Here is an 85,794-nt window from a genome sequence, read left to right on the forward strand (position 1 = left end):
GAGATACTCCAGAGTTTCTTAGATTCGTGCCATAATCGCTGACATGGCTGAGCGATGGACCAGGGAGCGGAGACTCGAGCGCACCAAGGGGCTGCTCCTCGAGGCCGCCGAAGCGGTATTTGCCGAAAAGGGTTTCGCGGCGGCCACACTCGATGACATCGCCCATGCCGCCGGCTACACGAAGGGCGCGATCTACAAGCACTTCGCCACCAAGGAGGAATTGTTCCTCGGGGTGAACGATCGATACATGCAGCGCTACTTCGATACCTTCACCGAGGTGCTCGCGGCGGCATCGCGGGTGGGCACCGAGGAACTGGACCGGGTGGGTGAGCTGTGGCGTCGGCTCGGTGCCGACCGCGGTACCGACCATGCCGCCCTCGGTATGGAATTCACCCTGTACCTGTTGCGTAATCCCGAGGTCAGGGAACGGGTGGCGGCTCGTCAGGAAGAGACCGTGGAAGCGCTGGGGCAGTTCATCATCGAGAATCTGGACCGGCTGGGCGCGACCTCGCTGATTCCGCCGATGACGATGGCCAGGGTGATCATCCACACCACACCCTCCGTCGTACTCGGCAGCGAGCTCGACAGCGTCGACCTCTACGGGCCGATCCTCGAGATGTACATGTCGGCGATCAAGCTGCCCTGATCGGCAATCCCGGCCCCGGCCGCTCATGTGCCGCGAATCCCGTTCGATGGGACCGTCGCGTGGATAGTCGCCTGCGGCAGCGCGGAATTCGCCGCGGGACGGATCGACAGCGACACGGTGTCGAGGTAGCCCTCGAGACCCTCGGCGCCGAACTCGCGGCCGATGCCGCTGTTCTTGACGCCGCCGAAAGGCGCCACCGGATCCATGCTGTAGGGCTCGTTGACGCCGACGGTGCCCGCGCGCACTCGGCGCGCGATCGCGGTGGCGCGCTCGAGATCGGGTGACCACACCGATCCCGAGAGCCCGTACTCACTGTCATTGGCCAGGCGCAGGGCGTGTTCGTCGTCGGTGTAGGTGATCACGCTCAGGACCGGGCCGAAGATCTCCTCCTGGGCGATCCGCATGGCATTGTCCACGTCGGCGAACAGGGTGGGCCGGACGTACCAGCCGCGCTCGATGCCCTCGGGCAGGTCGCTGCCGCCGACGAGGACGCGCGCTCCTTCGCGCTGTCCCAGGTCGATGTAGTCGCGTACGCGCTGCTGTTGACGCTGTGAGACCATCGGACCGACTCGGGTCGCCGGATCGAACGGGTCACCGATAGTGAGGTTTTCGATGGTCTCCACCAACGCGTCGACGAATTCTTCGCGGCGGTGTGCGGGCACGAGGACTCGGGTCTGGGCGACGCAGGCCTGGCCGCTGTTCATCAGCCCGGCCACCATCATGCCGGTCGCCACGGCATAGGGATCGGCGTCGTCGAGCACCACCGCGGCTGATTTGCCGCCGAGTTCGAGGCTGACTTTGCGCAGCGCCGCGCCGCAGACCTCGGCGACTTGCCTACCGGCCCCGGTGGATCCGGTGAACGAGACCTTGTCCACGCCCGGGTGCGCGACCAGGTGCCGGCCGACTTCCCGTCCGGCGGGCAGGATGCTGACCACCCCGGGCGGCAACCCGACCTGATCGAGCAGCTCAGCCATGTGATGCGCGTCCAGCGCCGTCTCCGGCGACGGCTTGAGCACCACCGTGCATCCGGCGAGGAGTGCGGGAATCAGCTTGCCCACCATCAGGAACATCGGCATGTTCCAGGGGATGATCGCGGCCACGACCCCGACGGGTTCGTGGCCGACGACCACATCACGGCCGAGGAATCCGGCTCTGGTCTCACGCCACCGGTATTCGGCCGCGGTGTCGGCGAAAGCGCTCATCATGATCCCGGGCAGCTTGGCGTGCGCCGAGCGCGAGAAGGTGATCGGCGCACCCATTTCGGTGGTGATCAGCTGCGCGAGTTCGTCTTCTCGGGCGCGGTAGCACCGCACCAGCTCGCGGATGATCGCCACGCGCTCGTGCGGATCCGTGCGGGGCCACGGTCCGGTGTCGAACGCCGCGCGCGCGGCCGCGACCGCGCGATCGACATCGGCGGTCGTCGGGTCGGCGACCCGGGCGATGACCTGCTCGGTGTGCGGCGAGATCACCTCGACCGTCTCGTCGGTGGCTGGGTCGACCCAGCGACCGCCGATGTAGAGCTGCTGACGTGGCGACATTGCTACCTCGGATCTGATGCGCGTATTCGGACTGCGGTCGAACGGTTTTCGCTGATCAGGGCTTCTTGTAGACCCGGCCGTCCTTCATGACGAACCGAACGTCCTCGATGGTCGTGATGTCGGCGGTGGGGTCCCCGGGTACGGCGATGATGTCGGCCAGCAGCCCGGGCGCCAGCCGTCCTCGGTCGTCGACGCCGATCAGTTCGGCGCTGACGATCGTCGCCGCGCGCAGCGCCTGCGCCGGTGTCATGCCGCGGTCGACCAGCGCCCACAGTTCTTTGGCGTTGTGGCCGTGCGGAACCGCGGGCGCGTCGGTGCCGCAGGCGATCTTGACACCGGCGCGGATGGCCTTGCGCAGGGTCTCGCGCGCCCGTGGGAAGACCTCGGCGGCCTTCTTCTGCAGCGCGGGTGCGGCTTTGGAGACATCGAGCCCTTCGGAGAGGTAGCTCGTGGGCACCAGGAAGGTGCCCTGCTCGACCATCAGCGCGATGGTGTCGTCCTCGGCGAGGGAGCCGTGCTCGATGCAGTCGACCCCGGCGCGCAGGCAGGCGCGGATGCCCGCGTCGCCGTGGGCGTGCGCGGCCACGTGCACCCCGGCCCGATGCGCCTCGTCGACGATCGCGGCCAGTTCCTCGTCGGAGTACTGCTGCGCTCCGGCGACGGTGCCGTGCGACATCACCCCGCCCGATGCCGAGATCTTGATGACCTCGGCGCCGTATTTGATCTGGTAGCGCACGGATTCGCGGACCTGCGGCACGCCGTTGGCGCGGCCCTCCTCCACCGTGATCGGCATGATGTGCGGGGCCAGACGCTGGAACATCGTCGGATCGAGGTGACCGCCGGTCGGGGTGATGGCGTGCCCGGCCGACACGATGCGCGGGCCCTCCAGCCAGCCCTGTTCGATCGCGCGGTGCAGATCCACATCCAGCAGATAGCCGCCGGTCTTCACCATCAGGCCGAGGTTGCGGACGGTGGTGAATCCGGCGTGCAGGGTGACGCGGGCGTTCACCGAGGCCCGCAGTGTCCGATAGACCGGATCGTCCTGCACACCGTGCATCGGGTTGGGCAATCCCGAGGGATTGTCGGGCCCGCCGATGAGCAGGTTGACCTCCATATCCATCAATCCGGGCAGCAGCGTGAGCGCACCGAGATCGATGACCTGCGCGTCGGCGGGCACCTCGACCGGGTTGATCGCGGTGATCCGGTTGTCGTCGACGACGATCACCGCCGGCGTGTGCCGCTGCCCGGTCTCGACGTCGACCCAGGCCGCGGCCCGCAGCACGATGGACCGGCCGCTCACAGGGCGGGCTCGATCACGCAGGTCAACGACGCCGACCCGGTGTCCGGGATGCGCGGCTGTCGCCACACCTCGATGGGAAACGACACCTGAATCATCGAATACAGCAGGTACATCAGGTTTTTGGCGTCCTCGGGCATGTCGTCGATCGAGAACTTGTCGCAGTAGGTGAGCGCGTCCTCGGCCCGTGCGGAGATCGCGTCGTAGAACCGCTGCATATCGGGCATCGTGGAGCCCAAGCGCTGGTCGTAGCGTTGGGTTTCGTCAGCCAGACACCATTTCTCGGCGAACTGCTCGAGATCGCCGAATTCGATCGGCAGTAGCTGCGCGCTCACCGCTTGGCCTCCGTACGCTCGCGCTGATAGTCGCCGACCCAGTCCGCGGCCACCTTGTGCAGGTGCCGCAGCAGGATCTCCTGGTCGTTGAGCTGGAATGTCGTCACCGCGCGCGACTCGAGCATGAGCTGGGTCGCTTCCAGCGTCGAAGAGTCCTGCAGCCCATATTCTTTGAAGGTGACGGCCGCCATTTCGCGGGCGACGCGATCGCGGGGTGTACGGGCGGGCGTGAAGTACAGGTTGCCCTCGAAAATGTGGGTGTTGTGCGAGGTCGGCCAGTACTGGTAGGTGAGATACCAGCCGCCGGACCAGATGAGAATGGTGAAATTCGGCCACAGCTGGAACGAATCCAGCCCCCATGGGTCACAGCCCGCGGGGTTGAGCCCGGCCGGCATCGCACCGAGATCGGGCACGTCCCAGGGGCCGAACAGGCCACTACGGGTGATGTCCTCCATGGGTTTACGCATCGACGCGTCGAGTTCCCAGGTCACCACCCCGGAGGTGCTGACCAGCCGGTGCGGCCCGTCGAGCTGGTAGTGCGGTGCTTCGAATCCGGCCTGCTGGGCGGCCACGGAGAAATTGTCCGGCGTCTGCTTTCCGTGCAGAATCGGCGCGTGGTAGAACTCCTGGAACGCGTCCAGGTAGAGCTTCCAATTGGCGCCGACCTCGGCCTTGTAGGAATAGCGTTCGGTCAGCGCGTCGAACGGATATCCCTCGAGACCGGTCACCATCGGGCCCAGGAACTCGCGCAGTGTCTGACGTGGTTGCGCGGCGAGATTGATGAAGATGAACCCCGACCAGACCTCACAGTGCACGCGCGCGAGCCCGAGGCTGTCCTTGTCCAGGTCGAAGAACTCGCTCTCCTGCTGCACGAAGGTCAGCGCGCCGTCGAGACCGTAGCGCCAGCCGTGGTATTTGCAGGTGAACTGGCGGCAGGTGCCTGAGGTCTCCTCGCGGGGAAACTCGTTCCACACCAGCTTGTTTCCGCGATGCCGGCAGATGTTGTGGAAGGCGTTGACACTGCCGTCGCGATCGCGCACCAGGATGATCGAGGAGTGCGCGGCGTGGATTTCCTTGGTGAAATAGCTGCCGGTGCGTGGCAGCTGTTCGATGCGACCGACATTGAGCCAGGCGCGTTTGAAGATCGCGTCGCGCTCGAGTTCGAAGAACTCCGGCGAGATCGAGTCCTCGTAGGACATCGGCGCGGTGCCGAGTTCGGGGTAGTGCTGGGTCCAGCTACCCTCTGCGGGTTTGGGCCAACGAGCCATGATGTACTCCTGAAAAAAGCGGTATCGGTGGGCTATTCGATCGGTTCTTCACCGAGCACCGTGGTGCGCAACATCTCTCGCGCGGAACCCGACGGGTAGGGCGCGGCGCGGTGGATGACACCGCGGTTGTCCCAGATCACCGTGTCCCCGACCGCCCAGGTGTGGCGGTAGACGCGGTCGGGTGCGGTGCAGCGGTTCAGCAGTCCGTCGAGCAGGGCCCGGCTCTCGTCGGCGGGCATTCCGACCACGTGATCGGTCGACGCGCCGAGAACCAGCGAGCGCCGTCCGGTTTTGTGTGTCCAGATCAGCGGGTGTTCCTTGATCGGACGTCGGCGCCACGCCACCAGCTGTTCGGGCGTCGGGTCCGCGTTCACCCCGCGCTGCGACGCCTCGAGCGAATGCACCACGCGCAAGGACCGCAGCGACGTCTGCTCCTCCGTGGTCAAGTCGTCGAAAGCCTTGTAGGTGCTGGCGAATTCGGTCTCACCGCCGGTGGCGGCGACGGCCTTGGCGGTGAGCACGGTCGCCATCTGCGGGTACGCGTCGTCTTCGGGCGTGCAGCCGTCGATATGCCAGTCGAAGGTCGCGCGCAGATAGCTCGCCGACGAGTTCTTGGTGGTGTCGAGGCTGACCCGGTAGATGCCCTCCACCGGATGGTGCCCGGGGGAGATGTCCACCTGTCCGAGCGTGCGGCAGAACGCCACCTGGGTTTCGGGGTCCAGATGCAGGTCCCGGAAGACCAGCACTCCGTTCTCCTCGAGGGCCGACATCACGGTCGCGGCGACGCTGCTGTCGCTGAGCAATTGCTCGCGCCGAACGCCGATGACCTCGGCTCCGACGGCCTGGCCGAGTTTCTCGATGGTAATCGTCATGATGAAAGTTCCTTCGTGTCCTACGGCCAGGGAGCGCTGACGCGCGCGAGTTCGGCGTCGGCGCTGTCGACGGGCTTGGGTTGTTGGAAGATCTCGACGGCCATCGCGACCATCACCAGCGAATACACCAGGTGCAGCAGGTGTATCGCGTCCTCGGGCAATTCCTCGAGCGAGAACTTGTCGCAGTAGGACAGGGCGTCCTCGACGCGCGGGAAGCACGCGTCGTAGAAGTCGATCAATTCCTGCATGGGGCTGGCCAGGCGGCGGGCGTAGCGCTCGGCTTCGGTCGGCAGGCACCAGTCGACGGCGAACCGTTCGAGGTCGGCGAAGGCGGGCGGCAGCATGGTCGATGTCATCGCGCATCCGCCCCGGCCAGATCGTGCCGGTACACGTCGACCCAGTCGGCGACGGCCTTGTGGAAGTGGCGCACCAGGATTTCCTGATCATTGACCGGGAAGTGGGTCATGCCGGCGGTGCGATAGGCCGATTCCAGCGCGGTCTGGGTGCCGGTGAGCATGCCCGCGTCCTGGAGTGCGAACTCCTTGAAGACGACCGAGGCGACCTCGTGCTCGACCCTTTCGCGCACTGTGCGCGCGGGCTGAAAGCACAACATTCCCTCGAACCGATGGGAATTGTAGGAGGTCGGCCAATAGCGGTAGAGCAGATACCAGCCGCGGTAGATGAGGATCTCGATATTGGGGAAGATCTGGAAGTTGTCGATACCCCACGGCTCGATCCGGCCGGGATTCAAGCCCTTGGGCAGCTCGCCCAGCTCCGGCGACTCCCACGGGCCGACCAGGCCACTACGGGTCACCCGTTCGATCGGGTACATGAACTCCGCCGGCAATGTCCAGCGTCGCGCGCCGCCGGTGGAGACCATCCGATGGGGGCCGTCGACCTGGAAATGCGCGCACTCGAAACCCTTGCCCGGGGTGCGCACCGCGCTGGGAACCTGCTGCGAGTGCAGCCCGGGCACGTGGTAGTACTCCTGGAACGCGTCGGCGAACAACTTCCAGTTACTCTGGTTGTCGGCGCTGAATTCGTACCATTCGGTCATCTTGTCGAACGGGTAGCCATCCAGATCGGTGATCATCGGGCCGAGGAATTCTCGCAGTGTCTGCCGGGGCGTGGCGTCGAGGTTGACGAAGATGAAGCCGGCCCACACGTCGCAGTGCACCGGACTCAGGCCGAGCTGCGATTTATCGAGGTCGAAGAACTCGTTCTCCTGCTGGACGAAGCTCAGTGCGCCGTCGAGACCGTAGCGCCAACCGTGGTATTTGCAGGTGAACTGGCGGCATATTCCCGAGGTCTCCTCTTTGGGAAACTCGTTCCAGACGAGCTTGTTCCCGCGATGGCGACACACATTGTGGAAGGCCTTGACCGAACCGTCGTGATCACGCACCACGATGAGCGACGCGCGCGCCACATCGAGTTCTTTGGTGAAGTAGCTGCCGGTCTTCGGTACCTGTTCCACCCGACCCACATTGAGCCAGGCGCGTTTGAAGATGGCCTCGCGCTCGAGTTCGAAGAATTCGGGCGACACCGAATCCTCGAACGACATCATCGACGTGCCGAGCTCGGGATAGTGCTGGGTCCAGGTGCCTTCGGGTGGTCTCGGCCATTGATGTGGCGCGGCCGGTTCGTTGACGACTTTGCTCATGGTCGTTCCTCCTGTTCGGGGTCCGGTTGCAGGGCGACGCTGTTGAACACCATCGCCAGGCAGAGGTAGGAGCCCGCGACGAACAACAGCTCGATCAGTTGCCGACTGTCGAAGTCGAGTTCGAGCTGCGCCCAGGTGGCGTCGTCGACGCGATGTGACTCCAGCAGTTGGTCGGTCATGGCCAGCAGGGCGCGCTGCCTCGGTGACCACACCGGTGCCCGCGGTCCGTCGCGCACCGCCTCGAGCTGCTCCGCGGTGAGGCCGAGACCCGTGGCGATCCGAACGTGCTGTGCCCATTCGTATTCCGATTCGGTGCGCCACGCGACGCGCAGGATCACCAGTTCGCGGTCACCCGGGTCGATGGTGGGGTGCTCGAGCAGCAGGCCGTTGTAGGCCAGCCACGCACCGGCCAGCTCGGAATGGTGGGCCAGCACGCCGAGGATGCCCGGCATCGGTGGCGCGTCGGGCGCCCCGGAGAGATAGCGGTCGGCCGATTTCACGTGTCCGCGCATCATCGCGCGCGCGTCCTCGCTCCACTCCCGCACCGGCAGGGGCGCGAGCCGGGGAGCGGCGGACCGTTTCATATCACCGACCCACCGTTGACGCCGAGGACCTGCCCGGTGATGTAGCCGGCCTGTTCCGAACACAGGAAGACACACGCGGCGGCGATGTCCTCACCGGTGCCCAGGTGCCCGACCGGAATGGCCTTGGCCATGACGGCACTCGCGGGCAGATGCCCGGCCGCCTGCGACTGGCGCGACATGGGCGTGTCGATGCCCGACGGCGGAATCGTATTGACGGTGATGCCGGCGGCGGCGTATTCACGCGCCAATGCCTTCGTCATCGCGACGACCGCCCCTTTGGAGGCGGTGTAGTGCACCATGCCCGGCGAGCCGCGTTGCGCGCTCGACGACGAGATCGTCACGATGCGACCCCATCCGGTGGCCACCATGTCCGAGACAACGGCTTGCGTGCAGTGGAAAACCCCGTTCAGGTTCACGTCGACGACGCGGTTCCACGCCTGCTCGGTGATGTCGGTGAACGGCGCGAAATCGACGGAACCCGCACTGGTGACAAGGATTTCGATCGCGCCGAACTCCGCGCGCACCTTGCCGATCGCCTCCCGAACCGCGTCTCGATCGGTGACATCGACCGCGCAGGCCATCGCCGTCGCACCGGCGGCGCGCAACTGTTCGGCGACGCGCTGGGCGGCCGCGCCGTCCACGTCGAGCACCGCGACCCGATGTCCGGCATCGGCGAGCGCCTCGCAGATGGACAGCCCCATCCCGGACGCTCCGCCGGTCACCACCGCAACCCGGGCTGATGCCGACCGGTCGCCGACCGGCTCCGAAACCGTTGTGGCTGTGTTGCTCATAGGTGTTCCTCTGCTCGTCGGCGAGATGGGCGATCGCCGGATCCGGGGACGGAAAGTCGTCGGCGCGCGGAGACGTGCTGCGCGGAATGGGCGGGTCGCGATGGACCGGCCGTCGGTGGGCTACTGGAGTGGCCGAGAAGGCCGTTTCCTTTGTTAATCGAGTGCTCAACTTGAGCGAGTGATTAAGATATACGTGACGGCGATCACCACTGTCAAGAGTCGGATTCTCGATCCGGTCTTGCCGACGATTACGACCCCGCACGGTCGTAAGCTGGTGAACCCCAACATCGCTGGGCGCCCTCGATCATGAATAGCGATCCACGCGGCAGGCCGAGCGCCTCTCGCACGACAGACAGGTCTGCATGTGAAGCCCGAGCACAACTCCGACGCCGAGAACTCCACGTCGCGCTCCGCGCTGCTGGAGGCGGCCGAGCACATCATGTTGGAGGAGGGCTACGCCGCCGTCAGTTCCCGGCGCCTCGGTACCAGGGCCGGGGTGAATCCCGCGCTCGTCTACTACTACTTCGGCAACATGGACAGCTTGTTCGTCGAACTGTTCCGGCGGGGCGCCGACGCCAGCTACGAACGTCAGCTGCGCGCGCTGGCCTCGGCTCAGCCGTTATGGGCGCTGTGGGACTCCATTCACGATCAGTCGCACACCGCCCTGACGATGGAATTCGTTGCCCTGGCGAACCATCGCAAGGCGATCAGGGCCGAGATCTCCGAATCCTCGCGGCGATTCCGCTCGCTTCAGCTCGAGGCCGTGGCGAAGATCCTCGCCGACTACGGTGCCGTCGCGGCCCGCTACACGCCCGGCGCCCTGGTGTTGCTGATGTCGAGCATCTCGCGCTTCCTGCGGATGGAGGAGGCCTTCGACGTCGACACCGGCCACGCCGATGTCGTCGACCTCATCGAGTCGTTCTTGCGTGAGGTCGAAGGGGAGCGCAGCGACCGAGTGCGCTGAAAAGCGATTTCCCGATTCCCGGTTCCCGGCGTTTCTCGAGTGGTACCGTCTGCGATCAGTAACACGGTTACTACTCGAGAAAGGCGCCCTCACGTGGGGCGACAACAGCACAGATGATCACTTTTTCTGCCCGTGCGCATCGGCGCGCCGGACTGATACTGGCCGCCGCGCTGCTGGCCTCGATCGGTGCGGTGACCGCGCATTCCGCGCCGTCCGCGACCCGCGTCGACTGTCTGCCCGGTTCGGCTCCCGAACCCGGCCTCCAGGGCGACGTTTCCGCCGCCGACCGCGACAGCGGTCGTTCTCGGGACGGGTTCCGGTGCAATATGCGGCTACTCGGTGCCGCGGGCGGACAGGGCGGTGGCATCACCTCGGTGACCTTCGAGCACTGCGCCTACATCGGCACACTCTTTCCCGGCCACCAGCTCGGACCGGACAGCGGCGTGCGGGTCCTTGACGTGCGGGACCCGGCCGCGCCCGTGCACACCGCGACGCTGACCGAGCCCGCGATGCAGGCGGGAACCTGGGAGAGTCTGAAAGTCAACAAGACTCGCAAACTCCTGGTCGGCGCGGGTGTCCCGTTCCTGACCGGCGCGGGCCTGCTCTCGGTCTACGACATCAGCGACTGCGCGCATCCACGCCTGCTGAATCCGGGCGTCGGAACCGATCCGTCCCGACCCCTGCCGATCATCGCGCACGAGGGCGGCTTCTCCCCGGACGGTCGCACCTATTGGAGTTCGGGCACCGCGCCGGGCCTGCTCAGCGCGGTAGACCTGACCGACCCGGCGAATCCGCGGGTGGTGTGGCAGGGGTTGCCCGGGCTGTCCATGCACGGGGTCGGCATCTCGCCCGACGGCAACCGCCTCTACCTGGCGAACAATTTCGGCGGGATGAAGATCCTCGACATCAGCGCGGTCCAGCGGCGCGACCTCGCGCCGCAGGTTCCCGAGCTCGCTGATCTGACGTGGACGGACGGCTGGGCGACACAGCACGCCGTTCCGGTGACCTACGGGGGAGTGCCCCACGTGTTCGCCGTCGACGAAGCCGGATCCGGTGGGGTCAAACTCATCGATGTCTCCGACGAGCGTCACCCACGGATCGTTCGTTCGATCAAGCTCGAGATCAACCTGCCCGAAAACCAGGACTCGATGCTCGCCTCGGCCGCGGGCGGCTCGGTGTTCTCCTACGACGCGCACTACTGCGCGGCCGACCGGCCCGCCGATCCCACGGCCTTGGCGTGCGGCTGGACTTCGTCGGGAATCCGCGTCTTCGATGTGCGTGACCCCGGAAACGTCACCGAGATCGGCTATTTCAACCCGCCCGCCCGGACGGGGGAGAACGAGGCGCTGTCGAACTCGCCGCATGCGCTCTCCTCGATCATCGGCCTGCCGATCCTGTCGGCACCCTCGGTCGCGCAGGCGATCCTGGGGGGCGAATTCGATCCCGCGCAGGCGCTGAGCCCCCGGACCGGAATGGCGGCCTCCGGTGACCTGTCCACCGACTGGTGCTTCTCGCCGCCGGAATGGCGCGGAAACCAGCTCTGGACCACCTGCGCCGACAACGGATTCATGGCGCTGGAGCTGTCACCCCAGGTCTACTCCCCGCCGCCCGATCAGAACTCGACCACCGGATCATGAATCGGCGCAGCGGTTTCCGCTCGGCCGGGCTCGCCGGGCTCGCCCTGCTACTGCTCGTGATGGGTGCGGCCCTGCGACCCGTGCTGCCCGCCGGCGCCACCGCCCCGGCGGTTCTGAACGAGATCGAGATCGGTTTCGTGCAGGACATGGTGGCCCACCACGGCCAAGCGCTGGCGCTCACCCAGCGACTCGACACCGACGCCGATCCGTTCGTCGTCGGTCTGGCCCGGCAGATCGCCGACGGCCAGCGAACCGAACTGGGCATGTTGCTCGGCTGGCTCCGGTTGGCCGGTGCGCCCGTCGTCAATGCGCGCCAGATGGCGTGGATGCCGAAGATGGCTGGAACGCACCACCATTCGGCCGGCGATCTGTCCCCGACGATGCCGGGAACGGCTTCGGCTGCCGAGCTGGACGAACTCGCTGCCGCGCGCGGCGTCCAGGCCGAAATCGCTTTCCTGCGACTGATGCGTCGCCACCACGCCGGCGCCGTCGAGATGGCCGCCGCGGCGGACGCCGTACTCACCGATGGTGAGGTGCGACGCAGCGCCCGCGAGATGGTGCGCACCCAGGGGCAGGAAATCGGGCTGATGACTCTCCTACTGGACCGGCGCGGGGACTGACCCGTGCGCGGACAACAACGACTCGAAGAAAGTGCTGCTATGCCTACGATGACCCGCCGTTCCCTGTTCAGTGGTGCCGCCGCCGCGGGCTTGCTGCTCGCCTCCTCGCGCGCCGCCGCCGCGGAGAACGGGATCGCCGCCCGCACCGGTGGTGTCCCGCTGACCAGGGAGGAGCGCCGGGTGGTGGTGATCGGCTCCGGCTTCGGCGGTGGCGTCACCGCGCTGCGGCTGGCTCAGGCCGGGGTGCCGGTGCTGATGCTCGAGCGCGGCAAGCGCTGGGTCACCGGGCCGAACGCGGAGACTTTCCCGCATGCCACCCAGCCCGACAAGCGGTTGCTCTGGCATCGCTCCAGCCCGTCGCTGTTCGGTACGCCACTGGTGTTCGAGCCCTATACCGGACTGGTCGAAGCCGTCGCGGGCAGCGGGATGACGGCGCTGTGCGCGGCCGGTCTCGGTGGCGGATCGCTGGTGTATCAGGGCATGTCGCTGCAGCCGACCCGCGAGGTGTTCGAAACGCACTTCCCGGCCGGGCTGAACTGGCAGCAGATGGACCAGGTGTACTACCCCCGCGTCGCGCGCATGCTCGGCCTCGCCACCGCGCCCGACGAGCTGGTCAACAGCGCGCCTTACGCGGCCGCGCGGGTCTTCGCCGATCGGGTGCGCGGGGCCGGGATGCCGCTGTCGAAGATCCCGATGCCGATCGACTGGAACTACGCGCTCGCCGAATTGCGTGGGGAGATGAAGCCGTCCTACACCAACGGTGACGGTGCGATGGGCGTGAACAACGGCGGCAAGAACACCGTCGATGTCACCTATGTCGCGGCCGCGGAGGCGACCGGGAAGGTGGACGTGCAGACCCTGCACGAGGTCACCGACATCGAGCGGGCGCCCGACGGTCGCTGGGTGGTGCGGGTCGACCGGGTCGACACCGCGGGTGTCGTTCAGGAGAACAAGATCATCACCACGGGCACCCTGGTGCTCGCCGCGGGCAGCCTCAACACCACCCGCCTGCTGGTGCGGGCCGGCGCCACGGGCGCGATCCCGGATCTGCCCGACGAACTGGGCAAGGGCTGGGGCACCAACGCCGACCGCATCTATGTCTGGCGCGATCCGGCGGCGGGATTCGGTTCCGCGCAGGGTGGTCCGGTGGTCTACGGCAGCAAGAACTGGGACGATCCGCACTCGGCGTTCACGGTGATCCAGGCGTCGCTGCCGCCGCTGTCGCTGGACGCGGGCGCCACCATGATGGTCGGTTACGGCGTGAGCGAGAGCCGCGGCGAATTCGTCTACGACGCGGGCTCGGATGCCGCGACACTGCGCTGGCCGTCCGACGGCGACCAGGCTATCCAGGTGGGCCACATCGACCCCGCCGTGCGCCGGATCGCGGGACCGAGCGCGCAGTTGCTCGACACCAACGCGGTCTTCCCATCGACGTGGCACCCGCTCGGCGGCGCGAACATGGACAGCGTGTGCGACCTGGACGGCCGAGTGCGTGGTCAGCGCGGCCTCTATGTGCTCGACGGCGCCCTCATGCCCGGCAACACCGCGGCGTGCAACCCGTCCATGACCATCGCCGCGATCGCCGAACGCGCGGTGGATGTCCTGGTGCGCACCGATGTGGGTTCGGTGATCTGAGCGGTTCGCCGGAGAGAACCGGTTGGGCGCGTCGTCACGGCGCGCCCAACCGGGCACGGGCGGCTACGGCGCCGGGAGCAGTTCCTCGCCGTAGACCCTGAGGCAGCGCAGCGCCAGCTCGATGTGGACCCGTCGGGCCTCGATCGGATGGCCCAGGCGGCGCTCCGCCTGCTTGAGCCGATACCTGACCGTATTGCCGTGCACGCCGAGCCGACTCGCGGTCGCGTCGATATTGCCTCCGGCGTAGAAGAATTCGCACACTGTGTCGCGAAGGCGGGCGCATTGCTCGCTGCGATCGGCGAGCTGGCCGAGTTCGCGCTCGACGAGCGCGCGCACGGATGCGATGTCACCGTCGCCGGTGAGCAGACACACCAGCTCGACGTCCTGGTACGCGGTGACCGCGGTGGCGTGCTTGGCGCTGGTCGCGATCCGCGCGGCGGCGCCGGCTTCCAGATGGCTGCGCCGAAAGCCCGCCAGGCCGGGGCGCGGCGTACCGATCGCCACATGGATGTGTGCGTTCGGCGGCACCGGCACATCGGCGATGTTCGCCGGCGGGGGTGTGGCGATCCAGGCCCACAGGCCGTGGACGCCGCTGCTGATCAGCAGCGGCGCGGGCGCCCCGAGCGCGTGCGCGATCCGGGCGGCGTATTCACGGAGCAGGCCGGTGGCGTGTCGAGCGGGCACTTCGGGGTCGGTCCAGAGGATGAGCGCGACCTGGACGTTGTCCATCGGGTGTCCGAGGTTGTCGGGCGAATCGGCGGGTGGCGCCGGCTCACCGCGCAGGATCGCCTGCACGATCTCGGTGCGCTGCGCATCGGAGTTGCGGGTGTGGTGCTCGCGCTCGTTCATGTACGCGGCGACGATGCCGTCGAGACAGGTGTCGAGCCACAGGGTGCTGTGCTCCCAGAAGATGACCAGCACGGCCCCGCGCAGCGCGGGATCGGAGATCTGCTGGTGAAGCACCTCGGTGATGTATCGCCACAGCCCCCGCTGCGCGGCTCGGTAGGTTTTGAGCAGTATGTCCACGCCGTAGCCGCGGCGAGCGATGGTCCGCGCGCCGTCCACGGCCTCGGCGGGCGGGCGCGCTTCGAACGGCGTGCGCCCGATCACCGTGAGAAAGCCCAACCAGTGGGCTCTGGTGGCCGCCCGGACTTCCCGATGGACTTCGATATCGGCGAGGTAGTGCGGGAAGGTTTCCCCGATCGCGGCATCGACGGCGGCCAGGATCAGCTCGCATTCGGTCTCGGATCGCATCCGCAGGGCGAAGGCCGAGAGCCAAGTGAGGGCCGCTGATCTGTCCTCCACGGGGGCGAGCGTCGGCTCGCGAAGGTGGCGGTCCGTGCGTGGGGTCGCCGTCCTCACCGCGCGGTCGGGCGGTAGTGGGATCGGGTCGGCTGCACGCGGCGCGCGGATGTGTTGTCGGAGAGTGCGAATGCCGGCATAGTCGCATCTTAGCGCAACCGGACTGTCATGTCCGGATGGCTCGCGGTCCACGTTCTGTACAAACGTGGTGTGCAAAGTTGTCCGGTGGGCGCGCACTCGATCAGCGGCTACGGCGTCGTTCGGTACCGGACCGGATCTGCTGATGGGTAACGTTGTCCGGATGACAACGCCACGTCGCACCAACAGGGGGCCCGCAGCTGCCGCGGGAAATCGGGTCGCCCTGCTGGTCGCGGCGAAGGCGGCGTTCGCCGAACACGGCCTCGATGTTCCGATGAACCTGATCGCGCGCACGGCGGGTGTGGGTCAGGGCAGTCTGTATCGACATTTTCCGAGCCGCGAGGCGATCATTCTCGCGGTCTTCGAGGAGAACCTCGACCAGTTGGAGGCGATGGTCGCCAACGTCGAGTCGACCCTGGACGAACTGCTGACGGAGATGTTCGACCAGATCGTCGAGGTCGCGGTGCTGTTCGACCTGTTCCGGGTCGCGGACAGCAGCGATCCACGTCTGGCGGGCATCATCGCCCGCCTCTACGCCCTGCTCGACGAGAAACTCGCCGATGACAGTAGTCGCGGCAGCGTGCGCAGGGGCGTCACCGCCGAGGAGATCTTCCTCGCCGTGGGAATGCTGGCAGCGTTGCTCAACAAGACGCCCGAAGGCGAACGGGCATCGGTGGCGGGCAAATGTCGGGGACTGCTGGTACACGCCCTGTACGACTAGTGGGGCGCGACGGCATCTGCCGATGTCGTGGTCCGGCGCCGGTGTGAGCGGCTGGTCAGGCGCCGCTCGCACCGGCGTGATAGCCCGTCGCGCTGCGCCGACTGTAGGCCGACGGTGACCGACCACAGAACTCGGTGAATGCGCGGGTGAACGAACTCGCGTTGTCGAATCCGACGGCACGGGCGGTCTCCTGCACGCTCTGTCCCGGTGAGGCCAGCAGCGCCATGGCGCGCAACATCCGGGCGTGCAGCAGGTAGGTGCGCCACGAGCACCCCGCGTGCGCTTCGAACAGGCGCCGCAGTGTGCGGTCGGAAACCGCGCAGGCCCGGCTGACCTCGGCGATGGTGACCTCGTGGAGATGTTCTTTGGTGTGGGTCATGGCCGCGTGGACGATCGGATGGTCGGAGACCGGGAGATTGAGCAGGGCCTCATCGGAGTCGATGGCATCGAGTACGAGGTCGCCCAGCGTGCGGAAATAGCGTTCGGCCCTCGGCTCGTCGGACAACCGATCGATCGGCCAGCGCTGGGCGTAGATGATCATCTCGCGGATGAGCTGGGACACATTGAGGACCGCGGCGCGGGAGCCGTCGAAGGGGATCAACTCCGGATCGAACATCACCGCCACGCACTGCACGTTGGCGCTCATCGTCGCCCGATGGCGCAGACCGGACGGAATCCACACCGCCTGCTGTGGGGGCAACAGGTAGTGCGTGGTCGCGGTTTCCACCTCCACCACGCCGCCGACCGCGTACTCGATCTGATGCATGTCGTGGCTGTGCCAGGTGGTCACGAAGTGACCACCTGCGTAGAGATGGCTACCGGCCCGCACCGCCGCGCTGCGGCGAAGGTGGGCAACATTGGCCGATTCTGCATGAGGTATGGCCGAATGTGTAGAGGCGGTCATGGTTGCGCAGAGTACAACAAAGGTATCCCTTTGTGACAGGAACCACTCGAGGAGTGAGAATGAAGATCGATGACATGGTCCTGGTGAGCATCGATGACCATGTGGTGGAACCGCCCGACATGTTCGCGCGGCACGTCCCCGCGAAATACGTCGATGAGGCACCGAAGGTCATCGTGACCGAGCAGGGTGTCGACCAGTGGGTCTACCAGGGCAATCCGACCGGCGTCAGCGGTTTGAACGCGGTCGTGTCGTGGCCGGCCGAGGAGTGGGGCCGCGATCCGGCCCGCTTCGCCGAGATGCGCCCCGGCGTCTACGACATCCACGAGCGGGTTCGTGACATGGATCGCAACGGCATCATCGGCTCGATGTGCTTCCCGACCTTCACCGGATTCTCCGCGCGCCACCTCAACCAGCACCAGGCCGAGGTCACCATCGTCATGGTGCGGGCCTACAACGACTGGCACATCGACGAATGGTGCGGCGCCTACCCCGACCGCTTCCTCCCGCTGGCGCTCATGCCGACCTGGAACGTGGAAGCCATGTGCGCCGAGATCAAGCGCGTCGCTGCCAAGGGGTGCCGCGCCGTCACTATGCCGGAGATCCCGCACCTCGAGGGTCTGCCCAGCTACCACGACATCGACTACTGGGGTCCGGTCTTCCAGACACTGTCCGACGAGAACGTGGTGATGTGTCTGCACATCGGCTCCGGATTCGGGGCCATTTCCATGGCCAAGGACGCTCCCATCGACAACCTGATCGTGCTCGCCACCCAGATCTCGGCGATCGCCGCCCAGGATCTGCTGTGGGGGCCCGCGATGCGCGCCTACCCCGATCTGAGGTTCGCCTTCTCCGAGGGCGGCATCGGCTGGATCCCCTTCTACCTCGATCGTTGCGATCGCCACTACACCAATCAGCGCTGGCTGCGGCGTGACTTCGGCGGCAAGCTGCCCAGCGAGGTGTTCAAAGAGCATTCGCTGGCCTGCTACGTCACCGATCCCACCGCGCTGAAACTGCGCCACGAGATCGGTATCGACAACATCGCCTGGGAATGCGACTACCCGCACTCGGACTGCTTCTTCCCGGATGCCGCGGAGAAGGTGCACGGCGAACTCGCGGCTGCCGGGGCCGATGACACCGACGTCGACAAGATCACCTGGCAGAACTCCTGCCGGTTCTTCAACTGGGATCCCTTCGCGGGCAAGAAGCGCGACGAGGTCAACGTCGGGGCGCTGCGGGCCCGTTCGACCGATGTCGACGTGTCCATCCGCTCGCGCGCCGACTGGGCCAAGCTCTACGAGCGCAAGGGTCTGGTGTCCGGCACCCCCTGAGCCGGCGATCGGCGGCGTGCGTGATCGTGGCGCGCGTGGTTCAGGACGTCGACGTAGTCTCGGCGCGCGCCGCGAGAAAGTCGTCGACGATCCGGGCGCAGTCCTGCTGCGTCGTCGCGCGTAAGCCGATGAGCTTGGCGAAAACGAGTGGGCCGACCAATTGCGACAACACGAAGAGGGTGTCGAATTCGCCCAGTTGCCGGTGCGCGTCGGGGGTATCGAGCACCTGGTCGAACGGCACCCGATAGTGGTCGATGATGCGTTGGCGCAGCGAGTTGACGGCCGGATTGTCGGCATTGTGATCGGAGCCGGTCGCCAGCCACGCCAAGGTCGACACCTGCAGTGGCGTGTTCCGTATCGCCTCGGCCTGGCGTTCGAGCAGGGAGATGAGGCGCTCGCGCAGTGGGCCTTCGGGCGGAGTATCCAATACCGACGGCAGCAGTCGTTCCACAGTGGCGGCGCGCAGCTGTACCGCGTTGTCGAAATGCCGGTACAGGGTGGTTCGGGCGACCTTGGACAATCTGGTGACGCGTTCGACGGTGACCGCCTCCAGGCCGCCGTCCTGGAGCAGCGCGGCGGCGGCGTCGAGTAGCCGGGCGCGCGAGCGGACCCGGCGTGGGTCGACCTCGACGGCGTCAGTTCCGCTCATGATGTCCAGTATCGCTGTGCCGGTGGACTATCCCCACGACCTACCTCCCGTCGTGTACTTATGCTACACATAGTAGCGAAGCGATACTAAGAGTAGCGGAGGCCCGATGGTTCCCACCGGACGCGACCGATTGTCCGCCGCCCAGCGCTGGCTGCTGACACTGTCCTGTCTCGCGGTAGTTCTCGTCACCGCCTCGATGGCGGCGCTGTACTCGGCCCTGCCCGCGATCGCGGCCGACACCGGTGCGAGCCAGGCCGAACTCACCTGGATCGTCGACGGTTACACGCTGGCGTTGGCCTGCCTCGTCCTGCCGGGAGGCGCCATCGGCGACAGGTACGGCAGGCGCGTCGTGCTCGTCGTCGGGCTCGTCCTCTTCTCGTTCGCCTCGGCGGCCACCCTGCTGTCCGACAGTCCGACCTGGCTGATCCTCGCGCGGGTCGTGACAGGGATCGGCGCGGCGCTGGTGATGCCGTCCACCCTGTCACTGCTGACCGCCGGGGTTCCCGAGGACCGGCGAGGCAGCGCCGTCGGATTGTGGGCCGGTGTCGCGGGGGTCGGCGCGATCCTCGGCATCCTCGGCTCCGGTGTACTGCTCGAAAACGGTTCCTGGGTTTCGATTTTCATCGGGATGGCGGTCGCCGGTGCGGTGCTCGCGGTGGCTGCCTGCACGCTGCCCGAATCGGTGGACACCTCGAGGCCCGCGATGGACCCACTCGGCGCCGTCACCAGCGCCCTGGCGATCGGCGCGATCGTGCTCGCGGCGATCGAAGTGCCCGCGCGCGGCTGGCTCGATCCGATGGTGATCGCCGCGATCGCGATCGGGCTGAGCTTCGCCCTGGCGTTCGTCGTCATCGAGAGACGGGTCGCGCACCCGCTGCTCGACATCGGACTCTTCGCCGACCGGGGCTTCGGTAGCGGCACCGCGATCGTGACGGTGCAGTTCCTGGTGACCTTCGGTCTGTTCATGCTGATCGTGCAGTATCTCCAGCTCATCATGGGCTTGCGGCCACTGGTCTCGGCGCTGGCGCTCGCCCCGATGGGTATTCCGATGGTGGCGATCTCCGCGTTCGCACCGGCGCTGGCGGCCCGAATCGGACTGCGCATCCCCACTTTCGTGGGATTGTCGGCTATCGGGGCGGGGCTGCTCATGATCGCGCACGTCGACGCCCAGACCTCCTACCTGGATCTGCTCGTCCCGCTGTTGCTGATGAGCGCGGGTATCGGGTTGTGCACCGCGCCCGCCACCGCCGCGATAGTCGACGGCACCCCGGTCGAGAAGCACGGTGTCGCCGCGGCGGTCAACGACGCGGCGCGCGAGGTCGGGGCCGCGATCGGTATCGCGATCGCGGGCAGTGTCCTCGCGGCGGGATATGGTCAGCGCATCGCTCCCGCACTGCCCAACCTGCCCGAGGCCGCGCGCGAACCGGTCGGGGACTCACTCGCGGCGGCGCTTCAGGTAGCCGAGCGTGCGGGAACATCGGGACAGCCGCTGGCCGATTTCGCGAAGGCGGCATTCATTCACGGGATGCAGCAGTCCGCGCTGGTACTCGGCGGGCTGACCATCGGCGTGGCCGTGCTCCTTGCCGTCTGGACGCCGGGCCGCCGCGCCGTCCGCCGGACAACCGGTGCGGTCCGTCGCGAGGCCGTCGTCGAGGCCGGATCGAACAGCGCGACGTCGATCTCCGAGCGGAGCTGAGCCGCGCACGGTTTGCGGGAATCCGCGACGGTGCTTGGGTGGCTGACTATCGGCGCGGCCGCACTCGTCGCGGTCTGGGCACCGAGCCGGCGCCGGACCCGCGAGCCGGTCGAAGTGGTGGCATCGCGAGTGTAGGGAACAGGTTGGCGAGCAACCTATCCCGCGGAGATCGCGACGCTGGTGGCGTGCGAGACACCGTTGATCTCGGTACTCGCGCCGGTGTCGGTTTCGCCGATATGGCTCATGATCACGAGGGCCTGCCGCAGCAGGGAGGCCTGCTCGTCGGAGAGCGTGCTCAACCGCTCGGCGAGCCAGGAATCACGTGCCGCGACCTTGTCGGCCAGCAGGGCCCGACCGGCTCGGGTGGCGGCGACGACGATCTGTCTGCCGTCGGAAGGATGGGGCCTGCGCTCGATCAGTTTCAGCGCGGCCAACGCGTTGATCGTGCGCGTCATCGACGGCGGCCGGACCCCCTCGCTGTGGGCGAGCGCGCCAGAGGACATCGCGCCGTGGCGGACGAGGGTGGTGAGTGCCGAGCGCTGGACCAACGAGATCGGTTGGTCGGTGTGATGCAGACGTAGCAGGCGATCGAGTCGCAGCGTCAGCAGGGACAGGGCTCCGGCCACAGCCGCGGTGTTCGAGTTCGGTGACACATCGTGAACTTTACGAACAAAATCGCCGGCTGTCTCGGCCTGAGATGGTCATGATCATCTCAGGCCGCGGCCTCGCGGTGATCGACGGTAGGTCGGCGCCGATTCAGGACAGCCAATCGTCGAGGTGGGGAAGCTCGGTGGCCACCTGTCCGGTGAAGTGCGGTGGGCGCTTCTGGAGGAAGGACATGATGCCTTCGCGAAGGTCGGAGCTGGCGAAGGCGTAGGAGATCAGGCGCGCGTCGAGGGTGAAGACATCGTCGGGGGTCTTGTCGCCGGACATGGCGACCAGGCCGCGCCGGATGGCGGCTACGGAGACCGGGGCCACCTGGGTTGTCAGTTCGGCGGCGAGGGCCCGAGCTGCGGGCAGGAGTTCTTCGGCGTCGTGCAGGCTGGTGACCAGCCCCGCGGCGAGGGCTTCGTCGGCGCCGAAAACGCGGCCGGTGATCATCCATTCCTTGGCTTTGGCCAGGCCGACGATACGCGGCAGGAACCACAGCGATCCACCCTCGGGAAACAGGCCACGGCGGGCGAAGACGAAACCGAAGCGCGAATCGGTGGCGGCCAGGCGGAAGTCGGCGGCCAGGGTCATGGACAGGCCGACGCCGATGGCGGCGCCCTGCATGGCGACGATGACGGGCTTGTTCAGGTCGGTCATCGGGCGCACGACCCGGGTGGACCATTCGACCCATTCGGGGTCGGTGACGTCCTCGTCGGAGCCGCCCGCCGTCAGATCCATGCCGACGCAGAAATCCCGGCCCTGCGCGGCGAAGATCACCGCACGCACGGCGTCGTCGCGGTCGGCTTCGGTGAAGGCCGCGCCGAGTTCGTCGGCCATCTCGGTGGTGAAACCGTTGCGGGCCTGCGGACGGTTCAGCGTGATGGTGGCGACCGCGTCGTCGACGCTGTATTCGATGGTTCGATAGGTCAATTCGGCTCCTTGGTTCAGCGTGTGCCGGTGGCGGCGGAAACGAGTAGCGAGACCATGGCGGTGGCCTTGCCCGACTGTGGCGGGTCACCGGTGATGATGTCGCTCCAGACGAAAGCTTCGCCGACGCGCACGATCGCATAGGCGAGGTCGCGAACTTCGATCCGCGGATCGAGATCGGGGATCTCGGCCAGGCGTGACGCGGCCCAGTCGATCATGCGGCCCTGCACGACCGTGTAACCGGAAGTCAGCACGCGCAAGCCGTATTCCGGGTCCTCGGCGACGAAGCGGGTCAGCGGCTCGAACGTGCGCACCGTATCCGCGAGGGTGCCGAAGTTGCGGACGAAGCGCCTGGCGGGATCGCCGGGCACGCGCGCGTCGCGTGCCTCGACGCGATCGATCGCCTCGGCGATGATGCGCCAGACCACCTCACCGATGACGACTTCGCGACTTCCCCACCAGCGATACAGCGTGGCGCGGCCGATCCCGCAAGCGCGGGCCAGCTGTTGCATATCGATGCGGCGGCCCTCGAGAAACCACCGGTGCGCGAGGTCGATGACGGCCTCGCGCACCGGTTTCGCGGGCGTGTCCGTCGCCGCCACCTCCGGTGCCGGCGACTGACGTTCGCCGCTGGTCACGACTACGGCCTCGTCAGCGCGGCGTAGCGGGCGAGGTGGTGGTCGGCGGATCCGAATTCGTGCTCGATCGCGGTCAGCCGCTTGAAATAGTGGCCGATGGCGAGTTCCTCGGTCATGCCCATCGCGCCGTGCAGCTGGACCGAACTCTGGCCGATGAACCGGGCGGCCCGGCTGATCGTGACCTTGGCCGCCGAGGCTGCCCGCGCCCGCGCCGCCGGCGCCGCGTTCAGCGAGTGGATCGCCAGATACGTTGCGGCGATGGACTGTTCGAGCTCCATGTACATATCGACCATGCGGTGTTGCAGCACTTGGAAGCTGCCGATCGGCTGATCGAACTGCCGGCGCTGCTTGGCGTATTCGACGGTATCGGCCAGCACCTTGCGCATACATCCGACCGACTCCGCGGCGATCGCCGCGACGGCCTCGTCCGCGGTGGCCGCGATCGACGGCCATGCCTGCCCTTCGGTGCCGAGCAGTGCGGCGGCGGGCACGGTGAACTCGGTGAAGGTGATGTCGGAGCCGACCCGGTCGTCGATGGTCCGATAGGAGTGGACCGCCACCCCCGCAGGCGGGTTCGCCGCATCGAATTCGCTGAGGAACAACGAGATACCGGATTCGTCGCGCCGAGCGCCCGAGGTGCGCGCGCTGATGATCAGATGCGTCGCCAGCGGCGCACTGGTCACGACGGTCTTGGTGCCGTCGATCACCCACGAATCACCCTCGCGCCGCGCGGTCGTCGACACATCGTGCATCGCATGACCCGATGTCGGCTCCAGCGCGGCGAACGCGATGCGAGCCGCACCGGCCACGATCTGGCGCAGCAACGCCTGCGCCGCGGCACCGCCGCCGCGTTGGAGCAGCCCCGCCCCGACCACGACCGTGTCGACGTACGGTTCGACGACGAGCGCGCGTCCGAGTTCCTCGGCGATGACCATCATTTCGATCGGACCACCACCCATGCCGTCGACCTCCTCGGGCAAGGTCGCCCCGAGGATGCCGAGTTCCTCGGCGAAACCGCGCCACACTGTCGGCTGCCACCCCGCGTCGGACTTGACCGCGCCGCGACTCTTCTCCAGGTCGTACCGGGCACCGAGGAATCCGGCCACCGAATCACGAAGAAGTTCCTGCTCTTTGGTGAAGGTGAAGTCCATCAGAGCCCCAATGCTGCTTTGGCGAGGATATTTCGCTGAATCTCATTGCTGCCCGCGTAGATCGAGCCCGCCCGGTCGTTGAAGTAACGCAGCGGTGCGACCGCCTGCCACTCCTGCCCGCTGCGGTAGCCGTCGGCCGGTGGCTGGAACTCGGCGATCGGCCCGCCGGGCATCGTCGCGTGCGGCTGGTATACCCGACCGCGCGGACCCGCGGCCTCGAGTGCCAATTCGGTGATCCGCTGGCTCAATTCGGTGGCCAGGATCTTGAGCATCGACGAGGCGGGGCCGGGATTCTTGCCCTGCGCCATCATCGACAGCGTCCGGTACTCGAGGATCTCGAGCACCTCGGTGCGAATCCGCGCTTCGGCCAGCTTCGCCGCGAAGATAGCGTCATCGATCAGCGGATTGCCGTCCGGACCGGCCTGCTCGGCGGCCGCGGTCGCGACCTCCTGGGCCATGACCTGCAACATCGGCGACAATGCCCCACCACGTTCGTGGACGAGCAGGTATTTCGCCACGGTCCAGCCATCGTCGATCCGGCCGAGCACATTGGTCTTCGGTACCCGGACGTTGTCGAAGAAGACCTGGTTCTGCACCTGCTCGCCCGAGGTCATGACCAGTGGGCGGACTTCGATACCCGGCGAGGTCATCTCGATGAGCAGGAAGGTGATGCCCTCCTGCTTCTTGCCCGTGCGTGAGGTGCGGACGAGGCAGAAGATCCAGTTCGCCTCCGTGGCGTGGGTGGTCCAGATCTTGCTGCCGGTGCACACGAAGTCCTCGCCGTCCTCGACGGCGGCCATGGTCAGCGAGGCCAGATCCGACCCGGATTCCGGCTCCGAATACCCCTGACAGAAGAACACCTCACCGGTCAGGATCCGTGGCAGGTAGTACGCCTTCTGCTCGGCCGTTCCGAAGGCGACGATCGCGGGCGCGACCATCCTGATGCCCATCGGTGACAGCGCGGGCGCACCGGCCTGCATCAGCTCCCGGCCGAAGATGTAGTGCTGGGTCAGGCTCCAGTCGCAGCCGCCGTATTCGACCGGCCACGCCGGCGCCGCCCAGCCACGCTCATGCAGAATGTGTTGCCACTTCATGCTGGCGTGGTGATCGGGATAGACACTGGTCGCCAAGTGTCCGGCGCGGCGTAGGTCGGGTGTCAGCTTGTCGTCGAGAAAGGCCCGAACCTCATCTCTGAAGGCCAGATCGGCCGCTGACCAGTCGTAATCCATCAACCCTCCCGGAGGGATGTGTGCCAGTGCGTCCGTGTGGACCTGCGGCTGTGTGAGACACAATGTACTTCTGTCTCAGTGTGGAATCAACCGATTCGGAGTAGTTATCGGCCAGAATCAGCAGTCACTTAGATCCGGCTGCGCCGGTCCCGGCGTCGAGATATTCGCCGACGGCGCCGACGGCGCGGATCGCGCTCTCGACAGCGGCCTCCATCGTGGAGGGCATCCCGGTCTCGGTCCAGTCGCCCGCGAGGAACAGCCCGTCGATCGGCGTGCGCTGTGGCAGGCGCAACTCGTCGAAGCCGGGCTGCGCCGAGAAGGTCGCCTGCGGCTGGTGGATGACGTGGGTGCGCAGCACCGTGGCCTCGGCGACCTCGGGATAATGCTCGGCCAGCGATTCCATTGCCGCCGCGGTGAATTCGGCGTTGGGCAGATGGACCACATCCCACGAGGCGCTGACGGCCAGCGAGTAGCAGTGCCCTGCCTCGGTCTCGACGCCGTGCATGCCGGTGGTGTCGAACACCCACTCGATGGTGGTGTCGCGCAGATTCTCCGCGAGTCGTTGCATCTTCAGCGGCCGATCCAGCCACACGTAGACGCTCGAGATCGGGGCGGGCTCGATCTTGCGCGCGGGGGTGAAGTGGTCGTACTGCCCGAGGCGTCCACGATCGAGCAAGGTGGTCAGCGACCATGGCGGCAACGTGAGCACCGCCGCGTCGACGTCGATGACCCGCCCGTCGGAGAGTCGTACGCCGGTGAGTCCGTCGTCGACGATCTCGATATCGGTGACGCCGGCCCCCACGACGATCTCCGCGCCGCGCGCCCGCAGATACCGCTCGGCGGGCGCGACGAACAACTCGTGCAGGCTCACCCGTGGCCAGACCGCGTCACCGGCCCTGGTATTGCCCGACAGCGCGCGCTTGCCGATCCAGTGCAGGGTCTGGACGAACATGGAGGCCGACACCCGTTCGGTCTTCTCGTTGAGCAGGCCGATGACGAACTGATCGAGCACCAGCGCGCGCATCGACGGTGGTGCGCCGATCCGGCGAAACCAGCGATCGACGGTCAGATCGTCGAGTTCCGGTGCTGGGCGCAGCGCGGCGCGCACGATCCGCGCCCAGGTGCGCAGGGCGGCCGGTCGCTCGCGCAGCGGGATCGGCGGCCACACCATCCAGGACAGCCCGACCGCCCGGCGCAGCGTGCGTGGCAGCCACGTGGGCGCGCGCAGTGTGAGCAGGCGATCGGGTCCGGTTCTGATCGCGAAAGGGGGAGCGTCCCAGCGGAGTTGGTCGCGCGTGCCGATGGTGTCGACGTAGCGCAACAGCGCGTCGTAGCAACCGGCGAACAGGTGCTGACCGTTGTCGACTTTGCCATCGATGCCGGGTACCTCGAAGGAGATCGTGCGACCGCCGAGCCGTCCCCGCTTCTCGACGAGGGTGACCCGGTGGCCTGCCTGCGCGAGCCAGACCGCCGTGGCCAATCCGGCCAGGCCTGCCCCCGCGACCAGGATGTGCGGGGATTCCTGCTGCCCCATCGGTACCTCCGGAGATTCGATGAATGCGAGAGTGGATGAGAGACTTTCATCGTCATGCTCGCATACCGTCGACATGTTCGGACCGGAACCGAACCTGCTCGTGCGGAACGGAACTCGCTACGTGACCGGGGACGCGCGGCGCTCTCGGTCGAACGGGATCAGCTCGTGGGTGACTCGGAAGGGTCGTCCTCGCGCAGTTGGCCGCGCTGACGCCGCCGGAGGCCGTCGGGGCCCAGAATCTGTTCCAGGACCACGAGGAAGATCTCGGTCGACTCGTCGACGAGCTCCTCTCTGGTGAGGTCGAGCGCTCCGTTGAGCCAGCCGTAGACGGTCTCGTACAGTCCGCCGACGAGGTGCATGGCGGCGAGTTCGCCGTACGCCCGCACCGCCCCGGTCATCTCGGGGTTGAGGTGCTTGTTCACCGTGGCCAGGACCAAGGCGGCGAAGCTGCGGATCGTCGCGGTGCGGCGGGTGTTGAGGACGGGATTGAACTGGGCCTCGGTGAACGCGATGCGGATCACCCGCGGATCGTCGGCGACCGCTTGCACGCCCGCGGCGATGGCCGCGTGCACTTTGTCGCGCAGGGGAGCGGGTGCGGCGCGCACCCGATCGGCGATCATGTCGGTCAGCTCGCTGATCACCTGGTCGTAGACCTCGGTGACGACGGCGTCCAGGGTGGTGAAGTTCTCGTAGAAGTAGCGCTCGGTCAGTCCGGCCTGGCGGCAGAGACCGCCGACGGTGAGCCGGGTCGAACCCTGGGTGCCGATCATCTCCCTGGCGGCCTCCAGGAACGTCGTCCGACGCTGCGCGCGTCGCTGTTCGGCGGGCACACCCGCGTACGCGCGATCCTTGACCATCCGTCGAGTCTGCCATACAGCCTTGTCAGATTTCCAAATCTGCTGCATTCTATTGTCAGATTCGAGCGAGGAGAGAATCATGACCGAGGCATTCATCTACGAGGCGATCCGCACGCCGCGTGGGCGTGGCAAGAAGACCGGCGCCCTGCACGGCGTCAAGCCGCTCGACCTGGTGGTCGGGCTCATCGAGGAACTGAAGACCCGCCATCCCGGACTCGACCCGGCGGCAATCGACGACATCGTCCTCGGTGTGGTGTCCCCGGTGGGTGACCAGGGCGCCGATATCGCCAAAACCGCCGCACTGGCGGCCGGGCTGCCCGACACCGTCGCCGGCGTGCAGCTCAACCGGTTCTGCGGCTCGGGCCTCGAAGCCGTCAACACCGCCGCGCAGAAGGTCAGGTCGGGCTGGGAGCAGCTCGTCATCGCCGGTGGCGTGGAGTCGATGTCGCGGGTTCCGCTGGGCTCCGACGGCGGCGCGTGGGCGATGGACCCGGTCACCAACTACCACACCTACTTCGTGCCGCAAGGCGTCGGCGCGGACCTGATCGCCACGGTCGAAGGCTTCACCCGCGACGACGTCGACGCCTTCGCGGTGCGATCGCAGCGCAAGGCCGCCGCCGCGTGGTCGGGCGGCTACTTCGCCAAATCCATTGTCCCGGTGCGCGACATCAACGGCGCGGTGCTGCTCGACCACGACGAGTTCATGCGCCCCGACACCACGGTGGAGAGCCTGGCCGGGCTCGCCCCCTCGTTCGCGGCGATGGGGGAGATGGGCGGCTTCGACGCCGTCGCCATGCAGCGCTACCACCACGTCGAGAAGATCGACCACGTCCACCACGCCGGCAACTCCTCGGGCATCGTCGACGGTTCGGCGCTGGTACTGATCGGCAGTGAGTCCGCCGGTGTCGCCGCGGGTCTGACGCCGCGCGCCCGGGTGGTCGCCTCGGCGGTGAGCGGCGCCGACTCCACGATCATGCTGACCGGGCCGATCCCGGCGACCGAGAAGGTGCTGGCGCTGGCCGGGCTCACGGTCGACGACATCGACCTGTTCGAGCTCAACGAGGCCTTCGCGTCGGTGGTGCTGAACTTCCAGAAGAAGCTGAACATCCCCGAGGACAAGCTCAACGTCAACGGCGGCGCCATCGCCATGGGCCACCCGCTGGGCGCGACCGGCGCCATGATCACCGGAACCATGGTCGACGAGCTCGAGCGCCGGGGAGCGCGCCGCGCGCTGATCACGCTGTGCATCGGCGGCGGTATGGGCATCGCCACCATCATCGAGCGCGTCTGAGCGTCGGACTCCGAGACCGAAGGAACAACGAAAAGCCATGACTGACAACATGATTGCCTGGGAACTCGGCGCCGATCGGGTGCTCGTGCTCACGATGGACGACCCGAACCAGTCGACCAACACGATGACCGAGTCGTTCGCCCGCGACCTCACCGCGACCGTCGACCGGCTCGAGGCCGAGCGCGACAGTTTCGACGGCGTCATCCTCACCTCGGGCAAGGACACCTTCTTCGCCGGTGGCGACCTGAACCTGCTGATGAACGCGACCCCGGAGTCCGCGCCGCAGATCGCGCTCGGCCTCGACACCTACAAGGCGGCGTTCCGCCGGCTCGAGACGCTGGGCAAGCCGGTGGTCGCCGCGATCAACGGCACCGCGCTCGGCGGCGGCTTCGAGGTCGCGCTGGCCACCCACCACCGGATCGCGCTCGACGTCAAGGGCAGTCTGCTCGGGCTGCCGGAGGTCACGTTCGGCCTGCTGCCCGGCGCGGGTGGTGTCACCAGGACGGTGCGACTGCTCGGCATCACCGCCGCGGTGCTCAATGTCGTGGGCCAGGGTCAGCGGATGAAGCCCGCCAAGGCGTTGCAGGTCGGCATCGTGCACGAGGTCGCGGCCACCCGCGGGGAGATGTTCGACAAGGCGCGCGCCTGGATCGCGGCCAACCCCGAGGCCGCGCAGCCATGGGATGTGAAGGGCTACAGGATCCCCGGCGGCACGCCGTCGAGCCCGGCGGTGGCGGCGAACCTGCCCGCGTTCCCGGCGAATGTGCGCAAGCAGCTCAAGGGTGCGCCGATGCCCGCCCCGATCGCGGTGCTCGCGACCGCGGTGGAGGGCGCGCAGGTCGACATCGACACCGCGTTCGCGATCGAGACCCGCTACTGCGCCAACCTGATCTGCGGCCAGGTCTCGACGAACATGATCAAGGCGCTGTTCTTCGATCTGGGCACCATCAACAAGGGCGGCAGCCGCCCCGAAGGCTTCCCCGTGCGCACGCCGGAGAAGGTCCTCGTGCTCGGCGCGGGCATGATGGGCGCGGGCATCGCCTATGTGCAGGCCCGCGCCGGCATGCAGGTCGTGCTCAAGGACGTCACCATCGAGGCGGCCGAGCGCGGCAAGGCCTACTCGCGCAAGCTGCTCGACAAGGCGCTGCGCAAGGGCGCGATCACCCAGGACTCCTACGACGCGATCCTCGGCCGCATCCACCCGTCCGCGGATCCGGCCGACGCCGCCGGGTGCGACTTCGTCGTCGAAGCGGTGTTCGAGGATCCGGGTCTGAAGAAGAAGGTGTTCGGCGAGATCGAGCACCTGGTGAACGCCGATGCCCTCCTCGGGTCCAACACCTCGACCCTGCCGATCACCGATCTGTCCACCGGCGTGCAGCGGCCGAAGGACTTCATCGGCCTGCACTTCTTCTCCCCGGTGGACAAGATGCCACTGGTCGAGATCGTGGTCGGTGAGCAAACCAGCGACGAAGCCATCGCCCGCGCCATCGACTACACCCTGGCGATCAAGAAGACGCCGATCGTGGTCAACGACAGTCGCGGGTTCTTCACCAGCCGGGTCATCGGCCAGTTCATGGACGAGGCCATCGCACTGGTCGCCGAGGGCGTGCACCCGGCCTCGGTCGAACAGGCCGCCACCCAGGCCGGGTACCCGGTGGGTGCGCTGGCGCTGGCCGACGAGATCAATATGAAACTGGCGCAGAAGATTCGGCGCAGCCTGAAGGAGAACCTGCTCGCCGACGGCAAGAACTGGGTGGACTCGAACGCCTACCCGCTCGTCGACGCGATGGTCGACGACTTCGATCGGCCGGGCCGACTCGAAGGCCGCGGCTTCTACGAATACGACGCCGACGGCAAGAAGCTCGGCCTGTGGCCGGGACTGGTCGAGAAGTACACTCGCGACGATCACGGCATCGCGTTCATCGACATGCAGGAACGGATGCTGTTCGCCGAATCCCTCGATACCGTGCGGTGTTTCGATGAGGGCGTGCTGCGCACCGTGCCGGACGCGAACATCGGGTCGATCTTCGGGATCGGGTTCCCGGCCTGGACCGGCGGCGTGATCCAGTACATCAACCAGTACGCGGGCGGCCTGGCCGGATTCGTCGCGCGAGCCGACGAGCTGCGGGCCGCCTACGGTGACCGCTTCGAGGTCCCGGAGTCGTTGCGGGTCAAGGCCGCTGCCGGAGAGACACTCGGCTGACCGTCCCGAAAACCGAACAGAACCCCCGTCACCCGGAATTCCGGGCGGCGGGGGTTCTGTGCTGGAGCGCCCAGTGTTCCGCCATCGACGACCGTGACCAGTGAGTGCCGCCGGCCAGCGACTGCTCGAGGGTCAGATCGACGGCCTTCTGCACCCGGTCGAGAAGGATCGCGGCGGACGGCCCGGACACGGCCGCCGGAATCGGTGCGGACCAACACGTGTCGTCGGCGTTCTGGGCGCCGAGGTGACCGGGAAAGATGTGCTGATCAACGCCGTCGCCTGTCCCGACATCGTACGTCGCCGCGACAGGCCGACCGCCTACTGAGTTTCGCCCTCGACGGCCTCCTTCCTCGGTTGTCCCGATCCCTTACCGAATCTGTGACCGAAGACGAGGCCGAGCGACAGGGATGGCACTTGTCAGTTGATCACCATGGTGTGGTTGCCGCTGTCGGCCAGGGCAGGACAGTCAATTCAGGCCAATGGCGTAGCCAGCGGCCGGCTTTGGCCTCATAGACGGTGCGCGGTGCAAGGACCGGATTGGGACGCACGATGAGGTTGAACACGTCCGACAGTCCGTGCGGGGCATAGACGCGCCAACGCCCTTCTGGTTGCTCGAGACGGACTCCCAGGCAGCAGGTGGTGGCGGCGAAGGCATCGATCGCGTCCTCGGTGGACCTGTGTGCAGGGCATGGCTTCCCGAACTTCTGCTCGTACCAGAGACTTCCGTCACATCAGCGTGTTTCCGCCATTGGCATCGCCATGGGTGTGGTCGGCGCGATTGCGGCAGGACTGGCCGGTAAGCATGTTGGTCGTGGCGCCGGTGATAACCGAGTCGAGCCGGTCGCGGGTTTCGCTCAGCTCGGCGAGCTGTCTGTCGATGTGATCGCGTTGTTCGGCCAGCCGGGCAAGCAGTTCCGGTGTGGCGTCGCCGTCGACAACGCACGGCATGAGCTCGACGATGGCCTTGCTGGACAGGCCGGCGAGGTACAGCTGCTGGATCAGCCGGACCCGGTCGACGGCGCTGCCGGGGTAATGGCGCTGACCACTGGGGCTGCGTTCGGCGGCGAGCAGACTTTGCTCCTCGTAGTACCGCAGTGCCCGGACACTGACCCCGGTCCTAGCGGCGAGTTCCCCGATACGCATCCGCCCTCTTCGTGATGTGCCGCACAACTGTTTGCCTCTGACGTCAACGTCAGATTTTAGCGTAGCTGGTGTGGGGCTGATCGCCCCTTCTCTGTCCGTCCACACAGAAGGAAACCCCCATGACCACGTCCGAAACTGCGGCGACCAGCGTCACCGGCGGCCTCGCCGCCACCCCGATCATCTCGGTCAAACCGATCGTTCTGCCTGCCGTCGAGCGCGGCAACGACCTGCACGTACGCGTGTCCGCGCCGGTTACCGGGCGCGATCTGCCGATCATCTTGTTCGCGCATGGATTCGGCTCGAACCTGGACGGCTACGCACCCCTGACCGACTACTGGGCTGCCCACGGCTTTGTGGTGTTCCAGGCCACCCATCTGGACTCCAAGAGGCTGAAGCTGACTGAGCAGGACCCCCGCAAACTCCAGATGTGGCGGTTCCGCGTCGCCGACATGAAACGCATCCTTGACGACCTCGACGTGCTGGAAGCAGCCGTCCCTGGCCTTGCCGGGCGCTCGGACCACGGCAGCATCGCCGTGGCCGGACATTCCTTCGGCGGCCAGACCGCCGCGATCCTGCTGGGTCTGCGCGTCACCGACCCGCAGACCGGAGTAGCAGAAGACCTCTCCGACTCTCGGATCACAACGGGTGTCCTACTGGCCACGGCAGGGAAGGGCGGCGACGACCTGACCCCCTTCGCCGCCGCGAACCTCCCCTGGCTGCGGGACCAGGACTTCTCTCACATCACCTCGTCGGCCCTCGTGGTCGCCGGAGACAGGGACGAGCTCCCGCTGACCACCCGGGGACCTGAATGGACCACCGACCCCTTCACCCTCAGCCCCGGCGACAAGAGCTTGCTCACACTCTTCGGCGCCCAGCACTTCCTCGGAGGCGTCTCCGGCTACGACGCAGCCGAGACCACCGACGAGAACCCCGCACGCGTCGCGCTCATCCAACAGGTCACCCTCGCCTACCTGCGCCACGCTCTCGGCATCGATAGCTCCACTTGGACAGCGGCCCAAGCGGCCCTCGCCGGCACCCGCCATTCGATCGGACGACTCGAATCCAAATGAGGGGTGCCGTAAAGATCGGCGTGCAGGGGGTGGTTGCGGTCACCGGTATCGCCCGAACCCTACTGGCGGCCAACATGTTCCAGACGCGACGCCTCGGCACCCCGCACGCGAGACCGACGGGGTACCGAAGCGAATTCTCGGTAGCGCCGGGCTCCGCCCGCATCGCGGGACAACGCGCGGGGTGCGCTGCTCGCACCGTCGCCGAAACCGTGACGTCACCGGCTACAGCGAGCGGGCGATCAGTTCCTTCATGATCTCGTTCGTTCCCGCGAGAATGCGCAGGACCCGGGCGCTGGTGAAGATCTCCGAGATCGGGTACTCGGTCATGAATCCGTATCCGCCGAACAGTTGCAGGCACCGGTCGGCGACCACGCTCAACTGATCGGTGAGCCAGTATTTGGCCATCGATGCCGTGGTCACGTCGAGCTCGCCCGCCAGGTGGTCGGTGAGACAGTCGTCGAGGAAGACGCGGGAGATTCGGGCGATGGTGGCGCACTCGGCGAGCTCGAACTTGGTGTTCTGGAAGCCCAGCAGTGGTTTTCCGAAGGCCTGCCGGTCCTTGGTGTAAGCGATGGTCATCGCGACCGCGGCCTCCATCGCCGCCACCGCCATCACCGCGCAGACGAGTCGCTCCTGCTGCAGCAGCTTCATCATCTGATAGAAGCCCTGGCCCTCGGCCTCGCCGAGCAGGTTGCCCACCGGCACCCGCAGGCCGTCGAAGAACAGCTCGGCGGTGTCCTGGCCGGTGCCGCCGATCTTGTGCAGGGTCCGCCCGCGGGTGAAGCCGGGGGTGTCGTCACCGACCTCCGCGACGATGAGCGACACCCCGGCGGCGCCCTTGTCGGGGTCGGTCTTGGCGGCGATGATGACCGCGTCGCACAGCGCGCCGTTGCTGATGAACATCTTCGAACCGGTGATGACGTACTCGTCGCCGTCGCGCACCGCCCTGGCCTGGATGTTCTGCAGGTCCGATCCTGTTCCCGGTTCGGTCATCGCGATCGAGAGCAGGCAGTCGCCGCTGGCCACCTTGGGCAGCAGGCGCGCCTTGAGCTCCTCGGAGGCGAATTCGACGAGATAGGGCGCGACGATCCCGGAATGGATCGAGATGCCCATGGCGGTGTCGCCCGCCCGCGACTGCGCCTCGATGATCGCGGCCTCATGGGCGAACGTGCCGCCTCCGCCGCCGTACTCCTCCGGGATCGACGGGGCCAGCAAGCCGAGCTTGCCCGCCTTGCGGTAGAGGTCGCGGTCGGGATGGCCCTGCTGCTTGTACCGCTCGGCGCCAGGAAGCACCTCCTTCTCGAAGAACTTCGTCGCGAGTTCGCGCACGGCCTCGATCTCGTCGTCTACCCAGCCCGCGTGTGCGGTCATCAGTGCCTCCCAGGACCCAATATGCCTTAATCTGCGAAAACAGCTTGTCAGATATATTGGCACAACGTCAATAGTGGTCGGTGGGCGGTCCGGGCCGTCGCGATCAGCGGCGCGCCCTGGTGCGCCGGTAGGCGGCCGGAGTGGTGGTCGTCCAGCGCTTGAAGGCGCGCACGAACGAGCCTGCCTCGGTGTAGCCGAGACGCACCGCGATCTCCCCGACCGAGAGCGCGGTGGCGCTCAGCATGTCCTCGGCCAGACCGCGCCGTGCCTCGTCGAGCAGGACCCGGTAGCTGGTTCCGTCCGCGGCGAGATGGCGCCGCAGAGTGCGGCCGGTGACCCCGAGATCGTGCGCGACCGCGTCCAGTGACGGCGGTATCGCGATCCCCACGGCACCGGTTCCCGCCAGCAGATGATCGCGAACATCGGCCGCTGTTCCGGTGCGGGTGGTCCGGCGGTCGATCAGGTCACGGCATTGCGCCAGGCACAGGGTGAGCGTGGCCTGGTTCGCCTGTGGCAGTGGCCGGCGCAGCGTTTCGGCGGCGATCACGATGCTGGTCTCCGGCTGCCCGTATCGGGGCGCGACGCCGAGGATCGCGGCGATCAGGTCGTCGTAGCCGGGTGCTGGAAACGCGAACCGTGCGTCGCGGACCTCCACCGGTGCGCCGAGCAGGTCGTCGAGCACCCGGTGCATCGCGAAGGTGTCGCGTTCGACGAGGAATCGCGCTACGTCATCGGGAATCCGATCGTGCCGGATCCGGGCGATCATCTGCCGGTCGTCGAACTCCACCACCGGAGTGCAGAAGGCGAAGCTCAATCGAAAGTAGCTCAGCGCCAAGGAGATCGCCTCGCCGAGCGTGGGGCTGGTGATCCAAGCGTAGCCATAGATGCCGAAGGTGCTGATGTGGTATCTGCGACCGACTTCGATGCCGAGCGCGGGCCGGTCGGGGAATTCGCGCAGCAGATTGCGCACCACCAGCAGTTCCGTGCGGGCATCGATCTGGCGGTCGGCGGAGTCGAGGTCGGCGACCGACAAGCCGGTACCGGCGAGGATCGAGGCGGCCTCGGCTCCCTGCTCGATCGCGAAGTGAGTCATCACAGCGACGCTGGCGACACCTCGTGGGAAGTCCCACGTGTCCAGCTCTGGCTCCTGCCGCGCGTGCATGCCCGTCATTATGGCCTGAAATGTCAATTTCCTGTCCGCGGTCATCCTCGTCACCACTCGCCCGGCGGCCTAGCGTTGACCGAAGAAATCCATGACATGAGGAGTTCCGCAATGCGCGTTCGGACAATGCCGTCCGTTGTCATCATCGGTACCGGGTTCGGCGGCCTCGGTATGGCGATGGAATTACTGCGCCATGGATTCGACGACCTCGTCATCCTGGAGCGGGCCTCGGACGTGGGTGGGGTGTGGCGCGAGAACACCTACCCGGGCGCCGGTTGCGATATTCCGTCCCCGCTCTACTCGTATTCCTATGAGCCGAAATCCGATTGGCCCAAGCGGTTCTCGGGGCAGCCCGACATCCACGCCTATCTGCGGGACGTGGCGCGCGACAACGGTCTGCTCGAGCGGATCCGATTCGAATCGGAGGTGACCGAAGCCCGCTTCGACGATGCGACCGGGACCTGGACGGTGCGCACCGCCGACGGTTACGAGACAACCACCGACGTGCTGATTTCCGCGGTCGGTCAGCTTTCGCGGCCCGCGCTGCCCGCCATCGCGGGGCTCGGTACGTTCGCCGGACCCGCGTTCCACTCCGCGCAGTGGGATCACAGCGTCGACCTGACGGGCAAGCGGGTGGCCGTGGTCGGCACCGGTGCCAGCGCGATCCAGTTCGTGCCCGCTATCGTGCCGCGCGTGGGGGCGCTGACGCTGTTCCAGCGCTCGGCGGCGTGGGTGCTGCCCAAACCCGATGTCGAGTACAAGCCGTGGCATCACCGGATGTTCGCGGCGGTGCCGCCGGTCCGCCTCGCCGAGCGATTCGCGGTCTGGGCGCTGTGTGAGTTCCTCTCGCTCGGGCTCGTCGACGTCACCGCGATCAGGGGCGTCCTCACCAGGATCGCCGTGAATCATCTGCGCGGGCAGGTCGCCGATCCGGAACTGCGCGCGAAACTGACGCCCGACTACCCGGCCGGCTGCAAGCGTGGGCTGTTCTCCAACACCTACTATCCGGCGCTCACCCAGCCGCACGTGCGGGTCGAGACGACCGAGATCACCGAAATCGTGCCGACCGGGGTGCGAACCGCCGACGGCGTGCTGCACGAAGTGGACGTGATCGTCTACGGAACCGGGTTCAAGGGCACCGAATTCCTGTGGCCGATGGCGATTCGCGGCGCGAACGGGCGCGCGCTCGAGGACGAATGGCAGGGCGGTGCCCGCGCCTATCACGGCATCACGGTTCCCGAATTCCCGAACATGTTCCTGGTGTACGGGCCCAATACGAACCTCGGCGTCGGTTCGATCGTCTACATGATCGAGTCGCAGGCCCGTTATATCCGCCAGGCGATGCAGGAACTGTCCCGCCATCCGGCGCACACCCTCGAGGTGCGCCGCGCCGTGGCCGAGGACTACGACGTGAAGCTGCGGGCGCGCCTGGACCGGACGCCGTGGGGTCTGTGCTCGAGCTGGTACCGCAATGCCGCGGGCCGGATCACCAACAACTGGCCGGGCGGGGTCGCGAGTTATCGATGGCAGACCCGAACGCTGCGTCCCGAGCGTTTTCACCTGAAAGCCCGCGCGACAACGACTGCGGGGCAGTGATATTCGGGTGTTCTCCGGCACCGTGGCCGACGTGCGTGGCGACGGCGACGGTGCTGCGTCGACGGGACCGGACCGACCTGCTCGACTGAGGGTGCGGTGGATCCGCGGGGGTTCCGCTGAGTCGATAAGTGGAATATCATCTCAACGTGTCATTGCCTCAGGAGTTCTCGACGGCTCGGAGGCTTGTGGAAGATGAGAGGCGCAGGACTATGGGTGAAGTGGCAGCGGTAAGCGGGCGTGTGACGGCAGGCGATCGCGGCGAGGTCCTGCGGTGTCGATACGGCACTGTCGACGATTTCGATATCGAGCGATTTCTCGACGGGATCGGCGCCTTCGCCGGGGCGGGCGCGAATGTGATCGTGCAGCTCGCGAACCGGCCGGTGGGCTACGGCGTCGTGGAGAGCACGGTCGAGTCCGGCCGCGCCGACGTGCACCCGTGGAAGCGATTGCGCACCACGCTGACCTACATCGCGGTGGCGATGCTGGGCACCGAGGACGACCGCAACGTGTACCGCGAGGCGGTCGGCAGCGTCCATCGCCGCGTTCGTTCGTCGCCGGGCGCCGAGGTGAAATACAACGCGTTCGACCCTGAGCTGCAGAAATGGGTCGCCGTCTGTCTGTGCTGGGGAGTCATGGATATCCACGAACGCCTCTACGGGTCGCTGGACAAAGACACCAAGGAGGTCTTCGTGCAGTACGGGGCCAGGTTCGGCACCGGCTTGCAGATGCGGCCCGACATGTGGCCCGCCGATCTGGCGGAGTTCGAGAGCTACTTCGAGGCGGGGCTGGCGAGCATGCGGATCGACGACGTGGTCGCCGAATATCTGCGCAAGCTGGTCGGTATGCGCAATGTTCCCCGGCCACGCCGAGTCGCCGATTTCCATCGTTTCGCCGTCACCGGACTGCTGCCCGAGTCCATGCGCGCACAGCTCTACCTGCCCTGGACCGACGAGCAGGAACGGCGGCATCGGCTGACGTTCCGCGTCCTCGGCGCCATCTACGGACGGTTGCCCGTCCGTGCCCGCATCCTGCCGTACTCGACCATGCTGTGGGACATGCGGCGGCGCGGGAGACTCGGCCGTCCGCTGGTCTGACAGAGTCAGAGGTTGCGAGCTATCGGCAGACCACATTATGTTCGGGCTCTTGTCAGCTGAGGGGAATGGGATATGGCCGAGTCGATCAGGTTGCTGGCCCGGATTCGCGGACACGTCGGTGTCGAGCGCGATAATGCCGATGTCCTGAACGGCGCGTTGGCCGCGTTTCTCGACTTCGGGATCAAGCGCACCAGCATGGGGGAGGTGGCGCGGCGCGGCGGGCTGTCCCTGGCGACCCTGTATCGCCGGTTCGGTGGGAAGACCGACGTAGTTCAGGCGGTGGGGCTCTGGCAGGTCCGCCACCTGCTCGAGCAGGCCGACGCCTCGATGCGGGTGCAGGCCGAGAAGGGCGCCAGCGCAGAAGACCAGATCGTGGAACTGTTCGTCGTCTTCGCCCTCGGCCTGCGCGACAACCCGTTGCTGGACCGCCTGCTCGCCACCGACGCCGCCACCGTACTGCCCTACCTCACCACCAGCGGGGCGCCGGTGATCGAGCTCGGCCGTGACTTCCTGGCCGAGTTCATCACTCGCCTGCAGGAGGCGGGCAAGCTTCCCGCCTACGATCCGCTCCCCGTCGCCGAGTTGGTGGCTCGCACCGCGCTGTCGCTGGTGCTGACGAGGCCGACGGTCATCCCGCTCGACGACGAGGCGGCCGCGCGCCGGTTCGCCCGTGATCACATCGCACCCGGATTCCGTCCGTTGGACACACCCACCGACACCCGTGCGACCGACACGGAGCCGCGCTGAGTTCTTCGCGCGGGCACCGACAGCCGCTCGCCCCGGGTGAATATGTCTCGCATATTCACCCGGGGCGAGACGCACTCACTTGCCGAAGCGTCGCCGACCGCGAGCGCCGGTCGCGCGCATGGCATTACGCATGAACCCGAAGTTCTTCAGGCTGTACGGGTACCAGACGAGTTCGGACTTCTGCGTCGGCAGCGCCGGAGCCGTGATCGCCTGCTTGCGGCAGTACTTGCGCACCCCGTCCACGCCGCCGAATCGGTAGCCGGTGCCCGACTGACCCCAACCACCGTGGGGGAGTGCGAAATTGAACAGATTGATGGTGGCGTCGTTGATGTTCACGGCGCCGACGGTCAATCGCCGGGCGATCGCCTGGCCACGCGACTTGTTGCCCGTCCACACCGAGGCCGACAGTCCGTACTCGGAGTCGTTGGCGAGCCGGATCGCCTCGTTCTCGTCGGCGACCTTGATGACCGGGATGGTCGGGCCGAACGTCTCCTCGGTGATGCACGACATCGAGTGATCGACGTCGACCAGGACCGTCGGTTCGAAGAAGTTCCCCTCGCCGGTGGCCTTTCCGCCGGTGAGCGCTCGCGCGCCGCCGGCGAGCGCGTCGTCGACATGGCGGGTGACGATGTCGAGCTGGGCCTGGTTGGCGAGCGGGCCGACATCGATGTTCCCGCTGCGGTCGTCGCGGCCGAGCCGCAGCGTCTTGACATGAGCCACAAGCTTGTTCACGAACTCGTCGTACACCGGCGCCTCGACGTACACCCGCTCCACCGAGACGCACAGCTGTCCGGCGTTGGTCAGCGCGCCGAAGGTGATGCCGTTGACCGCGCGGTCGAGGTCGGCGTCGGCCAGCACGATCGCCGGGTCCTTGCCGCCCATCTCGAGGCTGTAGGGCCGCGTGCGTTCCGCGCACGCGACCGCGATGCGGCGCCCGGTGTTGCCGGAGCCGGTGAACTGGACGAAATCAGCGTTGTCGACCACCGCGGCACCGGTCGCGCCCGACCCGGAGACCACCGTGAACACCGGCGGCGCGCCGATCTCGGCCCAGCCGCGGGCGAGCACGAGCGGCGTCAGCGGGGTCACCTCCGACGGCTTGAGCAGCACCGCGGCGCCCGCGGCCAGCGCCGGAACGAGATCGGAGGTGGGCATGGCGAGGGGGAAGTTCCACGGCGTGATGATGCCGACCACCGGATAGGGCGTGTAGGTGGTGGTCAGCTTCTTGACCCGCATCAGCGGGGTGTGGGGGCTCACGGCGGTGTCGGCGAGGAACTTCGCGGCGTTTCGCGCGTAGTAGCCCAGGAGATCGACGGTGAACGCGACCTCGACCTCGGCCTCCACCCTGGGCTTTCCCGATTCGTCCTGAATCGAATCCGCCAGCTCGTCGGCATGGTCGAGCACCCAGTCCTGCAGCTTGAGCAGCCACTGTTTGCGTCCGGCCGCGCTGATCGACGCCCACCGTGGCTGTGCCGTGCGCAGCGCGGCCGCGGCGGCGGCGACCTCCTCGGGGGTCGACACGGCAACGGTGCCGACCAGTTCTCCCGACGCCGGGTTGCGAACAGTCAGTTCGTCGGCAGCGACGGTGGGTGTGGCGGAATCAGACACTTGTTCTCCTGGGTAGCCGTATCGGTCTACTGACCACTTTAGACAGGGTGAGAAGGTTTGTATATCACTCTGTCAGGAGGTTTTGTCGGTTTCGTCCAAACCGACCCTGGACGTTCTGGTGTGGTATTGCACCGCAATGAAGTGGTGTCAGCGTGCACCAGAAATCGCCGATGGTCAAGAGGTCGACCGAATGAACGCCACCTGCGTCCGCCGCAACGGCAGGTCCATCGTGCGTGGGACACTGCCGTTGCGGCCGATCGCGGCTGGGTGGTTCAGCCGTCGAGCAGGTGCGGAAGACCGGCGCGGAAGCGATCCGCGTCGATGGCCTTGGCGGCGGCGAACGCGGGCAGCGAGACCAGCGGGAAGATCTGGGCGCGCGGGCTCGGGTCGTCGGCGGCGTCGAGGATGGCGTTGGCCGCGGCGCGGCCGGATTCGTTGGCACCCTCCATGGTGGCCAGATCGATGTGATTGCGCACGTGATCGCCGCCGAAGTAGAGGTTGGGAATCGCGCAGTGCGCGTCGGGGCGATTGTCGTAGGAGCCGACCGTGTTGACCAGCAGCGGGGTTTCGTTGTGAATGGCACCGCCGGACCAGGTGATGCCGGGGTCGAGATGCCAGGAGTGGATGTCCTCGTCGCGCAACCAGTCGGTGCCGGTATTGAGCCAGGCTTTGAGCTGAGCCCAGGTCTCGATGGCGATTTCGTCGGCCGTGCATTCCTTGGCGGTGCGGCCGAAAAGGATTCCGGGTGTGTCCCAGTCGGAGATGTCGACCGACAGACACTCCAGCACCGAGCCGTCGCCGTAGGTGGCGGGAAAATCGCCCACCCACATGGGCGCTTGGCGCAGGGCGGTCAGTGCCCAGGGAGAGCCGAGTGCGGCGATGTGTCCTTCGGGGATCTCGGTCGGGCGGCGCAGGTAGTACTGGATGCCGACCATCCAGTCGGTGACCAGGTTTCGCATCCCGCCCAGTCGTGGATCGGCGTCGATGATCGCGTCGTCGAGCAGGTCGACAGCACGATCGACCGGCATGGCGCACAGGTAGTGATCGGCGGTCACCGCCGTGGCGCCACTCCGTCCACTGACCGTCGCCGAGGCGATGCGACCGCCGGCCATCTGCAATGCGGCAAGGCCCTGTCCCATGACGAAACGGACGCCGAGCCCGCGCAGGTGTTCGACCCACGGATCGATCCACGCGACATTGGTCGGACGGTTGAGGATTCGGTCGACCCCACCGGAGAACTGCGGAATAGTGCCGGACGCGGCGAGGACGAGGGCCTCGCCGATCGTGCCGATGGTTCGGGCCGAGCTGGTCTGCGGTTTCGCGGCGACGGTGATCCGGGTGAGCGCGTTCACCAGGTATTTCCGGTAGGCGGGTGACTTTCCCTCGGCCTGCATGATCTGTTCCCAGGTCACGTACTCCCACTGACCGAAGCGACGTTCGGTGCTGGAGGTGAACCACACCACCATCTGTTTGGCGAAGAACGCCAGCTCGTGTGGTGGCAGGTCGGGGATGAAGCCGAGCGCGCCGATGATGCTGTTCTGCACGAGTTCCGGGGTCAGCTGACTCAGCCCGCCGAGCTCGACGGGGGCGAAGATCGGCGGCAGGCCCTGGAAGCCGGCGACCGTACCCTCGACCCGCACGAGGTTGTCGCGTACGCCGTTCGGGTTGCCGGGGAACGGGATTCGGCTCATCGTGTCGGGAACATGCTGATAGCAACCGGGGAAGAAGCGAAACCCGTGCTCACCCGGCAGGTTCGCGCGACCGGGTGACGCGGTCCCCGGCACGTCCATGCTGCGGGCCTTGCCACCGAGGAACGCGGGCTCGTAGACGGTGATGTCGTAGCCACGCTCGGCCAGTTCGTGCGCGGCGCTGAGCCCGGCCATCCCGCCGCCGAAGATCGCCACCGATTTGCCGCCGGAGCGTAGTAGCGGTGAGCGCCGGGCGGGGGTCGCCGCGGCGGTCGGGGCGGTCACGGCGAGCGCGCCGCCGAGGACGAGCCCGGCGCGCAGCGCGGTGCGGCGGGTGATCGGTGCTGACAACGGTGTCGGCTGATCAGACATGGTGTTCTCCTGGACCTGCGGTGGTGAGGGTGACGTGCGGGCTCGGCGATGTCGTGGCAGTAGCGGCGTCGCCACGCAGCGTCGTGCGCGTGGTCCGCCATTCGAGGGTCGAGTCGCGGATCTCGCGCGCCACGTCGGCCAGGACGGCGGGCAGGTGTGCCCACTGATGGACCGAGGCGCGCACCGCGAGACCGAGCGCGCGCGACGGGGTGTACAGGTCGGCCGGTCGGTGGGTGCGGGAGAAGATCCCCGCGGTGATCTGTGCCAGCGCCGGATCGTCGGCGGCGCTGCGATAGAGCTCGATCTCCAAGGGGCGCAGAGTTTCCCCCCGGGCCAACCGATTCGTCCAATAGAAGATCTCGCGGCACTCGACGACGCGACGGCGCTCCCACTCCGCCACGGCCGCGTCGAGTGCCCGGGGATCGTCCAGAACGTCGCCGACCGACTCGGCGAGAGTGCGGCCGTAGTGCAGCGCGTCGCGGATACCCTGCGCGGTGACGGGATCCTTGAAATGTCCGGCGTCGCCGGGTAGCGCCCAGCCCGGGCCCGCCGAACGCCGGAAGTACGAGGAAATGCCGGTGGCGGAACGGATCCGGCCCACCTGCTCGCAGCCGCGCAGGCGGTAGGTCAGGTCCGGAATCCGGGCCAGCGCCTCGGTGTAGCGGCGTTGCGCCGCGCCGGGACCGCGTCCGGCTTCGCTGACCGCCGGCGGCTGCACGAGGCTGAGCACCAGGCCGTCGTCGCAAGGGAAGGCGGTGCCGAGGTCGGCGCCGACCCGCCACTGGGCGGCGATATGACGTGGGGCGTCGGCGCGGTCACGCCAATACGCGAAGTAGCAGTCGCGCCCGCTGGGCACGGTCAGAAACGGCTGGTCGGCGCCCACCTCGCGCGCGATGGTGCTGCGCCGCCCGTCGGCGCCGACCACGAGCGCCGCGCGGATCTCTCTGGTCCGGCCCTCGGCGTCGAGGTATCGCACACCGGCGCAACGGTTTCCGTCCCACACCACCGAGGTGACCCGGCTGCGTGGGCGCACGTCGGCGCCCGCGTTCACGGCGGTGCGGGCCAGCACCGCGTCGAGTCCGGTGCGGCGCACGCACATCGCGTAGTCGATGCCGTCGACCGAAGGGTAGCCGGAATCGACGCCGTGGCCCGCGGCCTGCGCGTAGGCCGTCGTCAGCCGCGGCGCGCCGAGAGCCTCGACGGCGGCCAGTGCGTCGAGGTGCTGGAGTTCGGCCAGGCCGGCCGGCCAGAGCAGATGGGTGGACAGGGTGTCCGACGGCAAGGTGGCGGCGTCGAGCACGACGACAGCGCGGCCCGCTTTCGCGAAGGTCGCCGCGGCGGCCGATCCCGCGCAGCGGGCCCCGACTACGACGACATCGGTCCGTTCAACGGCGGTGACGGGGGAATCGACCATGAGAACCACCTCGGCCACTGAGTCTCGGACAGTGTGTCCGATTGATGATGAGGTGGGTCGCGTTCAGGTGTCAACAGTCAACCTGGACAGGGGGATTGCCACCGCTCGCACCCCGCCGCCACAGCAGTCGGCCGGTCTGCGGGCACAATGGGTCACATGGTCAATGCCAGCGCGCCTGTTGCGGTATCGGCGACGGAGCGCCGATGCCCTCGCTGACCCGTGTCCCGCGAACCGCCCGCAAACCCACCGATGACCGGCGGGCGGAATTCGAAACTCGCGTGCTCGCCGCGGTGGAAGACCTGCTGGCCGATGGGACCCCGTTCACCGAGATCGCCGTCCAGAAGATCGCCGCGGCCTCCGGGTCGGCGAGATCCACCTTCTACCGCTATTTTCCGGACAAGAGCAGACTGCTGATCCGGATGGCCGAGTTGGCCACGACCGATCTGTTCGCCGCGGCGGAGTCGTGGTGGAGTGCCGAGCACACCGATCAGCAGACCGGAGTCGTGCTGGCGATGCGCGCGATGATCGGCGGCTTCCGCGACCATCGCTATCTGCTGCTCGCACTCACCGAAGTAGGTTCCTACGACCGCGAAGTCGGCGCCTACTGGCGCGCCAGGGTCGCGACCTTCGCCGAGTTGGTACGGGTGCGGCTGGAGACCGAACAGGCGGCGGGTCGGGTCGGCCGACAGCTCGACCCCCGGGCCACCGCGCTGATCCTCACCTCGATGGTCGAACGCACGATCTCGGTCGCCTTCGCCGCCGAAACCGGTGTCGGCGAGGACGCCTTGGCCGAATCGCTGGGGCGGGCGATCTGGCTCGTCATCTACGGGGACGCACCGTAGCTCGCGGCGCATGGTCACGGCCCGGTCGGCGACCCCTGATCTCAGCCGGACTGATCGTCGCCCTTCGGAGCGACAACCTTCTCGACCGCGGGGCGCGCTCGCTTTCGGCGCGCTGTCGTCCGTTCGATTCGCGGATCCTCGTTCACCGCATAGTGTTTCACGTACTCGGACAGGAATGCTTGCACGGTGGCCGTGGCCGGGATGGCCAGCAGCGCGCCGACCGCGCCGAGCAGCGCGCCACCGGCCAGCACGGCCAGCAGTGCGATCGCGGCGTTGACATCGACGGTGCGCGCGGTGATACGCGGCTGCAGGAGATAGTCCTGGAACCACTGGTAGATCACCGCGAACACGATGATCCATACCGCGTCCATCGGATCCACCGTCAGCGCCACGAAGATCGGCACGATCGCGGCGATGTAGGTGCCGATGGTCGGGATGAACGCGGAGATCACGCCGAACCAGACCCCGAGGGCGATGGGGTTGGGCAGGTGCAGGATCCACAGGAACACGCCGTGCGCGATCGCGGAGACGATCGCCAGCAGTAACCGCGAGAACAGGTAGCCGCCGGTCTTGTCGATGGCGAGGTCCCAGGCGTGCAGGAAGGTCTGCTGGCGGGCGGGCGGCAGCAGGGAGCAGACGGTGCGCCGCACCTTCGGGCCGGCCGCGGTGAGATAGACGCTGAACAGCGCGATAGTCGCGACCTTGGCCAAGCCGCCGAGGACCGTGGCCGACACCCCCCAGGCGTTGTCGGCGGCGGTGTGCGCGTAGCTCTCGAGCAGGTCGGATTCGCGCAGTAGCCGCTGACTCAGGTCGTGGGTGGTGAAGTGTTGGCCGAAGGTGTGATTGACCCAGTCGACGCCCTCGTTGAGCAGTCGTGGCGTCTCGTGGGCCAGGTTGGTCGCTGTCTGCACCAGCAGCGTCACCAGCGCGGCGAGAAAGCCCAGCACGCAGGCGAAGGTGGCGACGAACACCAGGCCGGTGGCGAGCCCGCGCGGCACGCCGCGGCGCACCAGCAGCGCGACGGCGGGTTCCATCGCCAGCGCGACGAAGAACGCGACGAACATGATGATCAGCAGGTCGGTCAGCCGGTGAAACGCCCAGTCCGCGAGCAGGAACAGCCCGAAGAACACCAGTGCCAGCACCATCGCCCGTGGTAGCCAGGTCGGCATCCTGCTCCGGGGGAGCGCCTGCTCGACGGTGTCCTCGGGGTCGATGTCCACGCCTCTCAGTGTCGCCCCGGATCGGCTGCTTTCCCGGCATCGACGCGGGCAGACCTGCTCCGGAGGTTCGGTCGGGAAATAGTTGCAGTTTCTGAAATATTGCAGTTTGTGCTACTTTTTTAACCGTGACGCGAGAGTCGGTCAAGCAGGCCTCGGGCGGTCTGCGGGAACAGAAGAAGCAGCGAACCCTGCTCGATCTCTGCTTGGCCGCACGGCGGTTGGCGGTCGAGCACGGGCTGGACGCGACCAACATCGACGACATCGCCAAGGCGGTGGGCGTCTCGCCACGCACCTTCTTCAACTACTACGAGACCAAGCTGGACGCGGTGGTCGGCCCGATCGGCGAGATCGGCACGCCGCAGGCTCGACGCGAATTCATCGCGGGCGGTCCGACCGGGGTGCTCATCGAAGACCTCACCTGGCTGCACGCGGCCGGCTTCCAACCGGAAAGCGAAGTGCGCGAAGGCATCTCGCTCGTGACCGAACTGGTCATGGCCGAGCCGAGAGTGCTCGCCGCGTTCATCGCCTCCGGCGCCCGGATGGAGGCCGCCATCGCCGAGCTCCTCACGGCCCGGCGCGGGGCCGACGTCGACCCCGAATTCGCCTCGCTCACCGCGGGCATCATGACAACCATCACCATGCGGGCGGCGATGTCGCTGGCCGCGGACCCGCAGGGGTCGCTGGCGGCAGCGCTGCACGAGCACTGCGCCATGGCCGCCCGGCTGTTCCGGCCGGACGACAGCACAAGGGAGACGCTCCGATGACCACCACGGCTGACTCGCCGCCCACCCCGATCGTCCTGACACAGAAGCGGATCTGGCTGATCTTCTCCGCGCTGATCGCGGGCATGTTCCTGGCCAGCCTCGACCAGATGATCGTCGGCACCGCCATGCCGACCATCGTCGGCGAACTCGGCGGCGTCTCCCACATGGCCTGGACCGCCACCTCGTACCTACTCGCCACCACCATCGTGATGCCGATCTACGGAAAACTCGGCGACATGTTCGGCAGGCGGTGGTTGTTCCTGTTCGCGATCACCGTCTTCACCGCGGCGTCGATCGGTGCCGCGGCCGCGACCGGGTTCTGGGAGTTCATCGCGTTCCGTGGTCTGCAGGGCGTGGGCGGCGGTGGTCTGATGATCCTGGCGCAGGCCATCATCGCCGATGTGGTGCCCGCCAAGGATCGCGGCAAGTACATGGCGCCGATGGGCGCCGTCTTCGGCATCACCTCCGTCGCGGGCCCGTTGCTCGGCGGGCTGTTCGCCGACCACCTCGACTGGCGGTGGTGCTTCTGGATCAATGTGCCGATCGGCATCGCCGCGCTGTTCATCGCCTTCCGCTACCTGAGCATCCCCAGCCACCGACCCAAGTTCCGGCCCGACTACCTCGGCATCGTGCTCATGTCGAGCGCCACCACCTTGCTGATCCTGATCACCGACTGGGGCGGCAAGCAGTACGCCTGGGGCTCGACGGTGATGGTGTCGATGATCGCCGCCCTGGTCGTGGTGGTCGCGGCCTTCGTGTTCGTCGAGTCGCGGGCACAGGAGCCGATGCTGCCGCTGTGGCTGTTCCGCAATCGCACCTTCGTGCTCACCTCGCTGATCGGATTCCTCGTCGGCCTGGTGATGTTCGCCGCGATCGGCTTCATCCCGACCTACCTGCAGATGGCCACCGGAACCTCCGCGTCGGTGTCAGGGCTGCTGCTGATCCCGATGATGATCGGCATGATGCTCACGCTGATCACCTCGATGAACGTGATCACCAAAACCGGTCGCTACCGGGTGTATCCGCCGATCGGCGCCGCGCTCATCGCGATCGACATGCTGTGGCTGACCCGACTGGACGCCGCTACCTCGATGTGGCTGGTCTCGGCCATGCTGTTCGTCATGGGTGCCGGACTCGGCCTGATCATGCAGATCATCGTGCTCGTGGTGCAGAACGCGGTGGCACCCGACCAGATCGGCACGGCGACCAGCGCCAACAACTACTTCCGTGAGATGGGCGGCGCGCTGGGCATCGCGATCTTCGGTTCCATCTTCACCAGCAGGTTGACCGAGAACCTCACCGGCGCCTTCCAGGCGAACTGGCAGGAAGCGGCGGCGGCGAGAATCGACCCGAGCGCGTTGATCCCCTCGGTGGTCAAGAACCTGCCCGACAACCTGCACGACGCGATCGTCAGCGCCTACGTCGACGCGCTGGTTCCCGGATTCTGGTACCTGATCCCCGGTGCGGTGCTCGCGTTCGCACTGGCGCTGTTCATCCCGCATCTGACCCTGTCCGACGAAGCGGGCATGGTCGCGCGCGGTGAAGCGGTGATGGCCGAGGTGGACAAGGACCTGGTCGAGGAGAAGTGAGCTCCGCTGGAGCTCGCTGACCAACGAACCCCCTTCTGCGCGGGGTCCGTTGGTCAGATCGGCACCGGCGACTGATAGGCGTCCGTTTTCCGCCGGATCCGAGGCGGTGCGATTCCTATCGTCGGTTCCATGGACACCGAACGGATTACGGAGATCTCGGCCACCGCGTTGCGCGTGTCGGTCGTGTGGTTCATGGCGCTGGCCGCCGCGCTGGCGACCGCGAGCGTCTATCTGCTGCAACCGGCCGTCGCCGAGGTGGCCGGATCGTTGGAGACCTCCGCGGCGGTGATCGGTACCGCGTTGGCGGGTGGCCCGATCGGCTATCTGGCGGGGTTGGTACTGCTGGTGCCGCTGGTGGACCGGTTCTCCCCGCGAACTGTGGTGGCGGCGCAGTTCGCGGCGCTGGCACTGGCGTCGATCGCCGGGGCTGTGGCCCATTCTCCGATGGTCCTGGGGTTGGTCATCGGTGTCGTCGGAGCGGGTTCGGCGGTCGGAGCTCAGTTGAGTTCGGTGGCGGGGCGGTTCGCGGCGCCGCGTCGGCGGGCCACGGTGCTGGGAATCGTCACCGCGGGCATTTCGTCGGGGATCCTCGCGGGGCGCATTGTCGGTGGCTGGCTCACCGAGGTGATCGGCTGGCGCGCGATGCTGTTGGTGTTCGTGGTGCCCTGCGTCGTGGTGGGCGCGGTGTCGTATTTCGTCCTCCCCGCAGCGCGCGGCCGGGCAGCGTCCGGATATCTGGACACGGTGCGGGGGATGCCGGGGCTCTTCGCCCGATTCGCCGCGCTGCGCTGGGCGGCGGTGCGAGGCGCGCTGTGGTTCTTCGCGTTCTGCGCGGTGTGGGCAGGTCTCGCGGTGGTGCTGTCGCAGCCGCCCTATTCGTTTTCTCCCGAACGAATCGGCCTGTATGGCTGTGCGGGGCTGGCGGGCGTGCTCGCCACGAGGATCGCGGGCAGCTGGACCGATCGGGTCGGGCCGAGGACGGTGATCCTGGTGGGGCTCGCGCTCGCTCTGGGCTCGGTCGTCGCTTTGTCGGTCGCGCTGTCGAATACCGCGGCGACGCTGGTCTGTCTCGGCCTGTTCGATGCCGGACTGTTCGCCGCGCAAGTCGCCAATCAGAGTGCGGTGCTGGCCATCGACTCCCACGCACCCGCCCGCTTCAACAGCGCCTACATGTCCGTGTACTTCGTCGGGGGAAGTCTGGGTACGGCGTTCGGGGCCGCCGCGATCGGCTGGGTCGGCTGGCCCTGGCTGATCGTCGCCGCCGCGACGGCCACTGCCGCGGCGGGCCTGATCGCCCTGGCCGATCGAGCGCGCGGCGGTGCCGGCTCGTGCGGTATCGAGGTAGGCGACGACGATCGGGCTCGTGCGGAGATCTCGCGCGGACGCTGAGCCGAAGGCGCGCTAGGTGCTCGGGTCGGGCGCCGCGCCGGAGTCCGATGCCGGCGTTGCCTGGTCGACATCGGGTTCGGCGACGGCGGGCTTCGTTCCGGTGGCCGCGTCGATCTGCTCGCCGATATAGCGGATGATCACCGCGATCATCGCGACGACAGGCACGGCGAGGAAGGCTCCGGTGATGCCGTAGAGCGAGCCGCCCGCGGTGACGGCGAGCAGCACGATCACCGCGTGCAGTTCCATGCTGCGGCTCTGCAGCACCGGTTGCAGCACATTGCCTTCCAGCTGCTGCACGGCGATGACGACGCCGAGGACGATAAGCGCTGTGGTGAGCCCGTTGCCGACCAGCGCGACGAGCACGGCGAGCGCGCCCGCGACGAACGCGCCGACCATCGGGATGAATCCGCCGATGAAGGTGATCACCGACAGCACCAACGCCAGCGGCACATCGAGGATGAACAGCGCCGCGCCGATGAGGACGGCGTCGACCATGCTGACGATCGCCTGGGTGCGGATGAATCCACCCAGGGTCGCCCACACCCGCTCGAGGACGGCCTCGACGTGGCGACCGCTGCGACTGCCGAACACCTGATGCATCCAGGGCAGAAAGCGAGGGCCGTCCTTCAAGAAGTAGAACACCAGCACCAACACCAGGAACACGGTGATCAACACCGAGGTCGCGGTGGACACGCCGGTGAACACGCCGTTGGCGATCTGCGCGCCGCTGGATTGGAGCCGTCCGATGATCGCCTCGACCGCGGAATCGAGTTGCTCGTCGCGGATGCGCAGTGGCGGTCCCTGAATCCAGTGACGTACCTGGTTGACCCCGTCGGTGGACTTGTCGGCGAGCTGAGGCGCTTGATCGGCCACCGAGGGCACGATCAGCGCGACGACGCCCGCCATCAGTGCGACGAACCCGAGCAGCGTGATCGACGCGGCGACCGCTGGCGGCACTTTGCGCCGGGTCAGCCCGCGGGTCAGTGGCCACAGGATCGTTGTCACCACGATCGCCAGCGCGACCGGCAGCAGCACCACCCACAGGCGGGCGGTGATCGTGCCGAGTACCCATGCGCCCACCGCGATCGCCACGATGCACAGCGACCACTTGGCCAGCCACAGGACGCCACTGCCGATCACATCACCGCGCTCACGCGTCGGCTTGTCGTTCGGTTGTGCCCCACTGGGTTTCTCCACCGGCCCGCTCACGCCGTCAGTCTGGCACGCCACGGCGTCCACCGGAACTCGTCGGTGCACCGACTCCCGGATTTCCCCAGGACCGGGGCCGTGGGACTCGTCGGGCGCGTGACAGCCGCCACCACCGCCGCGCCGAGCTATGCGGCTGTGCCCGAGCAAATTGGCATGGTGTGCACAATTGCATGACGTGCACGGTGAGATGCCCGGATCAGTCCGACGGCGGCTCGGCCTCGGCGCGATCGAGTTCTTCGTCGAGCGCGATGGCGGCGGCGATCAGGGCCAGGTGGGTGAACGCCTGGGGGAAATTGCCCAACTGCTCGCCCGAGGGACCGATCTCCTCGGCGAACAAGCCGACGTGGTTGGCATAGGTGAGCATCTTGTCGAAGGCGTAGCGGGCCTGCTGTACTCGACCGGTCCGGGCGAGGGCCTCGACATAGAGGAAGCTGCACAGGTTGAAGGTGCCCTCGGTGCCGCGCAGGCCGTCCGGTGACGCCTCGGGGTCGTAGCGGTAGACCAGGCTGTCGCTGACCAGCTCCTTGTCCATCGCGTCGAGGGTGCTCAGCCACATCGGGTCGGTGGGGGACAGGAATCGCATCCGTGGCATGAGCAGCAGTGAGGCGTCCAGGACGTCGGTGGCGAAGTGCTGCACGAACGCTCGGCGTTTCTCGCTCCAGCCGCGGTCGATGATCTGGCGGAAGACGGCGTCGCGTTCGGCGGTCCAGCGGACCACGTCGGCGGGCCGCGACTGCGCGGTCGCCATCCGGATGCTGCGGTCGAACGCCACCCACGTCATGAGCCGGCTGTAGGTGAATTCCTGTCGGCCGCCGCGGGTTTCCCAGATGCCCTCGTCGGGGCGATCCCAGTTGTCGGCGAGCCAGTCGACGAGGCCGCAGAATGTTCGCCAGCCGGCGATGGCGGCCATGTCGGTCCCCTGCGCCAGCGCGTCGGCCGCCTCGCCGTAGATGTCGAGCTGGATCTGGTCAGCGGCGCCGTTGCCGACCCGCACCGGCGCAGAGCCCTGGTATCCCTCCAGGTGGGGCAGCGTCGTCTCGTCCAGGTGCGGGTCGCCGTCGACGCGGTACATGATCTGCAAGGGCTCGCCGGAGGCGGTGCCGCCCGCGTCGACCCGGTCGCGCAACCAGCGACGGAACGCGAAGGGCTCTTCGGTGAAGCCGAGGTCGCTCAGCGCCCGCATCGTCAGTGAGGCGTCCCGGATCCAGGTGTAGCGATAGTCCCAATTGCGTTCGCCGCCGATCTGTTCGGGCAACCCCATGGTCGCGGCGGCGATCGGCGCGCCGGTCGGGGCGTAGGTGAGCAGTTTCAGGGTGATCGCGGAGCGATTGACCATGTCGCGCCAGCGTCCGCGGTAGGTCGACGAGCGCAACCAGGTCTGCCAGAAGCGACGGCACTGGTCGAATTCGCGCGCGATCGTCGCCCACATCGGCGCCGAGGTGAAGTCCGCGCCGGGAGGAGCGGTGGTCAGCACGACCGCAGCTCGTTCACCGGCGGACAAGGTGAATCGCGCGGTGATATCGCCGCCGTCGGGGTGCAGTGCGATCGGGTCGGTCGATTGCAGGTGCAACTCGGCGATGTCGGAACGGAAGACGGCGGTTCGTTCGTCGACCCGGTCGAGAGTGTGGGTGGCGCGTGCGTAATCGAACCGGGGGCGGCACTCGAGCGTGAACGTGAAACTTCCGCGCACCACGCGCGCCACTCGCACCAATCGGTGCCGTTCGGCGGGTTCGGTGCCGCGAATCGGCTCCATGAAATCGGCGACTTCGCCGACGCCGTCGGGCCCGGAGAACCGCGTCAACAGGATGGCCGTATCAGGCAGGTACAGCTGCCGGATGGTCACCGCGTTGCTGGTTTCGACCGCGAGCGAGCAATATCCGCCCTTGTCGCTGTCGAGCAATGACGCGAACACACTGGGTGAATCGAAGCGTGGCGCGCACCACCAGTCGATGGTTCCGGCCGCGGAAACAAGTGCCGCTGTCTGGAGATCGCCGACGATGCCGTGATCGTCGATCGGCGGGTACGTGGTCACGAACGCTCCTCGCCTCGGACCGCCGTTGGTGCGGTCGGCGAGTTTCAGCCAACCACCCGACGACGCTGTCGGCCTCATCCGGAACGGATGAACCCCGTACCTCGGCGAGCAGGTTGGCGTGTTCGGCACGAGGTTGGCGCGTTCTGTTCTTGTCGTGGGCACTGAACAGGTTCGACACTTACTGTTCGAAATGGTCGGGATGGACGATGGGAGTGTGCGGTGCCGATAACAAAGGAAAGCGCCACCGTGTATGTGATTTCCGCGCTGGAGTCGAAGGGAACCGCGACCCGCGATGATTTCGACGTAGCCGGCATTGTCTCCACGTTTCGCGATCTCATCGACGGCTGGGACTTCCGCCTGTTGGAGCGGGATACGTTCTGGCGGATCGCCTCGACCTACCTCAGGACGTGACGTTGGGGCCCGGTCGCGAACCGGCCGACCAGCGCCGGGCGGCCCGGCGCAGCGAGCCCGCATCGGAGTAGCCCAGCAGTTGCGCCTGCTTCGTGCCGCTGAGCTCGCCCCCCGGCGACGCGCGCGCCAATCGTGTGCTGCGGGCCCGATCCAGCTCGGCCCGCCAGGTGGTGCCCGACTCGGCCAGTCGTCGCTGCAGGGTGCGGGGGCTGATGGTGAGGATCTTGGCGACGCTGTCGAGGGAGACCACCCCGCCCTCGATGGCCTCGTCCAAGGCCTCGGCGACCCGAGATGGCCACGCGGAGGTCAGGGTCGGCGGCGGTGCCAGGGCGGCAGCCAGTGGTTCCAGTACCGCAGCCAGGACCGGATCCGCTGTGGTCAGGGGCAAATTGAGGTCAGCGGACCGGAAGGTCATCGAGTCGGTGGCCGCGTCGAACTCCAAGGTGGCGGAGCCGAACACGGCACGAAAGCCGTCGACGCTCGGGGGAGCGGCCTGGCGTAACGACACCCGCACCGGGTTCAACGGCGCGTCGACGACCCGGCGCGCGCGACTCAGGACGGCCGACAGGCCCCACAGCTGGGTGTGGTCCCGTCCTCGGCCTTCGCCATCGAACATCTCCAGGTACAGGGTGGACTCGTGTTCGTTGTCAGCGACCAGGTCGAACCGGTGATTGGTGGTGACCGCGGTGATGTAGGGCCCGCAGGTGGCCAGCCCGGAGCCCAGCGTCGGTGCCGAGGCGAACAGATAGTCGTAGAGCCCGAGGCTGGACAGTTCGTAGCGCCGGGCCACCTGCAGGGCGACGTCGGGACCCAGGCGGTGTTCGCCGACCTCCCACAGCCGGGAGAACGTCGCGCTGGGCAGGTGCACGTCGTGGCCGGTCATCGTCCAATCCGGGACCCCGAGGTCGCGAATCAGCTGCGCGCGATCGAGCCCGGCCGCACCGAGCTGGGAAATGACGAAACGGTGCAGCAAACTCTGGTCGGTAGCCATGACGTCTCCTCGTGGCAGCATGCCGATCTGCGAACGTCGACCTCAACCGTGGCGTCGACCGATCGGGAGAGTCCGTCGGTGAACGCCGCGGTGCTTCGCTATCGGCACCTCGTGTGTGATCGGTTCTACCAGGTCCGCGCAGGTCGCGAGAGAATTCGCGATTCTGGTCGAGAATCGTGGCGGGCGCCGTGGCGCATCAGTCGGCCGGGGTGTCGGACGTTGTCGTTTCCGATGCCACGCCCTGATGGGATGTTCGGCCGGGTTCGGGGACGAAGACGCGCGCCAAGAGGGCGAACAGAGACTGCCGGTCTCGATCGCTGAGCTCGGTCAGGCCGGCCTGGGTGGCGTGCATCTTGGCGCGGATCGCGTCGGTGACACGCTCGCCCTCCGGCGTGATGACGAGGTGGGTCACGCGCCGGTCGGACGCGCTGGCCTCGCGACGCACGAGGTCGCGCTTCTCGAGGCGGTTGATGATCCCGGTCACATTGGACGCGTCGCAGGACATGATCTCGGCCAGGGCGCGCATCGCGACCGGTCCGCGCCGCAGGACCGTCAGGGTTTTGCCCTGGCTCGCCGTGAGGTTCTCGCTCGCCGACGCCACGGTGAAGTCCCCGTAATAGACACCGAGCGATACCGAGAGCAGCTCCATGAGCTGAGCCGTATCGACGCGCGGAGCTTCTTCCATGTGGGTCAGCTTATCCGCAGAAACTTGACTATCTCAAATATTTGCCTCTAGCGTGTGGGCATTGCTTGAAGTTCTCAACCTTCGATGTTGTCAAGTAGCTCTGAGGAGTATCCAGTGATCGTCACCCAGTCCGCGGCCTCCCGCACGGCCGAGATCCTGTCGCGGCCCATCACGCTGAACGGCCTGACCGTCCCGAACCGGATCGTGATGGCGCCGATGACGCGGATGTTCTCGCCCGGCGGCGTGCCCGGTGACGATGTGCGGTCCTACTACGCCCGTCGGGCTGCCGCGGGCGTCGGCCTGATCGTCACCGAGGGCACCTATGTGGGCCACCCGTCGGCCGGGCAGAGCGACCGCGTGCCGCGGTTTCACGGCGAGGAGCAGCTGGCCGGCTGGGCGAAGGTCGTCGAGGATGTCCACGCGGCGGGCGGCACGATCGTGCCGCAGCTGTGGCATATCGGCATGGTGCGCAATCAGGGCGAGCCGCCCTATGCCGACGCGCCCGCTGTCGGTCCCTCCGGCATCCGCGTCGACGGCACCGAGGGCGCCGGCCAGGCGATGACCCAGCGTGACCTCGACGATGTCATCGGCGCCTTCGCCGAGGCCGCCGCGGCGGCCGAGCGCATCGGTTTCGACGGCATCGAACTGCACGGCGCGCACGGCTACCTGCTCGACCAGTTCCTGTGGGAGCGCACCAACCGCCGCGACGACGGCTACGGCGGTGACGCGGTGGCCCGCACGAGGTTCGCGGCCGAGATCGTGGCTGCCGTGCGGGCGGTCGTCTCGTCCGACTTCCCGGTGATCTTCCGCTACTCGCAGTGGAAGCAGGAGGCCTACGACGCCCGCCTGGCCGAGACCCCGCAGGAACTGGAGGCGATCCTGGCCCCGCTCGCCGCGGCCGGCGTCGACGCGTTCCACGCCTCCACTCGTCGCTACTGGCTCCCCGAGTTCGACGACTCGGATCTGAACCTGGCGGGCTGGACCAAGAAGCTCACCGGCAGGCCGACGATCACCGTCGGTTCGGTGGGCCTCGACGGCGACTTCCTGCGTGCGCTCGCGGGCAAGGGTGCCGAGCTCGGAAGCATCGACAACCTCCTCGACCGCATGGAACGCGACGAATTCGACATGGTCGCCGTCGGTCGCGCCCTGCTCCAGGACCCGGAGTGGGCCTCCAAGGTCCTGGCGGGGCGCATCGACGAGGTGAAGGCCTACGACGGGGCGGCGCTGAAGACGCTGAGCTGAGTTACCGCTGTGGCGCCGTCAGCCCGTGACGGCGCCGTGCGCGGCCGAACTGACCAGCTTGCGGTACTTGGACAGCACCCCCGAGGTGTACCTGGGCGGCAGCGGCTCCCAGCCGACCTTGCGGGCGGCCAGTTCGTTCTCGTCGATCTCGACATCGAGGCGACGGTTGGCGACATCGAGCACGATCGGGTCGCCGTCGCGGACGAAGGCGATCGGGCCGCCGTCCACCGCTTCGGGGGCGACATGGCCCACACATAATCCGGTGGTGCCGCCGGAGAACCGGCCGTCGGTGAGCAGCAGCACATCCTTGCCGAGGCCCGCGCCCTTGATCGCGCCGGTGATGGCGAGCATCTCGCGCATGCCGGGTCCACCCTTGGGGCCCTCGTTGCGGATGACGACGACATCACCGGCCACGATGGTGCCGTCCCCGAGCGCGGTCATCGCGGCGCGTTCCCCGTCGAACACCCGAGCCGTACCGCGGAAGACGTCGGAGTCGAAGCCGGCGCTCTTCACCACGGCGCCCTCAGGTGCGAGCGAGCCGTGCAGGATCGTGAGTCCGCCGGTTCGATGGATCGGGCGGTCGAGGCGGCGGATGACATCGCCGTCGAGTCCGAGTTCGATATGGGCGAGATTCTCGGCCATGGTCGCGCCCGTTACGGTCAGCACGTCACCGTGCATGAGACCGGCGTCCAGGAGGGCCTTCATGACGACGGGGATGCCGCCGACCCGGTCGACATCGTTCATGACGTAGCGGCCGAACGGCTTGAGATCGCCGAGGTGGGGCACCTTGTCACCGACCCGGTTGAAGTCGGCCAGCGTGAGGCCGACCCCGGCCTCGCGGGCGATGGCCAACAGGTGCAGGACGGCGTTGGTCGACCCGCCGAGCGCCATGACGACGGTGATGGCGTTCTCGAACGCCTCCATCGTCATGATGTCGCGGGCGGTGATGCCCTTGCGCAGCAGCCCGACGACAGCTTCGCCTGACTTCTCGGCGAAGTCGTCCCGGCGACGGTCGGGAGCGGGCGGCGCGGCCGACCCCGGCAGGCTCATGCCGAGCGCCTCGGCCGCCGAGGCCATGGTGTTGGCCGTGTACATGCCGCCGCACGCGCCCTCGCCCGGACAGATCGCCCGCTCGATACGGTCGACCTCGGCAGGGGTGATCAGACCTTTGAGACACGCGCCGACAGCTTCGAACGCGTCGATGATCGTGACGTCCTTGCCGTCGATATTGCCGGGCAGGGTCGAACCCGCGTAGAGGAAGACGCTCGCCAGGTCCAGTCGCGCGGCGGCCATCAGCATGCCGGGCAGACTCTTGTCACACCCGGCGAGCAGTACCGAACCGTCCAGGCGCTCCGCCATCATCACGGTTTCGACGGAGTCGGCGATGATCTCGCGGCTGACCAGCGAGAAGTGCATCCCCTCGTGCCCCATCGAGATGCCGTCGGACACCGATATCGTGCCGAATTCGAGCGGGAATCCGCCGCCCGCGTGGACTCCGCGCTTGACCGCCTTGGCCAGCCGGTCGAGCGACAGATTGCACGGGGTGATCTCGTTCCAGCTGGAGGCCACACCGATCTGCGGTTTGACCCAGTCCTCATCACCCATGCCGACAGCGCGGAGCATGCCGCGCGCGGCGGTCTTCTCGAGTCCGTCGGTGACGTCGCGGGAACGTGGCTTGAGGTCGACGGGCTGATCGGTGTCGTGTGCCATAGCGCAAGCCTACGAGGCGGGGTCGAGAAATCGCCACGACGACGCAGCGACGAACAGTGCGAACTCAGCGCGCGGGGGAGATCAGCGGGGGAGCTGACCCTCGGTCGATGCGATCGGCCCGCGAAGCTGACGGGCGACCGCGCGGAACCACCCGAGGTGGTAATGACCGCCTTCGGTGTCGAAACGGGAGCGCAACTCGTACCAGCGCAGGCCGGGATGGCGATGGTGCACATCGTGCAGAGTGAAGCTGAGGGTGCACCGTTCGAGGATGCGCGGCAGCCGCAGATTCATTGCCGCTCTAGGTGATTCGAGGTCGGTGCCATAGTGGTAGGCGTTGTCGGACAGTGAGATGATGAGGGCGCGGCCGCCGATCGCGGCGAGCAGCATCCAGCCGTGCGCGCCGTAGGCGAGGAACGCGGCGGCATAGATGACGCCGATCGCGGCGGCATCGGTGCGGAACTTGCTGAGAACCGCCGGCTGGGCGAGGCGTTCGAGTACGAGACCGCCGACCGAATCCGGTGCTTCCACCCGGCGTGCCAGCGCGCGAATTGTTCGCTCCGGCATCGGCGCGAGCAGCAGTGCGATCACCTCGAGCAGGTACAGACCGCCGAACAGTTTGAGATAGAACAGCACAGCGGCCGCTCGCCGACTGGTTCTGGCCGGGTCGTAGATCTCGCTGCGCTCACGGACCCGGCTGTACCGATGATGGAGCAGGTGACCCACTTTCAGCATCGCGAACGGCGACCCGTACACCACCGCCAGCACGCGTCCCACGCGGTCGTTGTGTGTCCGATTCCTGAGCAGCGATCCGTGAACGGCCTCGTGGATCAACGACCAGAACGGCGTCGTGGTCAGCGTCAGCGGCACCAGAGTCCAGCCCCAGGCGGTCGCCCGTGGGAGCAGTACTAGCGGGATCACGAACAGTTGGGTGCCGCCGATCGCCAACGCCGCCACGATGAGTCGCACGTTCACCAGGTCGGCGCCGACCGTTCGGGCCGCATCGGAGGGGCGCGGGGTACGAGTTCGGGTCATCGTGCAGCGTCGCTCCGGGTAGATCAGGCAAACTCCCCCCATCCTGACATCGGCGCACCCGGTGCGACAGGCGAGTTGGCGTCGCGAACCTGGTGTTCGCCGACAATTCAGCAGTGATGCACGCGAATCCGTTGGGGCGCGACGCTAGGTGTTGCGCTGATCAGGTTCGGTATCCGGCTGCAACGGGAACAGGCTCATGGTCCACGCGGCCACCGCTGTCGACCCCAGCACATGGAGCAGGTAGATCGTGCTGACCAGACCGATGCCGTAGTCGCGCATCCACGCGCCGAGCGGGATCAGCGCCACGAGGTCGAATCCGAGCATGAGAAGCGAGAACAGCAGGGCGGGCGCGGCCCAGGCCGGCGGGCCCGGTTCGGCGGATGATTCGGCCGGGGGCAGGTACTCGAACGGGTCGTCGATGGCCATGTTGTCCTCACAGGCGAAGCCGGTGGTGCGGCTGGAGCGGGTCGACACCACGACGGGTGTCCGATGGCTGGACGCTGCGTACTCGCTGATCTGTCACATATTCGAGGTGGCGGACGGCCCGGATCGGCGCGTGAGGTGAAAATCTCGGCATCCGCAATCGATCGGCAACGCGCACACAAGTGCTGTCACGCGGCAGCGCCCGGCCCTCGGAACCCGGTCGCTTCGCGATGCGGCAAACCCGGGTCCGATCGCATCGTTGGTCGGTACGAATCCGGTGTGGTCACGGATTCGTAGCCGATGGCAACAACAGGAGCGTGCGGTTCGCCGGCCTTCTGGTTGCCCGGCGGGGCCGCACACTCAGCGCGACAGAACACAACGACGCGATCACGTCAGGTTCGCGCCCTCGGCAGGACGCAAACATGGGCAACCGGAAAACGCCTGGTTATCGCGGATTCCTATTTGATCTGATACCCACGGACCGCCGGATCGTGCGCTCCCGTACTCGGTTGGTGGTGAGGTGGTAGCCGACCCGGATGTCTTCTCATGGTGTCGCCGCAGGAGCGGTTTCGGGAGCTGATCGACTTGGGGCGTTGTCGGCGACGGTAGCCCAGGTCCTGATCGAGGGGCCGAGCCATCGGTGGAGGTATTCGCGCAGTTGGTCGGGGGTGCGCGTGGGGCTTTCCGTCTGGTCGGACAGGAATGACTGGACGATCCGTTGGATCCATTCGACAAGCTCGTCGAGGGTGCTGGAATCGATGGTGGTCCGTGTCCAGTCGACGGATGTTCGTTCGACCAGCAGGGCGCGTGCGATCGCGCGCGTGGTTTCGGAGGTAACTGTGCGCAGCAGGGTGTGGGTGGATTCCTCGAACATCAGTTGCAGGTAGGGCTGCGAGGGCACCTGCGTGATGATGAACGTGACGCCTTCTACGGCGGCTTCGGCGAGGTCGTCGAAGGATCGAAGGTGGTCGCCGAGTTGATCGAGGAACTCCCGGGTGCCTTCGACCGCCGCCGCTTGCAGGAGTGTGGCAGTGCCCTCGTAGTAGCGGTACACGGTGGCGCGACTCAACCCCAGCGAGGACGCGACGTCGGAGATGGTGGTGCGCGCACCACGGCGTTCGACGCAGCGGTGGGTGGCCTCGAGGATCCGAGCGCGCGCTTCGTCATCGGTTGCCGGTGGATGGCCTAGCCAGCCTGTTGTGCGCATACGTCGAATCTATCGTCTCGACGGTCCGGGCCGATGCTGAGCGGGCGGTAGGGGTGGTCGCCGCGCGGGGCATCGGCTGAGATCCGACGGCAGTCGCGGGCCTTGTTCCGAAGAGCCCTGGACAGCAGGAGATACAACATGGTAAACCTGTATCGCCTGTTATTTTCCGGCCATGAAGGGAATTTGACACGGCGTGCCGAGATCGAGAATTCACGGCATGCCGCCATCGAGCGTGCAGATTGTGTAAGTGCGCTCGATACCGAAGTCCTCTGTTTGCGCAACCCTATCTTCGACGATGCCGTCTATGGCGGTGTTCGTTGGTTTACTTGTGGGCTGTGCCCGCAGTGCGGAGGCGAACTGTGACGTGGCATGTCTCTGAATAGAGTCGGTGTTGCGCGAGTTGCTCTCGGCACTTCAAGAGGAATCGGTCGATAGTGCAGAACTATTGGCGATCGATGTATTCGGCTCCGGAACGGTGAGTGTCTCCGGTCGCTATCAGCTGCGCGCCGGAAAACGTTTCGTCGCGCTTCGAGTCGTAATTCAGGAGTTGGTGAGGACTTTCATGAACTTGTCGATATTCAACCGACAGTCGGGTGAGAAACGGGCGGACTCGCCGCCGGGGCCGGGTGGTTCGGTGTCCTACGATCAGCATCTGGACGAGTCATCGGCAGCTCAACGCGAGGCCGACCGGTGGTTGATCGTGGGCACGGTGCTGATGGGCACGTTGGTGCTGGGTTTGATCGGGCTGCCGATCTTCCTGCGGGGATTGTGGCTACTGCGGCGCGCTCAGCAAGCGAATCTGTCGGTGCGCCCCATGATCGTGACCGTAATCGGGTATCTGGTGATCCTGGACGCCGCGATCAACACCGTGGGATGGGTACTGGATATCTTCGCCAGCCACAGCCTGGTGAATCGGGTGTTCTTCACCGGTTGGGGCAACTTCTTCGATGCCGGGTATTTCTGGCACTACAACGAATTGTGGATCGGTGGTGCCGGTGCGCCCGGAGAGAAGTCGTGGGAGATCGCAAGTATCTTCATCGTATTCCCGCTGCGGATCGCTGCCGCGATCGCTTTCCTTCGGATGCAGCGCTGGGGTCATCAATGGCTGATCGTCACCTGCTGGTTCGGTGTGGTGATGTGGGTCGGATATATCGCGAATATGACCATTTATGCGGACCTGCGGTACAGCGGGACGGTGCTTCCGGTATTCGGTTGGTGGCTCTACGACATCTGGTACATAACGCCTTTCCTGGCCATTCCCTATCTGCACACAGTCAATCGTGAGATCTTCTCCGACTGAAATTCCCCGCGAAACACGGAGACACAGAAAATGACCGATCAAAGCAGCAGTCGAACTCCGGAGCAGGACACTTCGCTTCCGGCCGGCACCACGCCGACGTTCGCTCGAATGCACAAATGGCTCCAACGGGCGATCATGGTGTGCCTGTTCGCGCTCGTCGTGGAGGGCTCTCTGACCGTTCCTGCGATCGCGATCTGGTACGGCTACCCATCGCTGTCGCTGACCGAGATCTGTAGCGAGCTGATGAAGGTGCGCTACTCCGACGATGCGCTCGAGTGCGAGTTCCCCTATCCGTTGTCCGGCCCGCCCTTCGGCGGCGCGCCGGAAGCTGCGAACCAGACCACCGCACGCGATGAGTGGGGAATACAACCGAAACCGGACTACGAACGAATCGGCTTCCGCGAACTGGTCCGCAACCACGACGAGCGGATCGCCCGAGAGAATGCCGCGAAGTCGCCGCCTCGGTGACACCAGCCGCCCGGTGACACCGGGCCGGAACAACCAAGACGTCAGCAGGTCCGGTCGCGCTCGTGAGATTGTCGAGCGCGGCTCGATCCCAGTGCTGAACTTTGAGGATCGACACATGAGCACGGTCACGATCGCGGCCATTGCAGGCTCGCGGAGACTCCGGCAGATCAAGACCCGCGAGCGACTTTTCGAAGCGGCGGTGGCGCAGTTCGGGGTTGCCGGGATGGCCGCGGCCGACCTCGGCGAGATTGCCGCGGCGGCAGGCGTCGCCCGCGCGACGTTCTACTTCCACTTCCCGAACAAGGAGCACATCCTCCTCGCGTTGGCCGACCGCGAGGAGGCAGCGATCGCGCAGAGCCTGCGGAGTTCGGTTTCGGCGCCGCGGGATCTGGCGACCTCGTTGGCGCGAACCATCGATCTCGTGCTCGCGCTCGAGAGCCGGTTCGGCACAGCGTTGTTCAGGGATCTCATGTCGGAGCGTTTCATGTCCGACCGCCGATCCCAGCGATGGCCGCAGTGCCCGGTCGTCGCCGCCGTAGCCGCGATCATCGAAAGCTCTGCCGCGCAGCGGAAGATTCCCGCGCATCAGAGCGCGATGTTCTTCGTCGATGGCCTGTATGGGCTGCTGGCGGTCACCGGCGAAGCCAGGCAGCTGCGTCACGCGGTCCTCGACAGCTACCTGCTGACCACCGTACGAAGTCTCGAAGCCCGATAGGCGGGCACCGGTCCTGGTCGTGGGCATCACGATTCGGGCCGATGACACGATCTGGAGTGAGAAACATGTGGCAGGAAATTTTTCGCCTGACGGTGTGCTGGGGCGCGATGATCGCGATCGTCGTGTTCTGGTACTGGCTCATCAAGAACATCGGAACCTTCTGATCATGGACCCCCGACATCGCGACTGTCGATCGGTACATCAGGAGGTCTCGTGTACCCCGACGATCTGAGCCACGCACTGGCCGTCGAGCGTGGATGTTCGGTGACCGCGGTTGCCTTCTCCGAGAAGCGGCGAGAAGGCGTGCGGTTGATGAGCGGGCCCGCGCGTGGGTTCGGTTTGAACCGCGCCCGCACACTCGTGAGCGTTCCCTACCCGGTGATGGCGCCGGAATGGACGCGCGCGACGCTCACCTGTGGTGTCGCGTTGCAGTGTTCGCCGTCCAAGGACCGCATCGCCGCCTACGCATTGCACGAGCTGTCACCACGTCAGCGTGTGGCGCTGTCCTGGGTGGAAGGCGGTGTCGCGGCCGGATGGATCGCCGAGCGTTTTCCCGGTCTGGTGCCGGAGTTGCGGCGAATCGCCCCCGACCTCGAGATCGCCGACCACGATCTGGAGGGGCACGCGATGCTGGAGCGTGCGATGGAACTGGCCCGCTCGCGGCCACTGCCGCCACACCCGTTGCTGGGCGGATTGCCGTTGGCGACGGCGGCCCGGGGCGTGTTGGCGGCGACGATCCGCCGGGTCTACGGCCGGATGCCGTGGAGTTCCGCACGCAGCGACCGCCGAGGGATGGTCACCATCCCTGTCGGTGGCGACGGAGGGGAGCGCAGCTCTACGCTTCCGCCGCCGAGCCGTCCCGAAGACGAGGACTTCGAGGTCCGGACCGATCAGCGCTCGGGGATCCCATATCCGGAGTGGAATCTGTGGACCGGATCGTTTCTGGCGGACCACGTCGCAGTTGTCGAACGCCGCCACTCGACCCGCAGTACACCGGTCACCGCGGTCTCGCCCGATATCCGGCGGTGGTTCGAACAGCGCACTCACCGGGAAATGCGCGGTGGACTCGAGGACGGCTCCGATCTCGACATCGACCGCTACGTACGCCACCACGTCGCGGCGCGGACCGGCGCGGCCGGGCAGCCGAAAATCTTCCGGGAGTTGGTACCCAGCTCACGTGATTGCACGACAGCGCTCTTGCTGGACGGCAGTTCGTCGCTCGGGCTCAACGGCGGCAGGATCTTCGCACTGGAACTCGCGTGCGCGGACGCGATGTCACGGGCGATGACACTGGCCCGGGAAAGACACGCGATTTTCGTTTTCACCGGCAACACCAGGCACCGAGTCGAAGTCGGCTGCCTGAAGGACTTCGCCGATCCGCATTTCGTCGATCCGAGCAAGGCCGGACTCATGACCGGCGGCTACACCCGCTTGGGCGCACCTGTGCGGCACCTCACCAAGCGGCTGCTCGAGCAACCCAGCGAACGGCGACTGCTGATCATCATCGGCGACGGACTGATGTCCGACGAAGGCTACGAGGGCCGCTACGCGTTCGCCGATGTCGCACATGCGGTCGCCGAGGCCGAGGAGGCGGGCGTGCTCACCTACTACCTCGGGGTCGGCCCCACCCGCGTCGACCCGCTGCCCGAAGTGTTCGGGTCACGCCGGTCACAGCGGATTCGTCAGGTCGAGGACCTTCCGAGAGTCCTGGCAAACATCCATCGAGAGTTGACAAGCCAATGAATACCGATCGATACCTCGCCCACAGCAGTGAAGTCCGCCTGTTCGAGCGGGCCTTCCATCAACACCTGCCCGTGATGCTGACCGGCCCCACCGGATGCGGGAAAACCCGTTTCGTCGAGCACATGGGCCGCGCCCTCGGGCGTGAGGTCGTCACCATCAGCTGCCACGACGACCTCACCAGCTCCGACCTGGTCGGTCGATTCATGGTCACCGGCGGTGACGTCATCTGGACCGACGGACCGCTGACACGCGCGGTCAAGACCGGCGCGATCTGCTACCTCGACGAAGTGGTCGAGGCCCGCCACGACTCACTCGCGATCCTGCACTCGCTGACCGATCACCGGCGAACCCTCTACCTCGACCGCGCCGACGAAACAGTCCTCGCACCAGCAGATTTCATGCTGGTCTGTTCCTACAACCCGGCCTATCGCAGTTCGCTCAAGGAACTCAAACCCTCCTTCCGGCAACGGTTCGTCACCCTCGGTATGGACTACCTGCCACCCGATCGTGAAGCAGAGGTGATCACCGCCGAATCCGGCGTCGAGGTCGCCACCGCGCACCGACTCGTCGGTTGCGCCACCACCATCCGCCAGGCCGACCAGGCTTTCCACTTCGAACCGCCCTCCACCCGGGTTCTGGTCGCTGCGGCGCGCTTGGTCGCGGCGGGAGTTGACGAACTCGAGGCGGCCCAGGTCTGCATCCTGGCGCCGCTCAGCAGCGACGGAGCGATCCACGACGGATTGCGAGAGATCGCAGCCGCACACCTGTCGCCCACTGCCACACACATCCAGTCCACGAACTAGGAGTCGCTATGAACGAACAGGACCGCAACCGCAAGCGCGCGTTGATCGTCTTCCAGATCATGATGTACGGGTACCTGCTGACAATGTTCCTCATCCAGGTCAACATGCTGATGACCCGTGACTGGTAGGAGTCTGCCCGCCAGCACCTCGTGCAACGTCCAGGACCACCGCGTCGACTGGCGCGGTGGTCCTGGACCGCTATGGGTCGGTGTCAGCGCACACCGATCGGCTTGCCGAAGAAGGAAGCGATCGTTTCGCCGAAAATGGTTGCCAGCAGGGACAGTCCGTCGGGATTCAAGGCGAGCAGGCCCGCTTCGGAGGTGCTGCAGCCCGATGTGGCGGGGATGCCGTTGAGTCGGTCGCGGAGCCACAGCAGTGCGGTCGCCGATCCGGATACTTCGGTCGTGATGTGCTCGCCGAGGTGTTCGCGAATGTACTGGACGTCGGCATCGGGGCTCTGGCAGTAGGTGTCGACCAGGGTGTTGACCGGGCCGACGGGGATCAGTTCGTCGGGGTTGGCCTGCCAGATGAACATCGGCATGTCGGGTACGGCCTTGCCCATGCGCGTCTTGTCGAGGACGTCGCGTACGACGGGATTGCGCATCGGGTCGCCTTCGGGGACGCGCAGCATGCCCTTCATGTTCAGGAAGGGGAACAACGCGGTGTTGTATTGCACGCACAGCCCGCCCTTGATCACCGAGAGTCCCTGTCCCAGTGGGTCCAGATCGCGGTCGAGCAGGTCGCCGAACTCGCGATACTCGCGACCCAGCCCGAGTACGGCGGCCATGATCATGCCCGACCAGATCTGGCCGTTGCCGATGTCGAGCAGCGGGCCGAAGTCGGCGGGCACGCCACCCATGGCCGTGCCGACGATGTCGAGTTCGGGCGCGTAGCTCTGTTTGAGCTCGGCAGCGTGACCGGTCACGATCGCTCCGCCGGAGTAGCCGTACATGCCGATGCGGGTAGCGGGCGCGAGCCGCATCGGCTCGAAGTTGCGGGCGGCGCGAATGCCGTCGAGGGTGATCCGCGCGCCCAGGGGACCGACGCCGAACGCGCTGTCGGGGCCCTGATGGTCCGGGATGACCACCGCCCAGCCCTGCTGCAGTTGGGCTTGCGCGACAACGAATTCCAAGGGCGCGACGATCTGTCCGACCGCCGTCGCGACCGACCACTGCTGGACGGCATAGGACGGCGAGCAGTAGGCCGCGAGGGAGTCCTCGGCGATCTGCATCGACATCAATTTGTCCGGAGCCGACCCGCGTGGCTTCAGCACCGTGGCGACGGCGGCGATGGCCTCGTCTCTTGTGTTGTTGGAACGGTAGGACACCTGCCAGGCGTCGACGTTGAGCGGGATGAGGCCGGCGTTGGCGACGTTGACCTGCCGCGCGGCGATGATCTCGCCGGGCTGTTTGGCTGCCACGACGTCAGCCGGAGGCCGGTAGAACCCCGGATCGAGCTCTGGAGGCATGGCGAGCGCGGGCGCGGGCTGCACCGGCAGCGGGGCTGTCTCAGTAGGCTCCGCGACCGCGACCGCGATGCTCAGGATGGGGATGGTGGCTGCGGCGGCGACAGCCAAGGCCGCCAACCTGCGGGACAACTTTGTCCGCGGGGTCATAATCTACTCCCTATGTAATTTGAGACGCGATCGTCTCAAACATTGGAGTGACACTACCGCGATCATGGCCACGGAACAATAGCTGTCTGGGACGGTGGACGGTGACTCGTGTGATCTTGCGGTGGGTTCCCGCAGGGGTAAAGCCGCCTACGGAAATGCTGGAGTCAAGGTTTCATGCGCTCGACGTCGTCGGGGATCCAGGTCTGGTCGAAGAAGGTATGGGTGGGTCCGTACAGGCGCAGGGTGAGCAGGAACCCCTCGCCCGGGTTGGTCGGGATCCAGTTGGCGTCGGCGGCACCGAGGGGTTTGGACGGGCCGGTGTAGATGTCGTAGGAGCCGTCGGGGTTGGCGGTGACGCGCTTGTCGAGAGAGTTCACCGAGGGGATGGGGTGACCGTCGACCGTGATCATGGTGCCGTCGACCGGGTTGTAGAGGGTGACGGCCCAGAACAGGCGTGCGGGCGGGTTCGGGGGCAGATGCAATCGGTAGTGCTCGGCGCCGGTCAGGTACTCGCCGTCGGCATCCCAGAAGGTGGAGGGGTACTTCGCGCCGCCGCCGATGATGTTGAGTGCCATCGCCGGGCTGGCGGAGTAGGCGACGGTGAAGAAAGTGGCCTGGTGATCGAGGCTGAGGTAGGTGCCGGCGTGGAAGTTCTCGTCGACATCGGGGAACCCGTTGAGCCAGCGGCGTTTCTCGGCACCGGTGTAATACCGTCGGCCGGGGTAGCTGTCGGGTGTGGTGTTCAGTGCTACCGCCAGCTTGGGAGCGAGGCGGGCCGCGGCGTCGAGGATCTCGCGGTGCCGCGCATCGGGTTCGAACGGCTCGCCCTTTCTGATGCCGATGGAGGCCATCATCCCGCGCAATCGCAGGTCTATCGCCTCGACCGGTTCGTAGTCGACGAACTCCGCGAGGAGGTCGAAGAAGCCGCCATCGCGGGGGAACAGCATGTCGACCTGTTCGCCCGAGGCGTCGGGGAACCGCATCGGTTTCCAGGTGGCGGGATTGGACTGGTACAGGGGATGGATGACGGTCTGTTCCAGCGCCGCCACACCGGTCGCGGTCTCGGGGCCCTCCTCGCCGCTGGTCAGAAACGCGCGCCAGAACAGGAAGACGTTGTAGGTGGGTGAGCGCAGCACGTGGTAGCCGCCGGGAAGTGGCGGACCGTCGTAGCCGGGCGGCACCAGCAGATACTGTCCGCCTTGGCCGTGGTCGGGACCTGCCAGGCCGACATCGGAGAGGGCGTGCTGCCAGAAGTCGGTGAGCATGCCCAGGATGCCGGGCGGCGCCGCGATCACCAGCGGTCCGTCGGCGGCGAGGTCGAGGTAACTCATCGCGTAGATGACATCGGCGTTCGGCGTCGGCACCCGGCAGGCGGAGTCCATGCGCTGCTTCCAGATCGGCAGCACGTTGTAGCCGCCGCCCCAGCGTGCCTGTGACCCGTCGCGCAGGCCGATGATGTTCACGATCGGTAGGGCCTGCAGGTAGACCTGCACGGCTCGCTGGAAGAAGTATTCCTCCAGCAACTGCTGGCGGTGGTCGTCGGACAGGTAGTTCCCGTCGGGCTCGATTCCCGCGAACTCCGACCATCGAGCGCCCTCGACCTGCGTCATCGCCAACCGTCCTTTCCGAGCGGATCCGGGACTCCCATGCCGGACCATAGAAAGGTTGCCGCCTCGCCGGGTCACCCGTGGCGGATGAACTTCACCCGACCCACGGTCAGTGGCACTGCTGTGGTCATCCGATCAGCGGGGATCGTTGAGGGAGTCCAGTAGTACGCCCATGAGTCCGGCCTCTTGGCCTTGGCTGCTCATCATGTCGCGTGCGGTTTGCTCGACGATGCCACCGTCGAGTAGTCGGTCGACAGTCTGTGCCATCTGAATGCCGCCGTAGTGGTGGCGCTGCATCAGTCGGAGGAAGAGCACATTCGCATCGTGGCCGCGGGCAGCGGCAAGGGCATCGAGTTCTTGTTGCGTTGCCATGCCGGGCATGCGGGTGTCGTGAACGGAGACATCGGCGGATGGTTCGGTGTGCTGGTGGGTTTCGGGGTGGTGCATCCAGGACATCGGTCTCGGGTTGACGGTGGGTTGACCTGCCAGCCTCAGCCAGCCCGTCAGTTGGCCGATCTCGCCGCGTTGCACCGTGTCGATGCGGCGGGCGAGTGCCGTGACCGCGGGTTCGACGCCGGGGTCGAGGCGCGAGATCATGACCAGGGCCTGGCTGTGATGCGCGAGCATGTCCTGGGCGAACCCGATCTCGATGGAGGTGAGCACGGGTTCGGCGGGGGTGCGGTCGTCGACGAACAGCGGCCGAGCCGCCGCACCGATAGCGAGAAGCAGGACGGCCACGCCGGCGAGTCCGGTCGCGGTGATCCAGCGCCGGGTGCTCATGAGCCGATGGTTGTTTGTTGGTCGGCGGGCGGGGTGTAGACCGTGGGGTCGAGCGCCAGCGTGGAGTAGGTGTTGTCGTTGCAGCTGACCCACAGCTGGTTACCCTGCCAGTGCGGCGGGGATGTGCACCAGTCGCTGGACATGTCACCGAAGACCACCTGACCGGAGCGGGTGCTCAGTGCCTGTCCGGGGTCGAAGACGCCGCTGGTGATCGCCTGCATCAGCGCGTTCGCGCCGAGGACGGGTGCGCCGATGACCGACATTGTCTTGTGTGCGGAGTTGACGATCCGGTCGGCGTCGTTCTTGCGGGCAGGTGGGTTGTAGTAGCCGATCTCTGTGACCTGGAACGGATCTCGGACATCGAAGACGCGGATGCCGGAGCCGAACCACGCGCAGGCCAGCGCGGTGGGATCCGCGGGGCGATCGGCGGTGCAGTAGTGGGGGTCGTAGGAGAAGATCGACCCGCCCATACTCGAAGCCAGTGCGGTGTCGAGATTCTCGGGGAGATTGATCTCGAGTTTGATCGAGTTGGCCACACGCGGCCGGGTTTCGTCCGAGATATCGATGAGTTTGACTCCGCCGCTGCCCGCCTCGTCCGGGGCGAACAGATAAGGTGTGCCGCCGTAGGTTACCGGGATGGCGTGCTGGGTGGCCCAACCGTCGGTCCAAGTGGTCTCCGACAGAACCGGGACCACCGGGTCGGGATCGCGACGCTGCACCGCGGAGATGTCCATGATGGTGACTCCGCCCATGTTGTTGGTGAGGTAGAGGCGGTTGCCGTCGGCACTGAAGCCCATACCGTGCATGGAGGGGCCGGGCAGGCCTTGCCAGATGACTCTGGGCCGGGCCGGATCGCGCAGATCGATGGCGCTGACCAGGCCGGGCGCGACCCCGGAGGACCAGTAGGTGTTGCCGTCGGGTGAGAAGCCGCCTTCGTGGGCGGTGATCGGCAGGGGGATGGACAGGTTGCTGCCCGCGCCGGGATTCAGAAGGCGCGGATGGCGGCAATCGGAGATGTCGTACACGGACATGAGTCCCGCTCCGGTGAGGAAGGGTGCTCCGGTGGCGGCGAGAAGTTTGCGGGTGGTGTTGACCTTGAGCGACTCCCAGGTGCCCGCCAGCATCGCGGGTTCGGTGAGTGCGCCGATCAGCACCGGGTTCGCTGGGTCGGCGACATCGAGCACCTGAACGCCGACAGCGGGGCCGGCGAAGCTTCCGGGTATGAAACTGCCGATGTACACACAGGTGTCGAACGCTGCCGACACCACCCCGCCGCCGTGTCCGCCGTAGCTCCCGACTCGGGTGATGTTGCAGGTGTAGCCCTGGGTGCTGCGGCCGTTGTCACGGTCGGCGGCCGGGACGTCGCCTTGCAAGCCGGATTCAGGAGTCGAACCGGGCACGCACGTCGCACGGGCGGCGGTCGAGCGGGCGATGTCGTGCAGGGCCTGTACCTCGGCAGCGGCAGGGCCTGACGGGCCGAGCACGGTCATCGCGGGGAACAGGGTTGCTGCGATGCCGAGAGTCGCTGCTCGTCGGGCTCGAGTGGAGAGTGAAGTCATGGTCTCCCTCGCCGATGAGGGGCCCTTCCTGATGCGGCAACCGTCAGCTCACTGCCGTCGGTTCGAGTCGTATCCACCGGTCCGGTTGGTGGACCGGTATGCCCGACGGTCGGGCCGCCGGGTCAGATCCGCTGGGTCATCTCGTCGTGGTGATGAATCAGCGCGATCGTTGTGAATAGTGTCACCTGAGCGGCGGGTTGTGATGCAGCTCGCGTTCCGTCAGGCGGAACGCGCGCTCATGACCCGGAAGAGTCGCGGTGCTGAGCGAGTGCTCGGGCCCCGTTTCGGGCGAGTGCCTGCGCGGCTGCGGTGCAGGTGCGGCGCAGGCGAGGTTCGAGGGCGCTGACATTCAGGTGTCCAGCCGGTGCGGCGACGGACAGTGCTGCGAGGGGTCGGCCGCGGCGGTCCAGGATCGGAGCCGCCAGACAGGTCACACCGATCCGGCTCTCCTGGCGGTCGTGTGCGATGCCGCTACGCCGGATCTCGGTCAGCTCTCGTTGCAGGTGCGCGGCATCGGTGATCGTCCACGGGGTGAGCGCGGCAAGGGGCGGGGTGGCTGCTCGAGTGGCGGAGCCGACTTCGTAGGCCAGCATCGCTTTGCCGACGCCGGTGGCGTGAGCGGGCAACCGGCCGCCGATCCGGGAGGGTGCCGCAACGCTGCGATGGCCGTAGAGCTTGGCCAGGTAGACAACCTCTGTGCCCTGGATGACGGCAAGGTGCACGGTGTGGTGGGTGGATTCGTAGAGATCGGTCAGGTACGGCAGCAGTAGATCGCGGACCCGTTCGTTCTCCTGTGTGTAGGCGGCCTGACCGAGTCGGTGCAGGCGGCTGCCGAGGCGGTAGGCGGTGCCGACCCGCTCGACGACGTCATTGCGTTCGAGTAGGGCGAGCACGCGGAAGGCGGTCGACTTGCTCAGCTGAGCTCGCCGGGCGAGCTCGCTGACCCCGATCCCGGTGTGGGACCGGTGATCGAAGGCCGCGAGCAGGCTGATGGCCTTGTCGACAGCGGCGCGGTCGTCTCGAAGCTGTTCGGTGGTAGACGTCGTCATAGCGGATCCCTCTTGCTCGACGCCGTACTGTCACTTTTAGTGCATCAGTCCGGCACTTATATGTGACATATGATGACCGGGATCACACCCGTAAGTCAACAGTGACGAACTGTCAATTATAAGTGACGACAGGGTTTGGTCAGGTCCCGGGAACATGGTCGGCTGTGCCGTCGATGTCGCGGATCCACGTCGGCTCCGCGACCATCAACAGCAGCTCAGCGCCCGGAAGGTCGACCTCGACAACGGGACGAAGGCCCGCCTGTTCGGCAGCGGCGATCTCGTCGGCCGCGGTCACCGGCAGCGAGACGATGATCCGGCGACATCGAGGATCGGCGATTTCCACGGCCGCCGTGACGGATTCGAGGAGATCGGGGTACAGCGCAGCGGTACCCCCGTCGGCATCGGTGATGCCAACCTCGATGTCGTGCTTGCCCACGGGGTAGGTACCGCGCAGTTGGCCTGCCGCGCAGCGATGAATGCGCACATGCGCGAGTCGTCCGTCGCGATGGCGCGCCACGAGCACGACGGTTGTCGTGCTGCGCGACAGCACCTCGCTGACCCAGGGGGACAGCAACGACGGGACGGGCAGCGGTGGTGTCCTCACCGGGCGCCGTCGACCATTCGGCGGACAGCGAGTTTGTCCAGTTTGCCCGAGGCATTGCGGGGGACAGTCGTGACCTGTAGTAGGCGCGTCGGCAGTTTGTAGCGGGCCAACGTGATCGCCGCGTGGTCGCGCACTTGGTCCAGCGTGAGGACATTGCCGTCGCCGGCGCTCGCGACAGCGACGACGGTTTCGCCCCATTCAGGGTGCTCGGCGCCGACGACGGCGACGTCGATCAGTCCGGGCAGGTCCGCCAGCGCGCGTTCGACCTCGGCGGGGTAGATGTTCTCGCCGCCGCTGATGATCATGTCCTTGAGCCGGTCGACGATGTAGAGGTAGCCGTCGTCGTCGAGATAGCCGATGTCGCCGGAGTGGAACCAGCCCTGCGCATCGAAAGCCGCGGCCGTGGCGGTGGGATCGTTCCAGTACCCGGGTGTGACATTCGGTCCGCGCACGACGATCTCGCCGTTGACACCCGCCGGCAGCGGATCGCCGACGCCGGGCTCGATGATGCGTACTTGCGTGTGCGCCATCGGAATTCCCGCCGAGCCCAGCTTCTCTGCGGTGCGTTCGGCGGGCAGATGGGTGGCGAAGGGCGCTGTCTCGGTGAGACCCCACGCCTGCTGCAGGATGATGCCGTGCTCGGCGTAGAGCTCGATCAGTGACGGCGGAACAGGCGCGGCGGCAACGACTACGGTGCGCAGCGCGGGCAGCGGATCGTCGAAAACACCAGGTACGCGTGCGAGTGCGGCGAGCATAGCCGGGACCGCGAACAGCGAATTGACGCCGAATTCGTGAAGATCGTCGAGGAAATCGGCGGGGTCGAAGCCGCGCCGCAGCACGACCGTGCCGCCTCGCACCAGGGTGCGCAGGGCGAGGGCATTGAGTCCCCCGATGTGGAACAGTGGCGCGACAGCATGGGTGATGTCGCCGCGGCGGGTGTCCAGGCGAGCGTCGACGTTGATCCCGTTCCACCACAGGTTGCCGTAGGTGAGGATGACGCCCTTGGGCCGCCCGGTGGTTCCCGAGGTGAACATGATCATGGCCGTGTCGTCGAACCCGCGGGCCGGTGCTTCCTGTGTGGGTTCGACAGCGGCGAGTAGCGATCCCCACGGCCGCCACCGGTCACCGACCGAGTCCGCGGGGGGTACCTGAGGATCGTCGTCGACGAGCAGGAACGTGGTCAGCGATGTCGGTTCGCTGACGCTGACGAGGATCTCGCGGTGTCCTTGCTCGCACACGATCACCGTGGCGCCGCTGCGCTCGAGCACCGCGGCGAGTTCGGGACCGGCGAGGCGGAAGTTGAGCGGGACGAATATCGCGCCGCGCCGGAACGCGGCGAACATCGTCGTCAGGAATGCCGGGCTGTTCAGACCCAGGTAGGCGACCCGGTCCCCTTCATCGACGGACTCGGCGGCCAGCAGGGTGGTCAGACGTGCGACACGATCGTCGAGGCGGGCATAGGTCCAGTCACCACCGGCGTAGCGCAGGGCGATGTCATCGGGTTGATAGCGAGCGTGGGTGCGGATCGCGTAGGTGGGATTGACGTCCGCCGCGGCACCGGAATTGGCCGGGTGTGCCGTGATCATGGTTCTCCTCGAGCTCCGGGTGAGCGTTGTCTAGAGATGGTCGCCGCCGGCGGCGGTCGCGAAGCCGCGTACCCCGATGCCGCCGTCGACGGAGATCGCGTGCCCGGTGATGGGCCCGCTCTGTTCGCGGGAGGCGAGCAGGACGTAGGAACCGGTGAAGTCGCGCGGGTCGGTGCTGGAGTCGTGCAGTGGGATCGGTGGGGGTGGCGTGGCGTCGGTGCGTTTGGCGAAGGACGCGGCGAGGGAGCGCTCCTGCATGTCCAGGGACTGTGGTCCGCGCAGGTCGGTGTTCATGCCGCCGCAGGCGACGCCGTTGACGCGGACCTTGGGCGCCAGTTCGTAGGCGAGTTCGCGGACGAGGCCCAGGCAGGCGTGTTTGCTCGCGGTGTAGATCGGGCCGCCACCGTCGACATAGAACGAGGAGTTGGACAGTGTCATGACGATGCTGCCCCTGGTCTTCACCAGCTCGCGCCAGGCTGCCTCCGCTGCCAGCAGGTAGCCCTTGACGTTGACAGCGAACACCTCGTCGAAGGTGCTGGACAGTGTGTTCGCGTCGAAGCGGGTGATGGCACGCTTGTAGTCCCAGATTCCGGCGTTGGTGACGAGGGTGTCGAGTTTGCCGAATCGGTGCACGGTGCCGGCGACGGCGGCGTGCAGTGCGTCGGCGTCGCGGACATCGGCCTCGACGGCGAGCATGCGGTCCGGGTCGGCGGATTCGGTGACGACTGCGTCGAGTTGCGCGCGGTCTCTGCCGAGAATGGCGACCGACGCGCCTTCGGCGAGGAACCGCTCGGCGACGGCGCGGCCGATGCCGGAGCCGCCGCCGGTGATGAGGGCGACGTAGCCGTCGAGCCAGCCGGTCACGCCCGGTCTCCCAGGAAAGCGGTCACGAGGCGCTCGAACTCGCGAGCACGTTCCAGCTGCACCCAGTGCCCGCAGTTGCCGAAGATGTGCATCTGCACGTCGCGGATGTTCTTGAGCATGATCTGTGCCCCGTCCAGGGTGATCGTGCGATCGTCGCGGCCCCACAGCAGCAGGGTAGGGGCGGTGATCTTGTGCAGCGCACGCCACAGTGGGTCCATGCCGTGGCGTTTGCCGAAGGCGGCGTTGTAGCGGTGGTAGAAGGCGATGTGGCTCTCGTCGAGAGAGGACTCGTAGCGGGCGCGGACGACCTCGGCCCCGAACTGCTTGTGGTCGAAGACCATGGTCCGGATGAAGTTCGCCATCTTCTTCTCGGTGGGACCACCGCCGTTGTAGTAGCGGAACATCTCCTTCTGACCTTCGGTCGGTGTCGGCCCGAAGGGCAGCCAGCCGCCACCGGGAGCCATCAGCACCAGACCGGAGACGCGTTCGGGCTGGGTTTGGGCCATGGCGATCGCCGCGGCACCGCCGAGGCTGTTGCCGAGCAGGTGGAATCGCTGGATATCGAGCGCGTCGAAGGTCTGGAACAGGGCGTCGACGGTGATCTCGGTGATGGAGCGCTCATCGAGATCGGCTTCGGTGGGACGGTAGCTGTCGCCGAATCCGGGCTGGTCGGGCAGGATCACGCGGAACCGCTGGGCGAGTTCGGGCAGGTTCTGGTGGTAGTTGCTGACTCCGGACGCGCCGGGGCCGCCGCCGTGCAGCATGACCAGGACCGGGCCTGCCCCGGTTTCGGCGACAGAGACCGGACCGCTGGTGGTCTCGATGGTGCGCCGGGTGAGCGCGAGGTCGTGCTGCGACAGCTGGACATCGTTGTCGGACACAGGCTTTCGCCTTTCGGTTCAGAAGAAGGTGGAGATGTTCTTGGCCTGCAGGATGTTCTGGTCCAGCAGGATGGTGCGGCGGGCGACGACAAGGCCCGCATCGGTGCGGCGCAGGATGTCGGTGCGCTGCCCGGCGAAAACGTTCTCTTCGCGCTCGAGCCGGTTGCGGTAGACCAGGAACGCCGAGCGCACGAGCAGATCCTCGACCTCGAACCCGGGGTGGTCGCCGGAATCGACATGGTGGACGACGACATTGGTGACGAGGTGGCGGGTCCGCGAGGGCGGGTCTTCGGCCCAGGCCATCCCGGAGTCGAAGCGGCGGATACGCCAGGCCAGGCTTTCCCTGGTTTCGTCGTAGTAGGCGGCTTCGCCACGAACGGAGATCGACAGCGCCTGCTGGCGCCGCAGCCTGTTGGTGCGGGTGGGCATCCAGTACTCGAGGTCCTCGGCGAGCAGCTCCAGCCAGTCGGTGAAGCGGTTCTCGTCCAGCAGTTCGGCTTCCAGGTAATAGAACTGCTCGACCTCGAAGTGGATGTCGCGGTCGGCCCGAGCACCCGCGCTGGTGGGTTCGGTGGAGGTGGTCACGGTCTGCGATGTCCCTTCTCGGCAACGACGCGGCGCATGTTCACCCGCGTACCAGCTTCTTCAGATCGACCGAGGAGTCGCCCAACCGGCTCGGATCGACCGCGATCTCCCGATCGATCAACCTGCGCGCGGCACGGACGGCTACCGAGTCCCCGACCGCGACCGCGGCCACGACCCGATCACCCACGAGACCGAACGCCGAGAACGGCGGTGTGCCGAGTTCGCCTCGCACAATGACAGTCTCGGCGTCCGACATTGTCGCGACCGCTTCGACGTGCAGCCCGTGACGATCGGTCCAGAACCAGGCCGCACTCGAAGCGGGCGGTGCGGTGCCGAGAATCGTCGCGGCGGCGATCTGCCCATCGCGCTGGGCGGCCTCCCAGTGTTCGACTCGTGGCAGCGGCCGGCCGTCGCGACGCACCCGAGCGCTGTCGCCGACGGCGAGGACGGACGGGTTGCTGGTGACCCGCGCGGCATCGACGAGGACGCCACGGTCGGTGTCGAGGCGTACGGCCTGTGCCAGCGTGGTGTCGGGAACCATGCCGACCCCGAGCACGGCCAGATCGAAGTCGTGGCTGTCGTCGTTGCTGGCGAAATCGACCCGGATCCGGCCGGGGTCGGTGCGCAGGGCGGTGACACCGGTCTGCTCGGTGCGGATCCCGGCGGCGGCGTGCTGTGCGTGCAACCAGGTCGCGATGTCGTCGCCCAGCGCTGCGGCCAGCGGCGGTGCGATCGGATCGACCACGTGTACTTCGCATCCCAGCGAGATGGCGGTGGAGGCCACCTCGGCACCGATGAGTCCCGCGCCGACGACCAGAACCCGCGCGCCGGGCCGCAGCCGCGCGCGCAGCGCGTCGGCGTCCGATGCGGTCCGCAGGACGTGGACCCGGTCGCTGTCCGCGCCCGGAATCGGCGGGCGCAGGGCATGTCCGCCGGTGGCGAGCACGACCCTGTCGGCAGTCACGGTGGTGCCGTCGGACAACTCGACCTGCCCGGTTCCCGGGCGCAACGCGGAGACGGTGCGGCGGTTGATCAAGCGCACCTTGTGCTCGTCGTACCACTCCGGCCGCTGCAGCGCGATCTCGGTCAGCGTCGCCCGTCCGGCCAGGTAGTCCTTGGACAGGGGCGGACGGTCGTAGGGGAATTCCCCGGCGTCGACGAGCGTGACCTCTGCGGTGTAGCCACCCGCGCGCAGGGCCGCGGCGGTGCTCACTCCGGCGACGCCGCCCCCGACGATCACCACGCCGGCGGTCACGGCGCCTGATTCGGGAACACGAACACCTCGTCCTCGCGGACCTCGACCCGATGCGGTCGGGCGTTCTCGGTGGCCGGAAGGCATTGCACCGCACCAGTTCTCAGACAGAATTTGCTCGAGTGCATCGGGCATTCGACGAACCCCTCCTCGACCCAGCCCTCGGCCAGCGAGGCGACTTCGTGGGGGCAGGTGTCGTTGAGGGCATAAACCGTGCCGTCGTCGTCGCGCAGCAACGCGATGTCGTCGTCGGTGCCGGTGATCGACTTGTCGACGGTGATCCCCTCCCCGACGGGGATATCGTCGAGTGCGGCGACCCGGATTCCGGTGGTGGTGCTCACTGGTTGCGCTCCTCGTGCCAGGCGGGTGTGTTCATCAACTCGCGCCAGTGCGCGTAGAAAGCTCGGCCTGCGGCGTCGCTGTAGAGTTCGCTGGTCGTGCCCGGATGCCGGCCGTCCTCGCGTTCGGACCCGAGTCCCATCTGGTAGTTCAGCGGGACGGTGTTGGTGATGAATCCGTGCGAGATCGCTTGCACCTCGCTCCAGTTCTCGCCGTCGTCCTGTTCGAAGATGCCGCTGGGACCGAAAGTGCGCAGGTTGTAGAGCCGTTGTGCCTCACGCACTTCCGGCGGCATCGACTTGTCGACCACGGTCCACGACCACACCTCCATCCGGTCGGGGCCCTTCGGATGCCAGACCCGGATGGTGCCGATGACCGGCAGGTAGGAGAAGTTCGGGAACACCGTCGCGTGGCCGTCGGTGAGCGGACCCTCGACGCGCGCGTCACCCAGGCGCTCACGTAGAGCGTCATAGTCGGTCCACTCGTGCACCGTCTTGGCATTGAACCGGTTCTTCGGATGCACCGGGAACCCGGCGCCATGGCCGTTGGTACCGACGTACTGGCGACCGGCGCGGTGCACGATCTCGGTCTTGGGGTTCTTCGTGGGGGACAGCACCATGAGCGCCGACGCGTGGCTCATGTTGACGTGGTACCAGTCGGTGGCGAACTGCTCGGCCGCCAGCTTCCAGTTGCCGTCGAGCACCCATTTGTGCACTCCGCCGACGACTACGGTGCCTTCGTCGTCGTGGTCGAACATGGCGTCCATGTACCAGGCCATATCGCCGAGCGACTCGCGCAGCCCGACCGGATCGGGATTCCAGGTCCCGAAGATCAGGCCGCGGTAGGAGTCGACATTCGGTACCTCGACCAGCCCCCAGTCGTCGGTATCGAAGGAGTCCGGATAGCCCTCGCGGTTGGGTACCGAGACCAGCTTGCCGTCCAGGTCGTAAGCCCAGCCGTGATAGGTGCAGGTGAAGTTGCGGGTCGCGCCGACATCGGCACGCAACACCCGCGCACCTCGGTGTCTGCACGAATTGAGATAGGCGCGGATACGCCTGCCCTTGTCCATGACGACGATCACCGGGTCCTCGCCCATGTAGGTGGTGAAGAAGTCGCCGGGTTTATGGAACTGGTCCGCGTGGGCCAGAAACAGCCAGCTGGGCGCGAAGACCCGGCGCAGTTCCTGGCGGTAGAGCTGTTCGTCGGTGAATATCGCGCGGTCGAGCAGTCCGCCCCGCGCGTCGACCAGCCCTGACACATCGACGGTCCGGACCAGATCGGCAGGACGCCGCAACGCACCACACGGAGTCGCGCAGGCCGGGTCACGACCGGAAGTGGGTTCGATGGTGGAGGTCATGGTCTCCAGCACAGTCCGATCGGCGCCCTGATTCCAGCAACCGTGCCGCAGGGCGGAACGGACGCTGTCGCCGAACCCACCCGGCGGGCGACGGTGAGACCATGCTCGCAGCACAGGCCCTCTCCCAGAACTACGACGACCCGCTCTCGGGTCTGGTGGTCCACGAAGTCGATCTGCCCCAGCCCGAACCCGGCTGGACCTCGGTCCGGGTGGTCGCGACCTCGCTCAACATGCACGACCTGTGGACCCTGCGCGGAGTCGGCCATCCCGCCGACCGGCTGCCGATCGTGCTCGGCTGCGACGCCGCAGGCTACGACAGTGACGGCAATCCGGTCATCGTGCACCCGGTGATTGCCGACGCGGACGCCGGTGGCGGCGACGAGACCCTCGATCCCGGCCGCGCGCTCATGTCGGAGCGCTACGACGGCACCTTCGCCGAGTACGTCTCGGTCCCGCGCCGCAACCTCGTTCCGAAACCGGACTGGCTGTCCTTCGACGAGGCCGCCTGCCTGCCGGTCGCCTGGACCACCGCCTATCGAATGCTGTTCACCAAGGCCGAGATCCGGCCCGGTGACCGTGTCCTGGTCCAGGGTGCCGGCGGCGGTGTCGCCTCCGCGGCGATCAAACTCGCCGCGGCCGCCGGCGCGGTCGTCTACGCCACCAGCCGCAGCGCCGACAAGCGCGCGGCCGCGCTGGCGTGGGGTGCGCATGCCGCTGTGCCGACAGGCGAGCGCCTGCCCGAACGCGTGGATGTCGTGATCGAAACCGTCGGTGCGGCGACCTGGGAGCACTCCCTGAAATCGCTGCGACCCGGCGGCGCGATCGTCGTCGCGGGTGCTACCAGCGGTGGTGACCCGTCAGCGTCGTTGAACCGGATCTTCTACCTTCAGCAGCGCATTCTCGGATCCACCGGTTGCACCCGTACCGAACTCGTCGCCATGCTGCGCATGATGCAGGCCACCGGTGTGCGCCCTGTCATCGACCGCACGCTGCCGCTGGCCGAGATCCACAAGGGCTTCCAGCTGATGGTCGAGGGCACAGTCACCGGCAAAGTCGTCGTCCACCCTCCCGCCCCGCGATCCTGACCCGCGCCGCACCCCAGGAGCATTCATGAGCGCAGCGGCCATCGGCCTGTCCCATTCCCCGTTGATCGGCAAGAACGATCCAGCCCCCGAGGTGCTGTCCCGTGTCGACGCCGCCATCGCGGCCGCGCGGGCACACATCGCCGAGTTCGCCCCGGACCTGGTGGTGTTGTTTGCCCCGGACCATTACAACGGCTTCTTCTACAAGGAGATGCCGCCTTTCTGCCTGGCCACCGAAGCCCACGCGGTCGGTGACTTCGGCTCGACCGCCGGAAAGCTGTCGGTGGACACCGCCGCCGCCGAGCACCTCGCCACGGGAGTGCTCGCCCGCGGAATCGACCTCACCGTCTCGTCCCGGATGACGGTCGACCACGGCTTCGCCCAGCCGCTGGAGATGCTCTTCGGTGGCATCGATGCCGTGCCGGTGATTCCGGTCTTCGTCAACGGTGTCGCCACCCCGCTGTGCCCGGTCAGCCGTATCCGCGCGCTGGGTACCGCGATCGGGCACGCCGCCGAAGAACTCGACCGGCGTGTGCTGTTCCTCGGCTCGGGGGGCCTGTCTCACGATCCACCCGTTCCCGTGCTCGCCGGGGCTCCGCCCAGGGTCGCCGACGCACTCATCGAGGGTCGACCACCGACTCCCGAGCAACGCGCCAAAGGCGAGGAACGGGTCGTACAGGCAGGCCGGGACTACGCCGCCGGCATCGCGACGATGACCCCCATCAATTCCGCCTGGGACAACCATCTGCTCGACCTTCTGCAGGACAACGCGCTCGCCGGATTCGACGACTGGAGCGTGGAGTGGATGACCCAGCAGGGCGGCGGGTCCGCCCACGAAGTGCGCACCTGGATCGCGGCCTATTCCGCGCTCGCGGCCGGAGGGGACTACGAGCTCGGCTACCGCTTCTACGAAGCCATCCCGGAGTGGATCGCGGGCTTCGCCGTAACGACCGCGAGCCGTCGATGACCGAAGGAACCGATCAGCCCGTGAACATCAGCACCGTAGACACCGACGCAGTACTGCGCGCCGCCGATCTCCTGGACGTGGCGTCGGCAACGCGGCGACCCAGTGCCCCGATTCGGGCGCTGTTCGCCCCCGATGATCTGGCGAGCGCGTACTCGGTCCAAGCCGAACTCACTGCTCGCCGCCTGCGCTCGGGCGCGCGCGTCGTCGGCCGCAAGATCGGACTCACCTCGCCCGCGGTACAGGCCCAACTCGGGGTCGACCAACCCGATTTCGGTGTCCTGTTCGCGGACATGGATGTCAGCGCACTGGCCGAGGTTCCCTCAGGGCGGCTGTTGCAACCCAAGGCAGAAGCGGAGGTCGCGTTCGTTCTGGGCGAGGACCTGGTCGAGGGTGACCTCGGCCCCGAACAGATCCGGGCCGCGGTCGCCTATGCCGTGGCCGCGCTCGAGATCGTCGACAGCCGGATCGCGAACTGGGACATCACCATTACCGACACCGTCGCCGACAACGCTTCGAGTGGACTGTTCGTCCTCGCCGAAACCCGCCTCACGCTGGCCGAATTCGAACCCCGCGAAGTACGCATGCGGATGTCGGTCGACGGGGTCGAGGTTTCCGGCGGCACCGGCGCCGCCTGCCTTGGCGATCCGCTCAACGCGCTGGCATGGCTGGCCCGCACCGCTCGTGACTACGGTGACCCCCTGCGCGCCGGACAGGTCATCCTCTCGGGAGCTCTGGGCCCGATGGCGCCCACCCCCGCAGGCTCCCACGTCGAGGCCGTCATCGAACCGTTCGGATCGGTCACCGCCACCTTCTCCGGGAAGGAAAGTTCATGACCGGCAAGACCAAAGTGGCCATCATCGGATCCGGCAACATCGGCACCGACCTGATGTTCAAAGTGCTGAGACTCTCATCAACCCTGGAAGTCGCGGCGATGGTCGGTATCGATCCTGATTCCGACGGATTGGCTCGTGCCCGCCGCCTGAAGATCGCCGCCACCGCCGACGGTGTCGACGGACTGATCGCTCTGCCCGGGTTCGACGAGATCGAGATCGTGTTCGACGCGACCTCGGCCAAGGCACACCTCGCCAACACCGAAAAGCTACGCCCCCATGGCAAGACCCTCATCGATCTGACCCCGGCTGCGATCGGGCCCTTCGTCGTGCCGCCGGTCAACCTGGATCACCATCTCGATCTCGGTGCCGACAATCTCAACATGGTGACCTGTGGGGGACAGGCCACGATCCCGATCGTCGCCGCGATCTCCGCGGTGACGCGGGTACCGTACGCCGAGATCGTCGCCTCCATCTCCTCGAAGTCGGCCGGGCCCGGCACCCGCGCCAACATCGACGAATTCACCGAAACCACCTCCCACGCCATCGAATCCGTCGGCGGCGCGGCACGCGGCAAGGCGATCATCATCCTCAATCCCGCCGAACCGCCGATGATCATGCGCGACACCGTGTTCTGCCTCATCGGCGACGCCGACCACGACGCCATCCGGGACTCGATCGCCGCGATGGTCGAACGTGTCGCCCGCTATGTGCCCGGATATCGGCTCAAGCAGCAGGTCCAGTTCAGCGAGATCGCCCACGACGAACCCGTGTACACGCTGACCACCGCGGACAGCGTCGCCGTGACCACCCGGGTATCGGTGTTCCTCGAGGTCGAAGGCGCCGCGCACTATCTGCCCGCCTACGCGGGCAATCTCGACATCATGACTTCGGCCGCGCTGCGGGTTGCCGAATCCATCGCCGCCCGCACCGCTGCCACGGTCGCGGCCACTTCTCCGATCGCCGAGGTGCATTCGTGACCGAGCAGCTCTACATCCAGGACGTCACCCTGCGCGACGGCATGCACGCGATCCGGCATCGCATCGATCCCGCCGATGTCGCCGCGATCGTCACCGCCCTCGACGCCGCGGGCGTGAACGCCATCGAAGTCGCCCACGGAGACGGTTTGGCCGGTGGTTCGTTGAACTACGGGCCGGGCAGCCACACCGACTGGGAATGGATCGAAGCGGCGGCGGGGAGCGTCACCGATGCCGTTCTCACCACGCTGCTGCTGCCCGGTATCGGCACCATCGCCGACCTGCGTCGCGCCTACGACCTCGGCGTTCGATCCGTGCGTATCGCCACCCATTGCACCGAGGCGGACATCTCCGCCCAGCACATCGCAACCGCCCGAGAACTCGGCATGGACGTCTCCGGGTTCCTGATGATGAGCCACCTGGCCGAACCGGCTCGGCTCGCTGCCCAGGCCGCGCTCATGCAGTCCTACGGCGCGCACTGTGTGTATGTCACCGACTCCGGCGGCCGCCTGACGATGAACGGCGTCCGAGACCGGGTACGCGCCTATCGTGACGTGCTCGATCCGGCCACCGAAATCGGTATCCACGCCCACGAGAACCTGTCACTGTCGGTGGCCAACAGCGTCATCGCCGTCGAGGAGGGTGTCACCCGGGTCGACGCGTCCCTAGCCGGCCAAGGTGCGGGTGCGGGCAACTGCCCACTCGAAGCCTTCATCGCCGTCGCCGACATCAACGGCTGGAACCACGGCTGCGATCTGTTCGCCCTCCAGGACGCCGCCGACGACCTTGTCCGCCCGCTGCGGGACCGCTCGGTCCAGGTCGACCGCGAAACTCTGACCCTCGGATACGCGGGCGTCTATTCGTCGTTTCTGCGCCACGCCGAAATCGCTGCCACCCGTTACCAGGTGGACGCACGCACCCTGCTGCTCGAAGCCGGGCAGCGGGGCCTGGTCGGCGGGCAGGAAGACATGATCGTCGACATCGCCCTCGACATCGTCGCCGCGCGATCCGCCGCGACGGACTACGTCGGAGTAGGTGCCGGATGAGCACAACGAGCCCACGATGAGCCTCGGACAGCGTGTGTTCGTCGATAATGGCGACATGCGTACCGGAACCGACGGACCGACCAGCGACAACGAACTCGTCGCCCGCAATGTCCGGCGCTACCGGATGGAGCGCGCCATGTCCCTCGGGGACTTGGCGCGCCGCTCCGGACTGTCGAAACAAACCCTGTCGAAGATCGAACAGGGCATCGGCAATCCCACCGTGGAGACCCTGTCCCAGCTCGGGACCGCCCTCGATGTCTCCACGCGCCGACTGCTGACCGAGTGGGGCACCCCGGTCTACGTGCAACGCGGCGCCGACAGCATCTGGACCGACCACGACGGTCGCGTCGAGCGAATGCTGGACGACACCTACGGTTCCGGTCACGTCCGCACCTTGGTGCTGCGGCTCGAACGCGCGGCCGAGGAGCCCCGGATCATCGAACCGCATCCGCTGGGCACCCTGCATCACGTCTACGTGATCACGGGGAAGATGCGCACCGGCCCCCTCGACGACAGCGTAGAACTCGCCGCGGGGGATTTCGCCCGCTTTCCCGGCGACGTCGCCCACCGCCACGTCTGCCTGAGCGAGCGTGCTGTCGCGCATGTCGTCACCACGATTCCCCAGATCCGCCAGTTCGGCTCCCCGGTCCAGGATGCGCCCGGATCGTCGCCGGGCACCGCTGCTTCGAACAGCTGAGAACCCCGCTACTG

Annotated in this window: 80 protein-coding genes and 1 pseudogene; 32 read left to right on the plus strand and 49 right to left on the minus strand. The window is 66.9% G+C overall.

All coding sequences use genetic code 11. The features are described 5' to 3' along the window. Positions 1 to 43: 43 nt before the first annotated feature. The gene (locus tag NA12_RS01345) at positions 44 to 646 is read left to right on the plus strand and encodes a TetR/AcrR family transcriptional regulator (RefSeq protein ID WP_067444995.1); all 603 of its coding nucleotides are present in this window, start codon (positions 44 to 46) and stop codon (positions 644 to 646) included. A 23-nt stretch (positions 647 to 669) separates the two neighbouring features. Here the strand turns inward: NA12_RS01345 and NA12_RS01350 are convergent, their stop codons facing one another. From NA12_RS01350 to NA12_RS01390, 9 genes are read right to left on the minus strand one after another with little or no spacing between them, the layout of a single operon-like run. Next, a complete protein-coding gene (locus NA12_RS01350; protein WP_084472259.1) occupies positions 670 to 2,184 on the minus strand; it encodes an aldehyde dehydrogenase in 1,515 nt (504 codons plus the stop codon). 55 nt (positions 2,185 to 2,239) lie between these two features. Further along, positions 2,240 to 3,484, minus strand: a complete 1,245-nt coding sequence (locus NA12_RS01355) for a metal-dependent hydrolase family protein (protein ID WP_067445000.1) — start codon at positions 3,482 to 3,484, stop codon at positions 2,240 to 2,242. Next, complete coding sequence (locus tag NA12_RS01360) at positions 3,481 to 3,816, minus strand: hypothetical protein (protein ID WP_067445004.1); 336 nt, start codon at positions 3,814 to 3,816, stop codon at positions 3,481 to 3,483. The genes NA12_RS01355 and NA12_RS01360 overlap by 4 nt, the downstream gene beginning before the upstream one ends. After that, the gene (locus tag NA12_RS01365) at positions 3,813 to 5,084 is read right to left on the minus strand and encodes an aromatic ring-hydroxylating oxygenase subunit alpha (protein WP_067445009.1); all 1,272 of its coding nucleotides are present in this window, start codon (positions 5,082 to 5,084) and stop codon (positions 3,813 to 3,815) included. Before NA12_RS01365 ends, NA12_RS01360 begins: the two co-directional genes overlap by 4 nt. Positions 5,085 to 5,116: 32 nt before the next feature. After that, entirely contained in the window at positions 5,117 to 5,956 is an 840-nt protein-coding gene (locus NA12_RS01370; protein WP_067445014.1) for a TauD/TfdA dioxygenase family protein, read from the minus strand. A gap of 20 nt (positions 5,957 to 5,976) precedes the next feature. Continuing rightward, positions 5,977 to 6,312, minus strand: a complete 336-nt coding sequence (locus tag NA12_RS01375) for a hypothetical protein (protein WP_067445018.1) — start codon at positions 6,310 to 6,312, stop codon at positions 5,977 to 5,979. Further along, positions 6,309 to 7,616: an aromatic ring-hydroxylating oxygenase subunit alpha gene (locus NA12_RS01380; RefSeq protein WP_067445021.1), complete on the minus strand. Its 1,308-nt coding sequence runs from the start codon at positions 7,614 to 7,616 to the stop codon at positions 6,309 to 6,311. Before NA12_RS01380 ends, NA12_RS01375 begins: the two co-directional genes overlap by 4 nt. Next, positions 7,613 to 8,200 carry a carboxymuconolactone decarboxylase family protein gene (locus NA12_RS01385; RefSeq protein ID WP_067445025.1) on the minus strand — a complete coding sequence of 196 codons (588 nt, stop codon included), beginning with the start codon at positions 8,198 to 8,200 and terminating at the stop codon, positions 7,613 to 7,615. Before NA12_RS01385 ends, NA12_RS01380 begins: the two co-directional genes overlap by 4 nt. Further along, positions 8,197 to 8,991, minus strand: a complete 795-nt coding sequence (locus tag NA12_RS01390) for an SDR family NAD(P)-dependent oxidoreductase (RefSeq protein ID WP_067445029.1) — start codon at positions 8,989 to 8,991, stop codon at positions 8,197 to 8,199. The genes NA12_RS01385 and NA12_RS01390 overlap by 4 nt, the downstream gene beginning before the upstream one ends. A 364-nt stretch (positions 8,992 to 9,355) precedes the next feature. On the opposite strand from NA12_RS01390, the gene NA12_RS01395 reads away from it, so the two are divergent. The 4 genes from NA12_RS01395 (at position 9,356) to NA12_RS01410 (ending at position 13,847) form a co-directional block, all read left to right on the plus strand. Next, the gene (locus NA12_RS01395; protein ID WP_067445032.1) at positions 9,356 to 9,955 is read left to right on the plus strand and encodes a TetR/AcrR family transcriptional regulator; all 600 of its coding nucleotides are present in this window, start codon (positions 9,356 to 9,358) and stop codon (positions 9,953 to 9,955) included. Between the two features lie 113 nt (positions 9,956 to 10,068). Next, positions 10,069 to 11,592 carry an LVIVD repeat-containing protein gene (locus tag NA12_RS01400; protein WP_067445035.1) on the plus strand — a complete coding sequence of 508 codons (1,524 nt, stop codon included), beginning with the start codon at positions 10,069 to 10,071 and terminating at the stop codon, positions 11,590 to 11,592. After that, on the plus strand, positions 11,589 to 12,212 hold the full coding sequence (locus NA12_RS01405; protein WP_067445038.1) for a DUF305 domain-containing protein: 624 nt from the start codon (positions 11,589 to 11,591) through the stop codon (positions 12,210 to 12,212). Before NA12_RS01400 ends, NA12_RS01405 begins: the two co-directional genes overlap by 4 nt. Positions 12,213 to 12,251: 39 nt before the next feature. Continuing rightward, complete coding sequence (locus NA12_RS01410; RefSeq protein WP_067445041.1) at positions 12,252 to 13,847, plus strand: GMC oxidoreductase; 1,596 nt, start codon at positions 12,252 to 12,254, stop codon at positions 13,845 to 13,847. A 63-nt stretch (positions 13,848 to 13,910) separates the two neighbouring features. On the opposite strand, the gene NA12_RS01415 is transcribed toward NA12_RS01410, so the two are convergent. After that, on the minus strand, positions 13,911 to 15,152 hold the full coding sequence (locus NA12_RS01415) for a PucR family transcriptional regulator (protein WP_132369825.1): 1,242 nt from the start codon (positions 15,150 to 15,152) through the stop codon (positions 13,911 to 13,913). A 298-nt stretch (positions 15,153 to 15,450) separates the two neighbouring features. On the opposite strand from NA12_RS01415, the gene NA12_RS01420 reads away from it, so the two are divergent. Further along, a complete protein-coding gene (locus NA12_RS01420) occupies positions 15,451 to 16,008 on the plus strand; it encodes a TetR/AcrR family transcriptional regulator (RefSeq protein WP_067445047.1) in 558 nt (185 codons plus the stop codon). A 55-nt stretch (positions 16,009 to 16,063) separates the two neighbouring features. Here NA12_RS01420 and NA12_RS01425 read toward each other — a convergent pair whose 3' ends face one another. Then, positions 16,064 to 16,912, minus strand: a complete 849-nt coding sequence (locus NA12_RS01425) for an AraC family transcriptional regulator (RefSeq protein ID WP_067445050.1) — start codon at positions 16,910 to 16,912, stop codon at positions 16,064 to 16,066. A gap of 59 nt (positions 16,913 to 16,971) precedes the next feature. Here NA12_RS01425 and NA12_RS01430 point away from each other — a divergent pair, with 59 nt between their 5' ends. Continuing rightward, a complete protein-coding gene (locus NA12_RS01430) occupies positions 16,972 to 18,240 on the plus strand; it encodes an amidohydrolase family protein (protein ID WP_067445054.1) in 1,269 nt (422 codons plus the stop codon). A gap of 40 nt (positions 18,241 to 18,280) precedes the next feature. Here the strand turns inward: NA12_RS01430 and NA12_RS01435 are convergent, their stop codons facing one another. Then, positions 18,281 to 18,889, minus strand: a complete 609-nt coding sequence (locus NA12_RS01435; RefSeq protein ID WP_067445057.1) for a TetR/AcrR family transcriptional regulator — start codon at positions 18,887 to 18,889, stop codon at positions 18,281 to 18,283. Positions 18,890 to 18,995: 106 nt separating this feature from the next. On the opposite strand from NA12_RS01435, the gene NA12_RS01440 reads away from it, so the two are divergent. Continuing rightward, positions 18,996 to 20,585 (plus strand): MFS transporter, encoded by a 1,590-nt coding sequence (locus tag NA12_RS01440; protein WP_067445058.1) that lies wholly within the window; start codon positions 18,996 to 18,998, stop codon positions 20,583 to 20,585. Positions 20,586 to 20,740: 155 nt separating this feature from the next. On the opposite strand, the gene NA12_RS01445 is transcribed toward NA12_RS01440, so the two are convergent. From NA12_RS01445 to NA12_RS01475, 7 genes are all read right to left on the minus strand, one after another. Beyond that, positions 20,741 to 21,238, minus strand: a complete 498-nt coding sequence (locus NA12_RS01445; protein WP_067445061.1) for a MarR family winged helix-turn-helix transcriptional regulator — start codon at positions 21,236 to 21,238, stop codon at positions 20,741 to 20,743. A gap of 103 nt (positions 21,239 to 21,341) precedes the next feature. Next, positions 21,342 to 22,166, minus strand: a complete 825-nt coding sequence (locus tag NA12_RS01450; protein WP_067445064.1) for an enoyl-CoA hydratase-related protein — start codon at positions 22,164 to 22,166, stop codon at positions 21,342 to 21,344. 14 nt (positions 22,167 to 22,180) lie between these two features. Beyond that, on the minus strand, positions 22,181 to 22,801 hold the full coding sequence (locus NA12_RS01455) for a QsdR family transcriptional regulator (protein ID WP_084472261.1): 621 nt from the start codon (positions 22,799 to 22,801) through the stop codon (positions 22,181 to 22,183). Positions 22,802 to 22,803: 2 nt separating this feature from the next. After that, complete coding sequence (locus NA12_RS01460) at positions 22,804 to 23,952, minus strand: acyl-CoA dehydrogenase family protein (protein ID WP_067445067.1); 1,149 nt, start codon at positions 23,950 to 23,952, stop codon at positions 22,804 to 22,806. Beyond that, a complete protein-coding gene (locus NA12_RS01465; protein WP_067445070.1) occupies positions 23,952 to 25,181 on the minus strand; it encodes an acyl-CoA dehydrogenase family protein in 1,230 nt (409 codons plus the stop codon). The genes NA12_RS01460 and NA12_RS01465 overlap by 1 nt, the downstream gene beginning before the upstream one ends. A gap of 124 nt (positions 25,182 to 25,305) precedes the next feature. Beyond that, positions 25,306 to 26,715: a hydroxysqualene dehydroxylase HpnE gene (gene hpnE / locus NA12_RS01470; protein WP_165914795.1), complete on the minus strand. Its 1,410-nt coding sequence runs from the start codon at positions 26,713 to 26,715 to the stop codon at positions 25,306 to 25,308. Positions 26,716 to 26,873: 158 nt separating this feature from the next. Then, positions 26,874 to 27,572: a TetR/AcrR family transcriptional regulator gene (locus NA12_RS01475; RefSeq protein WP_067445073.1), complete on the minus strand. Its 699-nt coding sequence runs from the start codon at positions 27,570 to 27,572 to the stop codon at positions 26,874 to 26,876. A 76-nt stretch (positions 27,573 to 27,648) separates the two neighbouring features. Here NA12_RS01475 and NA12_RS01480 point away from each other — a divergent pair, with 76 nt between their 5' ends. Next, complete coding sequence (locus tag NA12_RS01480; RefSeq protein ID WP_067445243.1) at positions 27,649 to 28,863, plus strand: acetyl-CoA C-acetyltransferase; 1,215 nt, start codon at positions 27,649 to 27,651, stop codon at positions 28,861 to 28,863. A 37-nt stretch (positions 28,864 to 28,900) separates the two neighbouring features. Then, a complete protein-coding gene (locus NA12_RS01485) occupies positions 28,901 to 31,066 on the plus strand; it encodes a 3-hydroxyacyl-CoA dehydrogenase NAD-binding domain-containing protein (protein WP_067445076.1) in 2,166 nt (721 codons plus the stop codon). Positions 31,067 to 31,094: 28 nt separating this feature from the next. Here the strand turns inward: NA12_RS01485 and NA12_RS33455 are convergent, their stop codons facing one another. The 3 genes and pseudogenes from NA12_RS33455 to NA12_RS01495 all read right to left on the minus strand — a co-directional run bounded on the left by NA12_RS33455 (position 31,095) and on the right by NA12_RS01495 (position 32,209). Further along, positions 31,095 to 31,256 carry a hypothetical protein gene (locus tag NA12_RS33455; protein ID WP_157106369.1) on the minus strand — a complete coding sequence of 54 codons (162 nt, stop codon included), beginning with the start codon at positions 31,254 to 31,256 and terminating at the stop codon, positions 31,095 to 31,097. Between the two features lie 235 nt (positions 31,257 to 31,491). Then, a pseudogene (locus NA12_RS32910) lies at positions 31,492 to 31,773 on the minus strand (nucleotidyltransferase family protein); the annotation flags it as partial. Positions 31,774 to 31,792: 19 nt separating this feature from the next. Further along, positions 31,793 to 32,209 carry a MerR family transcriptional regulator gene (locus NA12_RS01495; RefSeq protein WP_067445080.1) on the minus strand — a complete coding sequence of 139 codons (417 nt, stop codon included), beginning with the start codon at positions 32,207 to 32,209 and terminating at the stop codon, positions 31,793 to 31,795. Positions 32,210 to 32,328: 119 nt separating this feature from the next. Between NA12_RS01495 and NA12_RS01500 the strand changes: the two genes are divergently transcribed. Continuing rightward, complete coding sequence (locus tag NA12_RS01500; protein WP_067445082.1) at positions 32,329 to 33,279, plus strand: alpha/beta hydrolase family protein; 951 nt, start codon at positions 32,329 to 32,331, stop codon at positions 33,277 to 33,279. A gap of 222 nt (positions 33,280 to 33,501) precedes the next feature. On the opposite strand, the gene NA12_RS01505 is transcribed toward NA12_RS01500, so the two are convergent. Both NA12_RS01505 and NA12_RS01510 read right to left on the minus strand, forming a co-directional pair. After that, positions 33,502 to 34,650 carry an acyl-CoA dehydrogenase family protein gene (locus NA12_RS01505; protein ID WP_067445084.1) on the minus strand — a complete coding sequence of 383 codons (1,149 nt, stop codon included), beginning with the start codon at positions 34,648 to 34,650 and terminating at the stop codon, positions 33,502 to 33,504. A gap of 103 nt (positions 34,651 to 34,753) precedes the next feature. After that, positions 34,754 to 35,743, minus strand: a complete 990-nt coding sequence (locus NA12_RS01510) for an AraC family transcriptional regulator (protein ID WP_243654863.1) — start codon at positions 35,741 to 35,743, stop codon at positions 34,754 to 34,756. A gap of 180 nt (positions 35,744 to 35,923) precedes the next feature. Here NA12_RS01510 and NA12_RS01515 point away from each other — a divergent pair, with 180 nt between their 5' ends. The 3 genes from NA12_RS01515 to NA12_RS01525 all read left to right on the plus strand — a co-directional run bounded on the left by NA12_RS01515 (position 35,924) and on the right by NA12_RS01525 (position 39,249). After that, the gene (locus NA12_RS01515) at positions 35,924 to 37,408 is read left to right on the plus strand and encodes a flavin-containing monooxygenase (RefSeq protein ID WP_084472264.1); all 1,485 of its coding nucleotides are present in this window, start codon (positions 35,924 to 35,926) and stop codon (positions 37,406 to 37,408) included. A 218-nt stretch (positions 37,409 to 37,626) separates the two neighbouring features. Beyond that, positions 37,627 to 38,502: an oxygenase MpaB family protein gene (locus NA12_RS01520; RefSeq protein WP_243654864.1), complete on the plus strand. Its 876-nt coding sequence runs from the start codon at positions 37,627 to 37,629 to the stop codon at positions 38,500 to 38,502. A gap of 72 nt (positions 38,503 to 38,574) precedes the next feature. Continuing rightward, positions 38,575 to 39,249 carry a TetR/AcrR family transcriptional regulator gene (locus NA12_RS01525; RefSeq protein ID WP_067445088.1) on the plus strand — a complete coding sequence of 225 codons (675 nt, stop codon included), beginning with the start codon at positions 38,575 to 38,577 and terminating at the stop codon, positions 39,247 to 39,249. Positions 39,250 to 39,324: 75 nt separating this feature from the next. On the opposite strand, the gene NA12_RS01530 is transcribed toward NA12_RS01525, so the two are convergent. From NA12_RS01530 to NA12_RS01540, 3 genes are all read right to left on the minus strand, one after another. Then, positions 39,325 to 40,854: an aldehyde dehydrogenase family protein gene (locus NA12_RS01530; RefSeq protein ID WP_067445091.1), complete on the minus strand. Its 1,530-nt coding sequence runs from the start codon at positions 40,852 to 40,854 to the stop codon at positions 39,325 to 39,327. Between the two features lie 272 nt (positions 40,855 to 41,126). Then, complete coding sequence (locus NA12_RS01535; protein WP_067445093.1) at positions 41,127 to 42,914, minus strand: hydroxysqualene dehydroxylase; 1,788 nt, start codon at positions 42,912 to 42,914, stop codon at positions 41,127 to 41,129. After that, positions 42,907 to 44,328 (minus strand): NAD(P)/FAD-dependent oxidoreductase, encoded by a 1,422-nt coding sequence (locus NA12_RS01540; RefSeq protein ID WP_084472285.1) that lies wholly within the window; start codon positions 44,326 to 44,328, stop codon positions 42,907 to 42,909. The genes NA12_RS01535 and NA12_RS01540 overlap by 8 nt, the downstream gene beginning before the upstream one ends. A 203-nt stretch (positions 44,329 to 44,531) precedes the next feature. On the opposite strand from NA12_RS01540, the gene NA12_RS01545 reads away from it, so the two are divergent. Next, complete coding sequence (locus tag NA12_RS01545; protein ID WP_067445096.1) at positions 44,532 to 45,170, plus strand: TetR/AcrR family transcriptional regulator; 639 nt, start codon at positions 44,532 to 44,534, stop codon at positions 45,168 to 45,170. A 41-nt stretch (positions 45,171 to 45,211) separates the two neighbouring features. Here NA12_RS01545 and NA12_RS01550 read toward each other — a convergent pair whose 3' ends face one another. After that, complete coding sequence (locus NA12_RS01550; RefSeq protein ID WP_243654865.1) at positions 45,212 to 46,390, minus strand: AI-2E family transporter; 1,179 nt, start codon at positions 46,388 to 46,390, stop codon at positions 45,212 to 45,214. 125 nt (positions 46,391 to 46,515) lie between these two features. Between NA12_RS01550 and NA12_RS01555 the strand changes: the two genes are divergently transcribed. The 3 genes from NA12_RS01555 (at position 46,516) to NA12_RS01565 (ending at position 50,132) form a co-directional block, all read left to right on the plus strand. Further along, complete coding sequence (locus NA12_RS01555; protein ID WP_067445098.1) at positions 46,516 to 47,154, plus strand: TetR/AcrR family transcriptional regulator; 639 nt, start codon at positions 46,516 to 46,518, stop codon at positions 47,152 to 47,154. Beyond that, positions 47,151 to 48,743, plus strand: a complete 1,593-nt coding sequence (locus NA12_RS01560) for an MDR family MFS transporter (protein ID WP_067445100.1) — start codon at positions 47,151 to 47,153, stop codon at positions 48,741 to 48,743. The genes NA12_RS01555 and NA12_RS01560 overlap by 4 nt, the downstream gene beginning before the upstream one ends. A 129-nt stretch (positions 48,744 to 48,872) precedes the next feature. Beyond that, the gene (locus NA12_RS01565; RefSeq protein ID WP_067445103.1) at positions 48,873 to 50,132 is read left to right on the plus strand and encodes an MFS transporter; all 1,260 of its coding nucleotides are present in this window, start codon (positions 48,873 to 48,875) and stop codon (positions 50,130 to 50,132) included. A gap of 12 nt (positions 50,133 to 50,144) precedes the next feature. Here NA12_RS01565 and NA12_RS01570 read toward each other — a convergent pair whose 3' ends face one another. Together NA12_RS01570 and NA12_RS01575 are read right to left on the minus strand one after the other, a co-directional pair. Next, entirely contained in the window at positions 50,145 to 51,341 is a 1,197-nt protein-coding gene (locus NA12_RS01570; RefSeq protein ID WP_084472287.1) for an AI-2E family transporter, read from the minus strand. Between the two features lie 196 nt (positions 51,342 to 51,537). Further along, complete coding sequence (locus NA12_RS01575; protein ID WP_067445255.1) at positions 51,538 to 53,373, minus strand: glycoside hydrolase family 15 protein; 1,836 nt, start codon at positions 53,371 to 53,373, stop codon at positions 51,538 to 51,540. 219 nt (positions 53,374 to 53,592) lie between these two features. Here NA12_RS01575 and NA12_RS01580 point away from each other — a divergent pair, with 219 nt between their 5' ends. Then, positions 53,593 to 53,784 carry a hypothetical protein gene (locus NA12_RS01580; RefSeq protein WP_067445105.1) on the plus strand — a complete coding sequence of 64 codons (192 nt, stop codon included), beginning with the start codon at positions 53,593 to 53,595 and terminating at the stop codon, positions 53,782 to 53,784. On the opposite strand, the gene NA12_RS01585 is transcribed toward NA12_RS01580, so the two are convergent. Then, positions 53,774 to 54,775, minus strand: a complete 1,002-nt coding sequence (locus tag NA12_RS01585) for an AraC family transcriptional regulator (RefSeq protein ID WP_067445107.1) — start codon at positions 54,773 to 54,775, stop codon at positions 53,774 to 53,776. The genes NA12_RS01580 and NA12_RS01585 overlap by 11 nt on opposite strands. A gap of 196 nt (positions 54,776 to 54,971) precedes the next feature. Then, complete coding sequence (locus NA12_RS01590) at positions 54,972 to 55,460, minus strand: MarR family winged helix-turn-helix transcriptional regulator (RefSeq protein WP_243654866.1); 489 nt, start codon at positions 55,458 to 55,460, stop codon at positions 54,972 to 54,974. 114 nt (positions 55,461 to 55,574) lie between these two features. Between NA12_RS01590 and NA12_RS01595 the strand changes: the two genes are divergently transcribed. After that, positions 55,575 to 56,702, plus strand: a complete 1,128-nt coding sequence (locus tag NA12_RS01595; protein ID WP_067445109.1) for an NADH:flavin oxidoreductase — start codon at positions 55,575 to 55,577, stop codon at positions 56,700 to 56,702. Positions 56,703 to 56,720: 18 nt separating this feature from the next. Here the strand turns inward: NA12_RS01595 and ilvD are convergent, their stop codons facing one another. The 4 genes from ilvD to NA12_RS01615 form a co-directional block, all read right to left on the minus strand. Beyond that, on the minus strand, positions 56,721 to 58,412 hold the full coding sequence (ilvD, locus tag NA12_RS01600; RefSeq protein ID WP_067445111.1) for a dihydroxy-acid dehydratase: 1,692 nt from the start codon (positions 58,410 to 58,412) through the stop codon (positions 56,721 to 56,723). An 81-nt stretch (positions 58,413 to 58,493) separates the two neighbouring features. Then, positions 58,494 to 59,444: a fatty acid desaturase family protein gene (locus tag NA12_RS01605; RefSeq protein ID WP_067445115.1), complete on the minus strand. Its 951-nt coding sequence runs from the start codon at positions 59,442 to 59,444 to the stop codon at positions 58,494 to 58,496. A gap of 144 nt (positions 59,445 to 59,588) precedes the next feature. Next, entirely contained in the window at positions 59,589 to 59,918 is a 330-nt protein-coding gene (locus NA12_RS01610; RefSeq protein ID WP_132369827.1) for a hypothetical protein, read from the minus strand. A gap of 493 nt (positions 59,919 to 60,411) precedes the next feature. After that, positions 60,412 to 61,074, minus strand: coding sequence for a TetR/AcrR family transcriptional regulator (locus tag NA12_RS01615; RefSeq protein WP_067445121.1), 663 nt, complete (start codon positions 61,072 to 61,074; stop codon positions 60,412 to 60,414). A 138-nt stretch (positions 61,075 to 61,212) separates the two neighbouring features. On the opposite strand from NA12_RS01615, the gene NA12_RS33460 reads away from it, so the two are divergent. The 6 genes from NA12_RS33460 to NA12_RS01640 all read left to right on the plus strand — a co-directional run bounded on the left by NA12_RS33460 (position 61,213) and on the right by NA12_RS01640 (position 66,103). Then, positions 61,213 to 61,437: a hypothetical protein gene (locus NA12_RS33460; protein ID WP_132369828.1), complete on the plus strand. Its 225-nt coding sequence runs from the start codon at positions 61,213 to 61,215 to the stop codon at positions 61,435 to 61,437. Between the two features lie 199 nt (positions 61,438 to 61,636). Next, complete coding sequence (locus tag NA12_RS01620) at positions 61,637 to 62,374, plus strand: hypothetical protein (RefSeq protein ID WP_084472288.1); 738 nt, start codon at positions 61,637 to 61,639, stop codon at positions 62,372 to 62,374. A 108-nt stretch (positions 62,375 to 62,482) separates the two neighbouring features. Beyond that, the gene (locus NA12_RS01625; RefSeq protein ID WP_371855965.1) at positions 62,483 to 62,842 is read left to right on the plus strand and encodes a hypothetical protein; all 360 of its coding nucleotides are present in this window, start codon (positions 62,483 to 62,485) and stop codon (positions 62,840 to 62,842) included. Positions 62,843 to 62,855: 13 nt separating this feature from the next. Beyond that, positions 62,856 to 63,557 carry a TetR/AcrR family transcriptional regulator gene (locus NA12_RS01630; RefSeq protein WP_165914796.1) on the plus strand — a complete coding sequence of 234 codons (702 nt, stop codon included), beginning with the start codon at positions 62,856 to 62,858 and terminating at the stop codon, positions 63,555 to 63,557. A gap of 213 nt (positions 63,558 to 63,770) precedes the next feature. After that, the gene (locus NA12_RS01635; RefSeq protein WP_067445127.1) at positions 63,771 to 65,300 is read left to right on the plus strand and encodes a nitric oxide reductase activation protein NorD; all 1,530 of its coding nucleotides are present in this window, start codon (positions 63,771 to 63,773) and stop codon (positions 65,298 to 65,300) included. Next, positions 65,297 to 66,103 (plus strand): AAA family ATPase, encoded by an 807-nt coding sequence (locus NA12_RS01640; protein WP_067445129.1) that lies wholly within the window; start codon positions 65,297 to 65,299, stop codon positions 66,101 to 66,103. Before NA12_RS01635 ends, NA12_RS01640 begins: the two co-directional genes overlap by 4 nt. A 211-nt stretch (positions 66,104 to 66,314) precedes the next feature. Here the strand turns inward: NA12_RS01640 and NA12_RS01645 are convergent, their stop codons facing one another. The 13 genes from NA12_RS01645 to NA12_RS01705 all read right to left on the minus strand — a co-directional run bounded on the left by NA12_RS01645 (position 66,315) and on the right by NA12_RS01705 (position 80,181). Then, complete coding sequence (locus NA12_RS01645; protein WP_243654867.1) at positions 66,315 to 67,718, minus strand: lipase family protein; 1,404 nt, start codon at positions 67,716 to 67,718, stop codon at positions 66,315 to 66,317. 164 nt (positions 67,719 to 67,882) lie between these two features. Beyond that, on the minus strand, positions 67,883 to 69,328 hold the full coding sequence (locus tag NA12_RS01650; protein ID WP_067445133.1) for a DUF1254 domain-containing protein: 1,446 nt from the start codon (positions 69,326 to 69,328) through the stop codon (positions 67,883 to 67,885). Positions 69,329 to 69,460: 132 nt separating this feature from the next. Then, on the minus strand, positions 69,461 to 70,105 hold the full coding sequence (locus NA12_RS01655) for a DUF305 domain-containing protein (protein WP_067445135.1): 645 nt from the start codon (positions 70,103 to 70,105) through the stop codon (positions 69,461 to 69,463). Next, positions 70,102 to 71,664, minus strand: a complete 1,563-nt coding sequence (locus tag NA12_RS01660; RefSeq protein WP_084472271.1) for an LVIVD repeat-containing protein — start codon at positions 71,662 to 71,664, stop codon at positions 70,102 to 70,104. Before NA12_RS01660 ends, NA12_RS01655 begins: the two co-directional genes overlap by 4 nt. Positions 71,665 to 71,900: 236 nt before the next feature. After that, on the minus strand, positions 71,901 to 72,713 hold the full coding sequence (locus tag NA12_RS01665; RefSeq protein WP_067445139.1) for an IclR family transcriptional regulator: 813 nt from the start codon (positions 72,711 to 72,713) through the stop codon (positions 71,901 to 71,903). A 139-nt stretch (positions 72,714 to 72,852) separates the two neighbouring features. After that, positions 72,853 to 73,317, minus strand: coding sequence for a hypothetical protein (locus tag NA12_RS32915; protein WP_084472272.1), 465 nt, complete (start codon positions 73,315 to 73,317; stop codon positions 72,853 to 72,855). Beyond that, positions 73,314 to 74,903, minus strand: a complete 1,590-nt coding sequence (locus tag NA12_RS01675; RefSeq protein ID WP_067445141.1) for an AMP-binding protein — start codon at positions 74,901 to 74,903, stop codon at positions 73,314 to 73,316. Before NA12_RS01675 ends, NA12_RS32915 begins: the two co-directional genes overlap by 4 nt. A 30-nt stretch (positions 74,904 to 74,933) precedes the next feature. After that, on the minus strand, positions 74,934 to 75,767 hold the full coding sequence (gene hcaB, locus NA12_RS01680) for a 3-(cis-5,6-dihydroxycyclohexa-1,3-dien-1-yl)propanoate dehydrogenase (RefSeq protein ID WP_067445143.1): 834 nt from the start codon (positions 75,765 to 75,767) through the stop codon (positions 74,934 to 74,936). Beyond that, positions 75,764 to 76,627 carry an alpha/beta fold hydrolase gene (locus NA12_RS01685; RefSeq protein WP_067445261.1) on the minus strand — a complete coding sequence of 288 codons (864 nt, stop codon included), beginning with the start codon at positions 76,625 to 76,627 and terminating at the stop codon, positions 75,764 to 75,766. The genes hcaB and NA12_RS01685 overlap by 4 nt, the downstream gene beginning before the upstream one ends. A 39-nt stretch (positions 76,628 to 76,666) precedes the next feature. Next, entirely contained in the window at positions 76,667 to 77,233 is a 567-nt protein-coding gene (locus NA12_RS01690) for a 3-phenylpropionate/cinnamic acid dioxygenase subunit beta (RefSeq protein WP_067445145.1), read from the minus strand. Positions 77,234 to 77,273: 40 nt separating this feature from the next. After that, positions 77,274 to 78,488, minus strand: a complete 1,215-nt coding sequence (locus NA12_RS01695; RefSeq protein ID WP_067445147.1) for an NAD(P)/FAD-dependent oxidoreductase — start codon at positions 78,486 to 78,488, stop codon at positions 77,274 to 77,276. Next, a complete protein-coding gene (locus NA12_RS01700; RefSeq protein ID WP_067445149.1) occupies positions 78,485 to 78,826 on the minus strand; it encodes a non-heme iron oxygenase ferredoxin subunit in 342 nt (113 codons plus the stop codon). Before NA12_RS01700 ends, NA12_RS01695 begins: the two co-directional genes overlap by 4 nt. After that, a complete protein-coding gene (locus NA12_RS01705; RefSeq protein ID WP_084472290.1) occupies positions 78,823 to 80,181 on the minus strand; it encodes an aromatic ring-hydroxylating dioxygenase subunit alpha in 1,359 nt (452 codons plus the stop codon). The genes NA12_RS01700 and NA12_RS01705 overlap by 4 nt, the downstream gene beginning before the upstream one ends. A 101-nt stretch (positions 80,182 to 80,282) precedes the next feature. Between NA12_RS01705 and NA12_RS01710 the strand changes: the two genes are divergently transcribed. From NA12_RS01710 to NA12_RS01735, 6 genes are read left to right on the plus strand one after another with little or no spacing between them, the layout of a single operon-like run. Beyond that, a complete protein-coding gene (locus NA12_RS01710; protein WP_067445151.1) occupies positions 80,283 to 81,266 on the plus strand; it encodes a zinc-binding dehydrogenase in 984 nt (327 codons plus the stop codon). A gap of 25 nt (positions 81,267 to 81,291) precedes the next feature. Continuing rightward, a complete protein-coding gene (locus NA12_RS01715) occupies positions 81,292 to 82,230 on the plus strand; it encodes a 3-carboxyethylcatechol 2,3-dioxygenase (protein ID WP_067445154.1) in 939 nt (312 codons plus the stop codon). After that, positions 82,227 to 83,063, plus strand: coding sequence for a 2-keto-4-pentenoate hydratase (locus NA12_RS01720; protein WP_067445155.1), 837 nt, complete (start codon positions 82,227 to 82,229; stop codon positions 83,061 to 83,063). Before NA12_RS01715 ends, NA12_RS01720 begins: the two co-directional genes overlap by 4 nt. Then, the gene (locus tag NA12_RS01725) at positions 83,060 to 84,040 is read left to right on the plus strand and encodes an acetaldehyde dehydrogenase (acetylating) (protein ID WP_067445157.1); all 981 of its coding nucleotides are present in this window, start codon (positions 83,060 to 83,062) and stop codon (positions 84,038 to 84,040) included. Before NA12_RS01720 ends, NA12_RS01725 begins: the two co-directional genes overlap by 4 nt. Continuing rightward, a complete protein-coding gene (dmpG, locus tag NA12_RS01730) occupies positions 84,037 to 85,083 on the plus strand; it encodes a 4-hydroxy-2-oxovalerate aldolase (protein ID WP_067445160.1) in 1,047 nt (348 codons plus the stop codon). Before NA12_RS01725 ends, dmpG begins: the two co-directional genes overlap by 4 nt. Positions 85,084 to 85,138: 55 nt before the next feature. Next, positions 85,139 to 85,780 (plus strand): helix-turn-helix domain-containing protein, encoded by a 642-nt coding sequence (locus NA12_RS01735; protein ID WP_067445265.1) that lies wholly within the window; start codon positions 85,139 to 85,141, stop codon positions 85,778 to 85,780. Positions 85,781 to 85,794: the final 14 nt, after the last annotated feature.

This window comes from Nocardia alba NBRC 108234, assembly GCF_001612665.1.
Taxonomy (GTDB): Bacteria; Actinomycetota; Actinomycetes; order Mycobacteriales; family Mycobacteriaceae; genus Nocardia; species Nocardia alba.

Excerpts from the sequence above, each read along its gene's own strand:
- NA12_RS01605 (WP_067445115.1), bottom strand. The coding sequence starts at position 59,444 with ATGACCCGAACTCGTACCCCGCGCCCCTCCGATGCGGCCCGAACGGTC.
- NA12_RS01620 (WP_084472288.1), top strand. The coding sequence starts at position 61,637 with ATGAACTTGTCGATATTCAACCGACAGTCGGGTGAGAAACGGGCGGAC.
- NA12_RS01420 (WP_067445047.1), top strand. The coding sequence starts at position 15,451 with ATGACAACGCCACGTCGCACCAACAGGGGGCCCGCAGCTGCCGCGGGA.
- NA12_RS01715 (WP_067445154.1), top strand. The coding sequence starts at position 81,292 with ATGAGCGCAGCGGCCATCGGCCTGTCCCATTCCCCGTTGATCGGCAAG.
- NA12_RS01505 (WP_067445084.1), bottom strand. The coding sequence starts at position 34,650 with ATGACCGCACACGCGGGCTGGGTAGACGACGAGATCGAGGCCGTGCGC.
- NA12_RS01565 (WP_067445103.1), top strand. The coding sequence starts at position 48,873 with ATGGACACCGAACGGATTACGGAGATCTCGGCCACCGCGTTGCGCGTG.
- NA12_RS33460 (WP_132369828.1), top strand. The coding sequence starts at position 61,213 with ATGGTAAACCTGTATCGCCTGTTATTTTCCGGCCATGAAGGGAATTTG.
- NA12_RS01535 (WP_067445093.1), bottom strand. The coding sequence starts at position 42,914 with ATGTCTGATCAGCCGACACCGTTGTCAGCACCGATCACCCGCCGCACC.
- NA12_RS01705 (WP_084472290.1), bottom strand. The coding sequence starts at position 80,181 with ATGACCTCCACCATCGAACCCACTTCCGGTCGTGACCCGGCCTGCGCG.
- NA12_RS01375 (WP_067445018.1), bottom strand. The coding sequence starts at position 6,312 with ATGACATCGACCATGCTGCCGCCCGCCTTCGCCGACCTCGAACGGTTC.
- NA12_RS01665 (WP_067445139.1), bottom strand. The coding sequence starts at position 72,713 with ATGACGACGTCTACCACCGAACAGCTTCGAGACGACCGCGCCGCTGTC.
- NA12_RS01720 (WP_067445155.1), top strand. The coding sequence starts at position 82,227 with ATGACCGAAGGAACCGATCAGCCCGTGAACATCAGCACCGTAGACACC.
- NA12_RS01615 (WP_067445121.1), bottom strand. The coding sequence starts at position 61,074 with ATGCGCACAACAGGCTGGCTAGGCCATCCACCGGCAACCGATGACGAA.
- NA12_RS01640 (WP_067445129.1), top strand. The coding sequence starts at position 65,297 with ATGAATACCGATCGATACCTCGCCCACAGCAGTGAAGTCCGCCTGTTC.
- NA12_RS01660 (WP_084472271.1), bottom strand. The coding sequence starts at position 71,664 with ATGACTTCACTCTCCACTCGAGCCCGACGAGCAGCGACTCTCGGCATC.
- NA12_RS01460 (WP_067445067.1), bottom strand. The coding sequence starts at position 23,952 with ATGGACTTCACCTTCACCAAAGAGCAGGAACTTCTTCGTGATTCGGTG.
- NA12_RS01725 (WP_067445157.1), top strand. The coding sequence starts at position 83,060 with ATGACCGGCAAGACCAAAGTGGCCATCATCGGATCCGGCAACATCGGC.
- NA12_RS01735 (WP_067445265.1), top strand. The coding sequence starts at position 85,139 with ATGCGTACCGGAACCGACGGACCGACCAGCGACAACGAACTCGTCGCC.
- NA12_RS01440 (WP_067445058.1), top strand. The coding sequence starts at position 18,996 with ATGGTTCCCACCGGACGCGACCGATTGTCCGCCGCCCAGCGCTGGCTG.
- NA12_RS01350 (WP_084472259.1), bottom strand. The coding sequence starts at position 2,184 with ATGTCGCCACGTCAGCAGCTCTACATCGGCGGTCGCTGGGTCGACCCA.
- NA12_RS01465 (WP_067445070.1), bottom strand. The coding sequence starts at position 25,181 with ATGGATTACGACTGGTCAGCGGCCGATCTGGCCTTCAGAGATGAGGTT.
- NA12_RS01500 (WP_067445082.1), top strand. The coding sequence starts at position 32,329 with ATGACCACGTCCGAAACTGCGGCGACCAGCGTCACCGGCGGCCTCGCC.
- NA12_RS01495 (WP_067445080.1), bottom strand. The coding sequence starts at position 32,209 with ATGCGTATCGGGGAACTCGCCGCTAGGACCGGGGTCAGTGTCCGGGCA.
- NA12_RS01650 (WP_067445133.1), bottom strand. The coding sequence starts at position 69,328 with ATGACGCAGGTCGAGGGCGCTCGATGGTCGGAGTTCGCGGGAATCGAG.
- NA12_RS01540 (WP_084472285.1), bottom strand. The coding sequence starts at position 44,328 with ATGGTCGATTCCCCCGTCACCGCCGTTGAACGGACCGATGTCGTCGTA.
- NA12_RS01560 (WP_067445100.1), top strand. The coding sequence starts at position 47,151 with ATGACCACCACGGCTGACTCGCCGCCCACCCCGATCGTCCTGACACAG.
- NA12_RS01430 (WP_067445054.1), top strand. The coding sequence starts at position 16,972 with ATGAAGATCGATGACATGGTCCTGGTGAGCATCGATGACCATGTGGTG.
- NA12_RS01385 (WP_067445025.1), bottom strand. The coding sequence starts at position 8,200 with ATGAAACGGTCCGCCGCTCCCCGGCTCGCGCCCCTGCCGGTGCGGGAG.
- NA12_RS01515 (WP_084472264.1), top strand. The coding sequence starts at position 35,924 with ATGCGCGTTCGGACAATGCCGTCCGTTGTCATCATCGGTACCGGGTTC.
- NA12_RS01590 (WP_243654866.1), bottom strand. The coding sequence starts at position 55,460 with ATGGAAGAAGCTCCGCGCGTCGATACGGCTCAGCTCATGGAGCTGCTC.
- NA12_RS01675 (WP_067445141.1), bottom strand. The coding sequence starts at position 74,903 with ATGATCACGGCACACCCGGCCAATTCCGGTGCCGCGGCGGACGTCAAT.
- NA12_RS01380 (WP_067445021.1), bottom strand. The coding sequence starts at position 7,616 with ATGAGCAAAGTCGTCAACGAACCGGCCGCGCCACATCAATGGCCGAGA.
- NA12_RS01645 (WP_243654867.1), bottom strand. The coding sequence starts at position 67,718 with ATGACCCCGCGGACAAAGTTGTCCCGCAGGTTGGCGGCCTTGGCTGTC.
- NA12_RS01510 (WP_243654863.1), bottom strand. The coding sequence starts at position 35,743 with ATGACTCACTTCGCGATCGAGCAGGGAGCCGAGGCCGCCTCGATCCTC.
- NA12_RS01485 (WP_067445076.1), top strand. The coding sequence starts at position 28,901 with ATGACTGACAACATGATTGCCTGGGAACTCGGCGCCGATCGGGTGCTC.
- NA12_RS01390 (WP_067445029.1), bottom strand. The coding sequence starts at position 8,991 with ATGAGCAACACAGCCACAACGGTTTCGGAGCCGGTCGGCGACCGGTCG.
- hpnE (WP_165914795.1), bottom strand. The coding sequence starts at position 26,715 with ATGGGGCAGCAGGAATCCCCGCACATCCTGGTCGCGGGGGCAGGCCTG.
- NA12_RS01585 (WP_067445107.1), bottom strand. The coding sequence starts at position 54,775 with ATGGCTACCGACCAGAGTTTGCTGCACCGTTTCGTCATTTCCCAGCTC.
- NA12_RS01365 (WP_067445009.1), bottom strand. The coding sequence starts at position 5,084 with ATGGCTCGTTGGCCCAAACCCGCAGAGGGTAGCTGGACCCAGCACTAC.
- NA12_RS01545 (WP_067445096.1), top strand. The coding sequence starts at position 44,532 with ATGCCCTCGCTGACCCGTGTCCCGCGAACCGCCCGCAAACCCACCGAT.
- NA12_RS01710 (WP_067445151.1), top strand. The coding sequence starts at position 80,283 with ATGCTCGCAGCACAGGCCCTCTCCCAGAACTACGACGACCCGCTCTCG.
- NA12_RS01625 (WP_371855965.1), top strand. The coding sequence starts at position 62,483 with ATGCACAAATGGCTCCAACGGGCGATCATGGTGTGCCTGTTCGCGCTC.
- ilvD (WP_067445111.1), bottom strand. The coding sequence starts at position 58,412 with ATGGCACACGACACCGATCAGCCCGTCGACCTCAAGCCACGTTCCCGC.
- NA12_RS01475 (WP_067445073.1), bottom strand. The coding sequence starts at position 27,572 with ATGGTCAAGGATCGCGCGTACGCGGGTGTGCCCGCCGAACAGCGACGC.
- NA12_RS01525 (WP_067445088.1), top strand. The coding sequence starts at position 38,575 with ATGGCCGAGTCGATCAGGTTGCTGGCCCGGATTCGCGGACACGTCGGT.
- NA12_RS01370 (WP_067445014.1), bottom strand. The coding sequence starts at position 5,956 with ATGACGATTACCATCGAGAAACTCGGCCAGGCCGTCGGAGCCGAGGTC.
- NA12_RS01435 (WP_067445057.1), bottom strand. The coding sequence starts at position 18,889 with ATGAGCGGAACTGACGCCGTCGAGGTCGACCCACGCCGGGTCCGCTCG.
- NA12_RS01405 (WP_067445038.1), top strand. The coding sequence starts at position 11,589 with ATGAATCGGCGCAGCGGTTTCCGCTCGGCCGGGCTCGCCGGGCTCGCC.
- NA12_RS01345 (WP_067444995.1), top strand. The coding sequence starts at position 44 with ATGGCTGAGCGATGGACCAGGGAGCGGAGACTCGAGCGCACCAAGGGG.
- NA12_RS01400 (WP_067445035.1), top strand. The coding sequence starts at position 10,069 with ATGATCACTTTTTCTGCCCGTGCGCATCGGCGCGCCGGACTGATACTG.
- NA12_RS01425 (WP_067445050.1), bottom strand. The coding sequence starts at position 16,912 with ATGACCGCCTCTACACATTCGGCCATACCTCATGCAGAATCGGCCAAT.
- NA12_RS01655 (WP_067445135.1), bottom strand. The coding sequence starts at position 70,105 with ATGAGCACCCGGCGCTGGATCACCGCGACCGGACTCGCCGGCGTGGCC.
- NA12_RS01410 (WP_067445041.1), top strand. The coding sequence starts at position 12,252 with ATGCCTACGATGACCCGCCGTTCCCTGTTCAGTGGTGCCGCCGCCGCG.